Annotated in this window: 100 protein-coding genes and 1 tRNA gene (1 of these 101 cut by a window edge); 57 read left to right on the plus strand and 44 right to left on the minus strand. The window is 65.6% G+C overall.

Annotated features, from left to right (window positions below; all coding sequences use genetic code 11):
* Nucleotides 1-92, minus strand: partial view of a short chain dehydrogenase gene (locus tag V6W80_RS05765; protein WP_017642427.1) — the 5' end (the start) only. 508 nt of this gene lie to the left of the window's left edge; the window shows 92 of its 600 coding nt (coding positions 1-92); the start codon lies at nt 90-92; its stop codon lies off the left edge, out of view.
* Between the two features lie 98 nt (nt 93-190).
* Between V6W80_RS05765 and V6W80_RS05770 the strand changes: the two genes are divergently transcribed.
* Complete coding sequence (locus V6W80_RS05770; RefSeq protein WP_064307300.1) at nt 191-1,102, plus strand: LysR family transcriptional regulator; 912 nt, start codon at nt 191-193, stop codon at nt 1,100-1,102.
* A gap of 448 nt (nt 1,103-1,550) precedes the next feature.
* On the opposite strand, the gene V6W80_RS05775 is transcribed toward V6W80_RS05770, so the two are convergent.
* The 5 genes from V6W80_RS05775 to V6W80_RS05795 all read right to left on the minus strand — a co-directional run bounded on the left by V6W80_RS05775 (nt 1,551) and on the right by V6W80_RS05795 (nt 6,440).
* Complete coding sequence (locus tag V6W80_RS05775) at nt 1,551-2,252, minus strand: ABC transporter ATP-binding protein (protein WP_017642425.1); 702 nt, start codon at nt 2,250-2,252, stop codon at nt 1,551-1,553.
* Between the two features lie 11 nt (nt 2,253-2,263).
* Complete coding sequence (livG, locus tag V6W80_RS05780; protein ID WP_017642424.1) at nt 2,264-3,031, minus strand: high-affinity branched-chain amino acid ABC transporter ATP-binding protein LivG; 768 nt, start codon at nt 3,029-3,031, stop codon at nt 2,264-2,266.
* On the minus strand, nt 3,028-4,284 hold the full coding sequence (locus V6W80_RS05785) for a high-affinity branched-chain amino acid ABC transporter permease LivM (RefSeq protein WP_064307298.1): 1,257 nt from the start codon (nt 4,282-4,284) through the stop codon (nt 3,028-3,030). The genes livG and V6W80_RS05785 overlap by 4 nt, the downstream gene beginning before the upstream one ends.
* The gene (gene livH, locus V6W80_RS05790) at nt 4,281-5,204 is read right to left on the minus strand and encodes a high-affinity branched-chain amino acid ABC transporter permease LivH (RefSeq protein ID WP_017642422.1); all 924 of its coding nucleotides are present in this window, start codon (nt 5,202-5,204) and stop codon (nt 4,281-4,283) included. Before livH ends, V6W80_RS05785 begins: the two co-directional genes overlap by 4 nt.
* Before the next feature lie 114 nt (nt 5,205-5,318).
* Nucleotides 5,319-6,440, minus strand: a complete 1,122-nt coding sequence (locus V6W80_RS05795) for a branched-chain amino acid ABC transporter substrate-binding protein (RefSeq protein ID WP_017642421.1) — start codon at nt 6,438-6,440, stop codon at nt 5,319-5,321.
* Nucleotides 6,441-6,654: 214 nt separating this feature from the next.
* Here V6W80_RS05795 and V6W80_RS05800 point away from each other — a divergent pair, with 214 nt between their 5' ends.
* On the plus strand, nt 6,655-6,963 hold the full coding sequence (locus V6W80_RS05800; RefSeq protein ID WP_017642420.1) for a DUF2288 family protein: 309 nt from the start codon (nt 6,655-6,657) through the stop codon (nt 6,961-6,963).
* 46 nt (nt 6,964-7,009) lie between these two features.
* On the opposite strand, the gene V6W80_RS05805 is transcribed toward V6W80_RS05800, so the two are convergent.
* The gene (locus V6W80_RS05805) at nt 7,010-7,996 is read right to left on the minus strand and encodes an aldo/keto reductase (protein WP_338546161.1); all 987 of its coding nucleotides are present in this window, start codon (nt 7,994-7,996) and stop codon (nt 7,010-7,012) included.
* A 110-nt stretch (nt 7,997-8,106) separates the two neighbouring features.
* Between V6W80_RS05805 and V6W80_RS05810 the strand changes: the two genes are divergently transcribed.
* The 3 genes from V6W80_RS05810 to V6W80_RS05820 all read left to right on the plus strand — a co-directional run bounded on the left by V6W80_RS05810 (nt 8,107) and on the right by V6W80_RS05820 (nt 11,102).
* A complete protein-coding gene (locus tag V6W80_RS05810; RefSeq protein WP_338546163.1) occupies nt 8,107-8,994 on the plus strand; it encodes a LysR family transcriptional regulator in 888 nt (295 codons plus the stop codon).
* Between the two features lie 89 nt (nt 8,995-9,083).
* The gene (gene selB / locus V6W80_RS05815; protein ID WP_338546164.1) at nt 9,084-10,997 is read left to right on the plus strand and encodes a selenocysteine-specific translation elongation factor; all 1,914 of its coding nucleotides are present in this window, start codon (nt 9,084-9,086) and stop codon (nt 10,995-10,997) included.
* Nucleotides 10,998-11,006: 9 nt separating this feature from the next.
* Nucleotides 11,007-11,102 (plus strand) — tRNA-Sec (locus V6W80_RS05820).
* Nucleotides 11,103-11,112: 10 nt separating this feature from the next.
* Here V6W80_RS05820 and V6W80_RS05825 read toward each other — a convergent pair.
* Entirely contained in the window at nt 11,113-12,123 is a 1,011-nt protein-coding gene (locus tag V6W80_RS05825; protein WP_184291543.1) for a hypothetical protein, read from the minus strand.
* Between the two features lie 144 nt (nt 12,124-12,267).
* Between V6W80_RS05825 and V6W80_RS05830 the strand changes: the two genes are divergently transcribed.
* Complete coding sequence (locus V6W80_RS05830; RefSeq protein WP_338546165.1) at nt 12,268-12,876, plus strand: TetR/AcrR family transcriptional regulator; 609 nt, start codon at nt 12,268-12,270, stop codon at nt 12,874-12,876.
* Between the two features lie 9 nt (nt 12,877-12,885).
* On the opposite strand, the gene V6W80_RS05835 is transcribed toward V6W80_RS05830, so the two are convergent.
* The gene (locus tag V6W80_RS05835; protein WP_338546166.1) at nt 12,886-16,917 is read right to left on the minus strand and encodes a bifunctional nitrate reductase/sulfite reductase flavoprotein subunit alpha; all 4,032 of its coding nucleotides are present in this window, start codon (nt 16,915-16,917) and stop codon (nt 12,886-12,888) included.
* A gap of 583 nt (nt 16,918-17,500) precedes the next feature.
* On the opposite strand from V6W80_RS05835, the gene nirB reads away from it, so the two are divergent.
* The 3 genes from nirB (at nt 17,501) to V6W80_RS05850 (ending at nt 20,888) form a co-directional block, all read left to right on the plus strand.
* Nucleotides 17,501-20,050 carry a nitrite reductase large subunit NirB gene (nirB, locus tag V6W80_RS05840; RefSeq protein WP_338546167.1) on the plus strand — a complete coding sequence of 850 codons (2,550 nt, stop codon included), beginning with the start codon at nt 17,501-17,503 and terminating at the stop codon, nt 20,048-20,050.
* A gap of 2 nt (nt 20,051-20,052) precedes the next feature.
* Nucleotides 20,053-20,409, plus strand: coding sequence for a nitrite reductase small subunit NirD (gene nirD, locus V6W80_RS05845; protein ID WP_017642412.1), 357 nt, complete (start codon nt 20,053-20,055; stop codon nt 20,407-20,409).
* 269 nt (nt 20,410-20,678) lie between these two features.
* Nucleotides 20,679-20,888 (plus strand): hypothetical protein, encoded by a 210-nt coding sequence (locus V6W80_RS05850; RefSeq protein ID WP_068383766.1) that lies wholly within the window; start codon nt 20,679-20,681, stop codon nt 20,886-20,888.
* 4 nt (nt 20,889-20,892) lie between these two features.
* Here the strand turns inward: V6W80_RS05850 and V6W80_RS05855 are convergent, their stop codons facing one another.
* From V6W80_RS05855 to V6W80_RS05875, 5 genes are all read right to left on the minus strand, one after another.
* Nucleotides 20,893-23,436: a bifunctional diguanylate cyclase/phosphodiesterase gene (locus V6W80_RS05855; protein ID WP_338546168.1), complete on the minus strand. Its 2,544-nt coding sequence runs from the start codon at nt 23,434-23,436 to the stop codon at nt 20,893-20,895.
* Nucleotides 23,437-23,597: 161 nt separating this feature from the next.
* Nucleotides 23,598-24,182 carry a DUF4136 domain-containing protein gene (locus V6W80_RS05860; protein WP_338546169.1) on the minus strand — a complete coding sequence of 195 codons (585 nt, stop codon included), beginning with the start codon at nt 24,180-24,182 and terminating at the stop codon, nt 23,598-23,600.
* Nucleotides 24,183-24,244: 62 nt separating this feature from the next.
* Nucleotides 24,245-24,856, minus strand: a complete 612-nt coding sequence (locus V6W80_RS05865) for a DUF4136 domain-containing protein (RefSeq protein WP_338546171.1) — start codon at nt 24,854-24,856, stop codon at nt 24,245-24,247.
* A gap of 46 nt (nt 24,857-24,902) precedes the next feature.
* Nucleotides 24,903-25,658 carry a methyltransferase domain-containing protein gene (locus tag V6W80_RS05870; RefSeq protein WP_338546173.1) on the minus strand — a complete coding sequence of 252 codons (756 nt, stop codon included), beginning with the start codon at nt 25,656-25,658 and terminating at the stop codon, nt 24,903-24,905.
* On the minus strand, nt 25,655-25,960 hold the full coding sequence (locus V6W80_RS05875) for a nucleotide pyrophosphohydrolase (RefSeq protein ID WP_338546175.1): 306 nt from the start codon (nt 25,958-25,960) through the stop codon (nt 25,655-25,657). The genes V6W80_RS05870 and V6W80_RS05875 overlap by 4 nt, the downstream gene beginning before the upstream one ends.
* A 144-nt stretch (nt 25,961-26,104) precedes the next feature.
* On the opposite strand from V6W80_RS05875, the gene V6W80_RS05880 reads away from it, so the two are divergent.
* Nucleotides 26,105-27,223: a hypothetical protein gene (locus V6W80_RS05880; RefSeq protein ID WP_338546177.1), complete on the plus strand. Its 1,119-nt coding sequence runs from the start codon at nt 26,105-26,107 to the stop codon at nt 27,221-27,223.
* Nucleotides 27,224-27,355: 132 nt separating this feature from the next.
* Here the strand turns inward: V6W80_RS05880 and V6W80_RS05885 are convergent, their stop codons facing one another.
* The 11 genes from V6W80_RS05885 to V6W80_RS05935 all read right to left on the minus strand — a co-directional run bounded on the left by V6W80_RS05885 (nt 27,356) and on the right by V6W80_RS05935 (nt 40,475).
* Nucleotides 27,356-27,826 (minus strand): helix-turn-helix domain-containing protein, encoded by a 471-nt coding sequence (locus V6W80_RS05885; RefSeq protein WP_133859871.1) that lies wholly within the window; start codon nt 27,824-27,826, stop codon nt 27,356-27,358.
* Between the two features lie 354 nt (nt 27,827-28,180).
* Nucleotides 28,181-28,627, minus strand: a complete 447-nt coding sequence (locus V6W80_RS05890) for a GNAT family acetyltransferase (RefSeq protein WP_338546179.1) — start codon at nt 28,625-28,627, stop codon at nt 28,181-28,183.
* Between the two features lie 81 nt (nt 28,628-28,708).
* Nucleotides 28,709-29,734 carry a peptide ABC transporter ATP-binding protein gene (locus V6W80_RS05895; RefSeq protein WP_017642402.1) on the minus strand — a complete coding sequence of 342 codons (1,026 nt, stop codon included), beginning with the start codon at nt 29,732-29,734 and terminating at the stop codon, nt 28,709-28,711.
* Complete coding sequence (locus tag V6W80_RS05900; protein ID WP_017642401.1) at nt 29,721-30,752, minus strand: ABC transporter ATP-binding protein; 1,032 nt, start codon at nt 30,750-30,752, stop codon at nt 29,721-29,723. Before V6W80_RS05900 ends, V6W80_RS05895 begins: the two co-directional genes overlap by 14 nt.
* Nucleotides 30,749-31,660: an ABC transporter permease subunit gene (locus tag V6W80_RS05905; protein ID WP_017642400.1), complete on the minus strand. Its 912-nt coding sequence runs from the start codon at nt 31,658-31,660 to the stop codon at nt 30,749-30,751. Before V6W80_RS05905 ends, V6W80_RS05900 begins: the two co-directional genes overlap by 4 nt.
* 22 nt (nt 31,661-31,682) lie before the next feature.
* Nucleotides 31,683-32,693, minus strand: a complete 1,011-nt coding sequence (locus V6W80_RS05910; RefSeq protein WP_017642399.1) for an ABC transporter permease subunit — start codon at nt 32,691-32,693, stop codon at nt 31,683-31,685.
* A gap of 360 nt (nt 32,694-33,053) precedes the next feature.
* Nucleotides 33,054-34,472: an OprD family outer membrane porin gene (locus V6W80_RS05915; RefSeq protein WP_338546182.1), complete on the minus strand. Its 1,419-nt coding sequence runs from the start codon at nt 34,470-34,472 to the stop codon at nt 33,054-33,056.
* Nucleotides 34,473-34,618: 146 nt separating this feature from the next.
* The gene (locus V6W80_RS05920) at nt 34,619-36,211 is read right to left on the minus strand and encodes an ABC transporter substrate-binding protein (protein ID WP_338546183.1); all 1,593 of its coding nucleotides are present in this window, start codon (nt 36,209-36,211) and stop codon (nt 34,619-34,621) included.
* Nucleotides 36,212-36,253: 42 nt separating this feature from the next.
* A complete protein-coding gene (locus V6W80_RS05925) occupies nt 36,254-37,852 on the minus strand; it encodes an ABC transporter substrate-binding protein (RefSeq protein WP_338546185.1) in 1,599 nt (532 codons plus the stop codon).
* A gap of 70 nt (nt 37,853-37,922) precedes the next feature.
* Nucleotides 37,923-39,521, minus strand: a complete 1,599-nt coding sequence (locus V6W80_RS05930) for an ABC transporter substrate-binding protein (protein WP_160923720.1) — start codon at nt 39,519-39,521, stop codon at nt 37,923-37,925.
* A gap of 246 nt (nt 39,522-39,767) precedes the next feature.
* Nucleotides 39,768-40,475 (minus strand): SIMPL domain-containing protein, encoded by a 708-nt coding sequence (locus V6W80_RS05935; RefSeq protein WP_064307242.1) that lies wholly within the window; start codon nt 40,473-40,475, stop codon nt 39,768-39,770.
* Between the two features lie 178 nt (nt 40,476-40,653).
* On the opposite strand from V6W80_RS05935, the gene V6W80_RS05940 reads away from it, so the two are divergent.
* The 5 genes from V6W80_RS05940 (at nt 40,654) to kdgD (ending at nt 46,227) form a co-directional block, all read left to right on the plus strand.
* Nucleotides 40,654-41,913 (plus strand): ATP-binding protein, encoded by a 1,260-nt coding sequence (locus V6W80_RS05940; RefSeq protein ID WP_017642393.1) that lies wholly within the window; start codon nt 40,654-40,656, stop codon nt 41,911-41,913.
* 16 nt (nt 41,914-41,929) lie between these two features.
* The gene (locus V6W80_RS05945; protein ID WP_017642392.1) at nt 41,930-42,490 is read left to right on the plus strand and encodes a response regulator transcription factor; all 561 of its coding nucleotides are present in this window, start codon (nt 41,930-41,932) and stop codon (nt 42,488-42,490) included.
* Between the two features lie 122 nt (nt 42,491-42,612).
* Nucleotides 42,613-44,346 carry an ABC transporter ATP-binding protein/permease gene (locus V6W80_RS05950; protein ID WP_338546188.1) on the plus strand — a complete coding sequence of 578 codons (1,734 nt, stop codon included), beginning with the start codon at nt 42,613-42,615 and terminating at the stop codon, nt 44,344-44,346.
* An 83-nt stretch (nt 44,347-44,429) separates the two neighbouring features.
* Entirely contained in the window at nt 44,430-45,182 is a 753-nt protein-coding gene (locus V6W80_RS05955; RefSeq protein ID WP_026083998.1) for a FadR/GntR family transcriptional regulator, read from the plus strand.
* Nucleotides 45,183-45,315: 133 nt separating this feature from the next.
* Nucleotides 45,316-46,227: a 5-dehydro-4-deoxyglucarate dehydratase gene (kdgD, locus tag V6W80_RS05960; protein WP_017642389.1), complete on the plus strand. Its 912-nt coding sequence runs from the start codon at nt 45,316-45,318 to the stop codon at nt 46,225-46,227.
* A 391-nt stretch (nt 46,228-46,618) separates the two neighbouring features.
* Here the strand turns inward: kdgD and V6W80_RS05965 are convergent, their stop codons facing one another.
* The 4 genes from V6W80_RS05965 to gatC form a co-directional block, all read right to left on the minus strand.
* Nucleotides 46,619-47,017, minus strand: coding sequence for a septal ring lytic transglycosylase RlpA family protein (locus tag V6W80_RS05965; protein ID WP_338546190.1), 399 nt, complete (start codon nt 47,015-47,017; stop codon nt 46,619-46,621).
* An 89-nt stretch (nt 47,018-47,106) separates the two neighbouring features.
* A complete protein-coding gene (gatB, locus tag V6W80_RS05970) occupies nt 47,107-48,555 on the minus strand; it encodes an Asp-tRNA(Asn)/Glu-tRNA(Gln) amidotransferase subunit GatB (protein ID WP_338546191.1) in 1,449 nt (482 codons plus the stop codon).
* A gap of 14 nt (nt 48,556-48,569) precedes the next feature.
* Nucleotides 48,570-50,021 (minus strand): Asp-tRNA(Asn)/Glu-tRNA(Gln) amidotransferase subunit GatA, encoded by a 1,452-nt coding sequence (gatA, locus tag V6W80_RS05975; protein ID WP_338546193.1) that lies wholly within the window; start codon nt 50,019-50,021, stop codon nt 48,570-48,572.
* 8 nt (nt 50,022-50,029) lie between these two features.
* The gene (gene gatC, locus V6W80_RS05980) at nt 50,030-50,317 is read right to left on the minus strand and encodes an Asp-tRNA(Asn)/Glu-tRNA(Gln) amidotransferase subunit GatC (protein ID WP_133859854.1); all 288 of its coding nucleotides are present in this window, start codon (nt 50,315-50,317) and stop codon (nt 50,030-50,032) included.
* Nucleotides 50,318-50,549: 232 nt separating this feature from the next.
* Between gatC and mreB the strand changes: the two genes are divergently transcribed.
* From mreB to tldD, 8 genes are all read left to right on the plus strand, one after another.
* On the plus strand, nt 50,550-51,587 hold the full coding sequence (mreB, locus tag V6W80_RS05985; RefSeq protein WP_007159533.1) for a rod shape-determining protein MreB: 1,038 nt from the start codon (nt 50,550-50,552) through the stop codon (nt 51,585-51,587).
* Between the two features lie 126 nt (nt 51,588-51,713).
* Complete coding sequence (gene mreC, locus V6W80_RS05990) at nt 51,714-52,889, plus strand: rod shape-determining protein MreC (protein WP_338547364.1); 1,176 nt, start codon at nt 51,714-51,716, stop codon at nt 52,887-52,889.
* Nucleotides 52,889-53,377, plus strand: a complete 489-nt coding sequence (gene mreD / locus V6W80_RS05995; protein ID WP_017642382.1) for a rod shape-determining protein MreD — start codon at nt 52,889-52,891, stop codon at nt 53,375-53,377. Before mreC ends, mreD begins: the two co-directional genes overlap by 1 nt.
* Before the next feature lie 63 nt (nt 53,378-53,440).
* On the plus strand, nt 53,441-54,043 hold the full coding sequence (locus V6W80_RS06000) for a Maf family protein (RefSeq protein ID WP_338546196.1): 603 nt from the start codon (nt 53,441-53,443) through the stop codon (nt 54,041-54,043).
* A gap of 61 nt (nt 54,044-54,104) precedes the next feature.
* Nucleotides 54,105-55,559, plus strand: coding sequence for a ribonuclease G (rng, locus tag V6W80_RS06005; RefSeq protein ID WP_017642380.1), 1,455 nt, complete (start codon nt 54,105-54,107; stop codon nt 55,557-55,559).
* 12 nt (nt 55,560-55,571) lie between these two features.
* Nucleotides 55,572-59,408 carry a YhdP family protein gene (locus V6W80_RS06010; protein ID WP_338546197.1) on the plus strand — a complete coding sequence of 1,279 codons (3,837 nt, stop codon included), beginning with the start codon at nt 55,572-55,574 and terminating at the stop codon, nt 59,406-59,408.
* A gap of 58 nt (nt 59,409-59,466) precedes the next feature.
* Nucleotides 59,467-60,306 (plus strand): carbon-nitrogen hydrolase family protein, encoded by an 840-nt coding sequence (locus V6W80_RS06015; protein WP_338546198.1) that lies wholly within the window; start codon nt 59,467-59,469, stop codon nt 60,304-60,306.
* A 111-nt stretch (nt 60,307-60,417) separates the two neighbouring features.
* The gene (tldD, locus tag V6W80_RS06020; protein WP_338546199.1) at nt 60,418-61,863 is read left to right on the plus strand and encodes a metalloprotease TldD; all 1,446 of its coding nucleotides are present in this window, start codon (nt 60,418-60,420) and stop codon (nt 61,861-61,863) included.
* 35 nt (nt 61,864-61,898) lie between these two features.
* On the opposite strand, the gene yjgA is transcribed toward tldD, so the two are convergent.
* Nucleotides 61,899-62,423 (minus strand): ribosome biogenesis factor YjgA, encoded by a 525-nt coding sequence (gene yjgA / locus V6W80_RS06025; protein ID WP_017642376.1) that lies wholly within the window; start codon nt 62,421-62,423, stop codon nt 61,899-61,901.
* 92 nt (nt 62,424-62,515) lie between these two features.
* On the opposite strand from yjgA, the gene pmbA reads away from it, so the two are divergent.
* The gene (pmbA, locus tag V6W80_RS06030; RefSeq protein WP_338546200.1) at nt 62,516-63,865 is read left to right on the plus strand and encodes a metalloprotease PmbA; all 1,350 of its coding nucleotides are present in this window, start codon (nt 62,516-62,518) and stop codon (nt 63,863-63,865) included.
* 223 nt (nt 63,866-64,088) lie between these two features.
* A complete protein-coding gene (locus V6W80_RS06035) occupies nt 64,089-64,703 on the plus strand; it encodes a superoxide dismutase (protein ID WP_017642374.1) in 615 nt (204 codons plus the stop codon).
* A gap of 70 nt (nt 64,704-64,773) precedes the next feature.
* On the opposite strand, the gene V6W80_RS06040 is transcribed toward V6W80_RS06035, so the two are convergent.
* The 9 genes from V6W80_RS06040 to V6W80_RS06080 all read right to left on the minus strand — a co-directional run bounded on the left by V6W80_RS06040 (nt 64,774) and on the right by V6W80_RS06080 (nt 71,300).
* Nucleotides 64,774-65,046, minus strand: coding sequence for an HPr family phosphocarrier protein (locus V6W80_RS06040; RefSeq protein WP_017640049.1), 273 nt, complete (start codon nt 65,044-65,046; stop codon nt 64,774-64,776).
* A gap of 31 nt (nt 65,047-65,077) precedes the next feature.
* Nucleotides 65,078-65,932: an RNase adapter RapZ gene (rapZ, locus tag V6W80_RS06045; protein ID WP_017640050.1), complete on the minus strand. Its 855-nt coding sequence runs from the start codon at nt 65,930-65,932 to the stop codon at nt 65,078-65,080.
* A 1-nt stretch (nt 65,933) separates the two neighbouring features.
* Nucleotides 65,934-66,398: a PTS IIA-like nitrogen regulatory protein PtsN gene (gene ptsN / locus V6W80_RS06050; protein WP_017640051.1), complete on the minus strand. Its 465-nt coding sequence runs from the start codon at nt 66,396-66,398 to the stop codon at nt 65,934-65,936.
* A 17-nt stretch (nt 66,399-66,415) separates the two neighbouring features.
* Nucleotides 66,416-66,724, minus strand: a complete 309-nt coding sequence (hpf, locus tag V6W80_RS06055; RefSeq protein WP_017640052.1) for a ribosome hibernation-promoting factor, HPF/YfiA family — start codon at nt 66,722-66,724, stop codon at nt 66,416-66,418.
* Nucleotides 66,725-66,815: 91 nt separating this feature from the next.
* Nucleotides 66,816-68,315: an RNA polymerase factor sigma-54 gene (locus tag V6W80_RS06060; protein ID WP_093250327.1), complete on the minus strand. Its 1,500-nt coding sequence runs from the start codon at nt 68,313-68,315 to the stop codon at nt 66,816-66,818.
* 102 nt (nt 68,316-68,417) lie between these two features.
* Nucleotides 68,418-69,146: an LPS export ABC transporter ATP-binding protein gene (lptB, locus tag V6W80_RS06065; protein WP_017640054.1), complete on the minus strand. Its 729-nt coding sequence runs from the start codon at nt 69,144-69,146 to the stop codon at nt 68,418-68,420.
* The gene (gene lptA, locus V6W80_RS06070) at nt 69,143-69,685 is read right to left on the minus strand and encodes a lipopolysaccharide transport periplasmic protein LptA (protein WP_017640055.1); all 543 of its coding nucleotides are present in this window, start codon (nt 69,683-69,685) and stop codon (nt 69,143-69,145) included. The genes lptB and lptA overlap by 4 nt, the downstream gene beginning before the upstream one ends.
* On the minus strand, nt 69,672-70,244 hold the full coding sequence (gene lptC, locus V6W80_RS06075) for an LPS export ABC transporter periplasmic protein LptC (RefSeq protein ID WP_007159515.1): 573 nt from the start codon (nt 70,242-70,244) through the stop codon (nt 69,672-69,674). The genes lptA and lptC overlap by 14 nt, the downstream gene beginning before the upstream one ends.
* Nucleotides 70,245-70,325: 81 nt before the next feature.
* Nucleotides 70,326-71,300: a KpsF/GutQ family sugar-phosphate isomerase gene (locus V6W80_RS06080; protein WP_068383733.1), complete on the minus strand. Its 975-nt coding sequence runs from the start codon at nt 71,298-71,300 to the stop codon at nt 70,326-70,328.
* A gap of 204 nt (nt 71,301-71,504) precedes the next feature.
* Between V6W80_RS06080 and V6W80_RS06085 the strand changes: the two genes are divergently transcribed.
* From V6W80_RS06085 to hisC, 10 genes are all read left to right on the plus strand, one after another.
* Nucleotides 71,505-72,314, plus strand: coding sequence for an ATP-binding cassette domain-containing protein (locus tag V6W80_RS06085; protein WP_338546202.1), 810 nt, complete (start codon nt 71,505-71,507; stop codon nt 72,312-72,314).
* Nucleotides 72,314-73,108, plus strand: a complete 795-nt coding sequence (gene mlaE, locus V6W80_RS06090) for a lipid asymmetry maintenance ABC transporter permease subunit MlaE (RefSeq protein ID WP_017640058.1) — start codon at nt 72,314-72,316, stop codon at nt 73,106-73,108. Before V6W80_RS06085 ends, mlaE begins: the two co-directional genes overlap by 1 nt.
* Complete coding sequence (gene mlaD, locus V6W80_RS06095) at nt 73,108-73,584, plus strand: outer membrane lipid asymmetry maintenance protein MlaD (RefSeq protein ID WP_308707724.1); 477 nt, start codon at nt 73,108-73,110, stop codon at nt 73,582-73,584. Before mlaE ends, mlaD begins: the two co-directional genes overlap by 1 nt.
* Nucleotides 73,585-73,598: 14 nt before the next feature.
* Nucleotides 73,599-74,249, plus strand: coding sequence for an MlaC/ttg2D family ABC transporter substrate-binding protein (locus V6W80_RS06100; protein ID WP_338546204.1), 651 nt, complete (start codon nt 73,599-73,601; stop codon nt 74,247-74,249).
* Nucleotides 74,246-74,560: an STAS domain-containing protein gene (locus V6W80_RS06105; protein WP_338546206.1), complete on the plus strand. Its 315-nt coding sequence runs from the start codon at nt 74,246-74,248 to the stop codon at nt 74,558-74,560. The genes V6W80_RS06100 and V6W80_RS06105 overlap by 4 nt, the downstream gene beginning before the upstream one ends.
* A gap of 73 nt (nt 74,561-74,633) precedes the next feature.
* Nucleotides 74,634-74,873 carry a BolA family protein gene (locus tag V6W80_RS06110; RefSeq protein WP_007159508.1) on the plus strand — a complete coding sequence of 80 codons (240 nt, stop codon included), beginning with the start codon at nt 74,634-74,636 and terminating at the stop codon, nt 74,871-74,873.
* 22 nt (nt 74,874-74,895) lie between these two features.
* A complete protein-coding gene (gene murA, locus V6W80_RS06115; protein ID WP_017640061.1) occupies nt 74,896-76,161 on the plus strand; it encodes a UDP-N-acetylglucosamine 1-carboxyvinyltransferase in 1,266 nt (421 codons plus the stop codon).
* A gap of 9 nt (nt 76,162-76,170) precedes the next feature.
* Entirely contained in the window at nt 76,171-76,803 is a 633-nt protein-coding gene (hisG, locus tag V6W80_RS06120; protein ID WP_007159506.1) for an ATP phosphoribosyltransferase, read from the plus strand.
* A gap of 319 nt (nt 76,804-77,122) precedes the next feature.
* On the plus strand, nt 77,123-78,442 hold the full coding sequence (gene hisD / locus V6W80_RS06125; protein ID WP_338546207.1) for a histidinol dehydrogenase: 1,320 nt from the start codon (nt 77,123-77,125) through the stop codon (nt 78,440-78,442).
* Entirely contained in the window at nt 78,439-79,494 is a 1,056-nt protein-coding gene (hisC, locus tag V6W80_RS06130; RefSeq protein ID WP_338546208.1) for a histidinol-phosphate transaminase, read from the plus strand. The genes hisD and hisC overlap by 4 nt, the downstream gene beginning before the upstream one ends.
* 13 nt (nt 79,495-79,507) lie before the next feature.
* Here hisC and V6W80_RS06135 read toward each other — a convergent pair whose 3' ends face one another.
* Nucleotides 79,508-80,626: a S1C family serine protease gene (locus V6W80_RS06135; protein ID WP_338546209.1), complete on the minus strand. Its 1,119-nt coding sequence runs from the start codon at nt 80,624-80,626 to the stop codon at nt 79,508-79,510.
* A gap of 141 nt (nt 80,627-80,767) precedes the next feature.
* Between V6W80_RS06135 and V6W80_RS06140 the strand changes: the two genes are divergently transcribed.
* From V6W80_RS06140 to cysN, 3 genes are all read left to right on the plus strand, one after another.
* Nucleotides 80,768-81,499 (plus strand): Nif3-like dinuclear metal center hexameric protein, encoded by a 732-nt coding sequence (locus tag V6W80_RS06140; protein ID WP_430707803.1) that lies wholly within the window; start codon nt 80,768-80,770, stop codon nt 81,497-81,499.
* 165 nt (nt 81,500-81,664) lie between these two features.
* On the plus strand, nt 81,665-82,582 hold the full coding sequence (gene cysD / locus V6W80_RS06145) for a sulfate adenylyltransferase subunit CysD (RefSeq protein WP_007159501.1): 918 nt from the start codon (nt 81,665-81,667) through the stop codon (nt 82,580-82,582).
* A 1-nt stretch (nt 82,583) separates the two neighbouring features.
* A complete protein-coding gene (gene cysN / locus V6W80_RS06150) occupies nt 82,584-84,482 on the plus strand; it encodes a sulfate adenylyltransferase subunit CysN (RefSeq protein ID WP_093250291.1) in 1,899 nt (632 codons plus the stop codon).
* A 51-nt stretch (nt 84,483-84,533) separates the two neighbouring features.
* On the opposite strand, the gene V6W80_RS06155 is transcribed toward cysN, so the two are convergent.
* Nucleotides 84,534-84,848, minus strand: a complete 315-nt coding sequence (locus V6W80_RS06155; protein ID WP_007159499.1) for a hypothetical protein — start codon at nt 84,846-84,848, stop codon at nt 84,534-84,536.
* 211 nt (nt 84,849-85,059) lie between these two features.
* On the opposite strand from V6W80_RS06155, the gene V6W80_RS06160 reads away from it, so the two are divergent.
* Complete coding sequence (locus tag V6W80_RS06160) at nt 85,060-86,694, plus strand: Na+/H+ antiporter (protein WP_338546212.1); 1,635 nt, start codon at nt 85,060-85,062, stop codon at nt 86,692-86,694.
* Here the strand turns inward: V6W80_RS06160 and dapC are convergent.
* The 3 genes from dapC to map are packed head-to-tail and all read right to left on the minus strand — an operon-like array spanning nt 86,691 to nt 91,416.
* Nucleotides 86,691-87,884, minus strand: a complete 1,194-nt coding sequence (gene dapC, locus V6W80_RS06165) for a succinyldiaminopimelate transaminase (protein WP_184291493.1) — start codon at nt 87,882-87,884, stop codon at nt 86,691-86,693. The genes V6W80_RS06160 and dapC overlap by 4 nt on opposite strands.
* A gap of 39 nt (nt 87,885-87,923) precedes the next feature.
* Nucleotides 87,924-90,623, minus strand: coding sequence for a [protein-PII] uridylyltransferase (locus tag V6W80_RS06170; RefSeq protein ID WP_338546213.1), 2,700 nt, complete (start codon nt 90,621-90,623; stop codon nt 87,924-87,926).
* Nucleotides 90,624-90,633: 10 nt separating this feature from the next.
* Nucleotides 90,634-91,416 carry a type I methionyl aminopeptidase gene (map, locus tag V6W80_RS06175; protein ID WP_017639057.1) on the minus strand — a complete coding sequence of 261 codons (783 nt, stop codon included), beginning with the start codon at nt 91,414-91,416 and terminating at the stop codon, nt 90,634-90,636.
* A 287-nt stretch (nt 91,417-91,703) separates the two neighbouring features.
* Here map and rpsB point away from each other — a divergent pair, with 287 nt between their 5' ends.
* The 18 genes from rpsB to tilS all read left to right on the plus strand — a co-directional run bounded on the left by rpsB (nt 91,704) and on the right by tilS (nt 112,224).
* Nucleotides 91,704-92,441, plus strand: coding sequence for a 30S ribosomal protein S2 (gene rpsB, locus V6W80_RS06180; protein WP_017639056.1), 738 nt, complete (start codon nt 91,704-91,706; stop codon nt 92,439-92,441).
* A 131-nt stretch (nt 92,442-92,572) separates the two neighbouring features.
* Complete coding sequence (tsf, locus tag V6W80_RS06185; RefSeq protein WP_017639055.1) at nt 92,573-93,442, plus strand: translation elongation factor Ts; 870 nt, start codon at nt 92,573-92,575, stop codon at nt 93,440-93,442.
* Between the two features lie 192 nt (nt 93,443-93,634).
* Nucleotides 93,635-94,378: a UMP kinase gene (gene pyrH / locus V6W80_RS06190; RefSeq protein ID WP_017639054.1), complete on the plus strand. Its 744-nt coding sequence runs from the start codon at nt 93,635-93,637 to the stop codon at nt 94,376-94,378.
* Entirely contained in the window at nt 94,375-94,932 is a 558-nt protein-coding gene (gene frr / locus V6W80_RS06195) for a ribosome recycling factor (protein ID WP_007159491.1), read from the plus strand. Before pyrH ends, frr begins: the two co-directional genes overlap by 4 nt.
* 18 nt (nt 94,933-94,950) lie before the next feature.
* Nucleotides 94,951-95,700, plus strand: coding sequence for a polyprenyl diphosphate synthase (gene uppS, locus V6W80_RS06200; protein ID WP_017639053.1), 750 nt, complete (start codon nt 94,951-94,953; stop codon nt 95,698-95,700).
* Nucleotides 95,700-96,515, plus strand: coding sequence for a phosphatidate cytidylyltransferase (locus V6W80_RS06205; protein ID WP_338546219.1), 816 nt, complete (start codon nt 95,700-95,702; stop codon nt 96,513-96,515). Before uppS ends, V6W80_RS06205 begins: the two co-directional genes overlap by 1 nt.
* Nucleotides 96,512-97,693: a 1-deoxy-D-xylulose-5-phosphate reductoisomerase gene (gene ispC / locus V6W80_RS06210; protein ID WP_037062975.1), complete on the plus strand. Its 1,182-nt coding sequence runs from the start codon at nt 96,512-96,514 to the stop codon at nt 97,691-97,693. The genes V6W80_RS06205 and ispC overlap by 4 nt, the downstream gene beginning before the upstream one ends.
* A 66-nt stretch (nt 97,694-97,759) precedes the next feature.
* Complete coding sequence (gene rseP, locus V6W80_RS06215) at nt 97,760-99,112, plus strand: RIP metalloprotease RseP (protein WP_064306763.1); 1,353 nt, start codon at nt 97,760-97,762, stop codon at nt 99,110-99,112.
* A gap of 73 nt (nt 99,113-99,185) precedes the next feature.
* The gene (bamA, locus tag V6W80_RS06220; RefSeq protein ID WP_338546221.1) at nt 99,186-101,555 is read left to right on the plus strand and encodes an outer membrane protein assembly factor BamA; all 2,370 of its coding nucleotides are present in this window, start codon (nt 99,186-99,188) and stop codon (nt 101,553-101,555) included.
* Nucleotides 101,556-101,593: 38 nt separating this feature from the next.
* On the plus strand, nt 101,594-102,097 hold the full coding sequence (locus V6W80_RS06225) for an OmpH family outer membrane protein (RefSeq protein WP_017639048.1): 504 nt from the start codon (nt 101,594-101,596) through the stop codon (nt 102,095-102,097).
* Nucleotides 102,097-103,170 (plus strand): UDP-3-O-(3-hydroxymyristoyl)glucosamine N-acyltransferase, encoded by a 1,074-nt coding sequence (gene lpxD / locus V6W80_RS06230; protein ID WP_430707784.1) that lies wholly within the window; start codon nt 102,097-102,099, stop codon nt 103,168-103,170. Before V6W80_RS06225 ends, lpxD begins: the two co-directional genes overlap by 1 nt.
* 45 nt (nt 103,171-103,215) lie before the next feature.
* The gene (gene fabZ, locus V6W80_RS06235; protein ID WP_007159483.1) at nt 103,216-103,656 is read left to right on the plus strand and encodes a 3-hydroxyacyl-ACP dehydratase FabZ; all 441 of its coding nucleotides are present in this window, start codon (nt 103,216-103,218) and stop codon (nt 103,654-103,656) included.
* Entirely contained in the window at nt 103,653-104,429 is a 777-nt protein-coding gene (gene lpxA / locus V6W80_RS06240) for an acyl-ACP--UDP-N-acetylglucosamine O-acyltransferase (protein ID WP_338546223.1), read from the plus strand. The genes fabZ and lpxA overlap by 4 nt, the downstream gene beginning before the upstream one ends.
* Nucleotides 104,430-104,445: 16 nt before the next feature.
* Entirely contained in the window at nt 104,446-105,573 is a 1,128-nt protein-coding gene (gene lpxB / locus V6W80_RS06245; protein WP_338547366.1) for a lipid-A-disaccharide synthase, read from the plus strand.
* On the plus strand, nt 105,573-106,208 hold the full coding sequence (rnhB, locus tag V6W80_RS06250; protein WP_338546224.1) for a ribonuclease HII: 636 nt from the start codon (nt 105,573-105,575) through the stop codon (nt 106,206-106,208). Before lpxB ends, rnhB begins: the two co-directional genes overlap by 1 nt.
* A 76-nt stretch (nt 106,209-106,284) precedes the next feature.
* Nucleotides 106,285-109,806: a DNA polymerase III subunit alpha gene (gene dnaE / locus V6W80_RS06255; RefSeq protein WP_338546226.1), complete on the plus strand. Its 3,522-nt coding sequence runs from the start codon at nt 106,285-106,287 to the stop codon at nt 109,804-109,806.
* Nucleotides 109,807-109,946: 140 nt separating this feature from the next.
* Nucleotides 109,947-110,897, plus strand: coding sequence for an acetyl-CoA carboxylase carboxyltransferase subunit alpha (locus tag V6W80_RS06260; protein WP_017639042.1), 951 nt, complete (start codon nt 109,947-109,949; stop codon nt 110,895-110,897).
* A 10-nt stretch (nt 110,898-110,907) separates the two neighbouring features.
* The gene (gene tilS, locus V6W80_RS06265) at nt 110,908-112,224 is read left to right on the plus strand and encodes a tRNA lysidine(34) synthetase TilS (RefSeq protein WP_184291482.1); all 1,317 of its coding nucleotides are present in this window, start codon (nt 110,908-110,910) and stop codon (nt 112,222-112,224) included.
* Nucleotides 112,225-112,290: the final 66 nt, after the last annotated feature.

Here is a 112,290-nt window from a genome sequence, read left to right on the forward strand (position 1 = left end):
CGACCGACCCGCACCAAATCGTGGCGCCTACCGAGGCGTTCGGCGATGGCGCTGCCCAGGGTACCGCTGGCACCGACGAGGATGATTTTCATGGGACGACTCCGTGAAGGGAAAGGAGTCCTCAGCCTAGAATGGCGCATTGCCCTGATAAATCACCGGAATGGCAATCCAGTGTTTCCTGGAGGAAACGATGCAGGACGACTTCGCCGATCTCGCCGCCTTCGCCATCCTCTGTGAAAGCGGCAGCTTCACCCGTGCCGCCGAGCGCCTGGGCTGCAGCAAGGGGCAGCTGTCGAAGCGCATCCGCGCGCTGGAGGTACGGCTGGAGACCCGCCTGCTGCACCGCACCACCCGCCGCCTCGATCCCACCGCCGCCGGGCGCACCCTGCTGCCCGAGGCCCAGGCGCTGGTGCGCCAGCGTGAGCGGGCCCTGCAGAGCGTGGCCCGGCTGCAGGAGGAGGCCGTCGGTCCGGTACGCCTGACCGTGCCGGTGTCCCTGGGCTACACCTTTTTCGAGGTGCTGCTGGCCTGCCGCGCCGCCCATCCCGCCATCCAGTTGGACCTGGTGCTGGACAATGGCTACCGCGACCTGGTGGCCGAGGGCTTCGACCTGGCGATCCGTGCGCGGGTGGAGCCGGACGAGCGCCTGGTCGCCCGCCCACTGTTCGCCATGCAGGAGGTGACCTGCGCCGCGCCCGCCTACCTGGCCGCGCATGAGTTGCCGCAGGTGCCCGAGGAGCTGCTCGATCACCGTTGCCTGGTGAACAATCACTATGCCGAGGGCGAGGTCTGGCTCTATCACCGCGATCACCGCCTCGGTCGTGTCCAGGTGGCGCCCAGCCTGGCCTGCAATCACTACAGCCTGCTCAAGCAGGCAGCCCTGGCCGGGCAGGGCATCGCCCGGCTGCCGTCGTTCATGGTGCACGAGGAGTTGGCCAGCGGTGCACTGGTCTGGCTGCTCAGGGACTGGCGCACGCCCAGCCAGCCGCTGTTTCTGGTGCACCCCTACCAGGGCGGCCTGCCCAAGCGGACGCGGGTGGTGGCGGAAGCCCTGAGCGACTGGTTCGAGCGCAGTCGGCAGCGGTTGGAGGCGTTGGGGTAGGTGCGGTGCCTGTACATCACCGTAGGTTGGGTTGAGCGCAGCGAAGCCCAACAGAGCTGGAGTTCGAGCATGCACTGTTGGGCTTCGACGGTGGCGCCGTCTCAACCCAACCTACGGTCGATCCGCCGTAGGTTGGGTTGAGCGTAGCGAAGCCCAACAGAGCCGGAATTCGAGCAGGCACCGTTGGGCTTCGACGATGGCGCCGTCTCAACCCAACCTACGGTCGATCCGCCGTAGGTTGGGTTGAGCGTAGCGAAGCCCAACAGAGCCGGAATTCGAGCAGGCACCGTTGGGCTTCGACGGTGGAGCCGTCTCAACCTAACCTACGTGCTATCGCGGCCATGGGCCGCTCCTACAGGCAACCGTAGGAGCGGCCCATGGCCGCGATGAGATCCACAGCAAGAGCGGTGGCATCGGCGGACCGCCATGGCCGCGATTGGAGTAGGACTCAACCGCCCAGATAGGCCTTGCGCACGTCCGGGTTGGCCAGCAGTTCGGCGCCGCTGTCCTGCATGACGATGCGGCCGTTCTCCAGCACGTAGCCGCGGTCGGCCAGCTTGAGCGCCTGGTTGGCGTTCTGCTCGACCAGGAACACCGTCACCCCATCCTGGCGCAGCTGTTCGATGATCTCGAAGATCTGCTGGATGATGATGGGCGCCAGCCCCAGCGAGGGTTCGTCCAGCAGCAGCAGGCGCGGCTCGCTCATCATCGCCCGGCCGATGGCGAGCATCTGCTGCTCGCCGCCGGACATGGTGCCGGCGCGCTGGGCATAGCGCTCCTTGAGGCGTGGGAAGAGGCCGAGGACCCTGTCCAGCTGACGGTCGTAGCCGTCTTTCTCGGTGAAGAAGCCGCCCATGGCCAGGTTCTCTTCCACGGTCAGGCGGGCGAACACTCGGCGGCCTTCCGGCACCACGGCGATGCCCTTGCGCATGATCTGCGCGGTTTCCTGGCCGACCAGTTCTTCGCCCTCGTAGCGGATGCTGCCGCCGTGGGCGCGCGGGGTACCGCAGAGGGTCATCAGCAGGGTGGACTTGCCGGCCCCGTTGGCGCCGATCAGGGTGACGATCTCGCCCCGGTTCACCTGCACGCTGACGCCATGCAGCGCCTGGATCTTGCCGTAGAAGGTGGAGACGTTGTCGAACTGCAGCATGGTGGTCTCCATCAGGATTCGCCCAGGTAGGCCTTGATCACGTCGGGGTTGTTGCGGATCTGCTCCGGCGTCCCGTCGGCCAGGGGGGTGCCCTGGTTGATCACCACGATGTGGTCGGAAATGCTCATCACCAGGTGCATGTCGTGCTCGATCAGCAGCACGGTCACGCCATGCTCGGCGCGCAGCAGGGCGATGAGCGCCTTGAGGTCCTCGGTCTCGCGCGGGTTGAGACCGGCGGCCGGCTCGTCGAGCATGAGGATCTGCGGGCGGGTCATCATGCAGCGGGCGATTTCCAGACGGCGCTGCTGGCCATAGGCGAGGTTGCCGGCGTTGCGGTTGGCGAATTCGGTGAGGTTGACCTGCTCCAGCCAGAAGCGCGCGTAGTCCATGGCCTCGGCCTCGCTCTTGCGAAAGGCCGGGGTCTTGAACAGGCCGGCCAGGAAGCCGGTGTTGAGGTGGCGATGCTGGGCGACCAGCAGGTTCTCCACCGCGGTCATTTCCTTGAACAGGCGGACGTTCTGGAAGGTGCGCACCACGCCCTTGCGGGCGATCCTGTGCCCAGGCAGGCCCTGGATGGCCTCGCCGTTGAGCAGGATCTCCCCGCCGCTGGGACGGTAGAAGCCGGTCAGGCAGTTGAACACGGTGGTCTTGCCGGCGCCGTTGGGGCCGATCAGCGAGACCACCTGGCCCTGCTCCACGCGGATGTTGACGCCGTTGACGGCCAGCAGGCCGCCGAACCTCATGGACAGGCCGGAAACATCGAGAAGGGCTTGGCTCATTTGCGCAACTCCAGGTGCGGGCGTTGCATCGGGAGCAGGCCTTGCGGACGCCAGATCATCATCACGACCATCAGCAGGCCGAACATCAACATGCGGTATTCGCTGAATTCGCGCATCAGCTCCGGCAGCAGGATCATCACGATCGCCGCGAGGATCACGCCGAGCTGGGAACCCATGCCGCCCAGCACCACGATGGCCAGGATGATGGCCGATTCGATGAAGGTGAAGGACTCCGGCGATACCAGGCCCTGGCGGGCGGCGAAGAAGCTGCCGGCGAAACCGGCGAAGCAGGCGCCCAGGGTAAAGGCCGAGAGCTTGATCAGCGTGGGATTCAGACCCAGGGCGCGGCAGGCGATCTCGTCTTCGCGCAGGGCTTCCCAGGCGCGGCCGATGGGCATGCGCAAGAGGCGGTTGATCACGAACAGGGTCAGCAGCACCAGCAGCAGGGCGATCAAATAAAGGAAGATCACCTTGTACTCGGAGTTGTAGGGGATGCCGAAATACTCGTGGAAGGGCGTCATGCCCTCGGGTGCCCGGCGCTCGAAGGTCAGGCCGAACAGGGTCGGCTTGTCGATGCCGCTGATGCCGTTGGGGCCGCCGGTCCATTCGGTGAGATTGCGCAGGAGGATGCGGATGATCTCGCCGAAGCCCAGGGTGACGATGGCCAGGTAGTCGCCGCGCAGGCGCAGCACCGGGAAGCCGAGCAGGAAGCCGAACAGCGCCGCCATCAGCCCCGCCAGCGGCAGGCAGACCCAGAAGCCGAGGCCGTAGTAGTGGGAGAGCATGGCGTAGGTGTAGGCGCCGACGGCATAGAAGCCGACGTAGCCCAGGTCGAGCAGGCCGGCCAGGCCCACCACGATGTTCAGACCGAGGCCGAGCATCACGTAGATGAGGATCAGGGTGGCGATGTCCACCGCGCCGCGCGAGCCGTAGAAGGGCCACGCCAGGGCGACCAGCACCAGGGCCAGGATCACCCAGCGCTGGGTCTTGGGTTCGGTGAGCTTGGTGCCCAGGCCGGTAACCGGCAGCTGCAGGCCGCCGCGGTTACGCCAGCCGGCGGTGAGCGGATCACGCACAAGCTGCCAGACGAACATCAGCACCGCGGCCAGGGCCACGATCCAGAGGGTACGCGGCGTGGCGCCGTGCACTTCGAGGTTGACGCCGACCGTTTCCAGCTTGAGGCCGAGGATGGGATAGGCGACGGCCAGCACCAGCAGGGCGCTGAAGAAGGCGGTTCGCAGACGGGCACTCATACCTTTTCCACCTCCGGGCGACCGAGGATGCCGGTGGGGCGGAACAGCAGCACCAGTACCAGCAGGCTGAAGGCCACCACGTCCTTGTACTGGTCACCGAAGACGTCGGCACCGAAGGCTTCGGCCACGCCCAGCACCAGGCCGCCGAGCATGGCGCCGGGGATGCTGCCGATGCCCCCGAGCACGGCGGCGGTAAAGGCCTTGATGCCGGCCAGGAAGCCCAGGCTCGGGTTGATCACGCCGTACTGGATGCCCAGCAGCACCGCGGCCACGGCGGCCAGGGTGGCGCCGATGACGAAGGTCAGGGCGATGATGCCATTGGTGTTGATGCCCAGCAGGTTGGCCATCTTGATGTCCTCGGCGCAGGCGCGGCAGGCGCGGCCCAGGCGGGAGCGGGAGATGAACCAGGTCAGGCCGAACATGGTGAGCAGGGTGACGATGAAGATCAGCACCTGTACATAGGAGATCACCACGCCATTCATGGCGTCGGTGCCGATGATGAAGTTGCCCGGCAGCAGGTTGGGGATCGACTTGTCCTTGGAATCCTGGGCCAGCAGCACCCAGTTCTGCAGGAAGATCGACATGCCGATCGCCGAGATCAGCGGGATCAGCCGGTTACCGCCACGCAGGGGGCGATAGGCGATGCGTTCGATGCTGTAGCCATAGGCACTGGCGATGACGATGCTGGCGGCGAAGGCGGCGAGCATGACGATGGGCAGGCTGTGGATGCCCAGCATGGCGAGGCCCGCGATGGCGATGAAGGCCACGTAGGAGCCGATCATGTACACCTCGCCATGGGCGAAGTTGATCATGCCGATGATGCCGTAGACCATGGTGTAGCCGATGGCGATCAGGGCATAGGTGCTGCCGACCGTGAGGCCGTTCACCAGCTGTTGCAGGTAATGGTAGAACTCGGGCATGGGTGTCTCCAGGGGACCCAAGTGCACTTCTGGTGCGGGTCCCAGGCCTCGGATGGAGGCGGATAAACGAAGCCCACCGCCGTTGGCGGTGGGCTCCGGTGTTACAGGCAGGGCTTACTTGGCTTCGGTCTTGGAGCCGTCGGCGTGCCATTCGTAGACCACGAACTCGAAGTTCTTCAGGTCGCCTTTCTCGTCGAACGCCAACTCACCGGTGGGGGTGTTGAAGGTGTTGCTGCGCAGTGCCTTGGCCACGTCCTCGGGCTTCTCGTCGCCCGCCTTCTCGATGCCCTGGGCGATGACCTGCACGGCGGCGTAGGAGGGGAACACGAAGGGACCGCTCGCATCCTGCTTCTTGTCCTTGAACGCCTGCACCAGGGCCTGGTTCTTGGGATCCTGGTCGAAGGAGCGCGGCAGGGTGACCAGCAGGCCTTCGGAGGCCTTGCCGGCGATGGCGGAGATGGAGCTGTTGCCCACGCCTTCCGGACCCATGAACTTGGCGGTCAGGCCCTTCTCGGCCGCCTGGCGCAGGATCAGACCCAGCTCGGGGTGGTAGCCGCCGTAGTAGACGAAGTCGACGTTGGCCTGCTTGAGCTTGGCGATCAGCGAGGAGAAGTCCTTGTCGCCGGAGTTGATGCCTTCGAACATGGCGACCTTGATGCCGGCCTTGTCCAGGGTCTGCTTGACCGCGGTGGCGATGCCTTCGCCGTACTGCTGCTTGTCGTGGATGACGGCGACGACCTTGGGCTTGACGTGCTCGACGATGAACTTGCCGGCGGTCGGGCCCTGCATGTTGTCCAGGCCGATGGTGCGGAAGATCAGCTTGTAGCCACGGTTGGTGATGTCGGGGCTGGTGGCCGCCGGAGTCACCATCAGAATGCCTTCGTCCTCATAGATGTCGGAGGCGGGCTGGGTCGAGCTGGAGCAGAGGTGACCGACGACGAACTTGACGCCATCGTTGACGATCTTGTTGGCTACGGCCACGGCTTGCTTGGGATCGCAGGCGTCGTCGTAGATCACGCCTTCGAGCTGCTTGCCCTTGACGCCGCCAGCCTTGTTGATCTGCTCGATGGCCATCTGAGCACCAATGAACTCCATGTCACCGTACTGGGCGACCGGACCGGTCTTGGGGCCGGCCAGACCGATCTTCAGGGTGTCGGCTGCCAGGGTGTGGCTGGCCATGCCGGCCAGGGCCAGGGCCGCGATCAGACGGGAGAAACGCAGAGTTGCCTTTTTCATGAGTGCTCCACTCGGAATGCTTTTATTAATGAGGCAGTTGGAAGCGAAAGTGTGCCGATTTTGTTCTATATGACGCGCTGCGCAGTTTAATCACCGTCTGTTCGTCTTGGAAAGCTGGCGACGACAACTTGTCGGACTTGTCGACCGTGCGTCCGGGCGCTCGGCAAGCGAAGAGGGCACCGGTAGAATCCGCCCTTTTCGCGAGGCCTGCACCATGACCGATCACGCAACGCGCTACGCCACCCTGCTCGGGCAGACTGCCGCCATCGGCTGGGAAGAATTGCAACCGCATTTTGCGCGGGGCGTGCTGCTGGAAGTGGCACCGGAGCTGGACCTGATCGAGGCGGCCATCGCCGTGACCCAGGACGATGCCGCCCGGGTGGGGCTGTGGCTGCAGCAGGGCCAGCTGGCCAAGGTCGACGAAGACCGGGCGCGCCGCCGACTGGAAGCGCCGGCGGTGGCCCTGTGGGCGGTGGTGGTCGCGCCCTGGGTGCTGATGCAGGAGCGTCCGGCCGAGCGCTGAAACGCAAAGGCCCGCGCAAGGCGGGCCGTTGGCTGGCGGGCGTGACTCAGCGTTCGCTGTCGAGATCGCGGAGCTGGTGTTCGCCGTAGCGATCGCCGGCCACCGCGCCTGGCGGCAGCAGCCGTTCCAGCTCGGCACGGTCCGCGGCGCTCAGGGTCACCGCCAGCGCACCGAGGGATTCGTCCAGCTGATCGCGGCGGCGGGCACCGACCAGGGGCACGATGTCGTCGCCCTGGGCGGCGACCCAGGCGACCGCCAGCCGGGCAGGGGTGGTGCCCCGGCGTTCGGCGAATTGTTGCAGACCTTCCACCAACGCCAGGTTGCGCTCCACGTTGCCCGGCTGAAAGCGCGGACTATGGGCGCGGAAGTCACCGCTGCCGGCGGGCTGGCGCCAGTGGCCGCTGAGCAGACCCCGGGAGAGCACGCCATAGGCGGTGATGCCGATGCCCAGGTCGCGGCAGGTCGGCAGGATCTCCGCCTCGATGCCGCGCGAAACCAGCGAATACTCGATCTGCAGGTCGCAGACCGGATGCACGGCCGCTGCTCGCCGCAGGGTCTCGGCCCCCACTTCCGAGAGGCCGATATGGCGGATGTAGCCAGCCTGCACCAATTCGGCGAGGGTGCCCATGGTGTCCTCGATGGGCACCTGGCGATCCAGTCGCGCCGGACGATAGATGTCGATATGGTCCACCCCCAGGCGCTTGAGGCTGTAGGCGACGAAATTCTTGATCGCCGCCGGCCGGGTGTCGTAGCCCAGCCACTCGCCGCCCGGACCGCGCAGGGCGCCGAACTTGACGCTGATCAGCGCCTGATCGCGCCGACCGCGCAGGGCTTCGCCCAGCAGCAGTTCGTTGTGGCCCATGCCATAGAAGTCACCGGTGTCGAATAGGGTGACGCCACGTTCGAGGGCGGCCTGGACGGTGGCGATGGCCTCGCCACGGTCGGCGGCGCCATAAAGATCGGACATGCCCATGCAGCCCAGACCAAGGCTCGATACCAAGGGGCCCTGCTGGCCCAAGCGACGCTGTTGCATGAGGGATTCCTCGTCAGATGGATGAGGCTTCACTCTAGCCAGGATGACGCTGTGCGATAATCCGCTCTCGACACAACGACCTGTTCGCTCAGCCGTACAATGGAGGCGCCTTGAATCTGGATGACCTGGCGGCCTTCGCCGCCGTGGCCGAGGCCCGCAGCTTTCGTGGCGCCGCCTATGTGCGCGGCGTGGCGGCGTCTTCGCTGAGCGATGCGGTGCGGCGGCTGGAGCGGGAGCTGGATGTCCGGCTGCTGCACCGCACCACCCGCAGCGTGACGCCCACCGCGGCCGGCCAGCGTCTGCTGGAGCGCCTCACCCCCGCGCTGCGCGAGGTGCGCGGCGCGCTGGACGCCATCAATGCCGAGGGCGAGAGTCCGGTGGGGAGCCTGAGACTCAATGTGCCCACCATCGTCGCCCGGGTACTGCTGCCGCCGCTGATCGGTCCCTTCCTGGCCCGGCATCCGGGCATTCGCCTGGAGGTGGTGGCCGAGGACCGGCTGATCGACGTGCTCGCCGCGGGTTTCGATGCCGGGGTGCGCTACGACGAGCACCTGGAGGCCGACATGATCAGCGTACGGCTGGGTCCGGTCACCCAGAGATTCGCCGTGGCCGGAACCCCTGCCTACCTGGAACGACACGGCGTACCGGCACACCCCGCCGACCTGGTCCGGCATTCTTGCATCGGGCATCGCTTCGCCAGCGGCCTGGTGGCGCAGTGGAGCTTCGAGCGTGGCAGCGAGGTCATCAACGTTGCGCCGGGCAGTCGCCTGCTGGCCTCGACACTCGATCTGGAATTGCAGGCCGCCCTCGACGGTGTCGGCCTGATCTATTCCTTCGCCGACTACCTGGCCGAACCCCTGGCCGACGGCCGCCTGGTCGAGGTGCTGACGGACTGGTCCACGGCCTTTCCCGGTCCGCGGCTCTACTATGCGGATCGCCGCCAGCTACCGGCCCCGCTGCGGGCCTTCGTGGCCTTCTTGCGCGAGCGTCATGGCTAGGCGATCGCGCGGGGCGCCGCTACCCTGAGCGCCAGTCCGCCGCCTGGAGCCGCCATGACGTCCCTGTTCATCCGCCTGGTACCGTGCCCATGATCATCGGCACCGCCGGTCACATCGACCATGGCAAGACCGCTCTGATCCAGGCCCTCACCGGGGTCGCCGGTGACCGCCGCCGCGAGGAGCAGGCGCGCGGCATCACTATCGACCTGGGCTATGTCTATGCCGATCTGGGCGACGGCGGGCTTACCGGTTTCATCGACGTCCCCGGTCACGAGCGCTTCGTGCACAACATGCTGGCGGGCGCCAGCGGCCTGGATCTGGCCCTGCTGGTGGTGGCGGCCGACGACGGCGTCATGCCGCAGACCCGCGAGCACCTGGCGATCCTCGAATTGCTCGGCATTCCCCGGCTGCTGGTGGCCCTGACCAAGGCCGATCGGGTGGATGCCGAGCGACTGGCCCAGGTGCGTCAGGACGTCAGTGCGCTGCTGGCCGCCGGCCCCTTTGCCGGAGCGCCGCTGTATCCGGTGGCCAGCCCCAGCGGCGTGGGCATCCCCGAATTGCGCGCCGCCTTGCTCGCGGCCCTGGGTCAGGTGCGCCAGCGCAACGCCCGCGGCGGCTTTCGCCTGGCCGTGGACCGGGTATTCAGCGTCGCCGGGGCCGGGGTGGTGGTCACCGGTACCGCCTTCGCCGGCCAGGTGGCCGTCGGCGACGAACTCATCCTCACCCCGCGTGGCCAGCGCCTGCGGGTGCGAGGATTGCACGCCCAGAATCGCGCGGCGGAAATCGCTCAGGCCGGTCAGCGGGTGTCGCTCAATCTCGCCGGCGAGCGGCTGAGCACCGACAGTATCGCCCGCGGTGACTGGCTGGTGGCCGAGGCGCTGCATGCGCCCACCACCCGGATCGACGTGGAGCTACGGCTGCTGCCTGGCGAGGCGCGCAACCTGGCGCACTGGACGCCAGTGCACGTGCACCTGGGCGCCCAGGATCTCACCGGGCGCGTCGCCCTGCTGGAAGGCGACAGCCTGGCCCCCGGCGCCATGGCCCTGGCACAGCTGGTACTCAATGCGCCGCTGCACGGGGTGCATGGCGATCGCCTGGTGCTACGTGACCAGTCCGCCCAGCGCACCCTGGGCGGGGCCCGGCTGCTCGATCCCTTCGCCCCGGCGCGCCATCGCCGCACGCCGCAGCGACTGGCACAACTCCAGGCACTGCGTCGGGGCGGTCTGGAGGAGGCGCTGCCTGAACTCCTGGCCCAGGCCGACGGCGGTCTCGATCCACGGCTGCTGGCGCGTCAGTTCAACCGACCCGAAGGCGACTGGCAACTGCCCGCCGACACCCTGAGAGTGGACACGCGGGTTGGTCCGCGCCTGTTCGCGGCGGCTCTGTGGCAGGCAGCGCTCGAGCGCCTGAGCGAGGCGTTGGCGACCTTTCACCAGGAACAACCCGACGAGCTGGGTCCGGATCGGGATCGCCTCCGCCGCATCGCCGCGCCGGAACTGGAGCGGGCGGTCTATCTGGCCCTGCTGGAGACGGCCCTGGCCGAGGGACGACTGCAGAGCAGCGGTCCCTGGTTGCACCTGCCCGATCACCGGGTACGCCTCACCGCGGCAGAGGAGGGGCTCAAGGCCAGGCTCTGGCCGCTGCTCACGGCCCAGCGCTTCGATCCGCCTTGGACCCGCGATCTCGCCAAGAGCCTGGGTCAGCCCGAGGCCGAGGTGCGGCTGTTGCTGCGCAAACTGGCCCGACTGGGGGAACTGACCCAGGTGGTCAGGGATCTCTTCTATCCCCAGGCCAGCTTGGAAGCCGCGGCCGGCGAGGCATTGCGCCTGGAGCGCGAAGCAGGGATCATTCGCGCCGCGGCCTTCCGCGATGCTCTCGGCATCGGTCGCAAGCGCAGCATCCAGATCCTCGAATGCCTGGATCGCATCGGTTTCACCCGTCGCTTCGGTGACGAGCGCCGGGTTCGCCCGGACAGCGCCTGGGCCCGCGCGGCCGAGGGCTAGCGCAACAGAGGAAGGCAATCACGCCCGGTGGCGTGGCCGGGCTTCAAACCCGGTTGGGGACGGCAGCCGTTCCCGGGTGGGTTCGACTCCCACTGCCTTCCGCCATTTTTCGCCGTCAGTGCCCATCCGTCTGGTGATGGATCACCGCGCCCTCCCGTTGCAACTCCTGCAGAAACCACTCGGCCGCCCAGAGGTGTTCGGGCATATAGAGACCCGCCGGCAGGCGTTCACCGCCCGCCAGGCCCAGCACTCGCTCCAGCGACAGCACCAGCCCTAGGGCGGTCAGCGAGGCCTGCCCCTGGTTGAATTCCAGCACGGCGCGTGCACGGGTGGTCTGGCCGTCCCTTTCACCGGTCACCCTGACCGCGATCTCGGCCGCCGTTTCCGCGCCCCGCCGCCGGCTGGAGGACTCGCCCATGGCGATGTCGAAGCGGAGCTCCGGGGCGGCGGTGGTGGTCCAGAGACTGAGCAGATCGATGGAGCCGAAGGCCGTGGCGGTCAGCGTGCGACCGTCCAGCGCGGTGACGCTGCCCTGCAGGTCGGCACCGCTCAGCCAGGCGCGGCGTCCATGATGGAATGCCAGGGCAGCGGGCGCCGTGCTGTGCACCCGCTCCATGTCCTCCCAGGCCAGGGGACCGGCCGGGTCCGCCTCATCCAGCAAAACCTCTATACCGATGGCCGCGACCCGGGTGAAGCGGCGGGCGAGATCGAGTGCCAGCGCCAGGGCGGCACCCGAAGCCCAGTGGCTGGACAGCACCAGGGCATGCGCGTTGGGGCGGTGCATGAACTGGGCGACCTCCGGCCCCAGTTCGGTGACGCCGGTGTTGGCATTGAGATAGGGGATGCCCAGGTGCTGGGCGAGGCGCAAGCCGTGCAGGGCCTGATCCGGTGCCAGCATGATCATGGCTGCCGGGGTGAGAGCGGGATCCAATCCCAGCCCCGGCTGGTCGAGATCCAGGCGCACCGCCCAGGCCTGGCCGGCGGCCTGGGCGACATCCTCGGCCGTGGCGAGGTTGCGGCCGCCGACCAGCAGCGGCCAGTCAGGCTGGCGCTGGCGAAACCAGTGGATGGCCTGGCGGCCTACCGTGCCCGAACCGCCGGCAAAGAGTATGGGTTGCAGTGGCATGATGCTGTCCTCTTCGTTGCAGTGCTGAGGTTCCGGAGACCGCACAGCCGATTGCAAGGGGCTGTACTCCGCATTAACCTACCAGGAGTAGGTTCCAGTTCAGAATTAACCTACCTTTAGTAGGTTTGCAAGAAGACTTGACCAATGGCAGAGCAATCCATCCCTGAAAAACCGGTCTCCGAAGGGACCGGACGGCGTCTCTCAAAGGCAGCCCGGCGTCAGCAATTGCTGGAAACGGCACGGGTCATCGTTCGGGAAGAAGGCGCGGATCGCCTGACCCTGGGCTATCTGGCCGTGCAGGCGGGCGTCTCCAAACCGGTCGTCTACGAGCATTTCGGTACTCGCTCGGGGCTGCTCATCGAGCTCTATCGCTGGCTCGATCTGGCGCAGATGGATGCCTTTCGCCAGGCCATGACCGCCCGACAGCAGAGCGCCGAAGAGGCCAGCGCGGCGCTGGCCGAGGGCTACATCCGCTGCGTGACCGACATGCAGGGTGAAGTCGGCGTAGTGGCGGCGGCGCTGGCGGGGAGTGAGGAAAAGACGGCGGTGTACCAGGAGTTGCTGGAACATGGCACCCAGATGGTGGCGGCGGTGCTCACGCCGCACAGCAAAAGACCCGCCGCGGAGTTGCAGGTGTCCTGCATCGGTCTGGTCGGCGCCGGCGAGGCCCTGGCCGCGGCCGTGGTGCGCGGGGCGCTGGGCGAGCGCGAGGCCATCGAGGCCTTCACCCGCCTGGTGCACGCGGTGCTGTAGCGGCCGGCGCTAGTAGACGTCCTTTAGATAGCGCTTCTGCTCGCTCATCCCGCGCAGGTACTCGCTGGCGGCCTCGTCGCTGAGGTGGCCGTGGGTCGCCACCACCTGGCGCAGGGCCTGGTCGACGTCCTTGGCCATGAGGCTGGCGTCGCCGCAGACATAGACGCGGGCGCCGTCCTGCAGCCAGCGCCAGACCTCGGCGCCGCGTTCGCGCAGCCGATCCTGCACATAGACCTTCTCGGCCTGGTCGCGGGAGAAGGCCAGACTGAGTTCGTCCAGCAGGCCATCGCGCTGGAAGGCTTCCAGTTCGTCACGGTAGTAGAAGTCATGGGCGGCGTGCTGCTCGCCAAAGAACAGCCAGTTGCGGCCCTGATCGCCCCGGGCGCAGCGCTCGTGGAGAAAGCCGCGGAAGGGCGCGATACCGGTGCCGGGGCCGATCATGATCAGCGGGACGTCGCCCTGGTCCGGCAGGCGGAAATGGCGCGAGGACTGGATATGCACCTCGGTGGTGGCGTCCTGCAGGCGGTCGGCAAGAAAGGTGGAGGCCACGCCCTTGCGATTACCGTAGCGCACCGCCGAGACGGTGAGGTGCACCTGGCCGGCATGGGCCAGGGGGCTGGAAGCGATGGAATAGAGCCGCGGCTGCAAACGCTTGAGGCTGCTGAGCAACTCACTGGCGTCATGGCGGGCGGGAAAGCGGGCCAGCACATCGGCCAGTTGCCGACCCCAGAGCCAGCGCTTGAGGTCGTCGCGGTCGCCCAGCAGGGCGTGGCAATCGGCATTGCCACTGCGCTCGGCGATCAGCGCCAGGATCTCGGGGTTGGGGCGGGCGATCTCGTAGTGTTCGCCCAGCGCCTGGCGCAGCGACAGCTCGCCGACCTTGGGGACGGCGACCGGTTGTTCGCCATCCAGTCCGGCGAGGGCGAGGACTTCCTCGACCAGCTCCGGACAGTTGCGCGCCTTCACGCTCAAGGCGTCGCCGGCCTGGTAGGCCAGGGGTTGCTCGGACTCGAAACCGAATAGCCGCACCTCCTTGTTGGATCCGGCGCTGTTGAGTCTCCGGTTGATGACCAGTCGCGCCGGCACCGTGCTCGGGCGATGGGTGGTGGCCGGAGTCGCCAGGGGCACGCTGGTGGCCTGGGGGGCCAGCTGCCCTTGCAGGGCGGCCAGCCAAGCATCGGCGCCATCGAGGCCATCGACGTCGCAGTCCAGCCGTGGGCAGAGGCGGCGGGCGCCGAGTTCGGCCAGGCGGGCGTCGAGGCGCTGGCCGTGGCCGCAGAATTGGTCGTAGGTGGAATCGCCCAGGGCCAGCACGGCGTAGTCCAGTTCGGCCAGGGAGGCGTCGAGCCGATCGAGGCCCTGCCAGAAGGCCTGGCCATTGTCCGGGGCTTCGCCATCGCCAAAGGTGCTGCTGACCAGCAGGACGCGGCGGGCACCGGTCAGGCGTTCCACGGCATAGGCGGCCATGTCGTGCAATTCCACGCTGAGACCGGTCTGGCACAGGCGGGCGACGCAGCGCTCGGCCAGGGCTTCGGCGTTGCCGGTCTGGGACGCCCAAAGCACCACCAGGTCGGCCTGGGAGGCCGGGGCCATCTCCAGGCCGACAGCTTGGCTTTCCGGCAGGCGGCTGAACAACCCGGCGAGCAGGCCGTCGAGCCAGAGGCGGGTGTTGGCGGCCAGCGGCGCCTGGGCCGGCAGGCAGGGTATTCCCTGGGTCGCGCCGTCGCGCAGGCCGTCCATGAAGCCGGACAGGTAGGTGCGCTCGGCAGCGCTGAGCTGGGGCCGTACCGCGGTTGCGACCCCGGTGAGCTCGGCCAGGCGCGCCAGGGCGGGCAACTGAGCGCTCTCTGCGACGGGCTCGTCGGCCGGCAATTGGCGGTGGGGAATGGTGGCGACGCGGGTCAGGCGCACGGCGCAGACCTTGAGTTCCGGTTGCAGCGAGAGCGGATCGACGGCGTCGCTGGTGACGGCATTGATGGCCAGGTCGTTGCCCTGGACGTCGGCCCAGTGAAAGGGCGCGAAGCAGTTGCCGGGCTGGACCCGGTCGCTGAGGGTCACCGGCAACACGGCACGGCCGCGGCGCGAGGTGATCTCCAGCCGGTCGCCCGCCGCCAGGCCCAGGGCCTTGGCATCCTGGGGATGCACTTCGACGAAGGGCGCCGGATTGAGGCGATTGAGGGCGGCGATCTTGCCGGTCTTGGTCAGGGTGTGCCACTGGTGCTGCAGGCGGCCGGTGTTGAGCACGAAGGGGTAGTCGGCATCGGGTAATTCCGCCGGATCCAGGTGGGGACGGGCGAAGAATTGCGCCTTGCCGCTGGCGGTGGCGAAGTTGAGGGCGGTCGGTTCGCCGGTCTCACCCAGGCGCAGGGTCTGGCTACGACCGTCGTTGCGATAGCGGATCGGTTGGCGCGGATCACTCTCTTGGCTGGGGCAGGGCCATTGCAGCGGCGTCTGGCGCAGCCGGGCATGGCTGGCACCGCGGAGGTCGTAGCCGGTCTGGGGGTTGTGGAATTGCCGGATCTCGTCGAACACCTCAGCGGCCGAGGCGTAGCTGAAGTGCTCGCCATAACCCATCGCACAGGCGACGTCGGCGATGATCCGCCAGTCGGCGCGGGCCTCGCCGGGCGGATTGACGGCCTGGGGCGCCAGGGTCAGGTTGCGCTCGGAGTTGATCATCACCCCGTCGGCCTCGGCCCAGAGCGCGCCGGGCAGGAGGATGTCAGCGTACGGATTGGTCTCGGTGTCGAGAAAGGCGTCCTGGGTGATCACCAGTTCGGCGGCCTGCAGGCCGCGGATGACCGTCTCGCGATTGGCCACGCTGGCCACCGGGTTGGTGCAGATGATCCAGCAGGCCTTCACGGTGCCGGCGGCCAGCTCCTCGAACAGGGCGACGGTGCCCTGGCCAAGACGGGTGTGCAGGGTGCCCTCGGGAATGTCCCAGGCCCGCTCGACGAAGGTGCGGTCGGCGGCCGACAGCAGGCTGCGTTGGCCGGGCAGGCCGGGGCCCATGTAGCCCATCTCGCGCCCGCCCATGGCGTTGGGCTGGCCGGTGAGGGAGAAGGGGCCGCTGCCGGGGCGGCAGATCTTGCCGGTGGCCAGGTGCAGGTTGCACAGGGCGTTGGTGCTCCAGGTGCCATGGGTGCTCTGATTCAGGCCCATGGTCCAGAGGCTGGTCCATTCGCCGGCTTCGCCGATCCAGCGCGCGGCGGTGCGGATGTCCGCCTCGGCCAGCCCCGTCCCGGCGGCCACGCGCGCGGGACTGTAGTCGGCGAGAAAATCGGGCATGGCCTCCCAGCCTTCGGTATGGGCGGCGATGAAGGCTTCGTCCAGATGGCCCTCGGCGTGCAACAGGTGCAGCAGGCCATTGAGTAGCAGCAGATCGGTGCCCGGGCGCAGTTGCAGGAAGAGATCGGCCTTCTCGGCGGTGGCGGTGCGCCGCGGATCGATGACGATCAGCCGGGCGCCGCGCTTGACCCGATCCAGCAGGCGCAGGAAGAGGATGGGGTGACAGTCGGCCATATTGGCGCCGCTGACCAGGAAGAGATCGGCGTGGTCGAGGTCGTCGTAGGAGCCGGGCGGGCCGTCGGCGCCAAGGGACAGCTTGTAGCCGGTGCCGGCGCTGGCCATGCACAGCCGGGAATTGGATTCGAGCTGGTTGGTGCCGATGAAGCCCCGCGCCAGCTTGCTTACCAGGTACTGGGCCTCCAGCGACAGCTGGCCGGACACATAGAAGGCGATGGCGTCCGGCCCGTGGCGGTCGAGGATGGCACGCAACCGCTCGGCGGTGGCAGCGACGGCCTGGTCCAGCGCGGTCTGCACCGGTTCGTGGGAGCGGTCGTGGCGGACGTAGGCCTGCGCCATGCGCCCGCTGTCCACCAGCGCCTGGTGGCTGGTGCTGCCCTTGGTGCAGAGGCGGCCGCGATTGGCGGGATGGTCGCGATCGCCGCTGACCTTGGTGATCCGGCCATCTTCCACCTGCATGACGATCCCGCAGCCGACGCCGCAGTAGGGGCAGACGCTCTTGATGTGGGTAGTGGCCATGGCAAGGATCCTTCGAGAACCAGAAAGCGAAAAGGCGCCGGTCGTGCTCCCCGGAGGGAGACGAACACGGCGCCTTTGTCGTGAAAGGGGGCGATCGGCGTTGACCGCTCCATGCTGGGTATTTAGCAAGGCCCGCGCCAGCTTGGTCCGACGGGCTCAGGGAGCGCATGACTGCTGGTCTGGCGGAGGGGCGGTAGTCCTGCTCGACGTCATGGCAACCACGGGTGATGTGCGCCGTGACGGGGCAGGCAGGCCTTGCCTTGCACCGTTGTGGTTCCGGCTGGCGGGTAGCCGGTGGCGAGTCGGCGATGCCCTCTGCTGGCTGCAGGCCGCGCCAGTGGCGGATCTCCAGGCGATCAGGCAGAACTGGCACAGCCGATGCAAAAGCCCTGACAGACCCGCATTTTCGGGTCGCCCGGTCGATCAACGGCGATCGACAGCCACTGCAGGCGGCGGGCACGGAGCAGAGCCCAGGGCTCCTCCCTACATAGAACAGGCAAAGGCGCCTGAGACCGCAAGGTTTCAGGCGCCTTTTTATTTGCCGCGACTCAACCTGATTGGCCTCGGCCGGGGGATAGCCTCCATGAACAGCATCGTGACCCGCAAAGAACGCCTGATCGTCGTCGGCAACGGCATGGTCGGCCATCACCTCGTTGAGCAGCTGCTGGCGGCCGGCGCCCTGGACCACTACGAGATCCACGTCTTCGGCGAAGAGCGTCAGCGCGCCTACGACCGGGTGCATCTCTCGGAATACTTCGCCGGCCGTGACGCCGAATCCCTGGCGATGAGCGCAGCCGACCTCTATGCCGTGCCCGGCCTGGTGCTGCACCTGGGCTGCGCGGTGACCGGCATCGACCGCGAACAGCGTGAGGTGCTGACCCCTGAAGGCGCCTTTGGCTACGACCGCCTGGTACTGGCCACCGGCTCCTATCCCTTCGTGCCGCCCATCGAGGGCGCCGAAGGCGACTCACGCCTGGTCTATCGCACCCTGGACGACCTGGACACCATCCGCCTGGCCGCCGCCAAGGCGCGCCGCGGCGTAGTGGTGGGCGGCGGCCTGCTCGGCCTGGAAGCGGCCAATGCGTTGAAATCCCTGGGCCTGGAAGCCCATGTGGTGGAATTCGCCCCGCGCTTGATGCCGGTGCAGCTGGACGACCTGGGCGGTGCCGCCCTGCGCCAGCGCATCGAAGACCTGGGCGTGGGCGTGCACCTGTCCAAGGCCACCCAGAACATCACCGCCGGCAGCGAGTACCGCTACCGCATGAACTTCGCCGGCGAGGATTTCCTCGAGACCGACCTGATCCTGTTTTCCGCCGGCATCCGTCCCCAGGACGCCCTGGCCCGCAGCTGCGGCCTGGAACTCGGCGCCCGCGGCGGAGTGGCGGTGGACAACGGCTGCCTGACCAGCGACCCCTTCATCCATGCCATCGGCGAGTGCGCCGCCTGGAACGGCAGCGTCTTCGGCCTGGTCGCCCCGGGCTACCAGATGGCGCGCCTGGTGTCCGCCACCCTCTGCCACGGCCAGGCCACGCCCTTCACCGGCGCCGACATGTCCACCAAGCTCAAGCTGCTGGGCGTGGACGTGGGCTCCATCGGCGATGCCCACGGCGCCACGCCCGGGGCGCGCAGCTATCGCTACATCGACGAAGCCAGCGCCAGCTATCGCCGCCTGGTGGTCTCCGCCGACGGCAAACACGTGCTCGGCGCCGTGCTGGTGGGCGACAACAGCTACTACGACACCCTGCTGCAATACGCCCAGAACGGCATCCCGCTGCCCCAGGACCCGGCCAGCCTGATCATGCCGGTGGGCGAGGGCGCCCCGACCCTGGGCGCCGATGCCCTGCCGGCCACCGCCACCCTCTGCTCTTGCCACAACGTCACCAAGGGCGCGGTCTGCGCCGCCATCGACGCCGGCTGCACCGATCTCGCCGGCATCAAGAGCTGCACCAAGGCCGCCACCGGTTGCGGCGGCTGCGCGGCGCTGGTCAAGCAGGTCTTCGAGCACGAGCTGATCGCCCGGGGCGTCGAGGTCGACAAGAGTCTCTGCGAACACTTCGCCCACACGCGCCAGGAGCTCTATCACCTGGTACGGGTGGAAGGCATCCAGAGCTTCGACGAGCTACTGGCGCGTCACGGTCGCGGCCACCATGGCTGCGACATCTGCAAGCCGGCGGTGGCCAACGTCCTGGCCTCCTGCTGGAACGCGCCCATCACCGATCCGCACCTGGTGCCGCTGCAGGACACCAACGACACCTTCATGGCCAACATGCAGAAGAACGGCACCTATTCGGTGGTGCCACGCATTCCGGGTGGCGAGATCAGCCCGGAAGGCCTGATCGCCATCGGCCAGGTGGCGAAGAAGTACGACCTCTACACCAAGATCACCGGCGGCCAGCGCATCGATCTCTTCGGCGCCCAGCTGCACGAATTGCCGGACATCTGGGGCGAGCTGATCGCCGCCGGCTTCGAGACCGGCCATGCCTACGGCAAGTCGACCCGCACGGTGAAAAGCTGCGTCGGCAGCACCTGGTGCCGCTACGGGGTGCAGGACAGCGTCAAGATGGCGCTGGACATCGAGCACCGCTACAAGGGCCTGCGCGCGCCGCACAAGCTCAAGTTCGCTGTCAGCGGCTGCACCCGCGAGTGCGCCGAGGCCCAGAGCAAGGACATCGGCGTGATCGCCACCGAGAACGGCTGGAATCTCTATGTCTGCGGCAACGGCGGCATGCGGCCACGCCATGCCGAGCTGTTCGCCACCGACCTGGATGACGAGACCCTGATCCGCTACATCGACCGCCTGTTGATGTTCTACATCCGCACTGCCGACCGCCTGCAGCGCACCTCGGTGTGGCGCGAGTCGCTGGAGGGCGGCCTCGACTACCTCAAGCAGGTGATCATCGAAGACAGCCTGGGCCTGAGTGCCGAGCTGGAAGCCCAGATGCAGCTGGTGGTGGATCGCTACGAATGCGAATGGGCCAATGCCCTGAACGATCCCGACAAGCTCAAGCGCTTCCGGACCTTCGTCAACCAGCGCGGCAACGACCCGGACATCCACTTCGTCAAGGAGCGCGGCCAGCGCCGGCCGGCGCGTCACCACGAACTTCAGCTCATCGCCGTCACCGAGGAGGCTTGACCATGACCCAGACCAATACCGCTCGCGCCCTGGAGCCCCGCTGGCAACCCCTGTGCCACCTGACCGATCTGGTGCCCCAGTCCGGTGTGGTGGCCCTGTACGAGGGCGAGCAGGTGGCGCTGTTCTATCTACCCGAGACCGAGCAGAAGGTCTTCGCCGTGGGCAATCGCGATCCCAAGTCCGGCGCCAATGTCATCGGCCGCGGCATCGTCGGCCAACTGGGCCAAGACCTGGTGATCGCCTCGCCGCTGTACAAGCAGCATTTCCGCCTGGCGGACGGTGGCTGCCTGGAATACCCCGAGCAGGCGCTGCCCACCTGGGCGGTACGGCTGAACGGGGAGCGGGTGGAGATCGCCTGAGGCTTTCGCGTCTGGCCTTCCCTCACCCCACTTTTCTCCCGGAGGGAGAGGGGGCGGTATGGCGTGGCGCGGAGCTCGCGTAGCCTGGACAACGGCGCAGCCTTGCCCGGGTGATCACCGCACCTAGGCGGCTAACTGTTGCACCCACCGTAGTGCAGCGTTGCGCGATAGGTGCGGGTCCAGGCAGGCGAAAATGCCTGGTCGGGGCGATACTCAAGGAGCGGGGACGCTGTCTGCCGATCCTGGCAGTCGCCCTGCGGGAGGTCATCATGCGCCTGACAAGAACAATTCGCTCCGCGCTGTTCATCGCCCTGCTGCTGGCCCTGGCCGCCATCGCCCTGCTGGAAGGCTGGCGCGCGCAACCGGTGGGAGAACCCGCCTTGCGCGCCGATCCGGTCTGTAGCCACGGCTATGCGCCCTATGGCTGCTATCCGGTACCGGCCCGTGGCGGCGACCTGGGGTGGCTGGAGCGACTCTAGGTCCTCACCCAGCCCGTAGGTCGGTATCCAGCAGCGCCGCCAGTTCGCGGTCGGACAGGGCGTGGCCGAACAGCGGGCCCTGGACTTCGGCGCAGTGCTGCGCCTTTAGCCAGGCCAACTGGCCTGATGTCTCGACGCCCGTCGCTGCCACCCAGAGCCCCAGGGTGCGTCCCAGACCGATCAGCGCCTGGGCGATGGCGGCATCTGCCTGCCGCTGGTCCAGGTGGGCGATGAGCTGGCTATCGAGGCTGATGCCCTCCAGCAGGGGCTGGCGCAGTGCATCGAAGGCGCCGAGGCCTTTGCCGAAATCGGCCAGGCTCAGGCGCACGCCCAGGGCGTTGAGCGCCTGGAGTTGAGGGAGCGGCGGATCACCGTCTACCCGCAGCAGCGCCTCGGGCAGCTGCAGCTCCAGGCGTTCCGCTGCCAGGCCACTGGTCTGCAAGGCCTGGGCGACTACCTCCACCAGGGCCTTGGCATCCTCGAACTGACGAGGCGACACGCTAATGACCAGCCGCAGCGGCGCGGGCCAGGCCGCTGCGGCGCGACAGGCGCTATCCAACAGCCAGAGCCCCAGGGGAGCGCTGAGTCCGGTCTCTTCGGCCAGGGGCAGGAAGGCCTCTGGCGGTAACGTTCCGCGTATCGGGTGGGCCCAGTGCAGCTGGGCTTCGACGCCACTCAGAGTGCCGTCTGTCGTGCGCCGGCGGGGGAGGTAGGCCAGGCGCACCTGGTCGCGCGCCAAGGCCTGGCGCAGTTCCTGTTCCAGGTCACGACGCTGGCTGAGCTGGGCGTCCATGGCCGGTGCATGAAAGCACCAGCCGTTGCGGCCCGCGGCCTTGGCCTGGTAGAGCGCGATGTCGGCCAGGCGCAGCAAGTCCTCGACCTGGCTGGCCTGCTCCGGTGCCTGAGCGATGCCGATGCTGGTGCCGACGCTGACGGTCTGCTCCTCCAGGGGAATCGGCCGGCCGATGGCACTTACCAGGCGCGCACAGATCTGGTCGACCGTCGCCACATCCAGGTGGCCGAGCAGCACCACGATGAATTCGTCGCCCCCTAGGCGCGCCACCAGGCCGCCGGGCCTCAGACTGGCCTGCAGGCGCCGGGCGATTTCTTGCAGGACCCGATCGCCGGCGGCGTGGCCGAGGCTGTCGTTGACCGGCTTGAATCTATCCAGATCCAGGCTGAGCAGTGTCAGCGGCGTCCGGGCTTGCGCCAGTTTGCGGGCGAGGTAGTGCTGCAAGTGCAGGCGATTGGCCAGGCCGGTCAGGCTGTCGTGTTGCGACAGATGCTCGATCTCGGCCTGGGCGTTGACCGCGGCGGTGATGTCGCTGGCGGTCCCGCGGAAGCCGGCGTCCTTGGGCAGGGGCCGCGCGGTGATCTCGCAGACCCGGGAATGCCCCAGGCGGTCGCGGTAATGGCAGCGCAGCACCTGGCGCTCGTCGAGATGGCGAGCCTTGTCCTGGAGCCAGGCGGCCAGGCGGGTCGTCTCGCTGCTGAACAGCTCCGCGAGTGGCCGACCGAGCCAGCTGCCAGGCGCATGCCCGGTGATGCGAGCGAAGCGTTCGGACAGATAGGTGATGCGGCCGTCGGCAGCGCTTTCCCAGAGCCAGTCGGAGGCCGCCTCGGCGAGTTCGCGAAAGCGGCTTTCGCTGCGGCTTAGCTCGGCCTGGCTGGCGATCAGGGCATCGAACTGCTGGTCGAGCTGCCGGGCCGAATTCAGCGCATGGCGGATCAGCAGCGCCAGCACCAGGCCGAGCAACAGCACCCCGGCCAGGAACACCGGTAGCGTCCGGCGCAGCAACTGGGCGCCGGGCCGTGGGGGTTGCCAGTTGAGCAACAGTGGTGAATCCAGCGGGCGCAGGGATTCATGATCGGGCAGAGGCAGCCGGGAGGCCTGCAGCGTCGGTAGCCCGTAGGTGTCGCTGAGATGAGCTAGGGTCGCGGGGTCGAGCACATTGACGAACAGCATCACCGAGGGCACGCCGGCGCCCGGCGTGACGCCATAGCTCGCGCCCGGCGTGATGGTGGCGGCGGCGACCAGCGCAGGGACGCCGCCGACACTCAGGATCCGCACCAGGCTTTCGGTTTCTCCAGGTCGCTTGCGAGTCGCCGCCAGCAGGGCAGTGAGATCCCCTTCCAGCCATTGCGCGGCCGTGCGCTCCGTTGGCTGCCCGTCGATCACCGCGTAGACGGTGCGATCCTGAGGATCCAGCACGAAGACGCCGTTGTAGCCATAGAGCTCATAGGGGATGTCGCCGACGTTACGCTCCTCGTCGGCCCAGAAGCGATCGACCTTCAGGTGCAGGTGCTTGTAGGCCTCGCCCCACTTGGCGTAGTTGATGATGTTATGGCCGATCTCGTTTTCCACCTGCTCCAGGGTGCGGGTGATATAGGTCCGCGCCCGCTGCTGGACATCGGCGTCCTGGCTGGAGGCGGTCCTGATCAGCAGGTAGCAGCCAAGGCCGAGCAGGATCGGCAGGGCGCAGATGACCGGAAAGAGGCGCAGCAACAGACGATGGCTGCGGCGGGTAGCGATGGGTGTGGACGGCATGCTGAACCTGGATGGCGCTGGACGACAGTCAGGTTTCCCGCGAGGTGGCCAAAGACGGCGCGAGGGGTGCCTGGCCAGGGGCCATTATCCGATACCGCCCAACCGCCGTCTGCTCACCGTCGGACCAGGGGCAGCGTTGAGCTGTCCGGACGGTCGACCGCTCAAGGTCGCGGGGGGTAGCTGATGAGCAACTCGTTGATCAGGCGGCTGAAGGCGGCGCTACGTTGCGCGGGCGTGGCGTTCTGGTCGTCCAGCAGGCGCTCTTCGCTGGCGCGCCAGACCAGCTTGCCGTCGCGGCCATCGAGCATGTCGAGTTGCACCGTCATCACCGGGTAGGTGACGGTCTGGGTGCGTACATAGCTCGGCCCCCAGGGACCAGGGCCCCAGGCGGAGCCCCAGGGGCCACCCCAGCCCGGTCCCCAGTAAGGATCGGCATAGCTGAAGCTCTGCTGGCGCTGATCGAGGATCACATAGAGCTTGATCTTCAAGTCCGGGCGCGCACCGGCCATGGCGGGACGTAGCCCACGCTGGTCGAGGCCGCCGCTGACCGAGTCGCGCAGGCGCTGCTCGGTGAGATCGCTGCGCACCCACGGATCGTTGGGGCGGTATTCGATGGCCGGATCCGCCCAGCCCCAGCTGCGATAGGCGGCGAAGTCGCGGCTGGCGTCATAGTCCAGATTGCGCGGGCCGCGTTCGGCGCAGGCCGTCAGCAGGAGGACCGCAAGCAGCAGGAGGCAACGTTTCATGGGCGATCTTCGGCGGTGAGGGTAGTAGTCTGCTTGGACTGGCTTGAGGGCCACTTATCCCCTCAGCTCGGCGGATAGTTGGCCAGCAGGCGGCGGGTGGTGTCTCTCAGGGTGCGTGCGCGTTCGCCGCTGTTGCCGCCGGTGGCCTGCTCGGCGGCCGAATGCCAGAGCACGCGCCCCGTGGCGGGATCGAGCAATTCCACCTCCAGCACATCGACCACAAACGTCCGGGTGCGGGTCCGCGCCTGGCCGACCGTGGCGCCATAGCCGGGGCCATAGCCATAGGGCCCGTAGCCGCCGTAGCCGTAGCCGGTGTCGTAGTAGTCGGTGTACTGCTCGCTGCGCTGCTGCTGGGTGAGGCGGGCACGCACCTGAAGATCGGCGCGGGCACCGCCGATGGCCGGTCGCAAGCCGCGCTGGTCGAGGCCATCGGCCACCGCCTGCTGCACGGTCTGGCCATCCAGGCCACCGCTGACCACCGCGGCACCCGGTGCCCAACTCCAGGTGCGATAGCGACTCCAGTCGCGGGGCGCTGGCGGATAGGCCGCCGGATCCTGCTGCGGCAGTACCGGCACCGCGGCCTCCGGGAGGCTGCTGGCGACATAGGGATTGGGCGTCTGGCAACCGGCCAGGGCGAGCAACGCGAGCGACAGGCAGAGCAGGGGGCGACGCATGACCGTTCCTCGAAGGAATGCTGGCCAGAGCATACCGCGCCCGGCGTTATCCTGCCTTAGCTTGGCAGAGCCAATGCAGATAGCGCCCCAGGCCCGCGAAAGCCGGGTGCCGCCGGTGGGCCAACTCCATGGCCACCAGTTCCTCGCCGTTGGCGCGAGCCTGGAACTCCGGCGGCATGTAGTCGTGAAAGACCCGTACGCCGCTGCGCGCCTGGATCCGCCAGTCCGGCGCCAGCCAGGCCTCGACTTCGCGCGGATCGAGGGGCCGTTGCGGGGTGAGGCCCCGTTGGCCGGCGCCCGCGTAATCGCCCTGCCTGAGTTTGCGGAAATGCCCCTTGAGCAGGTTGCGATAGATCAGGGCGTCGCGGTTGTAGAAGGCCAGGGACAGCCAGCCGTTCGGGGCCAGGCAGCGCTCTAGCGTGGGCAGGATCGCCGTGGGCGTCTCCAGCCATTCCAGCACCGCGTGGCAGAGCACCAGGTCGAAGGGCTCGGCGAAGGCGGGCAACTCCTGCCAGGGCAGCGCCAGCCAGGCGGCGCTGACCCCGGCCGCGGCAAAGGCCTCCTGGGCGCCGGCGAGCATGGTCGCCGACGGCTCGGCCAGGGTCACGGCATGGCCCTGCTGGGCCAGCCAGAGACTCATGTGGCCCAGGCCGGCACCGATGTCCAGCACCCGCAGGGGGCGCCCAGGCAGTACCTCGGCGAGATCCGCCTGCAGCACGGCCAGGCGGATGGCGCCCTTGGTGCCGCCATAGATGTTGGCGGCGAAACGGGTGGCGCGGTCGTCGAAGAAGGTATCGCTCACGGCAGGAAGCGCCTCTCGTTGTCGGCCAGCTTGGCCAGCACCGCCTGCTCCACGTCCAGCTCCAGTTCGTTGCCCAGTTGCAGGAGATAGAGCAGCACGTCGGCGATTTCCTGGCCGGCGTGTTCGCGCTCGGCGGCGCTCAGCGCGCGGGCCTCGGCATCGCTTTTCCACTGGAAGATCTCCACCAGCTCGGCCATCTCGACGCTGGCCGCCATCGCCAGATTCTTGGGGTTGTGATAGCGCCGCCAGGCGTTGGCATCGCGGATGGCGTGCAGGCGGGTGAGCAGGGCAGGAAGGTCCATGGGCGTCCAGGGATTGGCAAAACGTCATTGTCCCATGGCGGGACCAGGGCGCGGCAGTGTCTTGTCCGCTGGTCTCTGCGCGACAGTCCGGCGCTACTGCTCTACTCTGGGCCCATCACCGATACGCTGGCCGCTGGAGCCCTGATGAAATTTCGCCTGTCCGGACCGTTGCTGACGCTGCTGATGATCACCAGCGCCGCCCATGCCGAAAAGCTGCTGCTGGAAGGCACTCTCGGCCAGTCCCGGGTGGTGGTGGAGGTGGATCCCACCGCCAATGACGAAGCCTCTGGCCGCTACTTCTATGACCGCTATCGCCGCGATCTGCGCCTGAGCGGGCCGGCGCAATCGGGCGACCAGCTCAGGCTGGAGGAGGGTGCGCCCTGGCAGGACGGCCCTAAGGCCAGCTGGTCGCTGACGCGCGGCAAGGACGGTCACTGGAGCGGTACCTGGAGCGGTGCCGGCAAGACCTTGCCGCTCGCCCTGGCGCCGCTGCAGCTGGAACAGTCCGCGGCGGCGGATCGCTATCGCCAGACACTGCGCCAGGACGATCCCTACGAATTCCGCCGCCTGCAGGGGCTGACCCTGGAGCAGGGTGAGCGCCAGACCTTCATGGGCCGTGAGCTGCATTGGTGGCGCGAGCCGGTGTCGGGCATGCGGCTGTTCACCGTGGCGGGCGCCAGCGAGGCGGCCAATGCCGTGCTGCGTGACCGGCTCTGGGCGGAGGTAGACGCCCATCTGAGCTGCATCGGCCCTGATGGCGAGCACAGCTTGCAGGTGACACCGCAGTTGCTCACCCAGCGGGTGCTTAGCGTCAATCTGTTCAGCCAATACAGCTGCAGCGGCGCGGCCCACCCGGATTTCGGCAGCGCACCCCTGACCTTGGATCTCCAGACCGGGCAGGAATTGGCGCTGGAAGACTTCCTCTGGCTGGGCCACGGCCAGCCGCTTCGTCCGGCGCCGGAGGATCGCTATTCCCAGGCCCTGGCGGACTATCGGGAACAGACCTTGGCGCCCTGGGTGGTGCGGTTGTTCACCCGGCTGTATCCGGAGCTGATGCAGGCGCCGGCCGACGGTGATGGCTGCGACTATCGCAGCGCCGACGTCTGGCAATTCGCGCCCTGGTACCTGACGCCCAAGGGCCTCTACCTGGGCCCGACCTTCTACCGCGCCGCCCGCAGCTGCGACGAACCCGGTGGCACCCTGGTGCCCTACGCCGAGGTCCGCAAGCACCCAGGGCCATTGGTGAACCTCCTGCCCCGCTGACGTAGGTTGGCGCTGAGCGCAGCGAAGCCCAACAGCGCCGCCTGCCTCGAAGGTCTGGCTGCCCAGTAGCAGCGCCATGACCAGCTAGGCGGTTCAGCTGCGCCTAACGCTGGTGCCGATCAGTGGCCTTTCCTACTTCCGCAAGAGCTTTTGCAGCCGGGCGTGCTGCCAGAGAGCGATCCTGTCGCGCAGGAAAAAGGTCTGGATGCCACGACCCAGCAACAGAATTCCCCAGATGGCGGCGACCCACAGGGACCAGTGGCTCTCAGGCGAGGTCGCGCGATTGAGCACATAGAGAAAGACACAGATGACCATGCCGCGCAGCACCTGCCAATAGAAGCCGATCTCGGCGGCGACCTGTTCACGGGCATTCGCGATTCGCTCGTCTGCAGCGGATCCCACTGCTTGAGTGGCTTGCCCTGTCAGGTCGGCAACGCTGATTTCCAGAACGGCAGCCAGGGCGCTCAGGGTCTCCAGACTGGCCTGCTCGCCATTTTCGATGCGTTGCACCGTACGGGTGCTGATGCCCGCGAGTTCAGCCAGCTGCTCTTGCGACCACGCTCGGGCCAGGCGGTGTTCCTTGATCTTGTTGGGCAGTTGCATCTCGGTTTCTCCAGCGGTGGTGGACGAGCAAAAGCCTAGCCGCAGGGCCTTCTGTCCGACACGACGACAACCCGACAGCAGCCTGACAGCGAGGTGACAGGGACCTGACGGCCTCGCTGACAGGGAAGGCGGAAGCCCGTCTCCTCACAGGCTCTTCCCTGTCCATCCACTCTACACCGGCTACACGCGGTGAAAACCGTCCAGGGATTTCCACAGCAGGTTCAACTCCGCGGGGGTAAGGCTGCACCGTTACCCACGCTACGGACGCTATCGGTCCGTAGCGTGGAAAGCCGCTGGGCGTTTTCCACTGGGCGTTGAGTATCGCCAGCGGACAGGGCTTCGCCGCCTTCCACCCTAATCGTCGGCGATCAGCCGCTTGCCCAGGGTGATGACCTCGGCTTCTACATAACCTAAGGCCGCATAGAAGCCGATGATCGCCGCATTGTCCCGCCGCACCATCAGCTGCAGCTTGGGGCAGCCGCGTTCGCTCAGCAGCTGTTCGGCAGTCGCCACCAGCCGCCGGGCGTGGCCACGCCGCTGATGCTCCGGTGCCACCGCCAGGTAATAGAGCCAGCCACGATGGCCGTCGGTGCCGACCATGACGCTGGCCATGAGGATGCCGTCCACCTCGCCCACCAGGAACAACTCGGGTTGCTCGGCAAGCTTGCGCTGGATGTCGCGGTAGGGATCGTTCCAGGGGCGGGTCAGACCGCAAGCCTGCCAGAGATTGACCACGGCCTCGGTGTCGGCGGACTGGAAGGGGCGGATGTGCATGGGGCGCGGGATCTCCATCGCGGCCATGGCGGTGCGCCGTAGCGACCGCTCCTACAGGTTACGGTACACCCTGTAGGAGCGGCCCATGGCCGCGATCAGCTTTTCCAGCTAGAGAAAGTTCTCCGCATAGTGGCAGGCCACCTGGCGGGCTTCCACGTTGCGCAGCGCCGGCACCTCGGTCTTGCACTTCTCCGTCGCATAGGGGCAGCGCCGGTGGAAGACGCAACCGGGTGGCGGATCCAGCGGATTAGGCAGTTCGCCCTGGATGCGGATGCGCGGCTTGCTTGGATCCGGGTGCAGACTCGGGGTGGCCGACAGCAGCATCTGGGTATAGGGATGCAGGGGCCGCTCGAACAGCAGGTCGCGACTGGTCTTTTCGACGATGCAGCCCAGGTACATCACCATCACCTCGTCGGCGATGTGGCGCACCACCGAGAGGTTGTGGGAGATGAACACATAGGCCGTGCGGTACTGCTGCTGCAGATCCATGAACAGGTTGAGCACCTGCGCCTGGATGGATACGTCCAGCGCCGAGGTCGGCTCGTCCGCCACCAGCACCTTGGGCTGCAGCATCATGGCGCGGGCCACGGCGATACGCTGGCGCTGGCCACCGGAGAACATGTGTGGATAGCGCTGGTAGTGCTCCGGACGCAGGCCCACCTGCTGCATCATCGCCTGCACCTTCTCGCGCCTTTCGCTGCGGGACAGGCTGGTGTTGATCTGCAGCGGCTCGGCCAGCTGGTCGCCGATCTTGCGCCGCGGATTGAGCGAGGCATAGGGATTCTGGAACACCATCTGCACCTCGCGGCGCAGTTCCTTGCGCCGGGCGGCGTCGGCGTTGGCCACGTCCTGGCCGCCGATGACCAGGCTGCCGGCGGTGGGCTGCTCGATCAGGGTCAGGGCGCGGGCCAGGGTCGACTTGCCGCAACCGGACTCACCCACCACGGCCAGGGTGCGCCCGGCCTGCAGGTCGAAGGAGACGCCGTTGAGCGCCTTGACCGTGGCATTGTCCTTGAACAGCCCGCGGGAGATTTGATAGTGCTGGGTCAGGCCCTTGGCTTCGAGCACGAGGTGCTCGGGCGCCTGCTCCGCAGGGGTGGAGCGGGCGAGGACGGTGGCTTCAGACGGCGCCATGGCGATCCTCCGGCAACTGGCTGGGACGTTGATGTTCGGGCAGCACCTCGGGCACCTCGCCGGGCGCTACGTTGCGCGGGAAGAAGCAGCGCACCGCCCCGCGATCGTAGGGCTCCAGCGCCGGGCGCTCCTGGCAGCGCGGCTGCACATAGGGGCAGCGCGGGCTGAGCAGGCAGCCGGCCGGCCGGTCGTAGCGACCGGGGACGATGCCGGGCAGGGTGTGCAGGCGGTCGGTCTGGCTGTGTTCGGGAATGGCCGCCAGCAGGGCTTCGGTGTAGGGATGGGCGGGGGCGTCGAACAGCGTCGGCACCACGCCTTTCTCCACCGCCTGGCCGGCATACATCACCACCACGCGCTGGGCGGTCTCGGCCACCACGGCGAGGTCGTGGGTGATGAGGATCAGCCCCATGCCTTCGTCGCGCTGCAGATTGACCAGCAGTTCCATGATCTGCGCCTGGATGGTCACGTCCAGGGCGGTGGTGGGTTCGTCGGCGATCAGCAGGCGCGGCTCGGCGGCGATGGCCATGGCGATGGCGACGCGCTGGCTCATGCCCCCGGACAGCTGGTGCGGATAGGCGCCGAGGCGACTGGCCGCGGCCGGGATCTCGACCTTTTCCAGCAATTCCAGGGCGCGCTGGCGAGCGGCGCGACCCTTGAGGCCCAGGTGCTGGCGGATCACCTCTTCCAGCTGGAAGCCCACGGTGTAGCTGGGGTTGAGCGCCGTCATCGGGTCCTGGAAGACCATCGACAGCTCCTTGCCTATCAGGTGCCGCCGGCGGCGGCCCTTGAGGCTGAGCAGGTCCTGGCCGTCGAAGGCCAGGCGGTCGGCGGTGATGCGACCGGGATGATCGATCAGGCCCATCACGGCCATCATGGTCACCGACTTGCCGGAGCCGGATTCACCGACGATAGCGACGATCTCGCCCTGATCCACCGTGAGATCGAGGCCTTCCACCACCGGCGGGGCGTCGGTGCCGCCGAAGCGCACCGAGAGGTTCTGGATTTCGAGGAGGCTCATGACTGCACCTTCAGACGCGGATCGAGGGCATCGCGCAGGCCGTCGCCCATCAGGTTGATGGCCAGCACGGTGAAGAGGATGGCGAGACCCGGCAGGGTCACCACCCACCAGGCGCGTTCGATGTAGTCGCGGGCCGAGGCCAGCATGGTGCCCCACTCGGGGGTGGGCGGCTGCACGCCGAGGCCGAGGAAGCCCAGGGCGGCGGCATCGAGGATCGCCGAGGAAAAGCTCAGGGTGGCCTGGACGATCAGCGGCGCCATGCAGTTGGGCAGCACGCTGACGAACATCAGCCGCAGGGTGCCGGCGCCGGCCAGCCGCGAGGCGGTGACGTAGTCGCGGTGCAGTTCGCCCATCACTGCGGCGCGGGTCAGGCGCACATAGGACGGCAGCGAGACGATGGCGATGGCCACTACGGTGTTGATCAGGCCTGGGCCGAGGATGGCGACGATGGCCACGGCCAGCAGCAGCGAGGGCAGCGCCAGCATGATGTCCATCAGGCGCATGATCACTGGACCGGCGCGGTTGGGCGAGAAGCCGGCGACCAGGCCGAGCAGGATGCCGGGGATCAGCGAGAAGACCACCGAGGCCAGGCCGATCAGCAGCGACAGCCGGGCGCCGTGGATCAGTCGGCTGAGCAGGTCACGCCCCAGCTCGTCGGTGCCCAGCGGGAACTGGCTGTTGCCACCGTCCAGCCACAGCGGCGGGGTGAGCATGAAGTCGCGGAACTGCTCGCTGGGCGCATGGGGTGCGACCCAGGGCGCGAAGAGCGCGCAGAACACCACGATGACCATGAAGACCAGCCCACCGAGGGCGCCCTTGTTGCGGGCGAAGGCGTGCCAGAACTCCTTGAAGGGAGAGGGATAGAGGGCGCTCGGGTCTTGAGCGGCCGGGGTGTTTACCGTTGTCATAGGCTCTGTCCGTATGGGCGCATCAACGCTGGTGGCGGATGCGCGGATTGACCAGGCCGTAGAGGATGTCCACGACGAAATTGACCAGGATGACCAGGGTGGCGATCAGCAGGATGCCGTTCTGCACCACCGGGTAGTCCCGGGCGCCGATGGCCTCGATCAGCCACTTGCCGATGCCGGGCCAGGAAAAGATGGTCTCGGTGAGCACCGCGCCCGAGAGCAGGCTGCCGACCTGCAGGCCGAGCACCGTCAGTACCGGGATCAGGGCGTTGCGTAGGGCGTGGACGAAGACCACTCGGCCTGGCGACAGACCCTTGGCGCGAGCGGTGCGCACATAGTCCTCACGCAGGACCTCGAGCATGGCCGAGCGGGTCATGCGGGCGATTACCGCCAGGGGAATGGTGCCCACCACGATCGCCGGCAGGATCAGGTGCTTGAGGGCATCGACGAAGGCGCCGGGCTCGTCGGAGAGCAGGGTGTCGATGAGCATGAAGCCGGTGCGCGGCGGGATGTCGTAGAGCAGGTCCAGGCGGCCGGAAACCGGGGTCCAGCCGAGCTGCACGGAGAACAGCATGATCAGCAGCAGGCCCCACCAGAAGATCGGCATGGAATAGCCGGTCAGGGCCACGCCCATCACCCCGTGGTCCACCGTGGAGCCGCGCCTCAGCGCGGCGATGATGCCGGCCAGCACGCCGAAGACCGTGGCGAACAGCATGGCCGCCACCGAGAGTTCCAGGGTGGCCGGGAACAGGGTCAGGAATTCGTCCCAGACCCCGACGCGACTGCGCAGGGATTCGCCGAGGTTGCCCTGGGCGAGATTGCCGATGTAGTCGAAATACTGCTGGTACAGGGGCTTGTCGAGGCCCAGGCGGTGCATGGCTTCGGCGTGCATCTGCGGATCGACGCGGCGTTCGCCCATCATGACTTCCACCGGATCGCCGGGGATGAGGCGGATCAGGGCGAAGGTCAGCAGGGTGACGCCAAAGAACGTCGGTATCAGCAGCCCGAAGCGACGGGCGATGAAGGCGAGCATCGGAGGGGGTATCTCCTCTTGAGGCTGATCAAGACGGCGCGAGTACATGCCCGGCCGCGTTTTTAAGTGAGAGCCCGCGCAAAAGCTAAAGAGCTTTTGCTCTGACTCTCAGACCTTGTGGGTCTGGATTCATCCCTGAAGGGACCATCCTGGTCCGTACCGAACGCCACCTGCGGGCAGCAGGCTCGTTCGATCCTACGAGTAGGTTCGAAGAGCGCTCTGGGCCAGCGCTCCAAACCCGGCAGACTACCACGTTGCCACGGGCGTCGATATCCTCGACATGGCCGGGGCTTCGCCGGTGTTCGCGACGCGATCCCCGCCAGATGCCGGGCGCCGCGAGAAATCTGCCGGGCATGGCCGTCACAGCAGGTTGAACGGCAAGGTGGAGACCAGGCGCAGCTCCTTGACGTTGCCGTCGACCTGATTCTGGCTGGCGCGGTGATCGGTCAGCAGCAGGCGGAAGCGGCTGTCCTTGAGCGTGCCCTGTTGCACCTTGTAGGTGGTGACCAGGCCGATCTCGCGGTGCTTCTCGCCATCCTGCTGCAGGACTTCCGCATAGTTGGCGTACTTGCCGGCGCCGGCGTCGTAGTGGGTGCCGTCGATGTCCCAGCCCTTGGCGTACCAGACGCCGGTGCTCAGACCGGGCACGCCGAAGTAGCTCCAGTCGGTCTCGTAGCGGATCTGCAGCGACTTCTCGTTGGGGCCGTTGTAGTCCGAGACCAGGGAGTTGGCCAGGTAGATGGCCGCGGTCTCGTGGGCGTAGTCGAAGTACTCGTTGCCGTCGATCTGCTGGTAGGCCAGAGTCAGGCTGTGGGCTTGGTGGCTGCCGGTGAACGCCAGGCTCCAGGCAGTGTTGTCGATGGCGCCGGCCTTGGCGCTGCCGGCGTCGACGGTGCGATAGGCGTTGGCCACCGCCTTCCAGGCGAAGGTGTCGAGGTTGCCGCCGGCCTGGGTGACGCTCAGGAAGTACTGGTTCCAGACGTCTTCGAAGTTGGCGCCATAGACGCTGACCTCCCAGCCCTGGGGCAGCTTGTAGTTGCCGCCGAGAAAGCTCAGGCGGTCGGCGGTGACCTCGCGGGTGCCGTACTCGGTGGTCCACTTCTCATCGCCAGCGCCGGTCCGCGGGCTGACGCGGGTGAAGCTGCCGCCCTGCAGCGAGAGGTTGTCCCATTCATCGCTGGTCAGGGCGAAACCGTCGAAACCGGAGGGGAAGGGGCGGTTGTCGTTGTAGCTGATCACCGGGGTGTCGAGCATGAAACGACCGATCTTGAGTTCGGTGTTGGAGACGCGGAAGCGTGCATCGGCGATGCCCAGCTTGGACCACTCGGCATGACCCTCGCCCTCGGCGTTGGCCAGGGTGCGGTTGCCGCCGCCACCGATCTGGCCCTTGCCGCGTTCCAGGTTGGTGGCCTGGTAGCCGGCCACGTCGATGCCGAAGCCCACCGGACCCTGGGTGTAGCCGGAGCTGTACTTGAGCGCCGTGGCCTGGACCCAGGTGTTGCGCGAGTGGGTGCGTACCCGGGTGCCGTTCTTGCTGTAGCTGAAGACCGGATCGGAGCTGGTCTCGCGGGCAAAGAAGTTGCGGGTGGTCAGGGTCAGGCTGTCATCGGCGAAGAAGCCCTTGGCGCCTGCCTGGCCCTTCACCGGCTTCTGCACGTTGGGCAGGGTCTGGACCTCGTTGGCGTAGCTGGGATCTTCCGGCGCCGGGGACTGGGCGTGGGCGGTCAGGGCCAGGGTAAGCAGGGAGAGGGCGAGGCCTCCACGGTGGACGTTGGTCATAGAAGGTGCTCCAAAGCGGTCGTTTTTTCTGTTATCTGGGCGTTTTCCGGCACGACCGAACCCGTCGCGCCGAAACACGGCGCGAGGCGGGAAGGGTCGAGGGGACGGGCCGCCCGGGCCCGGTCGCTTACGGCATCAGGCGCCGATCAATCGAGGGTCACCGTGGAGAAGTCGTAGACCCCCAGCGGACTCTGCACATAGCCCTGCACCTTGGGTTGCAGGACATCGGTGAACAGCGGGTGCGCCAGCGGAATCCAGGGCATCTGCTGGTGGAAGATCTGCTGGGCCTGCTCGTAGAGCGCGGTACGCTGGGCCGGGTCGTTGATGCGCTTGGCCTTTTCGATGGCGTCGTTGAAGGCCTTGTCGCACCAGAACGAGCGGTTTTCGCCGCTTTCCGCCGCCGAGCAACTCAGGTTGTTGGTGAGGAAGTTGTCCGGATCACCGTTGTCGCCGGTCCAGCTCGCCATCATCAGGTCGTGCTCGCCGGCCTTGGTGCGCTTCATGAACTCACCCCATTCGAACTGGGTGATCTCGGCCTTGATGCCGATCTTGGCCAGGTCGCCCTGGATTAGCTGGGCGACCAGGGCCGGACTGCCGCCCGGACCACTGCCGGTGCTGATGTAGTACTTGAGGGTGAGGCCGTCGGCGTAGCCGGCTTCCTTGAGCAGCGCCTTGGCCTTTTCCACATCGTGGGGCCAGGGCTTGATGTCCTTGGCATAGCCCAGCAGCGAAGAAGGGTAGGGGTTGATCGCCGCCTTGGCGCCGCCTTCGCCGAACACCGTCTTCAGGTAGTTCTGCTGATCGAAGGCCATGGCGATGGCCTGGCGTACGCGCACGTCGCTCAGCGCCTTGTGCTTGGTATTCAGCGCTAGGTAGGAGGTGGTCTGGCTTTCCACCTGGGCCAGCTTGAGGCTCTTGTCCTGCTTGAGCATCGGCACGTCCTGCGGTTTGACCGTCAGGCCGATCTGGCACTCGTTGTTGCGTACCCGCTGGATGCGCACATTTGGATCCAGGGTCACCGCCAGCACCAGGCCATCCATCTGCGGCTTCTTGCCGAAGTAGTCCGGATTGACCTTGTAGCGGGTATTGGAATCCTTGGCATAACGCTGGAAGACGAAGGGACCGGTGCCGATGGGCTTCTGGTTGATGTCGTCGGTCTTCTTGCTGGCCAGCAGGCTGTCGGCGTATTCCTTGGACAGGATCGAACCGAAGGCCATGGCCAGGTCGGCCAGGAAGGGCGCCTCGGGCTGGTTGAGGGTGAAGCGCACGTGGCTGTCGTCCACCTTGTCGATGGACTTGATCAGGGTGCCCATCTCCATGGCCGCCGCATAGGGATAGCCGCTGGGGGAGAGGTTGTACCAGGGATTGTTCTTGTCGAGCATGCGCTCGAAGCTGAACACCACGTCGTCGGCGTTGAAGTCACGCGTCGGCTTGAAGTAGTCGGTGGTGTGGAATTTCACCCCCTGGCGCAGGGCGAAGGTGTACTGCAGGCCATCGGCGGAGACCTCCCAGCTTTCGGCCAGGCCCGGCTCCAGCTCGGCGGTGCCCTGCTTGAATTCCACCAGGCGGTTGTAGAGCGGCGTGGCCGAGGCGTTGAAGGTGTAGCCCGAGGTGTAGCGGCCTGGATCGAAGCCTTCCGGATTGGCCTCGGTGCAGACCACCAGGGGCCGCGCCAGGGCGGCGTTGGCCGTCAGGCAGAGGAGGGCGGCGAGAGACAGCGAGAATAGCGGTTTGGACACGGAAGGCTCCTCGTGAAGGCCCGCGAGGCGGGCCGGACAGAATCAGCGGTCGAGGCTTACGCCATAGAAACCGGTGACGCCAAAGGGATTGATCTTGAAGCCCTGCACTTCTTTGCGCATGGGCTGGGACACCACCGAGTGGGCCATGGGACTCACCGGCATCTGTTGGCGAATGAGCTGCTGCGCCTGCTCGTAGAGCTGGGTGCGTTCGGCGCGATCGTTGCTGGTCTTGGCCTTCTGGATGAGGGCGTCGTAGTCCTTGTCGCACCAGCGCGCATAGTTGCTGCCGCCGATGGCGCTGCAGCCGTAGAGCACGCCCAGCCAGTTGTCCGGATCGCCGTTGTCGCCGGTCCAGCCATAGGTCAGCACATCGTGTTCGCCGGCCTTGGCGCGCTTGATGTACTCGCCCCATTCGTAGCTGACGATCTTGGCCTTGATGCCGACCTTGGCCCAATCCTGCTGGATCATCTGCGCCGACTGGCGGGCGTTGGGATTGGAGGCGCGCTGCACCGTCATGGCCCAGAGCGCGATCTCGGTGCCGTCCTTGATCCCCGCCTGCTTGAGCAGGGCCTTGGCCATTTCCGGATCGTAGGGCGCGCCCTTGATATTCTTGTCGTAGGACCACTGGTTCGGCGGGATCACGTTCTGCGCGACCTGACCGGCGCCCTGGAACACGGTGTCGACGATGGCCTGCTTGTTGATGGCCATGTCCAGGGCACGCCGCACCTCGGGCTTGTCCAGCGGCGGGTGCTGGACGTTGTAGGCGAGAAAGCCGACGTTGAAGCCCGGCTGCTGCAGGACTTTGAGGTTGGCATCCTGCTTCATCTCCACCAGATCCGCCGGACGCGCATAGCCGCTGACCTGGCACTCGTTGGCCTTGAGCTTCTGCAGGCGGGTGGCGGCGTCGGGGGTGATGGCGAAGATCAGGTTGTCGAGCTTGACGTCCTCGGGCTTCCAGTAGTCCAGATTGCCCTTGAAGCGGATCACCGCATCCTTCTGGTAGCGGCTGAAGACGAAGGGCCCGGTGCCGATGGGTTGCTGGTTGAGCAGTTCCGGCTTGCCTTCCTTGAGCAGCTGCGCGGCGTACTCGGCCGATTGAATGGAGGCGAAGCTCATGGCCAGGTCGGCGGCGAAGGCGGCGTCCACCTTGTTCAGGGTGAAGACCACGGTGTGGTCATCGACCTTGGCCACCTTGGCGATGTTCTGGTCCAGCCCCATGTCGGTGAAGTAGGGGAATTCAGTGGGGTAGGCCTTACGGAACGGCTGCTCCTTGTCGAGCATGCGCTGGAAGGTGAAGACCACGTCATCGGCATTGAAGTCGCGCGTGGGCTTGAAGTAGTCGGTGGTGTGGAATTTCACGCCCTGCCGCAGGTGGAAGGTATAGGTCTTGCCATCCGCGCTCACGTCCCATTGGGTCGCCAGGCCCGGCTCCAGGGTGGTGCCGCCGCGCTGGAACTGCACCAGGCGGTTGAAGACCGTTTCCGCCGAGGCGTCGAATTCGGTGCCCGAGGTGTATTGCGCGGGATCGAAGCCGGCGGGGCTGGCTTCCGAGCAGTAGACGAGATTGCTCGCCGCCTGGGCGAGCGGAGCAAAGGCGAGCAGGCTCGCCGCCAGCAACGAGTAGGCGTAGGGAAGGCGCATGGGTCTCACTCCATCAGTCAAATGAACGGCCAAGGCCGGGAGTCTAGCTCCCAACCTTGGCCAAGCGGCTTCACTTGCTGACGCTGACGCCGTAGAACTCGTTCAACCCGAAGGGGCTGATCTTGTAGTCCTGGACTTCCTTGCGCATCGGCATATAGACCGTGGAATGCGCGATGGGCGTCATGGGCACCTGCTGCTTGAGCACCTGCTGGGCCTGCTCGTAGAGCTTGGTGCGTTCGCCCTGGTCGGTCACGCGCTTGGCCTTGACCACCAGGTCCTCGAACGGCTGGTAGCACCAGCGGGAGAAGTTGTTGCCGCCAATGGCCTTGCAGCCGAAGAGGGTCGCCAGCCAGTTGTCCGGGTCACCGTTATCGCCGCTCCAGCCGATCAGCATGATGTCCTGCTCACCGCTCTTAGAGCGCTTGATGTACTCGCCCCATTCGTAGCTGACGATCTTGGTCTTGACGCCGATCTTGGCCCAGTCCTGCTGCAGCATTTCCGCCATCAAACGAGCGTTGGGGTTGTAGGGGCGCTGCACCGGCATGGCCCAGAGGGTGAGCTCGGTGCCTTCCTTGAAGCCGGCTTCCTTGAGCAGGGCCTTGGCCTTTTCCGGATCGTAGGGCGCGTCCTTGATGGACTTGTCGTAGGACCACTGGGTCGGCGGCATGCTATTGACCGCTACCTGGCCAGCGCCCTGGTAGACGGCATTGATGATGGCCTCCTTGTTGACGGCCATGTCCATGGCCTGGCGCACCTTGAGCTTGGTCAATTCGCCATGCTCGACGTTGTAGGAGATATAACCCAGGTTGAAGCCCGGCTGCGACGGCAGCTTAAGGTTCGGATCCTTCTTCAGGCCATCCAGGTCCGCCGGACGCGGGTAGACAGTGATCTGGCATTCACCGGCCTTGAGTTTCTGCATCCGCACCGAAGGATCGGTGTTGATGGAGAAGATCAGGTTGTCCACTTTGGGACCATCGACCTTGTCCCAGTAGTCCGGATTGGCCTTGTAGCGGATCACCGCATCCTTCTGGTAGCGGCTGAACACGAAGGGGCCGGTGCCGATAGGCTTCTGGTTGATCTCGGCCGCCTTGCCGGCCTTGAGCAGCTTGTCGGCGTACTCGGCCGACTGGATCGACGGGAAGGGCATCGCCAGATTTTGCAGGAAGGCGGCATCCACTTCGTTGAGGGTCATGCGCACCGTGTGGTCGTCGACCTTTTCCACCTTGGCGATGTTCTGGTCGAGGCCCATGTCGGTGAAGTAGGGGAATTCGGTGGGGTAGGCCTTACGGAACGTATTGTTCTTGTCCAGCATGCGCTGGAAGGTGAACAGCACGTCATCGGCATTGAACTCGCGAGTCGGCTTGAAGTAGTCCGTGGTGTGGAATTTCACGCCCTTGCGCAGATGGAAGGTGTAGACCTTGCCGTCTTCGCTGATGTCCCAGCTTTCCGCCAGACCCGGCTTGACCTGGGTGCCGCCGCGCTCGAACTGGGTCAGCTTGTTGAAGATGGTTTCCGCCGACGCATCGAAGTCCGTGCCGGTGGTGTATTGCGCCGGATCGAAGCCGGCCGGGCTGCCTTCGGAGCAGAACACCAGGTTGGTCGCCTGGGCCAGGGGTGCGCCGGCCAGCAGACCGGAAGCGAAGAGGGCAGCGAGTACGTTCTTGTGCATGGAGACCTCATGTCGGGGACGGCGCAACACGATGTGGCGTTGCGAAACAGAATGCCGGTGTCTTGTGGACAAATGAGCCCACATGCACAGCTTATGCCCATGTCCATAGCTCAGGCGAGCTATTGACCCAAGGTGACCCAAACACAAAACAGATGTCGCAAAGATGTAAGACGAGGTGTCGCAACTAGAAATCGGTGCGCACCAAAGGTGCGCACCGAGACAGCATTGTTACTTTTCTGCACTAGATCAGGGCATCTGTACTTCGATGGTACCGCCTGCCGTCACTTCGACAGTGGTCGTGCCCGGGGCGACGTCAGGGGTCACGGCATCACTGGCGGCCTTCATCGCCGACATGCGCAGCATCGGCAGCGGCTGGGGAACACCGCTGGTGCCCAGGTCCAGATTGACGATGCGATAGCCCGAGCCACCCAGGGCCTCGGTGGCCAACTGGGCGCGTGCCTTGAAGGCGGCCACGGCGTCCTTGAACAGGGCGTCCTCCTGCTGCTTGCGGGTGCCGTCGGCGATGGTGAATTGCAGATTGCCCATCTTCAGGCTGCCCAGCAGTTCGCCGGTCAGCTTGGACAGGGCGGCGAAATCGGCGCTTTCCAGGCGCAGTTCACCGCGCTCGCGCCAGGCGTTGATCGCCCGGCCCTGATCTTCGTAGACCGGATAGGTGTTGCGATTGCCCAGAGAGACATCCACGCCTTTGACCTTGCGTGCCTGTTCCAGGGCCGCGTTGAGGGTCTTGGTGGTGTCGCTGGCCAGGGCCGCCGGATCCTGGCCCTGGCTTTCGGTATAGAGCATGACCTGCATGCGGTCGCGCGGCACTTCACGACTGACCTCGGCCCTCAGGCTGATCTGGTTGTAGCGCGGTTCGTCGGCCTGGGCGCCGGTGGCGAGCAGGGCACTGAACAGGGCGGCGCCCAGCGCGAGCGGGCGTAGGGAAGGGGTCATGGTGTTCTCCTGATTGGCGGTACGACAGCGGTGTGACCTCAGACCCGCCGGTTGGTGCGTCGCTTTGCCGCGTCGGCGGCTGAGGGCGAACGGCTCTCGCTATAATGGCGAGTCTGCTCTGACGGGCAGGCCCGCCAGGGGCTGCCGTCTCGATCGTTTCTTGCGCCTGGAACCTCGCATGTTCTCCTTGCCCGTTCAATGGTTGTCCGCCAATCGCCAGAATCTCGGGCGCCTGGTGCTTATCCGCGTGCTGGTGCTGGCCGCCCAGGCTGGCTCGGTCGGCATCGCCCGGCTGTCGGGCATCGTCCAGCTGCCCTGGACGGCCCTGGCCATCACTCTGGGCGTCTCCGCGGTGCTCTGCCTGTTCGCCGCCCTGCGGCTGACCCGCCCCTGGCCGGTCACCGAGCAGGAATATGCCGCGCACCTGGGCTGCGACCTGGCCATCCACAGCGCCCTGCTGTATTTCGCTGGAGGTCCGACCAACCCCTTCGCCTCCTATTACCTGGTGCCCCTGACCATCGCCGCGGCCACGCTGCCCTGGCTCTACACCCTGGTGCTGGCGGCCCTGACCCTGGTGGTCTTCTCGCTGATGCTGCTCTCCTACGAGCCGCTGCACCTGCTGGTGGCCAACGACGGTGCGGTGCTCAGCTACGGCATGTGGCTGAGCTTCGCCCTGTCCGCCGCCGTCATCACCCTGTTCGTCGCGCGCATGGCCACCGCCCTGCGCGAACAGGAAAATCTGCAGGCCCAGCGCCGCGAGCAAGCCATGCGCGACCAGCAACTGCTGGCGGTGGCCACCCAGGCCGCCGGTGCCGCCCACGAACTGGGCACGCCGCTGTCCACCATGAGCGTGCTGCTCAAGGAATTACAGCAGGAGCATGCCAATCAGCCGACCCTGAGCGAGGACCTCAAGCTGTTGCAGGCGCAGGTCGGCCAGTGCAAGCAGACCCTGCAGCAACTGGTGCGCGCCGCCGAGGCCGACCGCCGACAGACGGTGCAGGAACAGACCGCCGTGGAGTGGCTGGAGGCGACCATGGATCGCTGGCACCTGATGCGCCCGGAAGCCAGCTACAGTTTCGAGGTGGTGAGTCTGGGCACGCCGCCGCGGCTGACGCCGCCGGTCGAACTTACCCAGGCGCTGCTGAATCTACTCAACAATGCCGCCGACGCCTGCCCGGAAAACCTGGCCATCCGTCTGCACTGGGATGCTCGCGAGCTGTGCCTGTCGATCCGTGACCATGGCGCCGGCGTGCCTCTGGCCATCGCCGAGCAGCTGGGCAAGCCCTTCTTCACCACCAAGGGCAAGGGCTTCGGCCTGGGCCTGTTCCTCAGCCAGGCCAGCGTCACCCGCGCCGGTGGCACGGTGAAGCTCTACAATCACGAAGAAGGCGGCACCCTGACCGAATTGCGCCTGCCGCGGCACTACGCCCTGGCGTGAATGCCTGGAGAATTCTATGACTGACGACCTCAACAGCGGTTTCGACGACCAGCCCCATATCCTGCTGGTCGACGACGACCCTACCTTCACCCGGGTGATGGCCCGCGCCATGGACCGTCGCGGCCTGCGCGTGTCCATCGCCGACAGCGCCGAAGAAGGCCTGCAGCTAGCCAAGGACGACCTGCCGGACTACGCCGTGGTCGACCTGAAGATGGAAGGCGACTCGGGCCTGGTGCTGCTGCCCAAGCTGCTGGAATTGCATCCGGACATGCGCGTGGTCTTGCTGACCGGCTATTCCAGCATCGCCACCGCCGTGGAAGCCATCAAGCGCGGCGCCACCAACTACCTGTGCAAGCCGGCCGACGCCGACGACGTCCTGGCTGCCTTGCTCGCCCAGCACGCCGATCTCGACACCCTGGTACCGGACAATCCCATGTCGGTGGATCGCCTGCAGTGGGAGCACATCCAGCGGGTACTGTCCGAGCACGAAGGCAACATCTCGGCGACCGCCCGCGCCTTGGGCATGCACCGCCGTACCCTACAGCGCAAGCTGCAGAAGCGCCCCGTACGCCGCTGAACGAGCCTCATCGTCCACGCGCCATGGACGATGAGTGTTACATTGTTTCAGTCAGAATTCGTTCAGGCTTTCCGGCATAGGCTGTGCAGGCGTCTCGTTGAGCAGTCCTTGAGAGTCCGAGCATGTCCGAATCCGCCGTACCCGTGCCCTCCGTCTACGGGGCTTCCCGTGGGCATTTCCTGGCCCGCGTCTGGGCCCTGATCACCCCCTACTGGCGCAGTGAAGAGAAGGGCAAGGCCTGGCTCCTGCTGTCCGTGGTCATCGCCCTGTCCCTGGCCGGGGTCGGTCTGTCGGTGGCCCTGAACACCTGGTATCGCTACTTCTACGATGCCCTGCAGAATCGCGATCTGGCCGCCTTCATCCGGCTGATGCTGTACTTCTGCGGCCTGGCGACCACCGCCATCCTGCTGGCGGTGTACCGGCTGTACCTGACCCAGGCGCTGACCATCAACTGGCGGCGCTGGCTGACCGAAAAGCACTTCGGCCTCTGGCTGTCCGATCGCAATTACTATCAGCTGGAACGCGAGGGTGGTGCCGACAACCCCGACCAGCGCCTCACCGAAGACATCCGCGACTTCGCCGACACCACCCTGAGTCTGGGCCTGGGCTTCATCCGTACCGTGGTCAGCCTGGTGTCCTTCAGCATCATCCTGTTCGGCATCTCCGGCGACATCACCCTGTTCGGCATCACCATCCCGGCCTATATGTTCTGGGCCGCGCTGATCTACGCCACCATCGGCACCTGGCTGACCCACCTCATCGGCCGTCGGCTGATCGGCCTCTATAACCAGCAGCAGCGCTATGAGGCCGACCTGCGCTTCGGCCTGATCCGCGTCCGCGAAAAGGCCGAGAGCGTGGCGTTGTTTCGCGGTGAAGCCAACGAGCACCAGCGCCTGCTGGAGCGCTTCGGCTATGTCTGGGGCAACTACCACCTGGTGATGAACTACACCAAGCGACTGACCTTCTTCACCGCCGGCTACAGCCAGATCGCCATCATCGCCGGCTTCGTCCTGGCGGCGCCGCGTTACTTCTCCGGCAAGATCCAGCTGGGCGATCTGATGCAGATCAACTCGGCCTTCGGCAATGTCCAGGAAAGCCTCAGCTGGTTCGTCGACGCCTACGTCAGCCTGGCCGGCTGGCGCGCCGTCTCCGACCGTCTGCTGACGTTCCGCGAGGCCATGGCCGAGTTCAGCCAGGAGACCGACATCCTGGTGCCCCATGCCAGTGACAGCGACCTGGTTTTGGAAGGGCTTTCCCTGGGTGCCGCCGGCCGGTTGCTGCTGCACCCCACCGATCTGCGCGTCGCCCGTGGTGAGCACCTGCTGATCGAAGGCGCTTCGGGCAGCGGCAAGAGCACCCTGCTGCGCGCCCTGGCCGGACTCTGGCGGCAAGGGCAGGGCGGTATCGCCGTACCGCCGGGGCGTCAGCTGTTCCTGCCGCAGCAACCCTATCTGCCCATCGGCACCCTGCGTGAAGCCCTGGCCTATCCGCAGCCGGCGGATGCCTATTCCGACGAGCGCCTGGCCGAGGTGCTGCATCAATGCCGCCTCGATCACCTGCGCGAGCACCTGGACGAAGCCCGTCATTGGGAGCGCACCCTGTCGCCGGGCGAGCAGCAGCGCGTGGCCCTGGCGCGGGCGCTGCTCTATGCCCCCGACTGGCTGTTCCTCGATGAAGCCAGCTCGGCATTGAGCGAAGCGGACGAACGCGCCCTTTACGAACGCCTGCTGAGCGAGAATCCCGGCCTTACCCTGGTCAGCGTCGGCCATCGTCCGAGTCTGCGCGCCTACCACCGCCGCCACCTGCTGCTGGAGGGACAAGAACTGCGTCCTAGAGCGGTTGGCGAAGTGCCTTGATATGGACTAAGCGGTCTAAATCGGGCGTTTTGGGGAAGGTGGGTGCTATGATTCCGGAGTTACTTCAATTGGTACGAAAATCCATGTCAGCACCCACCGTATCCCGCCCCCGAAAAAGACCCCGTAGCCTGGCAGAAGAGGTCGTCGGGGTGCTGATTCAGCAGATCGGCGATGGCCAGTTCCAGCCCGGCGACAAGCTTCCCACTGAGTCGGCCATCATGCAGGCCCAGGGCGTGAGCCGCACCGTGGTGCGCGAGGCCATTTCCCGACTGCAGGCCGGTGGCTATGTGGAGACTCGCCACGGCATCGGCACCTTCGTGCTGGAGCGGCGCCCCGAGTCGCCGCTGCCGATCGATCCAGCCACCATCACCACCCTCAAGGACGTGCTGGCGATGCTCGAATTGCGCATCAGCCTGGAAGTCGAAGCCGCCGGTCTGGCCGCCCAGCGCCGCTCGGCCGAGCAACTGCAGGCCATGTGGGCATTGCTGGAAGCCATGCGCACCGGCGTCGAAGAGCCTGATCGCGCGGTGAGCGCCGACCTGGAGCTGCACCTGCTGATCGCCAGCTCGACCGGCAATCGCTATTTCAGCGACATCATGAGCTACCTGGGCACGGTGCTGATTCCCCGGACCCGCCTCAATTCCGCCTATCTCGCCCACGATGACCAGCAGCTCTACCAGCGTCGTCTGGATGCGGAGCACGAAGCCATCGTCCAGGCCATCGAAGACGGCAACTTGGAAGCGGCTCGCGCCGCCATGCGACTGCACCTGAGCAACAGTCGCGAGCGTCTGAGACGCGCTCACGAAGAAATGGAGCGTCAGGCGGAAGAGGTCTGAAATAGGGCTGGAGCGTCTTAAGAGGCATTTTTCTGGTTGGGGCTTGCCCCTTCCATAAAAGAGGTTGTACGATGACTTACAACAGGTAGCGGACCTGCCGCACCTTAGTCCAACCTATGCCGAGGCACTCAAGATGACTCCACAAGAACTCAAACACGTCCTCTCTTCCGGTCTGCTGTCCTTCCCGCTGACCGACTTCGATGCCAACGGCGACTTCCGTCCCGACACCTATGCCAAGCGCCTGGAGTGGCTGGCCCCCTATGGCGCGACCGCGCTGTTCGCCGCCGGCGGCACCGGTGAATTCTTTTCCCTGGAAGCCAGCGAATACAGCGGCATCATCAAGACCGCCGTGGATACCTGCCAGGGCAGCGTACCGATCCTCGCCGGTGTCGGTGGCTCCACCCGCCAGGCCATCGCCTACGCCCAGGAAGCCGAGCGTCTGGGCGCCAAGGGTCTGCTGCTGCTGCCGCACTACCTCACCGAAGCCAGCCAGGACGGCGTGGCCGCCCATGTCGAAGCCGTCTGCAAGTCGGTCAAAATCGGTGTGGTGGTCTACAACCGCAACGTCTGCCGCCTGCAGCCGCACCATCTGGAGCAGCTGGCCGAGCGCTGCCCGAACCTGATCGGCTACAAGGACGGCCTGGGCGACATCGAGCTGATGGTCGCCATCCGCCGCCGCCTGGGTGATCGCTTCAGCTACCTGGGTGGCCTGCCCACCGCGGAAGTCTATGCCGCCGCCTACAAGGCGCTGGGCGTGCCGGTCTATTCCTCGGCCGTGTTCAACTTCGTGCCCAAGACCGCCGTGCAATTCTACGAAGCCATCGCCCGTGACGATCATGAGGCGGTCGGCAAGCTGATCGACGACTTCTTCCTGCCGTACCTGGAAATCCGCAACCGTTGCGCCGGCTATGCCGTCAGCATCGTCAAGGCGGGCGCCAAGATCGCTGGCTACGACGCCGGTCCCGTGCGTACCCCGCTGACCGATCTCAAGCAGGACGAATACGAGCAACTGGCGGCACTGATGGACAAGCTCGGTCCGCAATAACCACAGTTATCCAAGAGCGGCCTCACGGCCTCTCTTCCTGTTGCACAACCCGCGTCCAGTCTCTTGGTCGCGGGCTTTTTTTTGTCCGCTTTACCTGAGTGCGGCGGGGTTTAAGGGGCGTTAGGGTGTGGGTGCCACGCTGGATTACCCACCACGCCCCGATCCTGGAAAGGGTAGGGCGGCACCTGCCCATCCGTGCAAGGTGCAGCCAGAGAATCCCGCCATGAGCGCGGCCCTGTTGTGTCTGGCACTTACCACGCCGCCTGTGCGCGCCGCCCTGGCCCAGGCAATCAGGTCGGCGCAGCCGTGAGGATTCCGCCATGCCAAGAGGCGCTTCGACGTGCAGCGCGCGGTGGCCGGACTACCCGGCTTGTCGAGCCTAGCGCAATGGTCAGTCCAGGCTGCGGATGCTGACCTTGGAGGTGCCATCGGCCACCATGTCGAGGCGATCGGCCGCACTGCGTGACAGGTCGATCACCCGGCGACGCACCGTCGGGCCGCGATCATTGATGCGGACCACCACGCTGCGACCGTTGGCCAGATTGGTGACCTGGACCCGGGTGCCGAAGGGCAGGGTGCGGTGGGCCGCGGTCAAGGCGTTGGGATCGTACTTCTCGCCGCTGGCGGTGCGGCGACCGGCGTGCCACTTGGAGTAGAAGGACGCCATGCCGGTGTCCTGATAGTCATGGGCCGCGCTGGAGGATAGCGTGGGTGGGAAGCTTTCCTGACTGGCGCAACCGGCGAACAGCAGGACCAGCGACAGCAGTCCGGCACGGTGGATCCGATGCATCTCGATGCCTCCTGGCAAAACGACCGGCAGCAGCTTAAGGCGTCGGACCGAGGCTGTCAGCCCAGGTCCGTAACCCCGTGCGACTGCCGTCAGCCTTCCAGTTTCTGCTTGAGCAACTGGTTGACCTGGCCGGGGTTGGCCTTGCCCTTGGAAGCCTTCATCGCCTGGCCGACGAAGAAGCCGAACATCTTGCCGCGCTTGGCTTCGTCGCTGGCGCGGTATTGCTCGACCTGGGCGGCATTGGCCGCCAGGACCTCGTCCAGCATGGCCTCGATGGCGCCGCTGTCGGTGACCTGCTTGAGGCCCTTGGCTTCGATGATGGCATCGGCGCTGGTGCCTTCGCCGGCGGCCAGGGCTTCGAACACCATCTTGGCGATCTTGCCGGAGATGGTGTCGTCCTTGATGCGCAGGATCAGGCCGCCCAGCTGGGCCGCGCTCACCGGTGCCTGGGCGATGTCCAAGTCCTGCTTGTTGAGCAGGCTGGACAGGTCGCCCATCACCCAGTTGGCGGCCAGCTTGGCATCGCCGCTCACCCGCTGGACCTCCTCGAAGTAGTCGGCCAACTCACGGCTGGCGGACAGCACGCTGGCGTCATAGACCGACAGGCCGTATTCGTTCTGGAAGCGATCACGCTTCTCGGTCGGCAGCTCGGGCAGCTGGCTGCGCACCTCGGCCAGGAAGGCCGGCTCGATCACCACCGGCAAGAGATCGGGGCAGGGGAAGTAACGGTAGTCGTTGGCTTCTTCCTTGCTCCGCATGGAGCGGGTCTCGTCCTTGTTGGGGTCGTACAGGCGGGTTTCCTGCACCACCTTGCCCCCGTCCTCGATCAGTTCGATCTGGCGCTGAACCTCGTGGTTGATGGCCTTTTCGATGAAGCGGAAGGAGTTGACGTTCTTGATCTCGGCGCGGGTGCCGAAGGCTTCCTGACCCTTGGGGCGCACCGAGACGTTGCAGTCGCAACGCAGCGAGCCTTCGGCCATGTTGCCGTCGCAGATGCCCAGGTAGCGCACCAGGGCATGGATGGCTTTCACATAGGCCACGGCTTCCTTGGCGCTGCGGATGTCCGGCTCGGAAACGATTTCCAAGAGCGGCGTACCGGCGCGGTTCAGGTCGATGCCGCTCATGCCGTGGAAGTCTTCGTGCAGGCTCTTGCCGGCGTCTTCTTCCAGATGCGCTCGGGTGATGCCGATGCGCTTGACTGTGCCATCTTCCAGGGTGATGTCCAGGTGGCCCTTGCCAACGATGGGATGATCCATCTGGCTGGTCTGGTAGCCCTTGGGCAGGTCCGGGTAGAAGTAGTTCTTGCGCGCGAAGATGTTGCGCTCGGCGATCTCGGCATCGATGGCCAGGCCGAACTTGCAGGCCATGCGCACGGCCTCGGCGTTGAGCACCGGCAGGGTGCCGGGCATGCCGAGGTCGACCAGGCTGGCGTGGGCGTTGGGCTCGGCGCCGAAACTGGTGGCGCTGCCGGAGAAAATCTTCGATTGGGTGCTGAGCTGAGCGTGGATCTCAAGCCCGATCACGGTTTCCCATTGCATGTCTCTATCCTTCCTCAGAAGCCGCTCGGCGCCTGGCGATGCCAGTCGCTGCCCTGCTGGTACTGGTGGGCGACGTTGAGTAGCCGGCCTTCCTGGAAATAGTTGCCGAGCAGCTGCACGCCCACCGGCAGGCCGTCGACGAAGCCGGCCGGCATCGACAGGCCGGGGATGCCGGCGAGGTTGGCGGCGATGGTGTAGAGGTCTTCGAGGTAGGCGGAGACCGGATCGTTGCTCTTCTCGCCGAGTTTCCAGGCCAGGTTCGGCGTGGTCGGGCCGAGGATGACGTCGACCTCGGCGAAAGCCGCGACGAAGTCGTTCTTGATCAGCCGGCGGATGCGCTGCGCCTTGAGGTAGTAGGCGTCGTAGTAGCCGGCCGACAGGGCATAGGTGCCGACCATGATGCGCCGCTTCACCTCGGCGCCGAAGCCTTCACCACGGGACCTCTTGTAGAGATCCTCCAGGTTGACCGGGTTCTCGCAGCGATAGCCGAAGCGCACGCCGTCGAAGCGCGACAGGTTGGAGCTGGCCTCGGCCGGGGCGATGACGTAGTAGGCCGGGATCGCGTGCTGCAGCGTGGGCAGGGAGATGTCCTTGACGGTGGCGCCGAGCTTTTTCAGCGCCTCGACCACGGCCAGCACCTTGTCACCGATGCGGGCATCCAGCCCGGCGCCGAAGTATTCCCGCGGCAGACCGATGCGCAGGCCGCTCAACGGCTGCTGCAGGGCCGCCTGGTAGTCGTCCACCGGCTGGTCGACGCTGGTGGAGTCCTTGGGGTCGAAACCGGCCATGGCCTGCAGCAGCAGGGCGCAATCCTCGGCAGTGCGCGCCAGCGGGCCGCCCTGATCGAGGCTGGAGGCGTAGGCGATCATGCCCCAGCGCGAGACGCGGCCGTAGGTGGGCTTGATGCCGGTGAGGTTGGTGAGGGCCGCCGGCTGGCGAATCGAGCCACCGGTGTCGGTGCCGGTGGCGGCCGGCAGCAGGCGCGCGGCCACGGCCGCGGCGGAGCCACCGGAAGAGCCGCCCGGTACCCGGGTGACGTCCCAGGGATTCTTCACCGGACCGTAGTGGCTGGACTCGTTGGCCGAACCCATGGCGAATTCGTCCATGTTCAGCTTGCCGAGGGAGACGGCGCCCGCTGCGGCCAGCCGCTCCACCACGGTGGCGTCATAGGGCGCCTTGAAGCCGGTGAGGATCTTCGAGCCGCAGCTGGTGAGCACCCCCTGGGTGCAGAACAGGTCCTTGTGGGCGAGGGGCGCACCGAGCAGGGCACCGGTCTCGCCCGCGGCGCGGCGGGCGTCGGCGGCGCGGGCCTGGGCCAGGGCCGCATCGGCGGTCACGGTGATGAAGCTGTTGAGCTGGGGATCGAGTTGCTCGATCCGCTGCAGCAGGCCGCGGGTCAATTCCTCGGCGGAAAAATCCTTCGCGGCCAGGGCGGCGGCGATCTCGGTCAGGGTCAGCTGATGCATGTCGTGTCTCACTCGATCACCTTGGGAACCAGGTACAGGCCGGCTTCCACGGCCGGGGCGATGGCCTGGTAGGCCTCGCGCCGGTCGCCTTCGGTGGCCTGGTCGGGGCGCAGGCGCTGGGTGGCTTCCAGCGGGTGGGCGAGGGGGGCGATACCCGTGGTATCCACGGCCTGCATCTGGTCGACGAGGCCGAGGATGTCGTTGAGGGTAGCGGTGGTAGCGGCGAGATCCGCTTCATCGAGACCCAGACGGGCCAGGTGAGCGATCTTTTCGACGTCGGTGCGTTCGAGCGCCATCGGCTTCTCCAAGCAGGAAGGCGGCGTGACCCGGTTGGCGGCCGCGTATGCTGGAGACGGGCTGGGCGGGTCGGGCGCCGCGTTGAACAGGGGCTTAACGGCCCGGAAAAGCTCTCAATCTAGCATATCGGCGCCTTGCCCTAAATCCCTGCGATTGTTAGAGTCTGCCGCACTTTTTTACCCGCACGTTTGTCCTGTCGCGTGCCTGCTTGTCACCGCCTAGGGTCACCTCATGTTCAAGAAATTGCGTGGCATGTTCTCCAGCGATCTGTCGATCGACCTGGGAACCGCCAACACCCTGATTTATGTCCGCGAGCGTGGCATCGTGCTCAACGAGCCGTCCGTCGTCGCCATTCGTACCCATGGCAACCAGAAGAGCGTCGTCGCCGTCGGTACCGACGCCAAGCGCATGCTCGGTCGGACGCCGGGCAACATTTCCGCCATTCGCCCGATGAAGGACGGTGTCATCGCCGACTTCAGCGTCTGCGAAAAGATGTTGCAATACTTTATCAACAAGGTGCACGAGAACAGCTTCCTGCAGCCCAGTCCGCGGGTGCTGATCTGTGTGCCCTGCAAGTCGACCCAGGTCGAGCGTCGCGCCATTCGCGAATCCGCGCTGGGCGCCGGTGCCCGCGAGGTGTTCCTGATCGAGGAGCCCATGGCCGCAGCCATCGGCGCCGGTCTGCCGGTCGAGGAAGCCCATGGTTCCATGGTCGTCGACATCGGTGGCGGCACCACCGAGATCGCGCTGATCTCGTTGAACGGCGTGGTCTATGCCGAATCCGTCCGCGTCGGCGGTGATCGCTTCGACGAAGCCATCGTCACCTACGTGCGTCGCAACTACGGCAGCCTGATCGGCGAATCCACCGCCGAGCGCATCAAGCAGGAAATCGGCACCGCCTATCCGGGCGGGGAGGTCCGCGAGATCGACGTCCGTGGCCGCAACCTGGCCGAAGGCGTACCGCGCAGCTTCACCCTCAATTCCAACGAGGTGCTCGAAGCCATGCAGGAATCCCTGGCGACCATCGTCCAGGCGGTCAAGAGCTGCCTGGAGCAGTCGCCGCCGGAACTGGCCTCCGACATCGCCGAGCGCGGTCTGGTGCTGACCGGTGGTGGCGCCCTGCTGCGCGATCTGGACAAGCTGCTGTCGCTGGAAACCGGGCTGCCGGTGATCGTCGCCGAAGACCCGCTGACCTGCGTGGCTCGTGGCGGCGGCAAGGCGCTGGACATGATGGATCGCCACGCCATGGACCTGCTGTCCACCGAATAAGGCAGTTCCAGGCTACAGGCCCCGCTCCGGCTGCCCCTGGCGGCCGGAGCGCTGGGCGCGTTCTGCGAGGAACTCACCATCAAGCCGATTTTCAGCAAAAGCCCGGCGCTGGGCATTCGTCTGCTGATCCTGGCCGCCCTTTCGGTGGGTGTCATGGTCACCGACGCGCGCTTCGACTACCTGAAACCGGTACGCAGCGAACTGGCGCTGGTCCTCTCGCCCCTCTATGAGGTGGCGGGCTTTCCCCTGCGCGCCTGGGAAGGCGTCAGCGATCAGTTTTCCAGCCGCACCGAGCTGATGGCGGAAAACGAGCGTCTCAAGGCCGAACAGCTGCTGCTGCAACGCCGCCTGCAGAAACTCGCCGCCCTCACCGAACAGAACGTGCGTCTGCGCGAACTGCTCAATTCCGCCGCCCTGGTGGATGACAAGGTGCTGGTCGGTGAACTGATCGGCGTCGACCCCAATCCCTATACCCATCGCATCATCATCGACAAGGGCGCGAAGGACGGCGTCTTCGTCGGCCAGCCAGTGCTCGACGCCAGCGGCCTGATGGGCCAGGTGGTGGAAGTGATGCCCTATTCGGCGCGCGTCCTGCTGCTCACCGACGTGACCCACAGCATTCCGGTGCAGGTCAATCGCAACGGCCTGCGCGCCATTGCCGTCGGCACCGGCAACCCCGAGCGCCTGGAACTGCGCTATGTGGCCGACACCGCCGACATCAAGGAAGGCGATCTGCTGGTGAGCTCCGGCCTGGGGCAGCGCTTCCCGGCCGGCTATCCGGTGGCCACGGTATCCAAGGTGATCCACGATTCGGGGCAACCCTTCGCCGTGGTGCGCGCCATTCCCACCGCCAAGCTCAATCGCAGTCGCTACATGCTGCTGGTGTTCAGCGATACTCGCACCCCCGAGCAGCGCGCCAATGACGCTGCCGAGGCGCAGGAAGCCGCGGATCGCCACGCGGCCCAGCGTCCGGCCGCCCCGGCGAATCCGCCCCCGGCCGGGGCCTCGGCCGCGCAACCGGCGGCAGCCAGCGCCACGCCGGCGCCCGCGGCCACCACGGGCAGTCGCACCGCGACCCCCACCAAGCCACCGGCAGCGGCCCAGGGCAGTAGCGCGACTCATCCCGCCACGCCGACCAAGCCTCCGGCGAACGCCAACGGCAGCACCGCTCATCCGGCCACCGCCACCAAGCCACCCGTCCACGGGGCGACCGGTACCCCTGGGCAACCGGCGGCAGGCGGTCAGGCGCCAGGCCGCACTCAGCAACCCGCACCGGAACTGCCGGACGAGGGTGATCGTTGATGGCGCTGCGCATCGGCCACAAGGGGTGGGTAATCTGGCTCACCCTGCTGGTCGGCTTGCTGCTGTCCGTCGCGCCCATGCCGGAATTCATGGAGATCGGTCGCCCGCTGTGGCTGGCCATGCTGCTGACCTTCTGGACCCTGACCCTGCCGCATCGCGTCGGTCTGTTCACCGCCTGGGTGATGGGCATCGCCGAAGACGTGCTCTATGGCAACCTGCTGGGGCAGACCGCCCTGGTGCTGAGTCTGGTGGTGTTCCTCGTCCGTTCCCTGGCGCAGCGATTGCGCGCCTTTCCCATCTGGCAACAGAGCTTCGTGCTGCTGGTGATCTACGGCATCGCCCAGCTGCTGGCACTGTGGCTCAACGCCCTGGCCGGCAGCCGACCTCCAACCCTGGTGTTTCTCACTCCCTCGCTGGTCAGCGCGCTGCTCTGGCCGTGGATCTATCTATTGCTCCGCGGGCTGCGCCTCAGATTCGGCGTCAACTGAACTGGTTTCGCGGGTCCCGGACTGGCATGCTCCCGTCATCTTCCTGTCGTCTGGTCGTCGTCGATGCCCCAGCTCTACCTTGCCTCCGCTTCGCCTCGTCGCGCCGAACTGCTCGAACAGATCGGCGTCGCCTTTCAGAAGGTCGCTGCGGCGGTGGACGAAACCCCCCATCCCGGCGAGGCGGCGGACGCCTATGTCGAGCGCCTGGCGCGGGCCAAGGCGGCGATGGGCTGGCAGGTGCTGGCCGGTGCCTCCGCCGGCTGCGTGCTGGGCGCCGACACCTGCGTGGTGCTCAATGACCAGCTGCTCGGCAAGCCCCGGGATCGCGCCGACGCCCTGGCCATGCTCGCCGCCCTCAGCGGGCGCCGACACCGGGTGGTGACCGGCGTCGCCGTCGCCGATGGCGAGCGCTGCCTGAGTCGCGTCGTATCCGCCGAGGTGGAGTTCCGCCCCCTGGCGCCCGGGGAGGCCGAACGCTACTGGGACACCGGCGAGCCGGCCGACAAGGCTGGCAGCTACGCCATCCAGGGCGCCGGCGCGGTCTTCGTGCGCGGCCTGCAGGGTAGCTACAGTGCCGTCGTAGGGCTGCCGCTGTGCGAAACCGCGGAACTGCTGAGCGCTTTCGCCATCCCTTGTTGGCGGTCTGTCGGACGGCCGACCATCTAGTCCTGAGGCGCCTGGCGCCTTGGTCCCCTTTCTGCCCTTCCACGTCGTCCAAGAGTCCTCCATGAGCGAAGAGATCCTCATCAACATCACTCCCATGGAGTCCCGTGTCGCCGTCGTGGAAAACGGTGTGCTGCAGGAGGTGCACGTCGAGCGCACCCTGAGACGCGGCATCGTCGGCAACATCTATCGCGGCCGGGTGGTGCGGGTGCTGCCAGGCATGCAAGCGGCCTTCGTCGACATCGGCCTGGCCCGCGCGGCCTTCATCCATGCCGCCGAGATCTCCCAGCGCGAAGGCGCGGCGGTAGAGAGCATCAATGCCCTGGTGCGCGAGGGCCAGACCCTGGTGGTCCAGGTCACCAAGGATCCCATCGGTACCAAGGGCGCGCGCCTCACCACCCATCTGTCCATCCCCTCGCGCTACCTCGTCTATATGCCACGCACCTCCCACGTTGGTATCTCGCTGAAGATCGAGGACGAAGCCGAGCGCGAGCGGCTCAAGGCGATCATGGCGCGCTGCGTGGAGAGCGAGGGCATCGAGCACGAAGGCGGCTTCATCCTGCGCACCGCCGCCGAGGCGGCGCGCGAAGAAGACATCCTGGCCGATATCCGCTATCTGCGTCGGCTCTGGCAGCAGATCTCCGGCAACCTCCAGGGGCCGACGCCGGTGCCCATCTACGAAGACCTGACCCTGGCCCTGCGCGCCCTGCGCGATCTGGTCGGGCCGCGCACGGAAAAGATCCGCGTCGACAGCCGCGAGAATTTCCAGCGCATCGGCCAGTTTGTCGAGGAGCTGATGCCCGAGGTGGCGACGCGGCTGGAGCACTATCCGGGCGAACGGCCGATCTTCGACCTCTATGGCGTGGAAGACGAGATCCAGAAGGCTCTGGAGCGCAAGGTGCTGCTCAAGTCCGGTGGCTATCTGGTGATCGATCCCACCGAGGCGATGACCACCATCGACGTCAATACCGGCGCCTTCGTCGGTCATCGCAATCTGGAAGAGACCATCTTCAAGACCAATCTGGAGGCGGCTACCGCCATCGCTCGCCAACTGCGGCTGCGTAATCTCGGTGGCATCATCATCATCGATTTCATCGACATGGAAGACGAAGAGCACCAGCGCCAGGTGATTCGCACCCTGGAAAAGCAGCTCGAACGCGACCATGCCAAGACCAACATCATCGGCATCACCGAGCTGGGTCTCCTGCAGATGACCCGCAAGCGCACCCGCGAGAGCCTTTCCCAGGTGCTCTGCGAGCCCTGCGCCAACTGCCAGGGGCGCGGCATTCTGCGTACCGCCGAGACCATCTGCTACGAGATCTTTCGTGAAATCCTGCGCGAGGCGCGGGCCTACCAGGCCAATTCCTATCTGGTGCTGGCCAACCAGAAGGTGGTGGATCGGCTGCTGGACGAGGAGTCGGGCAACGTCGCCGATCTCGAAGCCTTCATCGGCCGTACCGTCAAATTCCAGGTGGAGACCATGTATTCCCAGGAGCAGTACGATGTCGTGCTGCTCTAGGTCCGCGCCTTGATGGCCCTGTTCAAGCGCGGCGCGCTGGGTCTGGCGCTGCTGCTGCTCGCCCTGGTGACCCTCTATATGGGCCTGGGGCGGCTGCTCATGCCCTGGGTCGGCGAATACCGCAACGAAGTCGAGACGCGCGCCGCCGCTGCCCTGGGCGAACCGGTGCGCCTGGGGCGACTCGAGGGGCGCTGGGCCCGCTGGAATCCGGTGCTGATCCTGCGCGACCTGAGTCTCGGACGCGGCGAAGGTACGGTGCAGCTGGATCATCTCAAGGTGGTGCCGGATGTCCTTGGCAGCCTCTGGCATCGCCAGCTGCGGCTCAAGTCCGTGCAGATCGACGGGGTCCATCTGGTGCTGGAGGAGGATGCCCAGGGGCACTGGCAACTGCGCGGCCTGCCGCCGCGCGCGCCGGATGCCAAGTCCTTCGATCCGGGTCCCGTGCTCGATGGCCTGGCGCGGCTGGGCCATGCCAGTCTGCTGGACAGCCAGCTCAGCCTGATCCCCCAGCAGGGTTCCCCGGTGACCCTGAGGTATGCCGAGGCCAGCCTGTCCCGGCAGCTCAGCGGCGCCCTGGAATTGGCGACGCGTTTCCGCCTGCCCGATGGCGGCACGGTCGCGGCGCACTTCAGCGCCATGCCACGTCCTGAGGACTGGCGCGCCAGTGGGCTGGAAGGCTATGTCAGTTTGCCCGCCAGCGACTGGTCCCGCTGGGTCCCGGGTACCCTGACCCGACAATGGCAATTGCGCCGTGCCCAGGCGGAAGGCGAGCTCTGGTTCGCCTGGGCCGAAGGGCGGTTGCAACGTTCCCACCTGCGCCTGAAGGCGGATGAACTGACCCTCGCCTATGCCGACCATACCCCGGTGCGACTGCAGGCCCTGACCCTGGACGCCGACCAGCAGGTCGGCGACGCCAACCGGTACAACGGGGCTCTGGCGCTCAAGACCCAGCTCGACGGCAAACCGCTGGAGGCACGCTATGGTCTGGGCTATGACAGCGCCCACCAGCACCTGCAGCTCCGTGGCGACCAGCTGGACCTTCGGCAGGCGGCGAGGCTGGCGCGGGATCTGGCGCCCTTGCCGGCGCCGGTGGCCCAGGCGCTCCAGGCGCTGGCGCCCCATGGCCAGCTGCGCAATCTCAACGCCGACTTCTATCCGCAGAAACCACTGCGCGAGCGGCTCTCCTATGCGGCCAACCTGGAGCGGGTGGGCTTTGCCGCCTATCGTGGCGCCCCGGCCGCCGAGGGCGTCACCGGCAGCCTGAGCGGCAGCCTGGGCGGTGGCGAATTGCGCCTGGACAGCTCCGACTTCATGCTGCACCTGAGCGATCTCTTCCCTGAGCCCTGGCGCTATCGCACCGCCAAGGCGCGGCTGACCTGGAGTCTCGACGACCAGCGTTTCACCCTGGGCAGTGCCCTGATGCAGGTCACCGGGCCGGAGGGCGCGGCCAGTGGCGACATGCACATCCAGCTTGGCCTGCATCCGGAGGTGGACAGCTACATGGACCTGCGCGTCGGCCTCAAGGATGGCGACGCCAGCTACACCCGCAAGTACCTGCCCACCAAGCTGCCGGCCACGGATTTCAGCCCGGAGCTGGCCCAGTGGCTGACCACCGCCATCGTCGGCGGCCGCATCGACGAGGCCATCTACCAGTACCAGGGCTCCCTGCGCCACGGCTCGCCCGCGCACTCGCGCACCATGAGTCTGTTCTTCCGCGTGCACGACGCCCAGCTGGCCTATCAGCCCGGCTGGCCCGCCCTGCGCGAGGCGCGTGGAGATGTCTTCATCGAAAGCGACGGGGTCAAGGTCCAGGTCCCCGAGGGACGCATTCTCGACACCCGGGTCAGAGACGTCGAGGCGCGCATCCCGCTGCTGCACGATGGCAGCGCGCCGCACCTGCGTCTCTCCGCCCGACTCGACAGCAGCGTGCGCGATGGCCTGAAGATCCTCCAGGATACGCCGCTGCCGACCGCCAAGGTCTTTGCCGGCTGGAAGGGCGAGGGTGCGCTGAACAACAGCAGCCTGAATCTGGACATTCCCCTGGCCAAGGGGCAGCCACCGGTGGTGGTGGTCGAGCTGACGCCGGACAAGGCGCGCCTGGAACTGGACGATCCCCAACTGACCCTCACCGACCTGCGTGGCAGCTTTCGCTACGACACCCGCAGCGGCCTCAGCGCCCCCGACATCCAGGCGCGGGTCTTCGACCAGCCCATCCGCGGTCAGGCGCTGGCCGAGGGCAAGCCCGACGATCCCCGCACCCGGCTGGTGGTGGACGGCCGCGTTGACGTCGACCAGTTGGCGCGTTGGCTGGGTAGCGAAGGGCGACCCCTTCCGGCGCGTGGCCTGCTCGGTTATCGCCTCGGCCTGACCCTCGCCGAGCACAGCGAACTGGCCGTCACCTCGGATCTGCGCGGGGTGACCATCGATCTGCCGGCACCCTTCGGCAAGAGCGCCGAGGAGACGCGCGAAGGCTTCTTCAGCCTGGCGCTCAACGATGGCGAGCGGCGGGTGGAGGCGACCTACAAGGGCCTCGCCGATGCCGTGCTGATGCTCGATCCCAAGGCCATCGCCAAGGGCCGCGGCGAGATCGTGCTGGGGGGCGGCACCGCCAATTTGCCCACTGCCCCCGGCTACAACCTGCGCGGGCAACTGGCGGAATTCGATCTGGCCGCCTGGCAGGACGTCTACCAGCGCTATGGCAAGGCCAGTGCCGGTGGCGGTGGTAGCGCAGGGCAGGGCGGTGGCAATACCCTGGACATCTCCAGCCTCGGGCGGGGTGATCTCAGCTTCGGGCGCTTCCTGGCCTTCGGTCAGCAGATCGACAACCTGCGCCTCACCTACGAACCCCTGGGTACTGCCTGGCAACTCGGCCTGGCCAGCCAGACCATCGCGGGCCAGGTGCGCATTCCCCGCCAGACCGGGCAGCCGATCGACATCAATCTGCAACACCTGCGCATTCCCCAGACGCCGGCGGATCCCTCGGTAGCAAGCGACGCGCCACGTCCCGATCCCCTGGCCGACGTCGATCCGCGCGCCCTGCCAGCGCTGAATCTGGCCATCGATCGTCTGGAACTGGGTGGTCGCCTGGTCGGCGCCCAGCGCCTGCAGCTCAGGCCTTCGCCGTCAGGCGCCAATTTCAATGCCCTGGATCTCGACCTGCGGGGCCTCAAGGTCATGGGCGCCCTGCGTTGGGAAGGCGCAGCGGGTGCGACCCACAGCTACTACCAGGGACGTCTGTCTGGCGGCAACATCGCCGACATCCTGCTGGGCTGGAATTTCGCCTCCAGCGTCACCAGTCGTGATTTCCGCCTGGATGCCCGGGTCGACTGGCCTGGCTCGCCGGCCCATGTCGCCCTGGCCCGACTCAATGGCAGTCTCGATGCCCGCTTCAACGATGGCCAGCTGCGCCAGGTGGAAGGCACGGCTTCGGCGCTACGCATCTTCGGCCTGCTCAACTTCGAGTCCATCCGCCGCCGCCTGCGCCTGGACTTCTCCGATCTGTTCGGCAAGGGCCTGAGCTACGACAGCATCACCGGCGTGCTCGACGCCCAGCAGGGCGCCTTCCGCACCCGCAAGCCCATCAGCCTAAGCGGGCCGGGTGCCGAGATGAGTCTGCAGGGCCTGCTGGACATGGCCAGCAACCGGGTCGACGCCAACCTCAAGGTCGGGCTGCCGGTCAGCAACTCCCTGCCGCTGGCCGCCCTGATCGCCGGGGCACCCGCCATCGGTGGCGCGCTGTTCATCGTCGATCGGCTGATCGGCGACCGCATCACCCGCATGGCCAGCATCAACTATCACATCGAAGGCCCCTGGCAGAATCCGACCATGACCACGGGCAAGCGCGATTGAGCATTGCCCTGCGGTCGCCCCGCTGCTTAGGATGGACGCTCCCTTCTGGAGTGCCTGCATGTCCATAGCCATCCTGCAGATGGTCAGCGGCCCCGCGGTGGCCGCCAATCTGCGCGCTGCCGAGCGACTGCTCGAACGCGCCGCTGACGCCGGTGCACAACTGGCGGTGCTGCCGGAAAACTTCGTCGCCATCGGCCATTCGGCTCCCGCCGAACTGGCCCGAGCGGAGACGCTCGGCGAGGGCGAGATCCTGCCCTGGCTGTCCCGCCAGGCGCGTGAACGAGGCCTCTGGCTGCTCGCCGGCACCCTGCCGCTGCTGCCCGACGGTGCCACCGAGGGCAAGCCCTGTGCCTGCTCGCTGCTGTATGACGACCGAGGGCAGCGCATCGCCCGCTACGACAAGTTGCACCTCTTCGATGCCGACGTCAGCGACAGCCAGGGCAGCTATCGCGAATCCGATCACTATGCCGCCGGCGAAGCCCTCACGGTGGTGGACACCCCGGTCGGTCGCCTGGGCCTGAGCGTCTGCTACGACCTGCGCTTTCCCGAACTCTACGGCGCCCTGCGTGCCGCCGGGGCGGAGCTGATCAGCGCGCCTTCGGCCTTTACCGTGCCCACCGGCCAGGCCCATTGGGAGCTGCTGCTGCGTGCCCGGGCGGTGGAGACCCAGAGCTATCTGCTGGGTGCTGCCCAGGGCGGCATCCATGCCAATGGCCGCACGACCTGGGGCCACGCCATGGCAGTGGATCCCTGGGGCGAGATCCTGGCCGTCCAGGCCAGCGGCGAGGCGGTGTTGCTCATCGAACGCGATGCCGAGCGCCAGGCCGAGTTGCGGCGGCGGATGCCCGTTACCCAGCACCGCCGCTTCGCACCGGCGCGCCTGGCCGAACGGCAATGACGGCCATTGGTCTTTTACATCAGGGACCCGAGACGTCCGCGAGTAGGCTAGAGGCCAGCTCGCGACCCCTTCATCGTTCCGGCGCCCCTGTTGGCGTCGTCTGGAGTTTCCATGAGTGATTACCTGAATAGCGTCGGCTCGGCCCTGCTGGGCCCCGGCGGACTCGCGGTGGACGATCTGCAACCCGTGCTGCAGCGTCTGGCCGGGCCCGGCATCGACGCCGCAGACCTGTATTTCCAGAGCATCGTCTCCGAGTCCTGGCTGCTGGAAGACGGCATCGTCAAGGAAGGCGGCTTCCACCTCGACCAGGGCGTCGGGGTGCGGGCGCTGTCCGGCGAGAAGACCGGCTTCGCCTACAGCAACGCCATTACCGGCGAGGCCCTGGATCTGGCCGCCCAAGCCGCGCGTTCCATCTCCCGCAGCGGCGCCGAAGGCCAGGTCCAGGCATTTCGTGCGGTAGAACCCGCGCAGCGCCTCTATGGCCAGGACAATCCCCTCGATGTGCTGGATCGCGCCACCAAGGTCACCTTCCTGAAGCAGCTGGACGAGGCCACCCGCGCCCTGGATCCGCGCATCCAGCAGGTCACCATCAGCCTGGCCGGGGTCTGGGAGCGCACTCTGGTGGCCGCGGTCGACGGCACCCTCGCCGCCGATGTGCGCCCGTTGGTGCGCCTGGGCGTCAGCGTCATCGTCGAGCAGAACGGCCGCCGCGAGCGCGGCAACAGCGGTGGTGGTGGTCGCTGCGACTATCGTTACTTCCAGCGTGACGACCGCGCCCTGGGCTATGCCCGCGAAGCGGTCCGCCAGGCGCTGGTCAATCTGGAGGCCACGGCGGCCCCGGCCGGTACCCTGCCGGTGGTACTGGGCGCCGGCTGGTCCGGCGTGCTGCTGCATGAAGCGGTCGGCCATGGCCTGGAAGGCGATTTCAACCGCAAGGGCAGCTCCAACTACAGCGGCCAGCTCGGGCGCCAGGTAGCCTCGTCGCTGTGCACCATCGTCGACGACGGCACCCTGCCGGATCGCCGTGGCTCCCTGTCCATCGACGACGAGGGCACGCCCAGCGGCTACAACGTGCTGATCGAGAACGGCATCCTCAAGGGCTACATGCAGGACAAGCTCAACGCCCGGCTGATGGGCGTGGCGCCCACCGGCAATGGTCGCCGCGAGTCCTATGCCCACCTGCCCATGCCGCGCATGACCAACACCTACATGCTCGCCGGCCAGAGCGATCCGGCCGAGATCATCGCCTCGGTGGAGAAGGGCATCTATTGCGCCAGCCTGGGTGGCGGTCAGGTGGACATCACCAGTGGCAAGTTCGTCTTCACCACCAACGAGGCCTACCTGATCGAGAACGGCAAGCTCGGTCGTCCGGTGAAGGGCGCCACCCTGATCGGCAACGGACCTGAGGTCATGAACCGGGTATCCATGGTCGGCAACGACCTGGCGCTGGATGCGGGGGTAGGGACCTGTGGCAAGGACGGCCAGTCACTGCCGGTGGGCGTGGGTCAGCCGACGCTGAAGATCGACGCCATCACCGTGGGCGGCACCGGCGCCTGATGCGGGCACCGGCCGTGGCCGTAGCGGACAGAAACCTAGCGCAGACCGCGCTGGGTTTCGTCGAGGGTGCGGATGTACTTGAAGACCTTGCGCGCCGCCGCGGGCGGCTTGTTGTGCGCCGCCTCGTGCTGGGCATGGCGCACCAGGCCGCGCAGATGCTGGCGATCGGTTTCCGGATACAGCGCCACGAAGGCTTCCAGCGCCTGGTCGCCCTCGGCGATCAAGCGGTCACGCCAGCGCTCCAGGGCGTGGAAGCGCTCGTTGTACTGCCGCGTCGAAGTGTCCATCTGGTCGGCCAGCGCCAGGATCGCTTCCAGGTCCTGGTCGCGCATCAGCTTGCCCAGGTACTGGACATGCCGTTTGCGCGCAATGTGGGTCTTGTGCTTGGGCGCCTCGGCCAGGGCCTTGCGCAGCGGATCGGTCAGCGGCAGGCGGTCCAGCTGCTCGGCCGGCAGCCCGGCCAGGCGCTCGCCCAGCTCCTGCAGCGCGTGCAGCTCGCGCTTGACCTGCGTCTTGCTCTTTTCGCCCAGCGGCGCGTCGTCGTCGTAAGAATCAACCATGAACTATGGGGTCCAGCTAAGAATGGGCGCCATCATAACGAGTTGCCGCACGGTTGTCCGGCCTGGCCGGCGCCGTCCGTAAGGAGAACGTCATGAATCGCAACGCCGCCGTGGGTCCCGCCGCGCTCCCCGAATTGCGCGAACAGGTCGAGGCCATCCTGGCCGAGGCCCGGCGCCAGGGCGCCAGTGCCGGTGAAGTGGCCGTCTCGGTCGACCAGGGCCTGTCCACCTCGGTCCGCAAGGGCGAGGTGGAAACGGTCGAATTCAATCGTGACCAGGGCTTCGGCATCACCCTCTATGCCGGTCAGCGCAAGGGCTCGGCCAGTACCTCCGCCACCGGCCCCGAGGCGATCCGCGAAACCGTGGCCGCGGCCCTGGCCATCGCCAAGCACACCTCGGAGGATCCCTGCGCGGGCCTGGCGGATGCCGAATTGATGGCACGCGGCGAGCTGCCCGATCTCGACCTCTATCATCCCTGGAACATTACTCCAGAGCAGGCCATTGAGCAGGCCCTGGCCTGTGAAGCGGCCGCCTATGCCGCCGACAGCCGCATCGGCAATGCCGACGGTACCACCCTCAATACCCACCAGAGCTGCCGGGTCTACGGCAACAGCCACGGTTTCGTCGGCGGCTACGCCAGCACCCGGCACAGCCTGAGCTGCGTGATGATCGCCGGCAGCGGCGAGGCCATGCAGCGCGACTACTACTACGACGTCAACCGCATCGGCAGCGAGCTGATGAGCGCCGAGGAGATCGGTCGCCGCGCCGCCGAGCGTGCCGTGAGTCGCCTGGGTGCCAGGCCGGTGCCCACCGCCAAGGTCCCGGTGCTGTTTTCCCCGGAAATGGCCGCCGGCCTGTTCGGCACCTTTCTCGCCGCCATTTCTGGTGGCAACCTCTATCGCAAGTCGTCCTTCCTCGAAGGCGCCCTGGGTCAGCAGGTGTTTCCCGACTGGCTGACTCTGGACGAGCGGCCGCACCTGCCGCGCGCCCTGGGCAGTGCCGCCTTCGATGGCGAAGGCCTGGCCACCTACGCCAAGCCCTTCGTCGAGAACGGCCAGCTGGTGTCCTATGTGCTCGGCAGCTATTCCGCGCGCAAGCTGGGCATGCAGAGCACCGCCAACGCCGGTGGCGTGCACAATCTCCACGTCAGTCATGGCACGGCCGACCAGGCCGAGCTGATCCGGCAGATGGGCACGGGCTTTCTGGTCACGGAAATGATGGGGCAGGGCACCAACCTGGTCACCGGCGACTACTCCCGGGGTGCCGGTGGCTTCTGGATCGAGAATGGCGAGATCCAGTTTCCGGTCCAGGAGGTCACCATCGCCGGTCGCCTCGGCGACATGTTCCGCCAGATCCTGGCCGTGGGCAGCGACGTGGAACGCCGCGGCAGTCTACGCACCGGCTCGGTGCTGATCGACGGCATGACCCTGGCGGGCAGCTAGAACGGCGGTTGGAGTTGTCGCGATGAGGAAAATCCCGTCGAACGGGAGACAGCCCACCCCGTTACTCGTTAGTATCCTAGCAATGCACTAGGACATAGCCGTGCGGTCGAATCCGTTGACCGGACGGCCCAGGCTTCACAGGATGCGCCCTCGCGCATCTGCCGTACTCCCCGGCGCCCTCGGGCGCTGGGTCCATACCAAAGCCACCATGGAGACAATCCGCATGCCGCATACTCTGCCTCAGCTGCCCTACGCCTACGACGCGCTGGAACCGCACGTCGATGCCCAGACCATGGAAATCCACCATACCAAGCATCACCAGACCTACATCAACAACCTGAACGCGGCGCTGGAAGGCACCGAGTTCGCCAACCTGTCGGCCGAAGACGTGGTTCGTCAACTGGACAAGCTGCCCCAGGACAAGCGCGGCGCCGTGCAGAACAACGGTGGCGGCCATGCCAACCACAGCCTGTTTTGGACCGTGATGGCCCCCAACGCCGGCGGCAAGCCCGAAGGCGCCCTGGCCGAGGCCATCGAGTCCCAGCTGGGCGGCTTCGATGCCTTCAAGGAAGCCTTCACCAAGGCGGCCCTGACTCGCTTCGGCAGCGGCTGGGCCTGGCTGAGCGTCACCCCCGAGAAGAAGCTGGTGGTCGAGAGCACCGGCAACCAGGACAGCCCGCTGATGACTGGCAATACCCCGATCCTCGGCCTGGACGTCTGGGAGCACGCCTACTACCTGCGCTACCAGAACCGTCGTCCCGACTACATCGGCGCCTTCTTCAACGTCATCAACTGGCCGGAAGTGTCCCGTCGCTACGAAGCGGCGCTGAACGCCTGAGTTGACGCCCCATGAAAAAGCCGCCCTCGGGCGGCTTTTTTTATGGGATGCGGCTGGAGCAGGGTGCTTATCACTCACCCTCGTCGAAGTAATTGTTGATCAGCTCGATCAGGGCGCGCATGGCCTCGTCGCTCTGTTCACCTTCGGTTTCCAGTTGCAGCACCGTGCCCTTGCCGGCGGCCAGCATCATGACCGCCATGATGCTCTTGCCATCGACCGGCGACTCGCCACTACGGCCGACGCGAACGCTGGCGGGATAGCGGCCAGCCACGCCGACGAACTTGGCGGCGGCACGGGCGTGCAGACCCAGCTTGTTGATGATGGTGATCTGTTGGGCAGGCATTGAGTCTGTCCTTGTCGAAACGAAACGGGCGTCAGAGATCGCGGTGACGAATCTGGACGTTCTTGAGCAGGTCTTTGAGTTCGCGACCCAGGCGATCGGCCAGATAGACCGAACGGTGATGACCACCGGTACAGCCGATGGCCACGGTCACATAGGACCTGTTGTTGGCGGCGAAACGCGGCAGCCACTTCACCAGGTAATCGCGGATGTCATTGTACAGGGTCTCTACCTCGGGCTGTTGCTCGAGATACTCCCGCACCGGGGCGTCCAGTCCGGAAAAATCGCGCAGGTCCGGTTTCCAATAGGGATTGGGCAGGAAGCGCACGTCGAAGACCATGTCGGCATCCACCGGCAGGCCGCGCTTGAAGCCAAAGGACTCGACCAGGTAGGCGGTACCCGGCTCCGGCGCGTTCAGCAGGCGCAATTTGAGGATGTCGCGCAGCTGATAGAGATTCAGGTGAGTGGTGTCGATCTTCAGGTCGGACAGATCGGCGATGGGCGACAGCAGCACCTGTTCGTCGTGAATGGCCTCGGCCAGGGATCTTTCCTGGTTGGACAGCGGATGCCGGCGGCGCGTCTCGGAAAAGCGCTTGAGCAGCGTCTGGTCATCGGCATCCAGATAGAGGATGTCACAGCGGATGTTGCGGCTGCGTACCTGTTCGAGCAATTCGGGAAAGCGCTGCAACTGGCTGGGCAGGTTGCGTGCATCGATGGACAGGGCGACCTTGGGCTGGGGCCGCTCCATGTCGGTCAGGGCGTGCTGGGCCAGCTCGGGTAGCAGACTGGCCGGCAGGTTGTCGATGCAATAGAAGCCATTGTCCTCAAGCACGTTGAGCGCCGTACTCTTGCCCGACCCGGAACGTCCGCTCACGATGATGAGGTGCATGTCAGTGTCCGCTCTGGGCCTCGACGACGATCTGATAGAGCGCCTGGCTGTCCTTGGCCTTGCGCAGTCGGTCGCGGATGTCGGCGCGATCCAGGATGCCGGCGATCTGGCGTAGCAGGGTGAGGTGTTGTTCGGTGGCCGCTTCCGGGACCAGCAGGACGAATACCAGGTCTACCGGGGCGCCGTCCAGGGAATCGAAGTCCACCGGCTGCTGCAGGTGGAAGAGCACGCACAGCGGTTGCTGCAGACCCGCCAGGCGGCAGTGGGGAATGGCGATGCCATTGCCGAAACCAGTGGAGCCCAGGCGTTCGCGCGCCATCAGGCATTCATGGATGTGCGCCGCATCATGGCCGGGCAGTTCCTGCGCGGCCAGCTCGGCGATGCGTTCCAGTACGGCGGCTTTGCTGCCACCCGGCGCACCCGTCTGGGTACGGCCGGGGGTCAGGATGTTTTCGAGTTTGATCATAAAGCGGCGATCGAACCTCAGCGGACGCCAATGCCCTGCTGGCGTTCGATCGATTTTTCCTTGTGTTTAATCAGTTGGCGGTCGAGCTTGTCGGCCAGGAGATCTATGGCGGCATACATGTCGTCGTGCTCGGCGTTGGCGACCACCGCAGCGCCGGAGACGTGCAGGGTGGCTTCGGCCTTTTGCTTGAGCTTGTCCACTTCCAGGATGACCTGGACGTTGGTGATGCGATCGAAGTGCCGTTCGAGGCGGGCGAGTTTCTCGCCGATGTAGTCACGCAGGGCTTCTGTCACTTCAAGCTGATGGCCACTGATGTTGACTTGCATACCGCTTCTCCTTATTGCCGGGCTGCGATCGGCGAAGCTGCTCGCCGACATGACACGGGTCGATCGAGGCACGGTCACACATCAGGACGCGTCAGAGGAGACGCTTGCGTTCGCTGGACGGAGCGATACCCAGGGATTCCCGATACTTAGCCACCGTGCGACGAGCGACTTGTATACCTTGCGATTCCAGTAAACCAGCGATCTTGCTGTCACTCAACGGCTTTTTCGCGTTTTCCGCCGCCACCAATTTCTTGATGATCGCGCGGATCGCGGTGGAGGAGCATTCGCCGCCCTCGGCGGTGCTGACGTGGCTGGAGAAGAAGTACTTGAGTTCGTAGATGCCACGCGGGGTGTGCATGAATTTCTGGGTGGTCACCCGGGAGATGGTCGACTCGTGCATGCCCACCGCCTCGGCGATGTCGTGCAGGACCAACGGCTTCATGGCCTCTTCGCCATATTCGAGAAAACCCCGCTGGTGCTCGACGATCTGGGTCGCCACCTTCATCAGGGTCTCGTTGCGGCTCTGCAGGCTCTTGATGAACCAGCGCGCTTCCTGGAGCTGGTTGCGCATGTAGGTGTTGTCGGCGCTGCTGTCGGCGCGTTTGACGAAACCGGCGTACTGGGGATTGACCCGCAGGCGCGGTACGGCTTCCTGATTGAGCTCCACCAGCCAACGCTCGTTGTGCTTGCGCACGATGACGTCCGGCACCACGTATTCGGCTTCGCCGGATTCGATCTGCGAGCCGGGACGCGGGTGCAAGGTCTGGATCAGCTCGATTATCGGCTTGAGCTCGTCTTCCTTGATCTTCATGCGCCGCATCAACTGCGCATAGTCACGGCTGCCTAGCAGATCCAGGTAGTCGCCAACCAGGCGCTTGGCTTCGCCGAGCAGGGGCAGGGTGGCGGGCAGCTGGGCCAGCTGGATCAGCAGGCATTCGCGCAGGTTGCGCGCGGCGACGCCGGCGGGCTCGAATTGCTGGACGCGTCTGAGCACCACCTCGACCTCGTCGAGATCGACTTCCAGCTCGGGATCGAGGGAAGCATGGATGTCTTCCAGGCTTTCCTGCAGATAGCCGTCGGTGTCGATGCCGTCGATGATCGCCAGGGCGATCAGGCGGTCGAGATCCGACATAGGCGCCAGGTTCAGCTGCCAGAGCAGGTGGGTCTGCAGGCTCTCGCCGGCGGAGGTACGGGTGGTAAAGTCCCACTCGTCGTCGTCGTTGCTGGGCAGGCTGCTGGCGCTGGTCTGGTAGATGTCTTCCCAGGCGGTATCGACCGGCAGCTCGCTGTCGCTGGGGATGCGCTCGCTCCACTCGGATTCGTCGGCCATCTCGTTGGTGGCGACCGAGGTTTCCTTGAAGGTGGTTTCCATGGTGCCGGAGCCTGAGCTCTCATCGCCTTCGCCCGCGGCTTCGCTCTGGTCGAAGTCTTCGCCTTCTTCCTGGCGTTCCAGCATCGGATTGGATTCCAGGGCTTCCTGGATCTCCTGCTGCAAGTCGAGCGTCGAGAGCTGGAGCAGACGTATGGCTTGTTGCAGCTGCGGCGTCATCGTCAGCTGCTGGCCCATCTTGAGGACTAGCGATGGTTTCATGGCTGCGGAAATACACCTTGTCTACCGACGCGAACAGCGCCACCGAACCTCGCGAACCCTGCGAGCGTTAGCAAATTATATGCCTTGTTTCCCCGGGTTTGCCTAGAGGCGGAATTCGTGGCCCAGATAGACTTCCTTCACCAGGTCATTGGCGAGGACTTCTTCGGCGGTACCCTCGGCGATGAGCTGGCCATCGTTGACGATGTAAGCCGTTTCGCAGATGGTCAGGGTTTCCCGCACGTTGTGGTCGGTGATGAGCACACCGATACCCTTGGCCTTGAGGTGGCGGATGATCTGCTTGATGTCACCCACCGAGATGGGGTCCACACCGGCGAAGGGTTCGTCCAGCAGGATGAACTTGGGCGCGGTGGCCAGGGCGCGGGCGATCTCGACACGGCGACGCTCGCCACCCGACAGGCTCATGCCGCGGTTGTCGCGGATATGAGTGATGTGGAATTCCTGCAACAGGCTTTCCAGCTCGCGCAGACGGCCGGCCTTGTCCAGGTCCTTGCGGGTTTCCAGGATGCCGAGGATGTTGTCGGCCACGGTCAGCTTGCGAAAGATCGAGGCTTCCTGCGGCAGGTAACCGATCCCGGCGCGGGCACGACCGTGCATGGGCAGGGCGGTGACGTCCTGATCGTCGATCAGCACGCGGCCCTGATCGGCCTTGACCAGGCCGACGATCATGTAGAAGCAAGTGGTCTTGCCGGCGCCGTTCGGACCGAGCAGGCCGACGATCTGACCGCTGTCGATGCTGACGCTGACGTCGCGAACGACCTGACGACCCTTGTAGCTCTTGGCCAGATGCTGGGCTTTGAGCGTAACCGTCATTGTCCCTGCCCCGACTGCTGCTGATCCTTGGGCTGGATGACCATGTCGATCCTCGGCCGCGGCGTGGTGACCTTGCTGCCATTGGCGCGACCGGCGTTGACGATCTGGCGCTGAGTGTCGTAGACGATCTTCTCGCCTTCGAAGGTGTTGCCCTGTTGGACCACCTTGGCCTGGTCGATCAGGATGATGCGATTTTCCTGGGCGAAATACTGGATGGTCAGACCGTAGGCCTTGACGATGTCCTTGTCCGCCGAAGGCTTCTGCTCGTAGTAGGCCGGCTTGCCCACTGCGGTGGCGACCTTGATGTTGCCCTGGTTGTCCTGGGTCAGGGTCACCGTATTGCCGGTGATCTTCATGCTGCCCTGGGTGATGACCACGTCTCCGCGGTACACGGCCACGCCCTGCTTGTCGTCGAGCTCGGCGCTGTCGGCCTGCACGCGGATCGGCTGGGTGCGATCGGTCGGCAGGGCCCAAGCCGCGGCACTGCCAAGGGTGGCGCCGAGGGTGAACAGGAAGGGGAGGGTTTTAACGAACCTCATGCTGGCCTCTTACGTTGGACAGCAGGAGCATTCTGCCGTCTTCTAGATACGCTTTCATGCCATTGGCCGTGGTCACCCCATTGGCGGCCTCGATTCTAACGGCTTGCTCGGTTTGCGCATATTGTTTGTCAGGAAAGACGGTCATGCGGGTGGTGGTCAACACCACTGGGCGGCCTTTCTCATCGGTACGCTCGACGCGCACGTCATCGATCAGCTCCGCCTGACTGCCACCGGGGGCGACCTCGGCGCGGGCACTGCGAATGTGCCAGGGATAGTCGGTACCGCGAAAGGCCAGCATGTCGGGGCGGGTCACCAGGGTGACGTCGGTCGCCTTGACGTGTTCGCTGCGCTCGGCCTTGAGTTCGTACTGGATCTTGCCGTCCAGACGATACTGGATCGTCCGGGTATTGAGGGCGTAGCCGTCGATGGCGCTGTCTTGCGGGGTCGACGAGGCCGGAGCATCGACGAAGCGCTGCGGCAGGATGTTCCAGTAGCCGATCGCGATGAGCGCGGCGGCGATCAGGACCAACAGCACGGGGCGGCGCAAGCTGCGAAACATGAGGGTACCTGTGGTGGGCCGCACCAGGGCGGCGGGTTGAACACGAGAGTGCGGCGTATTAGTCGGGCAGTATAACCCGGCCTACAGCACCCCGGCGCGTAGCAGGTCACCCATGTTGAGGGCACCGATCGGGCGCCGCTCGTCATCGATCACCACCAGCGCGTTGATCTTGTGCTCCTCCATGATCTTCAACGCCTCGGCCGCGAGCATCGGCGCCCTGGCGGTTCGACCACCACGGGTCATCACGGTTGCGATGGGCGTGGTGCGCACATCGATGCCGCGATCCAGGGCACGACGCAGATCGCCGTCGGTGAAGATGCCGGCGAGACGGCCATCGGCGGCGAGCACGCTGGTCATGCCCAGCCCCTTGCGCGACATCTCCAGCAAGGCATCGGACACCAGGGTGTCTTCGCCGACCTGCGGCAGGTCGGCGCCGGCATGCATGACGTTTTCCACCTTGAGCAGCAGGCGCCGGCCCAGGGCACCGCCCGGGTGGGAAAAGGCGAAGTCCTCGGCGGTGAAGCCGCGGGCCTCGAGCAGGGCGATGGCCAGGGCATCGCCCAGCACCAGGGCGACGGTGGTGGAGGAGGTGGGTGCCAGATTGAGCGGGCAGGCCTCGGTGGCGACGCTGGTGTCCAGGTTGACGTCCGCGGCCTTGGCCAGCGGCGAGGCGGGATTGCCGGCAAAGCTGATCAAAGGGACGCCTAGGCGCTTGATCAGCGGCAGCAGGGTCAGGATCTCACTGGAGGTGCCCGACTGGGAGATGGCGATGATGACGTCATCGCGGGTGATCATGCCCATGTCGCCATGGCTGGCTTCGGCCGGATGCACGAAGAAGGCCGGGCTGCCGGTGCTGGCCAGGGTCGCGGCGATCTTGTTGCCGACATGCCCGGATTTGCCCATGCCCAGGACCACGATACGCCCACGGCAGGCGAGCAGGTGGCGACAGGCGGCGGCAAAGCTTGCGTCGATGCGTTCGCCCAGGGCGGCCACGGCCACTCGCTCTACATCTATGGTGCGCTTGGCGGAAGCGATGAAATCTATTGAGTCGGGCATGGGTCAGAAGGCAGGTGACGGGACAATCGGAAATTATATGCGCAAAGCCGCGACACACAGCAACGCCGCCTGCAGCTTGGAAGTCTCATCGGCAACGAATGCTATAGTGCCGCCCTTTTGCCGGGGCCGCCGCACACGAGCATCGCGTGCCCTGAAGCGGCGGAGCGGCGTCTCCCTGCACAGAGTTGAACGTTAGGAGTCTTGATGACCGTCGATAGCCCGTACGCCGTGGAGTTGAAGGGCGTTTCCTTCAAGCGCGGCACGCGTCTCATCTACGACCGCGTCGATATCCGCATCCCGCGGGGCAAGGTCACCGGGATCATGGGACCGTCCGGCAGTGGCAAGACCACTCTATTGCGTCTCATCGCCGCCCAGTTGCGACCGAGCAGCGGCGAGATCTGGGTCAATGGCGCCAATCTGCCGCAGCTGTCCCGGGGCGAACTGTTCGAGATGCGCCGTCAGATGGGCGTGCTGTTCCAGAGTGGCGCGTTGTTCACCGACCTCGATGTGTTCGAGAACGTGGCCTTTCCGCTGCGCGTGCACACCAAGCTGCCCGAGGAAATGATCCGCGATCTCGTCTTGCTCAAGTTGCAGGCGGTGGGGTTGCGTGGCGCCGTCGAACTGATGCCGGACGAGTTGTCGGGTGGCATGAAGCGCCGGGTCGCCCTGGCGCGGGCCATCGCCCTGGATCCGCAGATCCTCATGTACGACGAGCCCTTCGTCGGCCAGGACCCTATCGCCATGGGTGTGCTGGTGCGCTTGATCCGCCTGCTCAACCAAGCCCTTGGATTGACCAGCATCGTGGTCTCCCACGACCTGGCCGAGACCGCCAGCATCGCCGACTACCTCTATGTGGTGGGCGACACCAAGGTGCTGGGGCAGGGCACGCCGAAGGAATTGCGCGAATCGCCGGATCCGCGGGTTCGCCAGTTCATGCAGGGCATCCCCGATGGCCCGGTACCCTTCCACTATGCCGCGCCGGATCTGCGCGATGCCTTGCTGGGGAAACACTGATGCGTAAGGTCTCCGCCGTGGAGCGGATTCGTCGGCTGGGCCGAGCCGGGCTGGACGTCGTGGCGGCCATCGGCCGCTCGGTGATCGTCCTGCTGCTGGCGGTGTTCGGTCGCGGTGGCGTGGGCAACGGCCTGCAGCTGCTGGGCAAGCAACTCTATTCGGTGGGCGTGATGTCGCTGCCGATCATTGTGGTGTCGGGCTTCTTCATCGGCATGGTGATCGCCCTGCAGGGCTACAACATCCTGGTCAAGTACGGTTCCGAGCAGGCCGTGGGGCAGATGGTGGCCCTGACCCTGCTGCGCGAACTTGGCCCGGTGGTGACAGCGCTGCTGTTCGCCGGCCGGGCGGGTTCCGCCTTGACCGCCGAGATCGGCAACATGAAATCCACCGAGCAGCTGTCCAGCCTGGAAATGATCGGCGTGGATCCGCTCAAGTACATCGTCGCGCCGCGTTTCTGGGCCGGTTTCATTTCCATGCCCCTGCTGGCCGCCATGTTCAACGTGGTGGGCATCTGGGGCGCGGCCATGGTCGCCATCGACTGGCTCGGTGTCTACGACGGCTCCTTCTGGGCCACCATGCAGAACAGCGTGATGCTCAGCGACGTGCTCAATGGCGTGGTCAAGAGCCTGGTGTTCGCCTTCGTGGTGACCTGGGTCGCCGTCTTCCAGGGGTATGACTGCGAGCCGACCTCCGAAGGCATCGGTCGCGCCACCACCCGTACCGTCGTCTATGCGTCGCTTGCCGTGCTCGGCCTCGACTTCATTCTTACCGCCCTGATGTTTGGAGATCTCTGATGCAAACCCGCACCCAGGAAATCGGTGTCGGACTCTTCCTGCTGGCCGGCGTGCTCGCACTGCTGCTGCTGGCGCTGCGGGTAAGCGGTCTGACGATGAGCGACCATCACGATACCTACAAGGTCTATGCCTACTTCGACAACATCGCCGGTCTCACCGTGAGATCGCGGGTGACCCTGTCGGGCGTGACCATCGGCAAGGTCACCGCCATCGATCTCGACCGCAACAGCTACCGCGGTCGGGTCACCATGCAGATCGACAAGCAGGTGGACAACCTGCCGACCGACTCCATCGCCTCGATCCTGACCGCCGGCCTGCTCGGCGAGAAGTACATCGGCATCAGCGTGGGCGGTGACGAGCAGGTGCTCAAGGAGGGTTCGACCATTCGAGATACACAATCCTCGTTGGTTCTCGAAGACCTGATTGGCAAATTCCTGCTCAACTCGGTCAATAAAGACTCTTCCGCCAATAAATGATGAGAGGCTTCTCCATGCTCAAGCTACTTCGTCACGGAGTGATCGCGATCCTGGCCCTGCTGCCGCTGGTGTCCCAGGCGGCGCCCTCGGCCCATGACGTCATCCAGCAGACCACCAGCACGCTGCTCAGCGACCTCGAGACCAATCGCGACCGGTATCGCAGCAGCCCGGAAGCCTTCTACGAGTCGCTCAACAACATCCTCGGTCCGGTGGTGGATGCCGAAGGCATCTCGCGCAGCATCATGACCGTGCGCTACAGCCGCAGCGCCTCGCCCGAGCAGATGGCGCGCTTCCAGGAAAACTTCAAGCGCAGCCTGATGCAGTTCTATGGCAATGCGCTGCTGGAGTACAACAACCAGGGCATCCGCGTGCTGCCTGAAGGTCCGTCCGACGGTCCCGACCGCACCAGCGTGGGCATGGAGGTCAAGGGCAACAATGGCGCCGTGTATCCCGTGCAGTACAGCATGGTCAAGCAGGGCGAGGAGTGGAAGGTGCGTAACGTCATCATCAATGGCCTGAACCTCGGCAAGCTGTTCCGCGACCAGTTCGCCCAGGCGATGCAGGACAACGGCAACGACCTGGACAAGACCATCAACAACTGGGCGGGCACCGTGGCCAAGGCCAAGGATTCTCCCGAGGCCCAGAAGGCCAAGGTCGGTTCGTGAGTCGCGCCGCCATCACCGCCGAGGGTGCCCGACTGCAACTGTCGGGCGTGCTCGACCACGCCAGCGTGCCGACCCTGCGCGAGCAGGGCCGGGCGTTGATCGGCCAGGGCAGCGGTCCGCTGGTGCTGGACTGTACCGGGGTGGAGCACTCCAACAGTGCCGGCCTGGCGCTGCTGCTGGCCTGGCTGCGTGATGCCCAGGCCGCTGGTCGCCTGCTCAGCATTGCCCACCTGCCTTCCGAGCTGCGGCAGATCGCCGACGTATCGGATGCCCTGGAGTTGCTGCCCCTGGCGGACGACGCTCACGGCTAACGGTCATCGCAGTCGCCGTACAGCTGGTTTTTTTGTATGATCGCCGGCTGTACTAGATTGCCGAGGTGCCGCCATGCAGGCCCAAGAAGTCAAAAGCCTCCTGGAGGCAAAACTGGCCGATACCCAGGTCGAAGTGGAAGGCGAGGGCTGCAACTTCCAGCTCTACCTGATCAGCGACGAGCTCCAGGCACTCAGCCCGGTCAAGCGTCAGCAGCAGGTCTACTCCCACCTCCAGCCGCAGATCGCCGATGGCAGCATCCATGCTGTCACCATGAAATTCTTCACCCGTGCTGCCTGGGCCGAACGCGCCTGATTTGCAGCGCCGAGAACTCGCTATGGACAAACTGATCATTACCGGCGGCAACTGCCTGAACGGTGAAATTCGCATTTCCGGGGCCAAGAATTCGGCCCTGCCGATCCTGGCCGCGACCCTGCTCGCCGACACTCCGGTGACCATCGCCAACCTGCCGCATCTGCACGACATCACCACCATGATCGAGCTGTTCGGCCGCATGGGCGTCCAGCCGGTGATCGGTGAAAAGCTCAACGTCGAGGTGGATGCCTCCAGCATCAAGACCCTGGTCGCGCCCTATGAACTGGTCAAGACCATGCGCGCCTCGATCCTGGTGCTGGGTCCGATGGTCGCGCGCTTCGGCGAAGCGGAAGTCGCCCTGCCCGGCGGTTGCGCCATCGGCTCGCGTCCGGTCGATCTGCACCTGCGCGGCCTGGAGGCCATGGGTGCCAAGATCACCGTCGAAGGCGGCTACATCAAGGCCAAGGCGCCGGCCGGTGGCCTGCGCGGTGCCCACTACTATTTCGATACCGTCAGCGTGACCGGTACCGAGAACGTGCTGATGGCCGCCACCCTGGCCAAGGGTCGCAGCGTCATCCAGAACGCCGCTCGCGAGCCCGAAGTCGTCGATTTGGCCAACTGCCTGATCGCCATGGGGGCGAACATCCAGGGCGCCGGTACCGACACCATCACCGTGGAAGGCGTCGAGCGCCTCGGTGGGGCCACCTATTCGGTGCTGCCGGACCGCATCGAGACCGGCAGCTACCTGGTTGCCGCCGCTGCCACCCGTGGCCGCGTCAAGCTCAAGGATACCGATCCGACCATCCTCGAAGCCGTGCTGGCCAAGCTGGAAGAGGCCGGTGCCCACATCGCCACCGGCAGCAACTGGATCGAGCTGGACATGAAGGGCAATCGCCCTCGCGCGGTCAACATCCGCACGGCACCCTATCCGGCGTTCCCCACCGACATGCAGGCGCAGTTCATCTCCATGAACGCCGTCGCCGAAGGCACCGGTACCGTGGTCGAGACCATCTTCGAGAACCGCTTCATGCACGTTCACGAGATGGTACGCATGGGCGCCAACATCGCCATCGAAGGCAATGCCGCCATCGTCACCGGCGTGCCCAGCCTCAAGGCCGCCCCGGTCATGGCGACCGACCTGCGCGCCTCGGCGAGCCTGGTCATCGCCGCCCTGGTGGCCGAAGGCGATACCCTGATCGATCGCATCTACCACATCGACCGCGGCTACGAATGCATCGAGGAGAAATTCCAGCTGCTCGGCGCCAAGATCCGTCGCACGCCCAAGTAAGGACCTCCGATGCTGACCATCGCCCTGTCCAAGGGCCGTATTCTCGACGACACCCTGCCGCTGCTGGCGGCGGCGGGGATCGCCCCGACCGAGAATCCGGACAAGAGCCGCAAGCTCATCATCCCGACCACCCAGGACGATGTGCGCCTGCTCATCGTCCGCGCCACCGACGTGCCCACCTATGTGGAGCATGGCGCCGCGGACCTGGGTGTGGCCGGCAAGGACGTGCTGATGGAATACGGCGGCGATGGTCTCTATGAGCCGCTGGACCTGCGCATCGCCCGCTGCAAGCTGATGACCGCGGGCGCTGTGGGCGCTCCGGCGCCGCGTGGCCGCCTGCGGGTGGCGACCAAGTTCGTCAATGTCGCCAAGCGCTACTATGCCGAGCAGGGCCGCCAGGTCGACATCATCAAGCTGTACGGCTCCATGGAGCTGGCACCGCTGGTGGGGCTGGCCGACAAGATCATCGACGTGGTCGACACCGGCAATACCCTCAAGGCCAATGGGCTCGAACCCCAGGAGCTGATCGCCCACATCAGCTCGCGCTTGATCGTCAACAAGGCCTCGATGAAGATGCAGCATGGCCGTATCCAGGCGCTCATCGAGACCCTGCGCCACGCCGTCGAGGCGCGCGGCGCCTGAGAACCTGTTCAAAGCCTGCTGCGCGTCGGCCAAACTACGTTGAAAATGGCTTCGGAATGCTCATTTACCACTCGTAAACTCGTTCGCGAGCCCGGTCCGCTTCCTCAGCTATTTTCGCGGGGCCGCCTAGGCCTTGTTTGTCTCTAGCTCGCGAGACTTTGAACAGGCTCTAAGTCCTGGCCGGTGGCTGAATGCCGGCTCGGACTGCTTCCACCCCTCCAGCTTCGCCTATCCGTGCCATAGCCAAATTGTCGGGCGCCCACACGGAGCCGGCTGTTACTCTCGGGCGCCCCTTTCGCTCTCCTGAAGAGGATCCGCCATGACCGCTCCGCTCGCCATCCGCCGACTCGTCGCCGCCGCTCCGGATTTCGCCGAGCATCTGGATCATCTGTTGAGCTGGGAAGGGGTGTCCGACGCCGACATCAACCAGCGGGTCTTGGCGATCATCGCCGACGTGCGCCACCAGGGCGACGCCGCGCTGCTCGAATACACCCGCCGCTTCGATGGCGTCGAGGCGACCGCCATGAGCGATCTCATCCTTCCGCGTGCGCGCCTGGAAGAAGCCCTGACCCGCATCACGCCGGAGCAGCGCACCGCGCTGGAAGCCGCTGCCGAGCGCGTACGCAGCTATCACGAGAAGCAGCGCCAGGATTCCTGGCAGTACCAGGAAGCGGACGGCACCGTGCTCGGCCAGCAGGTCACCCCGCTGGATCGTGCCGGTCTCTATGTGCCAGGTGGCAAGGCCTCCTATCCCTCTTCGGTATTGATGAACGCCATTCCCGCCAAGGTCGCCGGCGTACCCGAGGTGGTCATGGTGGTGCCCACGCCGCGCGGTGAGGTCAACGAGCTGGTGCTGGCCGCCGCGGCCCTGGCTGGGGTCGACCGCGTCTTCACCATCGGTGGCGCCCAGGCCGTGGCCGCCCTGGCCTATGGCACCGAAAGCGTGCCGCCGGTGGACAAGATCGTCGGCCCCGGCAACATCTATGTCGCCACCGCCAAGCGCCACGTGTTCGGCAAGGTAGGCATCGACATGATCGCCGGCCCGTCGGAGATCCTGGTGGTCTGCGACGGCCAGACCGATCCCGACTGGATCGCCATGGACCTGTTCTCCCAAGCCGAGCACGACGAAGACGCCCAGGCCATCCTGGTCAGTCCGGACGGCGCCTTCCTCGACGCCGTGGCGGCCAGCATCGCCCGCCTGCTGCCGGAGATGGAGCGCGCCGACATCATCCGTGCCTCGCTGGAAGGGCGGGGTGCCCTGATCCAGGTCACCGACATGGCCCAGGCCATCGAGGTGGCCAACCGCATCGCCCCCGAGCACCTGGAGCTGTCCGTCGCCGAGCCCGAGCAGTGGCTGCCCGAGATCCGCCATGCCGGCGCCATCTTCATGGGGCGCTACACCGCCGAGGCCCTGGGCGACTACTGCGCCGGTCCCAACCATGTGCTGCCGACCTCGGGCACCGCGCGCTTCTCCTCGCCCCTAGGCGTGTACGACTTCCAGAAGCGCTCCTCGATCATCCACTGCTCGGCCGCCGGCGCTTCCGCGCTAGGCCGGGTCGCCTCGGTCCTGGCGCGTGGCGAGTCCCTGACCGCCCACGCCCGCAGCGCCGAATACCGCATTCAGGAGGAGCAGGCATGAGCGAACTCTGGAGTCCCTTCGTCAAGAACCTGGTGCCCTATGTCCCGGGTGAGCAGCCCAAGCTGACCAACCTGGTCAAGCTCAACACCAACGAGAATCCCTACGGTCCATCACCGCGGGCGCTGGACGCCATCCGCGCCGCTGCCACCGATGACCTGCGTCTCTATCCCGATCCCAACGGCCAGGCGCTCAAGGATGCCGTCGCTCGCTACTACGGCATCCAGAGCGACCAGGTCTTTGTCGGCAACGGCTCGGACGAGGTGCTGGCGCACATCTTCCTGGGCCTGTTCGGCCATGGCCGACCCGTGCTGTTCCCGGACATCAGCTACAGCTTCTATCCGGTCTATTGTGGCCTCTACGACATCGCCTTCGAGACGCCAGCGCTGGACGAGGATTTCCAGATCGTCCCCGAGGACTATCTGCGGCCCAATGGCGGCATCATCTTCCCCAACCCCAATGCGCCGACTGGCAGCGCCCTGGCGCTGGACGCCATCGAGCGTATCGTCGTGGGCAATCCGACCTCGGTGGTGGTGGTGGACGAAGCCTACGTCGACTTCGGGGCGGAGTCGGCAGTCGCCCTGATCGAGCGCCATCCCAACCTGGTGGTGACCCAGACGCTGTCCAAGTCCCGCTCCCTGGCCGGCTTGCGTGTTGGCCTGGCCATGGGCCAGGCGCCGCTGATGGAGGCCCTGGAGCGGATCAAGAACAGCTTCAACTCCTATCCGCTGGATCGCCTGGCCCTGGCCGGCGCGACCGCGGCCTTCGAGGATCGCGCCTATTTCGACGAGACCTGCCGACAGGTGATCGAGAGTCGCGAAGTGCTGGTGGGCGAGTTGCTGGCGCGCGGCTTCGAGGTCCTGCCCTCGGCCGCCAACTTCATCTTCGCCCGTCATGTACAGAAGGGTGGAGCGGCGCTGGCCGCGGGCTTGCGCGAGCATGGCGTCATCGTGCGTCACTTCAGCCGCCCCGAACGCATCGCCGACTTCCTGCGCATCACCATCGGTACGCCGGCGCAGAATCAGGCGTTGATCGCGGCCCTCGACACCCTCTGAGAGACGTCCGCGGCTAGCGCGCCTTTTCCATCAGGGGGCGCAGCCCGACGGTGACCTTGACCTGCACCGTCTTGTCCTGGCGCCGCACCTCGATGGGGATGCTGTCGCCAGGTTGCTTGCGGGCGATCTGGTTCATCGCCAGCCGGCCATCCTTGATCGGTTGGCCCGCCAGCTTGACCAGCACATCGCCGGCGCGCAGACCGCCCTTGTGCGCCGGTCCATCGGGATCTATGTCCGTCACCACGATGCCCTGATCGACCTTGAGGCTATAGGTCTTGACCAGTTCCGGGGTGATCACCTCCACCGCCACGCCCAGCCAGCCACGGATGACCTGGCCATGCTGGATGATCGAGCGCATGACCTCCATGGCCAGCTTGATCGGGATGGCGAAGCCGATGCCCTGGGAGCCGCCGGAGAGGATGGCGGTGTTGATGCCGATCAGATTGCCGCTGGCGTCCACCAGCGCGCCGCCGGAGTTGCCCAGGTTGATCGCCGCATCGGTCTGGATGAAGTCTTCGTAGGTATTGAGCCCCAGCTGGTTGCGGCCGGTGGCGCTGATGATGCCCATGGTTACCGTCTGGCCGACGCCGAAGGGATTGCCGATGGCCAGCACCACGTCGCCGATGCGGATCGCCGTGGAGTCGCCCACCGAGATGGCCGGCAGGTTGGGCAGGTCGATCTTGAGTACGGCGAGGTCCGTGGCCGGATCGTTGCCGATCAGCTTGGCCAGGGTCTGGCGCCCGTCGGCGAGGGCCACCACGATGGATTCGGCGTCGAGGGTCACGTGGTTGTTGGTCAACAGATAGCCGTCATGGCTCATCAGCACCGCCGATCCCAGGCTGAGTTCTTCCACCGGCTTGGCCGGGCTCTTGCGGTCGTTGGCCGTATCGCCGGCCTTGCCGGGCTTGGCGGCCTTGGTCGAACGCAGCGACACCACCGCCGGTGCGGCGCGACTCGCTGCGTCGGCGTAGGAAACCGGCCCTTGCTGGCGCGAAGAGGAGGGCGCCTGGGCGGCCTCGAACAGCGGCGGCTGGGCGGGCAGGCCGAGCCACTGGGGATAGCGTTGCATGATCAGGGCCGCAACGAGCAGACCGCACAGCACGGGCCAGCCGAGATAACGCAGAGCCTTCATCGATCACATCCTTGAATTTGTCCGCCCGGGGCGTGCCGGATAAGCTGGCGGGCATTATAAGGAGCGACGCCACCCGAAGACACGCGGTGGCGTTGCCGCTGAGGAGGTAAACCGTCCGTGACCCTGTCCCTTGATCAACTGGTGGAGACCGCCGACCGTTACCTGGAGTCGGCCCGGATCCAGGATTATTGCCCTAACGGCTTGCAGGTCCAGGGTCGTGAGCAGGTGCGCCTGCTGGTCAGTGGCGTCACCGCTTCCCAGCAGCTGCTGGACGCCGCCGTCGCCGCCGGCGCCGATGCCATCCTGGTGCACCATGGCTACTTCTGGAAGAGCGAGGATGCCCGCCTCGTCGGCATGAAGCAGCGCCGGATCAAGACGCTGCTGAGCCACGACATCAGCCTGCTGGCCTACCACCTGCCGCTGGATGTCCATCCCGAGGTGGGCAACAACGTCCAGCTGGGGCGTCGTCTGGGGCTGCAGGATATCCGGCCGCTGCCCGGGGATAGCAAGGGGCTGATCTGGCAGGGCGAGTTGGCGCAGGCGCAATCCGCCGCGGACTTCGGTCGGCAAGTGGCCGACGTGCTGCAGCGCGAGCCGCTGGTGGTCGACGGCGGACGGTCGATCCGGCGCCTGGCCTGGTGCACCGGCGGTGCCCAGGGCTACATCGACCAGGCCATCGCTGCCGGGGTGGATGCCTATCTGACCGGCGAGGTGTCCGAGCAGACGGTACACAGCGCTCGCGAGAACGACGTGAGTTTCTTCGCCGCCGGCCACCATGCCACCGAGCGCTATGGCGTGCAGGCGCTGGGTGATTATCTGGCCGCGCAGCTGGGTATCCAGCACCTCTTCATCGACTGCGACAATCCCGCCTGAGCGTCATAAGCATATAACTTCTGGATCTAGATGGCCTGGCGGGCCATAACCGTTGCCTATGGTAAGGTTGAGGTTCGTCCACGGCCCGCTCTGTCCGGGGTGTCCAGTCGACTGGACGCCGTCACGGACCTCTTCTAGGCCACCTTTCTGCAATCGTGAGTAGCCATGCTCGACAAACAGACGCACCTCAAACAGCTTGAGGCGGAAAGCATCCACATCATCCGTGAAGTGGCCGCCGAATTCGACAATCCGGTCATGCTGTATTCCATCGGCAAGGATTCGGCCGTGATGCTGCACCTGGCCCGCAAGGCCTTCTTTCCCGGCAAGCTGCCGTTCCCGGTACTCCACGTGGACACCGGCTGGAAATTCCAGGCCATGTACGAATTCCGCGATCGCATGGTCGCCGACATGGGACTCGATCTGCTGGTGCACAAGAATCCGGAAGGGGTCGCCCAGGGCATCAATCCCTTCACCCATGGCAGCGCCAAGCACACCGACATCATGAAGACCCAGGGCCTCAAGCAGGCGCTGGACAAGTACGGCTTCGACGCGGCCTTCGGCGGCGCTCGCCGTGACGAGGAGAAGTCTCGCGCCAAGGAGCGCGTCTACTCCTTCCGCGACAGCAAGCACCGCTGGGATCCCAAGAACCAGCGCCCCGAGCTGTGGAACATCTACAACGGCAAGACCAACAAGGGCGAGTCGATCCGGGTCTTCCCGCTGTCCAACTGGACCGAGCTGGACATCTGGCAGTACATCTATCTCGAAGGCATCCCGATCGTGCCGCTGTACTTCGCCGCCGAGCGCGAGGTGATCGAGAAGAACGGCACCCTGCTCATGATCGACGACGACCGAATCCTCGAACACCTCTCGCCCGAGGAGAAGGCGCGCATCCACAAGCGCCAGGTGCGCTTCCGTACCCTTGGCTGCTACCCCCTGACCGGCGCGGTAGAGTCCCAGGCGACGACGCTGACGGACATCATCCAGGAGATGCTGCTCACCCGCACCTCCGAACGCCAGGGCCGGGTCATCGACCACGATGGCGCCGGATCCATGGAAGAGAAGAAACGTCAGGGGTATTTCTAAGATGTCGCACCAATCCGATCTGATCGGCCAGGACATCCTGGCCTACCTCGCGCAGCACGAACGCAAGGAGCTGCTGCGCTTCCTCACCTGCGGCAACGTCGACGACGGCAAGAGCACCCTGATCGGGCGCCTGCTGCACGACTCCAAGATGATCTACGAGGATCACCTGGAAGCCATCACCCGCGATTCCAAGAAGGTGGGGACCACCGGCGAAGAGGTCGATCTGGCGCTCTTGGTGGACGGCCTGCAGGCCGAACGCGAGCAGGGCATCACCATCGACGTGGCCTATCGCTACTTCTCCACGGCCAAGCGCAAGTTCATCATCGCCGATACCCCCGGCCATGAGCAGTACACCCGCAACATGGCCACCGGAGCCTCCACCTGCGACTTGGCGATCATCCTGGTGGATGCCCGCTATGGCATCCAGACCCAGACCCGTCGGCACAGCTACATCGCCTCGCTGCTGGGCATCAAGCACATCGTGGTCGCCATCAACAAGATGGACCTGCTGGGCTTCGACCAGGCGGTGTTCGAACGCATCAAGGACGACTACCTGGCGTTTGCCCAGCGCATCGAGCTGGGTGCCAAGGATATCCACTTCGTTCCCATGTCGGCGCTCAAGGGCGACAACGTGGTGAACCGCAGCGAGCAGACGCCCTGGTACAGCGGCAAGCCGCTGATGGAAATCCTCGAGACCGTTGAGATCGCTGCGGATCGCAACCTCGATGACCTGCGCTTCCCGGTGCAGTACGTCAATCGCCCCAACCTCAACTTCCGTGGGTTCGCCGGGACCCTTGCCTCGGGCGTGGTCACCAAGGGCGATGCCGTGGTGGTCCTGCCGTCGGGCAAGGGCAGCCGGGTCAAGTCCATCGTCACCTACGAAGGTGAGCTGGAGCAGGCCGGTCCCGGCCAGGCGGTGACCCTGACCATGGAAGACGAGATCGACATCTCCCGGGGCGACGTCCTGGTGCATGCCGACAACCGTCCTCAGGTGACCGACAGCTTCGAGGCCATGCTGGTGTGGATGGCCGAAGAGCCCATGCGCCCGGGCAAGAAGTACGACATCAAGCGCGCCACCAGCTATGTGCCGGGTTCGCTGCCGAGCATCGTGCACACGGTGGACGTCAACACCCTGGAACGCGGCGCCGCCAGCGAGCTCAAGCTCAACGAGATCGCCCGGGTCAAGGTGGCCCTGGATTCCGCCATCGCCCTGGACGGCTATGGCGTCAACCGTACCACCGGCGCCTTCATCGTCATCGATCGCCTGACCAATGGCACCGTGGGTGCCGGCATGATCATCGCCGAGCCGGTGGGCAATGCCGGTCATGGCCAGGGCGCGCACCAGTTGCACGTCGCCACCGGCGAGCGGGCAGCGCGTTTCGGTCAGCAGCCCACCACGGTGCTCTTCACCGGCCTTTCCGGTGCCGGCAAGACCACCCTGGCCTATGCCCTGGAGCGCCGGCTGTTCGATGCCGGTCGCGCGGTCTTCGTGCTGGATGGTCAGAATCTGCGCCATGACCTGAACAAGGGCCTGCCGCAGGATCGCGCGGGTCGTCGCGAGAACTGGCTGCGGGCGGCCCAGGTGGCCCGGCAGTTCAACGAGGCGGGCCTGATCGCCCTGGCGGCCTTTGTCGCGCCCGATGCCGAGGGCCGCGCCCAGGCCCAGGCGCTGATTGGCGCCGAGCGGCTGCTGACCGTGCATGTCAAGGCATCGCCCAAGGCCTGTGCCGAGCGCGATCCCCAGGGACTCTACACGGCCGGTGGCGACAACATCCCAGGCATCTCCTTTGCCTACGATGCGCCGGAAGACGCCGATCTGGTGATCGATACCGAGCAGCTGTCGGTGGAGGAGGGGGTCCAGCAGATCCTCGACGTGCTCCGTCGACGCCAGGTGATCTAAGGCCTGCAGCCATGAAAAAACCCGCCTCTCGGCGGGTTTTTTCATGGGCCTTTACCAACGCGGCGGCGGACCGTAGTAGTAGGCACCGGGCGGCGGGCCGTAGTACACGGGGCGCGGTTCCACCACGCGATATTCATAGACCGGTGCCGGTTCGTAATAGACCACGCGCGGCGGCGGGGGCGGCGGTGGCCCTTCGACATAGACCGGCTCGCGGGCATAGGAATGGGAGACGATGGCTCCGCCGACCACGGCGCCTACCACGGCACCGAGAAAGGCCGGACCGGGCCCACGACCGTGGGCGGACGCCTGACCGGCGATGGCGAGGCAGCCGGCAAGCACCACGACTTGAGTGATGCGACGTAGCATGATCATTCTCCTGCGACCCGGGGAAATGAAACCGGGTATGTCTATCAGACCGCAACGGCGGCGAGTCGCCTAGATGGACTCGGGTAAAGTTTGGGTAAAACCAAATCCGGGGACATCAGTCCCAACAACGCGAGGTCGACGTGTCCCCACTCCCGCGGGACGCATCTCCTGTATCTGGTACCGCGACCGGTGCCCTGACCACGAGACCACCGTGCAGATTCTCTATACCGCTCTGATCCTCTTGCTGATGGTGGGTGCCACCCGACTCAGCGCCCATCTCATCCCTATCCCGCTACCCCTGATCCAGGTGGTGGTCGGTGCCTTGCTCGCCTGGCCCACGCTGGGGCTGCATGTCGCCCTGGACCCCGAACTCTTTCTGCTGCTGTTCATCCCGGCGTTGCTGTTCTCCGATGGCTGGCGCATGCCCAAGCGGGAATTCTGGCGGCTGCGCCGGCCGATCTTCGTGCTGGCTTTCGGCCTGGTATTCCTCACGGTGCTGGGCGCCGGCTGGTTCCTGCACTGGATGCTGCACCTGCCCTGGGCGGTGGCCTTCGCCCTGGCGGCGGTGCTGTCGCCCACCGATGCCGTGGCGGTGTCCAGCATCGTCCGCGGCCGGCTGCCCAGCGCCTTGCTGCACGTGATCCAGGGTGAGGCCCTGCTCAACGACGCCTCGGGTCTGGTGACCTTCAAGTTCGCCGTGGCGGCGGCCCTGACCGGTGCCTTCTCGTTGAGCCAGGCCAGCCTGGAATTCGTCATCGTCGCGGTGGGCGGCGTACTGGTCGGCGGGGTGCTGAGCTGGCTGGTGGGTCGCGCGCGCGCCTGGATGGTGGTGAAGCGCGGTTGGAGCGATGCTGCGCCCCATGTCGTCTTCATGCTGTTGCTGCCCTTCGCCGCCTATGTGCTGGCGGAGCGACTGGGGGTCTCGGGCATCCTGTCCGCCGTGGCCGCCGGCATGATGCAGAGCCGGGTCGACATGCTGCCCCGGCAGACCGCCACCCGCCTGCTCAATCACAGTGTCTGGGGGCTGGTGGAATTCGCCTTCAACGGCCTGGTGTTCCTGATCCTGGGTTTGCAACTTCCCGATATTCTGGCGGCGGCGCTGCCGGCGTCCCAGGCGCTTTGGCCGGCCGCGGGCTGGCTGACGCTCTATGTGCTGGGTGCCTACGGGGTGATCATGGCCATTCGCTTCGGTGTCATCCTGGGCTATTGGCACCTGACCCAGCCCGGCAGCGGCCCTATCACCATCGCTGGAGATCCTCGGCTGATCGCCGCCATCGCTTCCCTCAGCGGGGTACGCGGTGCCGTGACCCTGGCCGGTGTGCTGTCGCTGCCGCTGCTGCTCTCGGATGGCACGCCCTTTCCCCTGCGTGACGTCCTGGTGTTCATCGCCGCCGGGGTGATCCTGCTGTCGCTGGTGGTGGCGAGCATCGGCATACCGCTACTGCTGGCGCGGCTGCCGGAGCAATCCAACGACCTGCTGGAGCGGGAGCGCTGCGAGGTGCGGATCAATGCCGCTCGGGCCGCCATCGTGGCCCTGGAAGACGTGGAGTCGAGCGACACCGACGAGCCGGCGCGGGCGGCGCTGCAGGCGGAGATCAGGGCTGGCATCATCGCCGAATTCCGCGACGAGCTGAGTTCCGCCGATGACAGCGAGGACGCCCGTTCCCTGGCGCGCCTGCGGGATAGCCTGGACGGCGAGCTGCGCCTGCTCGCCATCCGCGCCCAGCGCCGCGAACTCTATCGGTTGCGGATCGCCGGGGTGATCGACGACCTGGTGGTCAGCGAATTCCTGCGCGAACTGGACATCCAGGAGACCGCGCTGATGCGCGATCAGGGCAATCGCTAGCCCTGGCAGAAGCGGCGGATGCGCTCTGCCGCTTCCACGCATTCGGCCAGGGGTGCGACCAGCGCCATGCGGATCCTTCCGGCACCCGGGTTGACGCCCGCGACCTCTCGCGACAGATAGGAGCCCGGCACCACGGTCACGTGTTCGTGGGCGAAGAGGTCACGGGCGAAGGCTTCGTCATCGCCCGGGGTCTTGGCCCAGAGATAGAAGCCGCCGTCCGGCAGTGACACCTCCAGGCTGCCCTGCAGGATATCCAGCACGGCGGCGAACTTCTGCCGATAGAGTTCGCGGTTCTCGCGGACATGGGCCTCGTCGCGCCAGGCTACCGCACTGGCCTTCTGCACCTGCACCGGCATGGCGCAGCCATGGTAGGTGCGATAGAGCAGGAAGCGCTTGAGAATGGCGGCATCGCCCGCGACGAAACCCGATCTCATGCCCGGCAGGTTGGAACGCTTGGACAAGCTGTGAAAGACCACGCAGCGGGCGAAGTCGCTGCGACCCAGTTCGGCGCAGGCGGTCAGCAGGCCGGGTGGCGGGCTGGCTTCGTCGAAATAGAGTTCGCTGTAGCACTCGTCGGCGGCGATCACGAAGTCGTGGCGATCGGCCAGGGCGATGAGCTTTTTCAGCGTTGCCACAGGCAGCAGGGCACCGGTCGGGTTGCCGGGCGAGCAGAGGAACAGCAGCTGGCAGCGCTGCCAGATCTCGTCCGGCACGCTGTCGAAATCGGGATTGAAACCCTTGTCCGCCAGGCAGGGCAGGTAATGCGGCTCGGCGCCGGCCAGCAGGGCCGCGCCTTCGTAGATCTGATAGAAGGGGTTGGGACTCAGCACCAGGCCACGCTTGCTGCGATCCACCACCGCCTGGGTAAAGGAGAACAGGGCTTCGCGGGTGCCGGTCACCGGCAGCACGTGGCGTGCCGGATCCAGCCAGTCCGCCGGTACGCCGAAGCGCTGGCCGGCCCAGCTGGCGATGGCCTCGCGCAGCTCGACGATACCGAGGGTGGTCGGGTAGACCGCCAACTGATCCAGGTTCGCGGTCAGGGCCTCGGCGACGAAGGCCGGTGACGGATGCTTGGGCTCGCCGATCGACAGCGGGATCGGCTTGATCGCCGCCGGCGGGGTCACGCCGGCGAGCAGGGCGCGCAGCTTCTCGAACGGATAGGGCTGCAGCAGGTCGAGGGTGGGATTCATCGTCGGGTGGTCCTTCGTTCGAGGCGTTAGATCAAGGCGCTAGATGCTGATGCGGCTGAGTGGCGTCTGGCTGTCCGACTCGCCCAGTTGCTTGATCAGGGCTTGCTGCAGGGCGCTGCACAGAGCGGGATCCGCCAAGGGGCGACCATCGGCGTCGGTGACATAGAAGACGTCTTCCACGCGCTCGCCGAGGGTGGCGATCTTGGCGTTGAGCACGGACAGGTCGAAGTCGAGGAAGATGCGACCCACCCGTGCCAGCAACCCGGGTCGGTCCGGCGCCGTCAGTTCGATCAGACTCGCCGAACGCGTGGTGTCGGTATAGATGTTCACCTGGGGCGAAAAGGCGAAATGCTTGAGCTGGCGGGTCACGCGGCGGTTGATGATGCTCGGGTATTCCTCGGGATGCTTGAGCGCCTCGATCAGGCCGCCGCGGATCTGGGCAATGCGCGCGGGATTGTTGCCGATCGAGCCGCCATCGGTATCCAGCACGATGTAGGTGTCCAGGGTGAACTGGCTGCTGGAGGTGATGATGCGGGCGTCCTGAATGTTCAGGTTGAGCTGGTCCATCACCGCCACGGTCACCGCGAAGAAGTCGTGCTGGTCCGCGGCATAGATGAAGATCTGGGTGCCGCCTTCGGAATCCCGCTGGGTGGTCTCGCGGATCAGCACCAGGGGCTCCGCGGTATCGCCATGGCCGAGGATGGCCTCGGTGTGCCAGGCCACGTCCAGCGCCGTATGCCGCAGGAAATAGGTGTCGCCCAGCTGCGACCACAGCTGCTCGGCGTCATCGGCATCGATGCCGCGGCGCATCAGGGTATCGAGGGCCGATTGCTGAGTGCTGCGAATCTGCTCCTCGCGATTGACCGGATTCTCCAGGCCGCGGCGCAGGGCGCGCTTGGTCTCGGTGTAGAGCTGGCGCAGCAGGGTGGCACGCCAGGAATTCCACAGCGACGGATTGGTCGCGGTGATATCGGCCACGGTAAGGACGTACAGATAGTCCAGATGGGTGTGGTCACCCACCGTCAGGGCGAAGTCGTGGATCACCTGGGGATCGGAGAGATCCTTGCGCTGGGCGGTGGTGGACATCACCAGGTGGTTGCGCACCAGCCAACTGACCAGGCGGGTATCCCATTCCGGCAGCTGGTGGCGGCGACCGAAGGCTTCCACGTCTTCCGCGCCCAGCTCCGAGTGATCGCCGCCGCGGCCCTTGGCGATGTCGTGGTAGAGACCGGCGATATAGATCAGCTCCGGCTTGGGCAGCTTGTGGATCACCCGCGTCGCCAGCGGATACTTCTCCGCCAGGACGTCGTAGCTCATCTTGCGCAGGTGTTTGATGAGATTGAGGGTGTGGGCGTCCACCGTATAGATGTGGAAGAGGTCGTGCTGCATCTGGCCGACGATCTGGCCGAATTCGGGCAGGTAGAGCCCCAGCAGTCCGTAGCGATTCATCCGCCGCAGATTGCGATGGATTCCGGATTCGCTCTTGAGCAGTTCGATGAACAGGCTGGTGTTGCGAATGTCCTGGCGGAAGGCGTCGTCGATCAGGTGACGGCTGTCGCGCAGCAGGCGGATGGTGCCGGCGCTGGGGCCCTTGACCGCCGGGTTCTGCGCCAGCAGGACGAACAGTTCCATCAGGGCGAAGGGCGTGCGCAGGAACACCTGCGGATGCACCACCTCCAGGTAGCCGTTGCGGATCTGGAATCTGTTGTTGATCGGTGTCACCGCGGCGGGCACCTGCTCGTCGCGCAGATTCACTTCCTCGAAGTGCTGCATGACCACGTCGCTGAGCTGGGAGACGTCCATCACCACCCGGTAGTACTTCTGCATGAAGCGTTCTACCGCCAGCTTGGCGTCGTTGTCCTCGTAGCCGAGCAGGTTGGCGATGCGTCGCTGGTGGTCGAACAGCAGGCGATCCTCCGGGCGACCGGCCAGCATGTGCAGGGCATAGCGAACCTTCCACAGGTACTCCTGCGCCGAGATCAGCAGGCTGCACTCGCTTTCGGTGAGAAAGCCCTGGCCCACCAGGGCCTGCAGGTTGAGGGTGCCGAATTGCCGCCGGGCGATCCACAGCAGCGTCTGGATGTCGCGCAGCCCCCCGGGCGAACCCTTGACGTTGGGTTCCAGGTTGTATTCGGTGTCGTTGTACTTGGCGTGTCTTGCACTCTGCTCGGCGCGCTTGGCCAGGTAGAAGGCGCGCCCTGGCCAGAGGTGCTCGACACTGGTGGCCGCGAGCATCGCCTGGCGCAGGTGCTCGGGGCCGGCGAGGGTGCGGCTTTCCATCAGGTTGGTGATGACCGTCAGGTCGGCGAGGGCTTCGGTGGTGCACTCGCGCAGGGATCTGACGCTTTGCCCCACCGCCAGGCCCACGTCCCACAGCAGGGTCAGGAAGCCTTCGATGGAGTCGCGGAAACGCTCCTGCTCCTCTTCGGCCAGCAGGATCAGCAGGTCGATGTCCGAGTGCGGGTGCAACTCGCCGCGACCATAGCCGCCGACCGCGAGCAGCGCGATGCCATCCTCCGGCCAACTGAAGCGATTCCAGGCCGCGATGAGCATCTGGTCGATGAACCAGGCGCGATCCTCGACCAGCCGGCGCACGCTGCGTCCGGCCAGAAAGCGGGCATCGAGGGTAGCGTTCGCGGCCCGGATGAATTTCTTGAAGGCCGCGAGGGGGCTGGCTTTCAGCGAAAGCTCAGCCTGGAACTGGCCGGCGTCGAACAACTCCGAATCGACCTGGGGCATGGGCGCTCACTCACGCAGAAACGCGGGGAAAGGTTTCGTCCTTTCTCAGGGTCAGGATCTCGTAACCCTGTTCGGTGACCAGCACCGTGTGTTCCCACTGCGCGGACAGCTTGCGGTCCTTGGTGATGGCGGTCCAGCCGTCGCCCAGCAGGCGGGTCTCGTAGCGGCCCTGGTTGATCATCGGCTCGATGGTGAAGATCATCCCGGCCTGCAGCTCGAGGCCGGTACCGGCACGGCCGTAATGCACCACCTGCGGCTCTTCGTGGAAGCCCTTGCCGATGCCGTGGCCGCAGTATTCGCGCACCACCGAGAAGCCGTTCTTCTCCGCATGCTTCTGGATGACTTCGCCGATATCGCCCAGGCGCGCGCCCGGGCGGACCAGCTCGATACCCTTGTAGAGGCATTCCTGGGTGATCTGACAGAGGCGGTCCGCCCACTCGGGTACGTCGCCCACCAGATACATCTTGCTGGTGTCGCCGTGGTAGCCGTCTTTGATCACGGTGATGTCCACGTTCATGATGTCGCCGCTCTTGAGCGGCTTGTCATTGGGAATGCCGTGGCAGACCACGTGGTTGAGCGAGGTGCAGATGGATTTGGGATAGCCCTTGTAGTTCAGCGGGGCGGGGATGGCCTGCTGCACGTTGACGATGTAGTCATGGGCCAGTCGATCCAGTTCTTCGGTGGTGATGCCGGGACGCACGTGCTCGTCCAGCATTTCGAGCACCTCGGCGGCCAGTTGGCCGGCGATGCGCATCTTGGCGATGTCTTCAGGGGTCTTGAGGATGACGGTCATCGGAAATCTCTAGGTATCACGCCGGGCGTTAGCTTTCGATCCGCTATTCTATCAGAGCCGTCGCCCGCGCTGTGGCTACCGGCGGTACCCCTGGATCTCCGCTAGGCGGCAATCGCCGCTGGTGGTATCCGGCAAGGCGTGATATAAAGTCGCGCGCTTTTTCGGGGCTATGCCCTTTAGCGCTCCTAACCCCACACACGCATCGACACGATGACCTGGGTGCTTCCCGATGGGAAGTTGGTCATTGGGATGCGTGGAGGCCCAACCCGACTACGAGGAACATCTAAATGTCTCAAGTCTCCATGCGTGACATGCTGAAAGCCGGCGTGCATTTCGGCCACCAAACCCGTTACTGGAACCCGAAGATGGGCAAGTACATCTTCGGCGCGCGTAACAAGATCCACATCATCAACCTCGAAAAGACCCTGCCGATGTTCAACGAGGCCCTGACCTTCGTTGAGCGCCTGGCGTCCGGCAAGAACAAGATCCTGTTCGTCGGCACCAAGCGCGCTGCCGGCAAGATCGTTCGCGAAGAAGCCGCGCGTTGCGGTCAGCCCTTCGTTGATCATCGCTGGTTGGGCGGCATGCTGACCAACTACAAGACCATCCGTGCCTCGATCAAGCGTCTGCGCGATCTGGAAGTCCAATCCCAGGATGGTACTTTCGACAAGCTGACCAAGAAAGAAGCCCTGATGCGTACCCGCGACCTCGAAAAGCTCGAGCGCAGCCTGGGTGGTATCAAGGACATGGGCGGTCTGCCGGATGCCCTGTTCGTGATCGACGTTGACCACGAGCGCATCGCCATCACCGAAGCCAACAAGCTGGGCATCCCGGTCATCGGCGTCGTCGATACCAACAGCAGCCCGGAAGGTGTTGACTACATCATCCCCGGCAACGATGACGCCTTCCGCGCCGTTACTCTGTACCTGAGCAGCGTTGCCGATGCCGTGATCCGTGGCGGCAGCAACGGCGGTGCCAACGAGCAATTCGTCGAAGAAACCGCTGCCGAAGCCGTCGAGGGCTGAGCAGGTCGACCCTAGGGTCGAGTGGTTCGACGTGCGAGAAGGGGGCCTAGCCCCCTTTTTGCCTACTGGCGTTTCATTGGCTCCGTCTCCGTGCGGAGTGACCTCGAAACCGATTCAAGAGGATTTCAAACATGGCAGAAATCACTGCAGCCCTGGTCAAAGAACTGCGCGAGCGCACCGGCCAAGGCATGATGGATTGCAAGAAGGCCCTGGCCGCTGCCGGTGGCGACATCGAGAAGGCCATCGACGACATGCGTGCCGCTGGCGCCATCAAGGCCGCCAAGAAAGCCGGTAACGTGGCTGCCGAAGGCTCCATCGCGGTCAAGGTCGCTGACGACCACAAGGCTGCCGTCATCATCGAAGTCAACTCCCAGACCGATTTCCTGGCTCTGCAGGACGACTTCAAGGGCTTCGTCGCCGCCAGCCTGGACAAGGCCTTCGCCGAGAAGATGAGCGATGCCGCTCCGCTGATCGCCGCTCAGGAAAGTGCCCGTGAGGCCCTGGTCGCCAAGTGCGGCGAGAACGTCAACATCCGTCGCCTGACCCGCGTCGAAGGCGATGTCGTTGGCGCCTACCTCCACGGTCACCGCATCGGTGTGGTCGTTACCCTGCAGGGTGGCAGCGCCGAGTTGGCCAAGGAAATCGCCATGCACGTCGCGGCGAGCAATCCTCAGTTCCTGAATCCGTCCCAGGTTTCCGAAGAAGCTGTCGCCAAGGAAAAGGAAATCTTCCTGGCGCTGAATGCCGACAAGATCGCCGGCAAGCCGGAAAACATCGTGGAGAACATGGTCAAGGGTCGTATCAACAAGTTCCTGGCCGAAGCCAGCCTGGTTGAGCAGCCCTTCATCAAGGATCCGGAAGTCAAGGTCGGTGAACTGGCCAAGAAAGCCGGCGCCGAAATCGTTTCCTTCGTACGTTACGAAGTAGGCGAAGGCATCGAGAAGGCTGAAGTCGACTTCGCTGCCGAAGTCGCTGCCCAGCTGGCTGCCAGCAAGCAGTAAGCCCGACATCCGCCGTTGCCCAGGAGGCCGCCCGCTTCGAGCGCGCGGCCTCTTTGTCAAATTGGAAGGCAGGTCTGATTTCTCGTCTTCCAAGGAGTTTTTTGCCGATGGGAGTGAACGCAACTGCAGTTGCGCTTTCCTATCGCTGGATCAAAATCCCCCGCACATGTTCATCGCCACAGGAGAGAGTGAATGGCACAGCAGATGAGTGGTCGCCAACCCCGTTACAAGCGTATTCTGCTGAAGCTCAGTGGCGAAGCCCTGATGGGAAGTGAAGACTTCGGGATCGATCCGAAGGTGCTGGATCGCATGTCGCTGGAGATCGGCCAACTGGTAGGCATCGGTGTCCAGGTCGGTCTGGTGATCGGCGGTGGCAACCTGTTCCGCGGTGCGGCGCTGTCCGCCGTGGGTATGGACCGGGTGACCGGCGACCACATGGGCATGCTGGCTACCGTGATGAACGCCCTGGCCATGCGTGACGCCCTGGAACGCTCCAATATTCCCGCCACGGTGATGTCCGCCATCTCCATGGTCGGCGTGACCGACCAGTACGATCGCCGCAAGGCCCTGCGTCAGTTGAAGGATGGCGAAGTCGTCATCTTCTCCGCCGGGACCGGCAATCCGTTCTTTACCACCGATTCCGCCGCCTGCCTGCGCGCCATCGAGGTCGAAGCCGATCTGGTGCTCAAGGCCACCAAGGTGGATGGTGTATACACGGCAGATCCTTTCAAGGATCCCAATGCCGAAAAATTCGAGCGCCTGACCTACGACGAAGTGCTCGACCGCAAGCTGGGTGTCATGGACCTCACGGCCATCTGTCTCTGCCGTGACCACAACATGCCCCTGCGGGTTTTCAACATGAACAAGCCCGGCGCCCTGCTCAACATCGTGGTGGGCGGTGGTGAGGGCACCCTGATCGAGGAGGGAGCAGCATGATCAACGAGATCAAGAAGGATGCGCAGACGCGCATGACCAAGACCCTGGAAGCCCTGGGCCACGCCTTTGCCAAGATCCGTACCGGACGCGCTCATCCAAGCATCCTGGATAGCGTCATGGTGTCCTACTACGGCAGCGACACCCCGCTGCGCCAGGTGGCCAACGTCACCGTCGAGGATTCGCGGACCCTGGCCTTGAGCGTGTTCGACAAGAGCATGATCCAGGCGGTCGAGAAGGCCATCATGACCTCCGACCTGGGCCTCAATCCGGCCACCGCCGGCACCACCATTCGCGTGCCGATGCCGGCCCTGACCGAAGAGACCCGCAAGGGCTTCACCAAGCAGGCGCGTGCCGAGGCCGAGCAGGCGCGGGTTTCCGTGCGTAACATCCGCCGCGATGCCCTGGCTCAGCTTAAGGATCTGCTCAAGGAAAAGGAAATCAGTGAAGACGAGGATCGTCGCGCTCAGGATGAAGTCCAGAAGCTGACTGATAAATTCGTCGCCGAGGTGGACAAGGCTCTGGAGGCCAAGGAAGCCGACTTAATGGCTGTTTGACAACGGTTGGGACGTAACATGGGCATGAGCAAGCCAGGCAAGGTGGTGCCACGTCACGTGGCGATCATCATGGATGGGAACAATCGCTGGGCGCGCCGTCGGTTGCTGCCGGGCGTCGCCGGTCACAAGGCCGGAGTGGACGCCGTGCGCGCGGTCATCGAGGTGTGCGGCGATGCGGGCGTCGAGGTGCTGACGCTGTTCGCCTTTTCCAGCGAGAACTGGCGGCGTCCGGCCGACGAGGTCGGCGCCCTGATGGAGCTCTTCCTGTCCGCCTTGCGGCGGGAAGCCAAGAAGCTGCATCAGAATGGCATCCGGCTGCGCATCATCGGCGATCGCTCGCTGTTCCATCCGGAACTGCAGGCGGCCATGGCGGAAGTCGAGGCACTCACTGCCCATCACACCCGGTTCGTGCTGCAGATCGCCGCCAACTACGGGGGGCAATGGGATATCACCCAGGCCGCCCAGCAGCTGGCGACGCAGGTCCAGCAGGGGTCGCTGCAGCCGGGTGACATCACGCCGGAGCTGCTGCAGGGCTGCCTGGCGACCGCTGACCTGCCGTTGCCCGACCTGTGCATCCGCACAGGTGGCGAGCGGCGGGTCAGCAACTTCCTGCTCTGGCAGATCGCCTATGCCGAGCTGTATTTTTCCGACCTGTTCTGGCCGGACTTCAAGCACGAGGCCATGCACGCCGCGCTGGCCGACTTCGCCACCCGCCAACGGCGGTTCGGCCGGACCTGCGAACAGGTGGAAGCGGAGCTACGCGCCTAATGCTGAAGCAGCGAGTTATCACGGCGATGGTGCTCCTGCCCATCGCCCTGGCCGGATTTTTCTGGCTGGAAGGGGCGGCCTTCGCCTTGTTCATTGGTGCGGTCGTGGTCCTGGGTGCCTGGGAGTGGGCACGCTTGGCGGGTCTGGAAACCCAGCCGCTGCGTTGTGCCTATGCTGCCGTCGTGGCGCTGGCGCTGCTGCTCTGCTGGTGGTTGCCGGCGGGGGCTCACGGACTGCTGTTCATCAGCCTGGCCTGGTGGCTCTATGCGACCGTGCTGGTGCTCACCTATCCCGATAGCGCTCGTGCCTGGCAGGCCTCCTGGCGACGCCTGCTGATCGGGCTGGTGGTGCTGGTTCCGGCCTGGCAGGGGCTGATGCTGCTCAAGGCAGCACCGGGTGGCAATCTACTGATTCTCGAAGTGATGATGCTGGTGTGGCTGGCCGACATCTTCGCCTATTTCTCCGGGCGGGCCTTTGGCAAGCGCAAGCTGGCGCCGGCGGTGAGTCCGGGCAAGAGCTGGGAAGGCCTCTATGGCGGCCTGGCCGCGGCGCTGGTGGCGACCCTGGTGCTCGGCCTGGTCCGTGGCTGGGGTCTGGGCGACCTCTTGCAGGCGCTCATCGGCGCGGCCTGCGTGGTGCTGATTTCCGTGGTGGGTGATCTCACCGAAAGCATGTTCAAGCGTCAGGCCGGGCTCAAGGACAGCAGTCAACTGCTGCCCGGTCACGGCGGCGTACTGGATCGCATCGACAGCCTCACGGCCGCCGTGCCGCTGTTCGCGCTGCTGCTCTGGTGGGCCGGCTGGGGTGTCCAGTGAGTCTCCAACGGCTTTGCGTGCTGGGTGCTACCGGCTCCATCGGTGCCAGCACCCTGGATGTAGTAGCGCGGCACCCTGAGCGTTATCGGATCTTTGCCTTGAGCGGGCATCGTCGCCTGAACGAGCTGGCTGATCTCTGCCGACGTTTCCAGCCGGTCTATGCGGCCGTGCCGGATCAGGCGTCCGCCGACTGCTTGGCCGGCCTGCTGCGAGGGGCTGAAATGCTCCCCGAGATTCTGGTGGGCGAGGGTGGCCTGGAGGCCATCGCCGCTCATCCCCAGGTCGACACCGTCATGGCGGCCATCGTTGGCGCGGCCGGGCTGAAGCCGACGCTGGCGGCGGTCAAGGCTGGCAAGCGTGTGCTGCTGGCCAACAAGGAAGCCCTGGTCATGAGCGGCGCGCTCTTCATTGAGGCGGTGCAGGCCAGTGGCGCGACCCTGCTGCCCATCGACAGCGAGCACAACGCCATCTTCCAGTGCCTGGCCGATCCGGCGACACCCGGCCTGGCGCGCAAGGGCGTACGACGCATCCTGCTCACCGCCTCGGGTGGTCCGTTCCGCGAGACACCGGCCGAGCAGCTGGTCGAGGTGACGCCGGACCAGGCCTGTGCCCATCCCAAGTGGTCCATGGGCCGCAAGATTTCGGTGGACTCCGCGACCCTGATGAACAAGGGGTTGGAGTTGATCGAGGCGTGCTGGCTGTTCGAGGCGACACCTGAGCAGGTCGAGGTGGTCATCCATCCCCAGAGCGTAATTCATTCGCTGGTCGACTATGTGGACGGTTCGGTGCTGGCCCAGTTGGGCAATCCCGATATGCGCACCCCCATTGCCCATGCCCTGGCCTGGCCCGAGCGAATCGACTCCGGGGTCACGGCGCTGGATCTGTTCGAAATCGGCCGGCTCGAGTTCGAGCGCCCTGACGAAGCGCGTTTTCCTTGCCTGCGTCTGGCCCGGGAAGCCGCTCAGGCGGGTGGTTGCATGCCGGCGACGCTCAATGCCGCCAACGAAGTCGCCGTCGAGGCCTTTCTCGCGGGTCAACTGGGTTTTACCGAGATCCCGCAACTGATCGAGTCGGTGCTCAAGGGTGTCGAGCCCGGTCCGGCCGCCGATCTGGACGCGGTTTTCGCAGCCGACAATACCGCTCGGCAGCTGGCTCGGGAGTGGTTGGCGAGACGCTGATCCCGCGCCTCGACACCTGACCTGCGAGTCCGCAGAATCGGCACACTGAGGTAGCGGAGGCAGCCAATGTCCATCCTTTATACGATACTGGGAACCCTGATCGCCCTGGGCGTCCTGGTGACCATTCACGAGTATGGCCATTTCTGGACGGCGCGCCGGTGCGGCGTCAAGGTCCTGCGCTTTTCCGTCGGTTTTGGCAAGCCGCTGCTGCGCTGGCACGATCGCCACGGCACCGAATTCGTGGTGGCCGCGATCCCACTGGGCGGCTACGTAAAGATGCTGGACGAGCGCGAAGCGCCGGTGGCCCCTGAAGATCAGCATGCCGCCTTCAACCGCAAGACGGTACGCCAGCGCATCGCCATCGTCGCCGCCGGTCCGATCGCCAACTTCCTGCTCGCCATCCTGTTCTTCTGGGTGCTGGCCATGCTGGGTTCCCAGCAGCCGCGGCCGGTCGTGGGTGGCATCACGCCCGATACGCTGGCTGCCACCGCAGGCATTCCCGTCGGCGCTGAGCTGACCGCGGTGGATGACGCCGCTGTGGACAGCTGGTCGGCAGTCAATCTGCGCCTGGTCGATCGTCTGGGTGAAAGTGGTCCGCTGCGCCTGAGTTACCGGGTGCCGGGCACCACCGCCGAGCAGCGCACGGTCATCCAGCTCGACGCCTGGCTGCGCGGTGCGGAAGATCCCGATCCGATCCAGGCCCTGGGCCTGAAACCCTGGCGGCCACAGATTCCGGCGGTCTTCGCCGAGCTGGATCCGGCCGGTCCGGCGAAAGCGGCCGGCCTGCAGACGGGAGATCGCCTGATCGCCTTGAACGATACGGCGATCAGCGATTGGCAGCAGGCGGTGGACTGGGTGCGGGCGCATCCCGATCAGCAGGTCAAGGTCACCTATGAACGCGAGGGTCAGCGGCGGGATCTGTCCCTACGTTTGGGCGCGCGGCGGGTCGATTCCACCGACGCCGGCTACCTCGGCGCCGGTGTGGCACCGGTCAAGTGGCCGGCGGAAATGGTTCGCGAAATCAGCTATGGACCCGTCGCCGCCGTGGGGGAGGGGATCGGTCGGACCTGGCAGATGAGCGTGCTGACGCTGGTTTCCCTGAAGAAGATGCTCTTGGGAGAGCTGTCGGTAAAAAACTTGAGCGGGCCGATAACCATTGCTAAAGTGGCGGGCGCTTCCGCTCAGTCAGGCCTGGGGGACTTCCTCAATTTTCTGGCGTACCTGAGCATTAGCCTGGGGGTTCTGAATCTGTTGCCTATCCCTGTGCTCGACGGTGGTCACCTGGTGTTCTACTTCGTCGAGTGGATTCGCGGGCGGCCCTTGTCCGAGCGTGTACAGACATGGGGCATGCAGATCGGTATTAGCCTCGTCGTGGGTGTGATGCTGCTGGCCTTGGTCAATGACCTCGGTCGCCTCTGACACTCTGCTGATTGCCGAATCTGCCGCCCCGTGCGGCAGATTCTTTATTTGCCAGTTGGAATAAAAGGGACTCATGAAACGCCTGCTGCTACCTGCGGTAATAGCCGCGCTGATGATCGGCGAGGTACACGCCGAGTCCTTCACCATCTCCGATATCCGCGTCAACGGACTGCAACGAGTATCGTCCGGCAGCGTCTTCGGTGCCCTGCCGCTCAATGTCGGCGAGTCCGTCGACGACAACAAGTTGGCCGAAGCCTCCCGCTCGCTCTTCCGTACCGGATTCTTCCAGGACATCCAGCTGGGCCGTGACGGCAACGTCCTGGTCGTGAATCTGGTCGAGCGTCCCTCCATTTCCAGCATCACCCTGGAAGGCAACAAGGCGATCTCCAGCGACGACCTGATGAAGGGCCTCAAGCAGGCCGGTCTCGCCGAGGGCGAGATCTTCCAGCGTGCGACGCTGGAAGGCGTGCGCAACGAACTGCTGCGCCAGTACGTTGCCCAGGGCCGTTATTCCGCCAGTATCGACGCCGAAGTGGTGCCGCAGCCCCGTAACCGGGTGCAGCTGAAGATCACCGTCAACGAGGGCGAGGTCGCGACCATCTCCCACGTCAATGTGGTGGGCAACACGGTCTTCGCCGAGGATGACCTCACCTCGCTGTTCGAACTCAAGCCGAGCAACTGGTTGTCGTTCTTCCGTAACGATGACAAATACTCCCGGGAAAAGTTGGCGGGTGACCTGGAGCGCCTGCGCTCCTATTACCTGGACCGCGGCTACATCAACATGGACATCACCTCGACCCAGGTGTCCATCACGCCCGACAAGAAGCACGTCTACATCACGGTCAACGTCAACGAAGGGCAGAAGTACACCGTTCGTGAAGTCAAGCTGTCCGGCGACCTCAAGGTGCCGGAGGAAGAGCTGCGCAAACTGATGCTGGTCCAGCCGGGCCAGGTCTTCTCGCGCAAGGTCATGACCAGCACCTCGGATCTGATCACCCGCCGCCTGGGCAACGAAGGCTATACCTTCGCCAACGTCAACGGTCTGCCCGAGCCCCATGACGACGACCACAGCGTGTCCCTGACCTATGTGGTCGATCCGGGCAAGCGTGCCTACGTCAATCGCATCAACTTCCGCGGCAACACCAAGACCGAGGACGAGGTGCTGCGTCGCGAGATGCGCCAGATGGAAGGCGGGTGGGCGTCCACCTACCTCATCGACCAGTCCAAGACCCGTCTCGAACGCCTGGGCTACTTCAAGGAAGTCAAGGTCGAGACGCCCCAGGTGCCTGGCACCGACGACATGGTCGACGTCAACTACAACGTCGAAGAGCAACCGTCCGGCTCCATCACCGCCAGCATCGGCTTCGCCCAGAGCGCCGGTCTGATCCTGGGCGGTTCCATCAGCCAGAACAACTTCCTCGGTACCGGCAACCAGGTCAGCATCGGTCTGACCCGTTCCCAGTACCAGAGTCGCTACAACTTCAGTTTCACCGATCCCTACTTCACGCCGGATGGCGTGAGTCTGGGCTACAACATCTTCTATCGCAGCACCGACTACAGCAAACTGTACGACAGTGACGTCTCCTACTACTCGATCAACAGCCTGGGTACCGGTGTCACCCTGGGCTATCCGATCAGCGAGACCTCGCGCCTGACCTATGGTCTGAGCGTGCAGAAGGACGAGATCAACCCGGGTACCTACAGCGCCGACGAGATCTACGATTTCGTAGATCGCGAAGGGGACAACTTCACCAACTTCAAGGCCAGCATCGGCTGGTCCAGCTCGACGCTGAACCGCGGCGTGCTGCCGACCCGTGGTGCCTCCCAGAGCCTGACCGGCCAGATCACCATCCCGGGCAGCGACCTGAGCTTCTACAAGCTCGACTACCGCGGCCAGCTGTTCACCCCGCTGACCGACACTACCGCGCTGCGCTTCCATACCGAGCTGGGTTACGGCGACGGCTATGGCAGCACCGATGGTCTGCCGTTCTACGAGAACTACTACGCCGGTGGCTTCAACTCGGTACGGGGTTTCGAGGACAGCAGCCTGGGTCCGCGGACGACGCCGCCAAAGAACCCTGCGACTTATGCTAATCAAGGTCAGGGCTATCGCGATCGGGAGAACGACGAGGCCTTCGGTGGCAACGTCCTGATCACCGGCGGTGTGGAATACCTGTTCCCCTTGCCCTTCGTGAAGGATCAGAAGTCCCTGCGGACCGTATTGTTCTGGGACGTGGGTAATGTGTTCAGCACCAAGTGCTACCTGAACTCGACACAAAACTGTGGTGATGTCAGCTTCTCCAACATGGCCAGTTCCGTTGGTGTCGGTGTGACCTGGGTTACCGCCCTGGGCCCGCTGAGCTTCAGCCTGGGCATGCCGGTCAAGAAGCCGGCCAACTCCGATCCGCAGGTCTTCCAGTTCTCGCTGGGTCAGACGTTCTGACCCAGGCTACACCTTTGCGCTTTACGCAGGAGTCAACTGTGCACAAGTACACCCGTTACGCTCTGTTCGCTGCCGTTCTCGTCGCCGCTCCGGTGTTCGCCGATACCAAGATCGCCGTGCTGAACTATCAGATGGCCCTGCTGGAATCCGATGCCGCCAAGAAGTACGCGGTGGATTCCGAGAAGAAGTTCGGTCCCCAACTGAACAAGCTCAAGGGCCTGGAAAGCTCCGCCAAAGATATCCAAGACAAGCTCAACAAGGGCGGTGACAAGCTGGCCCAGGCCGAGCGTACTCGTCTGGAGAACGACTTCCGCCAGAAGGCTCGGGACTTCCAGTTCCAGTCCAAGGAACTCAACGATGCCAAGGCGGCGTCGGATCGTGACATGCTCAAGCTGCTCAAGCCGCGCCTGGACAAGGCCGTGGAAGAGGTGTTGAAGAAGGGCGATTACGATCTGGTGCTCGAGCGCGGTGCCGTGGTGGACGTGAAGCCGCAATACGACATCACCCGTCAGGTGATCGAGCGCATGAACGCGGGTCGTTGATGAGCCATACCACCTTTACGCTGGGCGAACTGGCGCAGTGGCTGGAAAGCCGCCAGTTGACCGTGGAGTTACGCGGTTCGTCCGAGCGCCTGGTAACCGGTCTGGCTACCCTGCCCGAGGCCGGTCCTGAGCAGTTGAGTTTTCTCGCCAATCCGCAGTACCGCCGCTACCTGGCCGATACCCAGGCCGGGGCCGTGCTGCTGACGGAAAAGGACGCCGATGGCTATGCCGGTGACGCCCTGATCCTGGCGAATCCCTATTTGGCCTACGCGCGACTTTCCCATCTGTTCGATCGCAAGCCGCGCAGCGCGGCGGGCATCCATCCCACGGCACTGGTCGCCGCGGATGCCGAGGTCGATCCGACGGCGGCCATCGGTCCCTATGTGGTGATCGAGGCGCAGGCGCGCATCGGCGCGGGCGTCAGTCTGGGCGCCCACTGCGTGGTGGGCGCGCGGAGCGTCATTGGCGCCGACAGTTGGCTGGCGCCCCGGGTCACGCTCTATCACGACGTGACCATCGGCGCGCGCGCCGTGGTGCAATCGGGTGCCGTGATCGGTGCCGAGGGCTTCGGCTTCGCCAACGAGGGTGGCCAGTGGCAGAAGATCGCCCAGCTGGGTGGGGTGCTGATCGGCGACGACGTCGAGATTGGTGCCAACACCACCATCGACCGCGGCGCCCTGGCGAACACGGTCATCAGCAATGGCGTCAAGCTCGACAACCAGATCATGATCGCGCACAACGTCCAGGTCGGTGAGCACACCGCCATGGCCGCCTGCGTGGGCATCTCTGGCAGTACCAAGATCGGTAAGCACTGCACCATCGCCGGCGGCGTGGGCATGGTCGGTCATATCGAGGTGTGCGACCACGTGTTCGTCACCGGTATGACCATGGTGACCCGCTCGATTACCGAGCCCGGCGCCTATTCCTCCGGTACGGCGATGCAGCCTGCCGGTGAATGGAAGAAGAGCGCCGCGCGGATTCGTCACCTCGACGACATGGCCCGCCGTCTGCAACATCTGGAAAAAATCGTTGCTACCGTGACCTCGCGGGATGACGCTGCTTCTGATGCTTGATTCTGCATCGGATGTTTCCCCTTTCTGAACAGGCCTTCCCCGACCATGATGGACATCAACGAGATCCGTGAATATCTCCCGCATCGCTATCCCTTTCTGTTAGTGGATCGCGTGCTGGAGCTGGATATCGAAGCCAAGCGCATTCGTGCCTACAAGAACGTCAGCATCAACGAACCGTTCTTTACCGGCCACTTCCCCCAGCACCCGATCATGCCGGGCGTGCTGATCGTCGAGGCCATGGCCCAGGCCGCCGGCGTGCTCGGTTTCAAGATGATGAATTCCTCGCCGGCAGACGGCACCCTGTACTACTTCGTCGGATCGGATAAGCTGCGGTTTCGCCAACCGGTGACGCCGGGCGATCAGCTGATGCTCGACGCTCGCTTCATCAGTACCAAGCGCGGCATCTGGAAATTCGAATGCCACGCCAGTGTGGACGACAAGCCGGTTTGCTCGGCTGAAATCATCTGTGCGGAACGCAAGCTATGACGTTGATTGACTCCAGGGCTATCGTCGACCCCAAGGCACGGCTCGCCGCCGATGTCCAGGTCGGCCCCTGGTCGATCATCGGACCGGATGTCGAGATTGGCGAGGGGACCGTTATCGGGCCTCACGTCATCCTCAAGGGTCCGACCGTGATCGGGCGTCACAATCGTATCTTCCAGTTCTCGTCGATCGGCGAGGATACGCCCGACCTTAAGTATCAGGGCGAACCGACCCGGCTGCGGATCGGCGATCACAACACCATCCGCGAAGGGGTCACCATCCATCGCGGTACCGTGCAGGATCGGGAAGAGACGACCCTTGGCGATCACAACCTGCTGATGGCCTATGTGCACATCGGCCATGACAGCGTGATCGGCAATCACTGCATCCTGGTCAACAACACGGCCCTCGCCGGGCACGTGCATGTCGATGACTGGGCGATCCTGTCCGGCTATACCCTGGTGCATCAGTTCTGCCGTATCGGCGCCCACAGCTTTTCCGGCATGGGCACGGCCATCGGCAAGGACGTACCGGCCTATGTCACGGTGTTCGGCAATCCGGCCGAAGCCCGCAGCATGAACTTCGAAGGCATGCGCCGTCGGGGTTTCTCGGCCGAAGCCATCAAGGAATTGCGTCGCGCGTACAAGGTGGTCTACCGCCAGGGCCTGACCGTCGATGACGCCCTGCGCGAGTTGGAGCCGGTGGCTCAGCAGTTTCCCGAAGTGGCGGTGTTCCGCGACTCCATCCTGAGTGCGACGCGTGGCATTACCCGCTGAGTTCTCCCAGCGCCCGCTGCGCGTGGCGTTGGTGGCAGGGGAGGCGTCGGGCGATCTGCTCGGCGCCGGTCTGATGCAGGCGCTGCGTGCGCAGCACCCCAATATCTCCTTCATGGGCGTGGGCGGTCCGCGGATGGAAGCCGAAGGGCTGGTGTCCGAATTTCCCATGGAGCGCCTGGCGGTCATGGGGCTGGTCGAGGTGCTTGGCCGCTTAAAGGAACTCCTGGGGCGGCGCAAGGCGTTGATCAGTCAGCTGCTCGACGCCCGTCCCGATGTGTTCATCGGCATCGACGCCCCGGATTTCGTCCTCGAGATCGAAGCCCAGCTGCATCGCGCCGGCATTCCGGCCGTGCACTACGTCAGCCCCTCGGTCTGGGCCTGGCGGCAGAAGCGGGTGCTGAAGATCCGCGACGGCTGCGACCTGATGCTGACCCTGTTTCCCTTCGAGGCGCGCTTCTACGAAGAACAGCAGGTGCCGGTGCGCTTCGTCGGTCATCCGCTGGCCGATACCATTCCCCTGGACAGCGACCGCCTGGCGGCCCGGCAGGCCCTGGGCTTGCCGGAAGAGGGGCAGATCGTCGCCCTGTTGCCAGGCAGTCGCGGCGGTGAAGTAGGGCGTCTCGGTGCCCTGTTCCTCGACGCTGCCGCCCAGTTGCTGGCGGTGCGTCCTGGTGTGCGCTTCGTCCTCCCCTGTGCCAATGCCGCACGGCGGGCCCAGGTGGAGCAGTTGCTGGAAGGCCGGCCGCCGCTGCCGCTGCTGCTGACCGATGGGCGTTCCCATGAGGTGCTGGCCGCCTGCGATGGCGTGCTGATCGCCTCGGGCACCGCGACCCTGGAGACGCTGCTGTTCAAGCGACCCATGGTGGTGGCCTATCGGGTGGCGCCCCTGACCTATCTGATCCTCAAGCAGCTGGTGAAGAGTCCCTACATCTCGCTGCCCAACCTCCTGGCCGGGCGCAAGCTGGTGCCGGAGCTGATCCAGCACGAGGCGACGCCGGAGCGGCTGGTGGTCGAACTCCTGCCGCTGCTGGAGCAGCCGCAGCAACAGACCGACAGCTTCGCGGCCATCCATCACAGCCTGAGGCGCGATGCCTCGGTCCAGGCGGCCGCTGCCGTGCTGGATCTCCTGCGGCAGCGCAGCTGATGCAGTTGGGACTGGATTTCAATCTGGTCGAGGCGCTGGTCGCCGGGGTGGACGAAGTCGGCCGCGGTCCGCTGTGTGGCGCCGTGGTCACGGCCGCGGTGATCCTCGATCCGGGCAAGCCCATCCTCGGCCTCAACGATTCGAAGAAGCTGTCGCTGACACGTCGCGAAGCCCTGTTCGACGAGATCCAGGAAAAGGCCTTGGCCTGGTGCGTGGCCCGCGCCGAGGTCGCCGAGATCGACCGGCTGAACATCCTGCACGCCACCATGCTGGCCATGCAGCGGGCGGTGGAAGGGCTCCGGGTCCAGCCGCGGCTGGCCCTGATCGATGGCAATCGCTGTCCCAAATTGGCGGTGCCCAGTTCACCGGTGGTGAAGGGCGATAGCCAGATCCCGGCGATCGCCGCGGCGTCCATTCTGGCCAAGGTGACCCGCGACCGCGAAATGCAGGCGCTGGACGCTCTCTATCCGGGCTATGGCCTGGCCGGACACAAGGGCTATCCCACCGCCGAGCACCTGGACGCGCTCAGGCGCCTGGGCCCCACGCCCATCCACCGGCGCTCCTTCGCGCCGGTGCGCGACGCCTGGCACGCCCTCGAGACCCAGGCCTCGACCCAGATCGTCGCGACCTACTGACAGCCGTCGCGGCGGTCTGACCTCGGGTCGACAATCCAGTACAATCTCGCGCCTCATGCATCAAGGGGTCTCTGCCATGTCCGCATCCTTCGTCCATCTGCGTCTCCACACGGAATACTCCCTGGTCGATGGGATCGTGCGGGTGAAGGGGCTGGTCAAGGCTGCCGAAGCCGCCGGAATGCCGGCCGTGGCGGTGACCGACCAAGGCAACCTCTGTTCGCTGGTCAAGTTCTACAAGGCCGCCATGGGCGCCGGGATCAAGCCCATCGCCGGCGCCGATATCTGGCTGGCCGGTCGCGAAGGCGACGCGCCCCTGACCCGCATGACCCTGCTGGTCATGAACGCCAAGGGCTATCGCAACCTGACCGAGCTGCTGTCCCGGGGTTTCCGGGAAGGTCAGCAGGACGGCCAGATCGTCATCCAGCGCGACTGGGTGAAGGAAGCCAATGAAGGTCTGATCGCCCTGTCCGGTTCCAAGGAGGGCGAGATCGGCCTGGCGCTGCTCGAAGGCGATCTGGCCCTGGCCGATCAGTTGTTCGAGGAATGGCAGCAGGTCTTCCAGGAGCGCTTCTATCTGGAGGTGCAGCGCACCGAAAGAGCCGGTGACGAAGAACATCTGCATGCCGCCGTGGCCTTGGCCGATCGCTGCGGTGGCGCGCTGGTGGCGACCAACGACGTGCGCTTTCTCAAGGCCGAGGACTTCGAGGCCCACGAGACCCGCGTCTGCATCGGCGAGGGCCGTCCGCTGGACGATCCCCGGCGCGAGCGCAAGTACAGCGACCAGCAGTACCTGAAGTCGGCGGCCGAGATGGCCGAGCTGTTCAGCGACCTGCCCGAGGCGCTGGAAAACACCGTCGAGATCGCCAAGCGCTGCAACATCGAAATCCAGTTGGGCAAATACTTCCTGCCCAACTTCCCGATTCCCAACGGGATGACCATCAACGACTACCTGCGCCATGTGTCCTTCGAGGGCCTGGAGGAGCGCCTGGCCGTGCTCTGGCCGCGCGAGACCACGCCGAACTACGAGGAAAAGCGCCAGGAGTACGTCGACCGGCTTAACTTCGAGCTCGACATCATCATCCAGATGGGCTTCCCCGGTTACTTCCTCATCGTGATGGACTTCATCAAGTGGGCGAAGAACAACGGCGTACCGGTCGGTCCCGGCCGGGGCTCGGGTGCCGGCTCCCTGGTCGCCTATGTGCTCAAGATCACCGACCTGGATCCGCTGGCCTACGACCTGCTGTTCGAGCGCTTCCTGAACCCCGAGCGGATCTCCATGCCCGACTTCGACGTCGACTTCTGCATGGACGGTCGTGACCGGGTGATCGAATACGTGGCCGACCTCTATGGTCGCGAGGCGGTGAGCCAGATCATCACCTTCGGCACCATGGCCGCCAAGGCGGTGGTGCGCGACGTGGCGCGGGTGCAGGGCAAGTCCTATGGCCTGGCCGACCGTCTGTCGAAGATGATCCCCTTCGAAGTGGGCATGACCCTGCAGAAGGCCTATGAGCAGGAGGAGCCGCTGCGCGATTTCCTGGCGACCGACGAGGACGCCAAGGAAATCTGGGACATGGCCTTGAAGCTGGAAGGCATCACCCGCGGCACCGGCAAGCACGCCGGGGGCGTGGTGATCGCGCCGACCAAGCTGACCGACTTCTCGCCCATCGCCTGCGACGAAGATGGCAACGGCCTGGTGACCCAGTTCGACAAGGACGACGTCGAGCAGGCCGGTCTGGTCAAGTTCGACTTCCTTGGTCTGCGCACCCTGACCATCATCAAGTGGGCGCTGGAGACCATCAACCGCACGGAAGTGGAGGAGGGGCGCGAGCCGCTCAACATCGACTTCATCCCGCTGGACGACAAGCCGACCTACGCCCTGCTGCAGAAGGCCGAGACCACCGCCGTCTTCCAGCTGGAATCCCGCGGCATGAAGGAGCTGATCAAGAAGCTCAAGCCGGACTGCCTGGAAGACCTCATCGCCCTGGTGGCGCTGTTCCGCCCGGGTCCGCTGCAGTCGGGCATGGTGGACGACTTCATCAACCGCAAGCACGGCCGCGCCGAGCTGGCCTATCCGCATCCGGACTACCAGTACGAAGGCCTGCAGCCGGTGCTGGCGCCCACCTATGGCATCATCCTCTACCAGGAACAGGTGATGCAGATCGCCCAGGTCATGGGCGGCTACACCCTGGGTCAGGCGGACATGCTGCGCCGCGCCATGGGCAAGAAGAAGCCCGAGGAGATGGCCAAGCAGCGCGGCGGCTTCATCGAGGGCTGCGCCAATAACGGCATTGATGGCGAGCTGGCGGGCAACATCTTCGACCTGGTGGAGAAATTCGCCGGTTACGGCTTCAACAAGTCGCACTCGGCCGCCTACGGCCTGGTTTCCTACCAGACCGCCTGGTTGAAGACTCACTATCCGGCGCCCTTCATGGCCGCGGTGCTGTCGGCGGATATGCATAACACCGACAAGGTGGTGATCCTCATCGAGGAATGCCGCCACATGAAACTGCGCATCGACACGCCGGACGTGAACATCTCCGAGTTCAAGTTCACCGTGAACGAGGGCGGGCGCATCGTCTATGGCCTGGGCGCCATCAAGGGCGTGGGCGAGGGCCCGGTGGAGGCCATCGTCGAGGCGCGTGCCGAGGGGCCTTTCAAGGATCTCTTCGACTTCTGCGCGCGGGTGGATCTCAAGCGCATCAACAAACGCACCCTGGAAGCCCTGATTCGCTCCGGTGCCCTGGACCGCCTGGGGCCGCATTACCACGACGAACTCAAGGCCTATCAGGCGACCATCGACCAGAATCGCGCCGTGCTGCTGGCGGCCATGGAAGAGGCCATCGCCTCGGCCGAGCAGACCGCGCGCAGTCACAACAGTGGTCACGTGGATCTCTTCGGTGGCGTCTTCGCCGAACCCGAGGCCGACGTCTATGCCAACCACCGTCGCGCCCGGGAGCTCAATCTCAAGGAGCGCCTGCGCGGGGAAAAGGAGACCCTGGGGCTGTACCTGACCGGTCACCCCATCGAGGAATACGAAGGCGAGGTGCGCCGGCTGGCGCGCCAGCGCATCGTCGACCTCAAGCCGTCGCGGGAAACCCAGACCGTGGCCGGGTTGATCGTCAACCTGCGGGTGATGAAGAACAAGCGCGGCGACAAGATGGGCTTCGTCACCCTGGACGATCGCTCCGGGCGCATCGAGGCCTCGCTGTTCGCCGAAGCCTTCAACGCCGCCCAGGCGCTGCTGCAGACCGATGCCCTGGTGATCGTCGAGGGCGAGGTCAGCCAGGACGATTTCTCCGGTGGTCTGCGCCTGCGCGCCAAGCGGGTGCTGGGCCTGGAAGAGGCCCGTACCGCCCTGGCGGAGAGCCTCAGGATCGCCGTGCGCAGCGAGGCGCTGGCCGGTGATCGGCTGCGCTGGCTGGGCGAGTTGTGCGGTCGCCATCGCGGCGCCTGCCCGGTCACCATCGACTACCAGGGGCCCACCGCGCGGGCGTTGCTGCAGTTCGGCGAGAACTACCGGATCGACCCGGCCGATGGCCTGATTCAAACCCTGCGTGACCAGTTCGGCAGGGAGAACGTCTTTCTCAACTATCGTTAAGTCCGAGCGCCTCGTGCGCTCCGTCCCAACCCTCGCCAGCGGCGGGTGCCGGTGACGTGGCAGGAGTCTCGACCTGCCTCGTCCGATCCCTTAAGGTAGGCGCCCCGGCCCCTGGCTCTAGATTGTAATAACGGATGCCCATGAACCCGAACTATCTCGATTTCGAACAGCCCATCGCCGATCTCCAGGCCAAGATCGAAGAACTTCGACTGGTCGGTAACGACAATGCGCTGAACATCAGTGACGAGATCGCCCGGTTGCAGGAGAAGAGTCAGGCGCTCACCAAGAGCATCTTCAGCGACCTGTCCAGCTGGCAGGTGGCCCGTCTGGCCCGGCATCCGCTGCGTCCCTATACCCTCGACTACATCAACTACCTGTTCAGCGATTTCGAAGAGCTGCACGGCGATCGTCACTTCGCCGACGATCCGGCCATCGTCGGGGGCATCGCCCGCCTGGAAGGTCGTCCGGTGATGATCATCGGTCACCAGAAGGGTCGTGAAGTCCGCGAGAAGGTCCGCCGCAACTTCGGCATGCCGCGTCCGGAAGGCTATCGCAAGGCCTGTCGCTTGATGGAAATGGCCGAGCGCTTCAAGATGCCGATCCTGACCTTCATCGACACTCCCGGTGCCTACCCGGGCATCGACGCCGAAGAGCGTGGCCAGAGCGAGGCCATCGCCTGGAACCTGCGCGTCATGGCGCGGCTGAAGACCCCCATCATCGCCACCGTGATCGGCGAGGGTGGTTCCGGTGGCGCCCTGGCCATCGGCGTCTGCGACCAGCTCAACATGCTGCAGCACTCCACCTATTCGGTGATCTCGCCGGAAGGTTGCGCCTCCATCCTGTGGAAGACCGCCGAGAAGGCCCCCGATGCCGCCGAGGCCATGGGCATCACCGCCGAGCGGCTGAAGAGCCTGAACATCGTCGATCAGGTGATCGACGAGCCCCTGGGTGGCGCGCACCGCGATCCCCAGGCCATGGCCAACAGCCTGCGCACTGCGTTGCTGGAGCAGCTGGACGAGCTCAAGGGCTACGATATGCCGGCGCTGCTGGAGCGTCGCTACGAGCGCCTGATGAGCTACGGCATCGCCTGATTCCGCTCTCATGAGTCTGCTGGATCGGCTGCACGCCCGCCTGGAGCGGCAGCCGCTCACCCGTCACTGGCGGGTGGGCTTCTCCGGCGGACTCGACTCCACCGTTCTCCTATACCTCTTCGCGCGGCTGCGCGAACATGGCCTGCCGGGCGATCTGCAGGCGGTGCATGTGCATCATGGCCTGCAAGCCGCGGCGGATGCCTGGGTCGAGCACTGCACCCAGGTCTGCCAGAAGTTGGCTGTCCCTCTCGATACCCTGCACGTCCATGCCGATGGCGCGGCCAGTCTCGAACGGGCTGCGCGCGAGGCGCGCTATGCGGCCTTTGCCCAGGTGCTGCCCCAGGATGGCTGCCTGGTGCTGGGGCAGCATCGCGACGATCAGCTGGAAACCCTGCTGCAGCGGCTGGTACGGGGCGCGGGTGTGAAGGGGCTGGCCGGCATGCCCGAAACCCGTTCGCTGGTTGCCGGTCGCCTCTGGCGGCCCCTGCTGGACGAGCCGCGTAGTGCGCTGCTGGCCTATGCCGAAGCCGAAGGGCTGGACTGGATCGAAGACCCCAGCAACGCCGATACCCGACTGGATCGCAACTATCTGCGGCACGAGGTGCTGCCACGGCTACGCGACCGCTGGCCGGGCGTCGATCAGGTCATGGCGCGCGGTGCCCGGCATCTGGCCGAAGCCGACGAATTGCTCGGCGAGCTGGCCGATCTGGATCTGCAGCGGGCCCGGTGTGTCGATCACGGGTTCGCCTGGATTCCCTTGCCCAATCTGGCCCTGGCGCCTTTGCAAGCCTTGAGCGAGGCGCGCCAACGCAATGCCTTGCGCGCTTGGCTGGATCCGCTGACGCGCCAGCCCGACAGCGCCCACTGGGCTGGTTGGCAGGCAGTGTGCGAGGCGGGCGCGGCGAGCGATCCCCTCTGGCGTCTCGAAGGCGGCCAGGTGCGCCGGGGGGCAGGGCGGATCTGGTGGGTGCCCGACGCCTGGCAGGTCGCGCCGCAATCCCTGGCCATCACCGGACAGGAAACCAGCCTAAAGCTGGCCGGCAATGGCCGCTTGAACTTCCTCGAACAGGCCGCCGAATCCGGCTGGCGGATCGGCTATCGCCAGGGGGGCGAGCGGTTGTTCGTACCAGGTCGCGGCTCGCGCGAGCTCAAGCGCCTGTTCAACGAGCAGGGGGTGCCGCCGTTCCTGCGCGGCCGATTGCCGCTGCTCTGGCGCGGCGACGAACTGCTGGCGGTGGCCAACCTGCCCGGTCTGGATGGCCTGCCGGGGGGGGGGCGGCTTGAGTGGCAGCCCGCAGACGGCATGGGCGGGTTTGAGCTGGGATGACCTTTAGGCTAGACTACGCTCCCGTCTTATATCGCATTTTCCGCTCGCCCCGAGTGGACGGTGTGC

This window comes from Pseudomonas benzopyrenica (genome assembly GCF_036884265.1).
Lineage (GTDB): Bacteria > Pseudomonadota > Gammaproteobacteria > Pseudomonadales > Pseudomonadaceae > Chryseomonas > Chryseomonas benzopyrenica.

What these genes read in the sequence shown, in the direction of transcription:
- V6W80_RS05770 (WP_064307300.1), top strand. Translation starts at nt 191, where the DNA reads ATGCAGGACGACTTCGCCGATCTCGCCGCCTTCGCCATCCTCTGTGAA.
- V6W80_RS05775 (WP_017642425.1), bottom strand. Translation starts at nt 2,252, where the DNA reads ATGCTGCAGTTCGACAACGTCTCCACCTTCTACGGCAAGATCCAGGCG.
- livG (WP_017642424.1), bottom strand. Translation starts at nt 3,031, where the DNA reads ATGAGCCAAGCCCTTCTCGATGTTTCCGGCCTGTCCATGAGGTTCGGC.
- V6W80_RS05785 (WP_064307298.1), bottom strand. Translation starts at nt 4,284, where the DNA reads ATGAGTGCCCGTCTGCGAACCGCCTTCTTCAGCGCCCTGCTGGTGCTG.
- livH (WP_017642422.1), bottom strand. Translation starts at nt 5,204, where the DNA reads ATGCCCGAGTTCTACCATTACCTGCAACAGCTGGTGAACGGCCTCACG.
- V6W80_RS05795 (WP_017642421.1), bottom strand. Translation starts at nt 6,440, where the DNA reads ATGAAAAAGGCAACTCTGCGTTTCTCCCGTCTGATCGCGGCCCTGGCC.
- V6W80_RS05800 (WP_017642420.1), top strand. Translation starts at nt 6,655, where the DNA reads ATGACCGATCACGCAACGCGCTACGCCACCCTGCTCGGGCAGACTGCC.
- V6W80_RS05805 (WP_338546161.1), bottom strand. Translation starts at nt 7,996, where the DNA reads ATGCAACAGCGTCGCTTGGGCCAGCAGGGCCCCTTGGTATCGAGCCTT.
- selB (WP_338546164.1), top strand. Translation starts at nt 9,084, where the DNA reads ATGATCATCGGCACCGCCGGTCACATCGACCATGGCAAGACCGCTCTG.
- V6W80_RS05825 (WP_184291543.1), bottom strand. Translation starts at nt 12,123, where the DNA reads ATGCCACTGCAACCCATACTCTTTGCCGGCGGTTCGGGCACGGTAGGC.
- V6W80_RS05830 (WP_338546165.1), top strand. Translation starts at nt 12,268, where the DNA reads ATGGCAGAGCAATCCATCCCTGAAAAACCGGTCTCCGAAGGGACCGGA.
- V6W80_RS05835 (WP_338546166.1), bottom strand. Translation starts at nt 16,917, where the DNA reads ATGGCCACTACCCACATCAAGAGCGTCTGCCCCTACTGCGGCGTCGGC.
- nirB (WP_338546167.1), top strand. Translation starts at nt 17,501, where the DNA reads ATGAACAGCATCGTGACCCGCAAAGAACGCCTGATCGTCGTCGGCAAC.
- nirD (WP_017642412.1), top strand. Translation starts at nt 20,053, where the DNA reads ATGACCCAGACCAATACCGCTCGCGCCCTGGAGCCCCGCTGGCAACCC.
- V6W80_RS05850 (WP_068383766.1), top strand. Translation starts at nt 20,679, where the DNA reads ATGCGCCTGACAAGAACAATTCGCTCCGCGCTGTTCATCGCCCTGCTG.
- V6W80_RS05855 (WP_338546168.1), bottom strand. Translation starts at nt 23,436, where the DNA reads ATGCCGTCCACACCCATCGCTACCCGCCGCAGCCATCGTCTGTTGCTG.
- V6W80_RS05860 (WP_338546169.1), bottom strand. Translation starts at nt 24,182, where the DNA reads ATGAAACGTTGCCTCCTGCTGCTTGCGGTCCTCCTGCTGACGGCCTGC.
- V6W80_RS05865 (WP_338546171.1), bottom strand. Translation starts at nt 24,856, where the DNA reads ATGCGTCGCCCCCTGCTCTGCCTGTCGCTCGCGTTGCTCGCCCTGGCC.
- V6W80_RS05875 (WP_338546175.1), bottom strand. Translation starts at nt 25,960, where the DNA reads ATGGACCTTCCTGCCCTGCTCACCCGCCTGCACGCCATCCGCGATGCC.
- V6W80_RS05880 (WP_338546177.1), top strand. Translation starts at nt 26,105, where the DNA reads ATGAAATTTCGCCTGTCCGGACCGTTGCTGACGCTGCTGATGATCACC.
- V6W80_RS05885 (WP_133859871.1), bottom strand. Translation starts at nt 27,826, where the DNA reads ATGCAACTGCCCAACAAGATCAAGGAACACCGCCTGGCCCGAGCGTGG.
- V6W80_RS05890 (WP_338546179.1), bottom strand. Translation starts at nt 28,627, where the DNA reads ATGGCCGCGATGGAGATCCCGCGCCCCATGCACATCCGCCCCTTCCAG.
- V6W80_RS05895 (WP_017642402.1), bottom strand. Translation starts at nt 29,734, where the DNA reads ATGGCGCCGTCTGAAGCCACCGTCCTCGCCCGCTCCACCCCTGCGGAG.
- V6W80_RS05900 (WP_017642401.1), bottom strand. Translation starts at nt 30,752, where the DNA reads ATGAGCCTCCTCGAAATCCAGAACCTCTCGGTGCGCTTCGGCGGCACC.
- V6W80_RS05905 (WP_017642400.1), bottom strand. Translation starts at nt 31,660, where the DNA reads ATGACAACGGTAAACACCCCGGCCGCTCAAGACCCGAGCGCCCTCTAT.
- V6W80_RS05910 (WP_017642399.1), bottom strand. Translation starts at nt 32,693, where the DNA reads ATGCTCGCCTTCATCGCCCGTCGCTTCGGGCTGCTGATACCGACGTTC.
- V6W80_RS05915 (WP_338546182.1), bottom strand. Translation starts at nt 34,472, where the DNA reads ATGACCAACGTCCACCGTGGAGGCCTCGCCCTCTCCCTGCTTACCCTG.
- V6W80_RS05925 (WP_338546185.1), bottom strand. Translation starts at nt 37,852, where the DNA reads ATGCGCCTTCCCTACGCCTACTCGTTGCTGGCGGCGAGCCTGCTCGCC.
- V6W80_RS05930 (WP_160923720.1), bottom strand. Translation starts at nt 39,521, where the DNA reads ATGCACAAGAACGTACTCGCTGCCCTCTTCGCTTCCGGTCTGCTGGCC.
- V6W80_RS05935 (WP_064307242.1), bottom strand. Translation starts at nt 40,475, where the DNA reads ATGACCCCTTCCCTACGCCCGCTCGCGCTGGGCGCCGCCCTGTTCAGT.
- V6W80_RS05940 (WP_017642393.1), top strand. Translation starts at nt 40,654, where the DNA reads ATGTTCTCCTTGCCCGTTCAATGGTTGTCCGCCAATCGCCAGAATCTC.
- V6W80_RS05945 (WP_017642392.1), top strand. Translation starts at nt 41,930, where the DNA reads ATGACTGACGACCTCAACAGCGGTTTCGACGACCAGCCCCATATCCTG.
- V6W80_RS05950 (WP_338546188.1), top strand. Translation starts at nt 42,613, where the DNA reads ATGTCCGAATCCGCCGTACCCGTGCCCTCCGTCTACGGGGCTTCCCGT.
- V6W80_RS05955 (WP_026083998.1), top strand. Translation starts at nt 44,430, where the DNA reads ATGTCAGCACCCACCGTATCCCGCCCCCGAAAAAGACCCCGTAGCCTG.
- kdgD (WP_017642389.1), top strand. Translation starts at nt 45,316, where the DNA reads ATGACTCCACAAGAACTCAAACACGTCCTCTCTTCCGGTCTGCTGTCC.
- V6W80_RS05965 (WP_338546190.1), bottom strand. Translation starts at nt 47,017, where the DNA reads ATGCATCGGATCCACCGTGCCGGACTGCTGTCGCTGGTCCTGCTGTTC.
- gatB (WP_338546191.1), bottom strand. Translation starts at nt 48,555, where the DNA reads ATGCAATGGGAAACCGTGATCGGGCTTGAGATCCACGCTCAGCTCAGC.
- gatA (WP_338546193.1), bottom strand. Translation starts at nt 50,021, where the DNA reads ATGCATCAGCTGACCCTGACCGAGATCGCCGCCGCCCTGGCCGCGAAG.
- gatC (WP_133859854.1), bottom strand. Translation starts at nt 50,317, where the DNA reads ATGGCGCTCGAACGCACCGACGTCGAAAAGATCGCTCACCTGGCCCGT.
- mreB (WP_007159533.1), top strand. Translation starts at nt 50,550, where the DNA reads ATGTTCAAGAAATTGCGTGGCATGTTCTCCAGCGATCTGTCGATCGAC.
- mreD (WP_017642382.1), top strand. Translation starts at nt 52,889, where the DNA reads ATGGCGCTGCGCATCGGCCACAAGGGGTGGGTAATCTGGCTCACCCTG.
- V6W80_RS06000 (WP_338546196.1), top strand. Translation starts at nt 53,441, where the DNA reads ATGCCCCAGCTCTACCTTGCCTCCGCTTCGCCTCGTCGCGCCGAACTG.
- rng (WP_017642380.1), top strand. Translation starts at nt 54,105, where the DNA reads ATGAGCGAAGAGATCCTCATCAACATCACTCCCATGGAGTCCCGTGTC.
- V6W80_RS06010 (WP_338546197.1), top strand. Translation starts at nt 55,572, where the DNA reads ATGGCCCTGTTCAAGCGCGGCGCGCTGGGTCTGGCGCTGCTGCTGCTC.
- V6W80_RS06015 (WP_338546198.1), top strand. Translation starts at nt 59,467, where the DNA reads ATGTCCATAGCCATCCTGCAGATGGTCAGCGGCCCCGCGGTGGCCGCC.
- tldD (WP_338546199.1), top strand. Translation starts at nt 60,418, where the DNA reads ATGAGTGATTACCTGAATAGCGTCGGCTCGGCCCTGCTGGGCCCCGGC.
- yjgA (WP_017642376.1), bottom strand. Translation starts at nt 62,423, where the DNA reads ATGGTTGATTCTTACGACGACGACGCGCCGCTGGGCGAAAAGAGCAAG.
- pmbA (WP_338546200.1), top strand. Translation starts at nt 62,516, where the DNA reads ATGAATCGCAACGCCGCCGTGGGTCCCGCCGCGCTCCCCGAATTGCGC.
- V6W80_RS06035 (WP_017642374.1), top strand. Translation starts at nt 64,089, where the DNA reads ATGCCGCATACTCTGCCTCAGCTGCCCTACGCCTACGACGCGCTGGAA.
- V6W80_RS06040 (WP_017640049.1), bottom strand. Translation starts at nt 65,046, where the DNA reads ATGCCTGCCCAACAGATCACCATCATCAACAAGCTGGGTCTGCACGCC.
- rapZ (WP_017640050.1), bottom strand. Translation starts at nt 65,932, where the DNA reads ATGCACCTCATCATCGTGAGCGGACGTTCCGGGTCGGGCAAGAGTACG.
- ptsN (WP_017640051.1), bottom strand. Translation starts at nt 66,398, where the DNA reads ATGATCAAACTCGAAAACATCCTGACCCCCGGCCGTACCCAGACGGGT.
- hpf (WP_017640052.1), bottom strand. Translation starts at nt 66,724, where the DNA reads ATGCAAGTCAACATCAGTGGCCATCAGCTTGAAGTGACAGAAGCCCTG.
- V6W80_RS06060 (WP_093250327.1), bottom strand. Translation starts at nt 68,315, where the DNA reads ATGAAACCATCGCTAGTCCTCAAGATGGGCCAGCAGCTGACGATGACG.
- lptB (WP_017640054.1), bottom strand. Translation starts at nt 69,146, where the DNA reads ATGACGGTTACGCTCAAAGCCCAGCATCTGGCCAAGAGCTACAAGGGT.
- lptA (WP_017640055.1), bottom strand. Translation starts at nt 69,685, where the DNA reads ATGAGGTTCGTTAAAACCCTCCCCTTCCTGTTCACCCTCGGCGCCACC.
- lptC (WP_007159515.1), bottom strand. Translation starts at nt 70,244, where the DNA reads ATGTTTCGCAGCTTGCGCCGCCCCGTGCTGTTGGTCCTGATCGCCGCC.
- V6W80_RS06080 (WP_068383733.1), bottom strand. Translation starts at nt 71,300, where the DNA reads ATGCCCGACTCAATAGATTTCATCGCTTCCGCCAAGCGCACCATAGAT.
- V6W80_RS06085 (WP_338546202.1), top strand. Translation starts at nt 71,505, where the DNA reads ATGACCGTCGATAGCCCGTACGCCGTGGAGTTGAAGGGCGTTTCCTTC.
- mlaE (WP_017640058.1), top strand. Translation starts at nt 72,314, where the DNA reads ATGCGTAAGGTCTCCGCCGTGGAGCGGATTCGTCGGCTGGGCCGAGCC.
- mlaD (WP_308707724.1), top strand. Translation starts at nt 73,108, where the DNA reads ATGCAAACCCGCACCCAGGAAATCGGTGTCGGACTCTTCCTGCTGGCC.
- V6W80_RS06100 (WP_338546204.1), top strand. Translation starts at nt 73,599, where the DNA reads ATGCTCAAGCTACTTCGTCACGGAGTGATCGCGATCCTGGCCCTGCTG.
- V6W80_RS06110 (WP_007159508.1), top strand. Translation starts at nt 74,634, where the DNA reads ATGCAGGCCCAAGAAGTCAAAAGCCTCCTGGAGGCAAAACTGGCCGAT.
- murA (WP_017640061.1), top strand. Translation starts at nt 74,896, where the DNA reads ATGGACAAACTGATCATTACCGGCGGCAACTGCCTGAACGGTGAAATT.
- hisG (WP_007159506.1), top strand. Translation starts at nt 76,171, where the DNA reads ATGCTGACCATCGCCCTGTCCAAGGGCCGTATTCTCGACGACACCCTG.
- hisD (WP_338546207.1), top strand. Translation starts at nt 77,123, where the DNA reads ATGACCGCTCCGCTCGCCATCCGCCGACTCGTCGCCGCCGCTCCGGAT.
- hisC (WP_338546208.1), top strand. Translation starts at nt 78,439, where the DNA reads ATGAGCGAACTCTGGAGTCCCTTCGTCAAGAACCTGGTGCCCTATGTC.
- V6W80_RS06135 (WP_338546209.1), bottom strand. Translation starts at nt 80,626, where the DNA reads ATGAAGGCTCTGCGTTATCTCGGCTGGCCCGTGCTGTGCGGTCTGCTC.
- cysD (WP_007159501.1), top strand. Translation starts at nt 81,665, where the DNA reads ATGCTCGACAAACAGACGCACCTCAAACAGCTTGAGGCGGAAAGCATC.
- cysN (WP_093250291.1), top strand. Translation starts at nt 82,584, where the DNA reads ATGTCGCACCAATCCGATCTGATCGGCCAGGACATCCTGGCCTACCTC.
- V6W80_RS06155 (WP_007159499.1), bottom strand. Translation starts at nt 84,848, where the DNA reads ATGCTACGTCGCATCACTCAAGTCGTGGTGCTTGCCGGCTGCCTCGCC.
- dapC (WP_184291493.1), bottom strand. Translation starts at nt 87,884, where the DNA reads ATGAATCCCACCCTCGACCTGCTGCAGCCCTATCCGTTCGAGAAGCTG.
- V6W80_RS06170 (WP_338546213.1), bottom strand. Translation starts at nt 90,623, where the DNA reads ATGCCCCAGGTCGATTCGGAGTTGTTCGACGCCGGCCAGTTCCAGGCT.
- map (WP_017639057.1), bottom strand. Translation starts at nt 91,416, where the DNA reads ATGACCGTCATCCTCAAGACCCCTGAAGACATCGCCAAGATGCGCATC.
- rpsB (WP_017639056.1), top strand. Translation starts at nt 91,704, where the DNA reads ATGTCTCAAGTCTCCATGCGTGACATGCTGAAAGCCGGCGTGCATTTC.
- tsf (WP_017639055.1), top strand. Translation starts at nt 92,573, where the DNA reads ATGGCAGAAATCACTGCAGCCCTGGTCAAAGAACTGCGCGAGCGCACC.
- pyrH (WP_017639054.1), top strand. Translation starts at nt 93,635, where the DNA reads ATGGCACAGCAGATGAGTGGTCGCCAACCCCGTTACAAGCGTATTCTG.
- frr (WP_007159491.1), top strand. Translation starts at nt 94,375, where the DNA reads ATGATCAACGAGATCAAGAAGGATGCGCAGACGCGCATGACCAAGACC.
- uppS (WP_017639053.1), top strand. Translation starts at nt 94,951, where the DNA reads ATGGGCATGAGCAAGCCAGGCAAGGTGGTGCCACGTCACGTGGCGATC.
- V6W80_RS06205 (WP_338546219.1), top strand. Translation starts at nt 95,700, where the DNA reads ATGCTGAAGCAGCGAGTTATCACGGCGATGGTGCTCCTGCCCATCGCC.
- rseP (WP_064306763.1), top strand. Translation starts at nt 97,760, where the DNA reads ATGTCCATCCTTTATACGATACTGGGAACCCTGATCGCCCTGGGCGTC.
- bamA (WP_338546221.1), top strand. Translation starts at nt 99,186, where the DNA reads ATGAAACGCCTGCTGCTACCTGCGGTAATAGCCGCGCTGATGATCGGC.
- lpxD (WP_430707784.1), top strand. Translation starts at nt 102,097, where the DNA reads ATGAGCCATACCACCTTTACGCTGGGCGAACTGGCGCAGTGGCTGGAA.
- fabZ (WP_007159483.1), top strand. Translation starts at nt 103,216, where the DNA reads ATGATGGACATCAACGAGATCCGTGAATATCTCCCGCATCGCTATCCC.
- lpxA (WP_338546223.1), top strand. Translation starts at nt 103,653, where the DNA reads ATGACGTTGATTGACTCCAGGGCTATCGTCGACCCCAAGGCACGGCTC.
- rnhB (WP_338546224.1), top strand. Translation starts at nt 105,573, where the DNA reads ATGCAGTTGGGACTGGATTTCAATCTGGTCGAGGCGCTGGTCGCCGGG.
- dnaE (WP_338546226.1), top strand. Translation starts at nt 106,285, where the DNA reads ATGTCCGCATCCTTCGTCCATCTGCGTCTCCACACGGAATACTCCCTG.
- V6W80_RS06260 (WP_017639042.1), top strand. Translation starts at nt 109,947, where the DNA reads ATGAACCCGAACTATCTCGATTTCGAACAGCCCATCGCCGATCTCCAG.
- tilS (WP_184291482.1), top strand. Translation starts at nt 110,908, where the DNA reads ATGAGTCTGCTGGATCGGCTGCACGCCCGCCTGGAGCGGCAGCCGCTC.